Here is a 113,183-nt window from a genome sequence, read left to right as displayed (position 1 = left end):
GGAGGAGGAGTACCGCCCGTTCGCGGGGCGGGAGTTGGGCCAGTGCGTCCATCAAGGTGATGCGGAGGGCGGAGTCGGGGGCGCTGGAGTCAGCGCTGTCGGGGACGGTTCCGGTGGGGCGCTCGGCCGTGCTGCGGCGGCGCCGGAGGCTGAGGAACGTACGGACCAGGACGGTTTGGGCGTACGCCGCCGGGCTGTCCGCGCGGGACACTCGGCCCCAGTGCACGTAGAGCCGGCTGAAGGTCTCCTGGACCAGGTCCTCGGCGAGGTGGGCGTCGCCGGCCGCGAGGGTGTACGCCGAGCGGTAGAGGGCTTTCGACCGCGCGGTCACGAACTCCAGGTACGCGTCCTCCTGTGCTGATTTCACTCGGTTCCCGCCCGTTCGCTTGCGTCGCTTGCCTGGTGATCGCCGTGCATACCCTCTTGACTACGCGGGACGGCCGGATGTCGCGGAGAATTTTTGGGTGGTTGTGGAGCGGGGGGACTCCATACACTCCGCGGATGAGTAGTGATCTTCTTCGGCTGACCGTTCTGGGGTGTGCGACGCCGTATCCGAGCGTGGACAACCCTTGCTCCGGGTATCTGGTGGCCGCCGGTGACACCCGGGTGTGGGTGGATGCGGGGACTGGGACGCTGGCCCAGTTGCAACGGCATGTGCGGCTTGAGGATTTGGATGCGATCTGGATCTCGCATCTGCATGCCGATCACAGTGCTGATCTGCTCACCACTTACTACGCCGCCCTCTTCGCGGACGTGGAGCTCGCCGCCCCGATCCCGCTGTACGGTCCGCCGGGCATTGCCGACCGGCTGGCCCATTTCCTCACCAATACTGCGAGCCGCAGCCCGGTCGAAGCGGCCTTCGACGTGCATGAGTTGTACGACGGGCATCGGGTGCGGGTGGGTGAGTTGATGCTGACGTCCCGTGCGGTGGCGCACGGGATTCCGGCCTTCGGGCTTCGGGTCGAGGGTGGGGGCAGGTCGCTGGTCTACTCCGGGGATACGGCGCCGTGCGCCAACCTCACGCAGCTGGCCGAGCGGTGCGACGTGTTGTTGTGCGAGGCCGAGAGTGCACAGGCGCCGGCCGAGGGGGAGGGTGAGCAGGTGCACCACACGCCTGAGGATGCCGGGGATACGGCGAGTGCTGCGCGTGCGGGGCGGCTGATCGTCACGCACGTCGGGCGTTTCCTGAGTCCGGAGGAGGCCGTGGAGCGTGCCTCCGTTCGGTTTGAGGGTCCCGTTGAGTACGCCGCTCCCGGTGCCACCTTCTCGGTTGGTTAAGTCCGGTCTTCGGTCGGGGTTTTGGTCGGCTCGGTCGTGTCGGGGGTCTGCGGGCGGTCCTCGGTGCCGCCGCCCGTCAGGCAGCCGAGGGCCGCGCACGCGGCCACGGCCGCGGCGGTGACGATGAGGATGCGGTGGTCGACGAGGGGGAGCAGGGCGGCGCCCAGGGCCAGGAAGACGGCGTTCGGGGCGAGGAGGAGGGTGTTGGCGGTGGCCGCCACTCGCCCCAGGAGTTCGCTCGGGGTTTCGCGCTGTACGGCGGTCATGGCGGCGATGAGCGCGCACGGGAGGCCCAGCCCGATCATGGCGCTCGCGACCAGGGCGACCGGCGTGGACGGCACGGCGCGCAGGGCGACACCGAGCGCGAAGAGGAGGACTCCGGCGGCGGTGAAGACGCGTTCGGGCAGGCGGCGCAGCAGGGCGCCGGCGAGCAGGCCGCTCAGGACGGAGCCCACGCCCTGCGCGGCGTAGAGGACGCCGACGAAGGCGGGTGTGCGGTGCAGGCCCGAGTCCACGATGGCGTAGACGGAGGCGCCGTTGACGCCGGCCATGCCCATCGTGACGGCGCCGGTCAGGACCAGGCGCCGGAGGGTGGGGTGCGTGCGCAGGAAGCGGACGCCTTCGGAGACCTGGGCGGTCCAGGGCTGCCGCGCGGTGCGGGCCGGTGGGACTTCGCGGACCCGGATGAGGGTGAAGGCCGCGGCCGCGAGGACGAAGGTGGCCGCGTCCAGGAGCGCGACGCTCGGCCCGCCGAAGCGGAGGTAGAGGCCCGCTCCCAGCAGCGGGGCCAGGAGTTTCATGCCCTCGTTGGCTGTCAGGCGCAGGCCGTTGAAGTCGCCCCGCAGCTCCTCCGGGACGGCCGCGGCGACCAGCGCGGCCTCGGCCGCGTCCATCAGTACCGTGGAGGTGCCGTAGATGATCAGCACCGCGAACAGCAGCCAGATCCGGTCCTCCGAGTCGACGAGGACGAGGCAGGGCAGCAGGGCGGCCATGGCCAGATTGGACCAGATCAGCAGCGGCCGCCTGCGGACCCGGTCGGCGATCGTGCCGATGATCGGCCCGAAGAGCATCGGAGCCCACACACAGAACGTGGTCAGGGCCGCCAGGCTGTCCGATCCGGTGATCGACTTGGCCCACACCCCCGCCGCGAGGGACATCGCCGAGCTGCCGAAGCCCGACACCACCACACCGGTGAGGTAGAACCCCACGTTCCGGTCACGCATGACGCGACCCCCGCCCCAGCCCATGCGAACCCTCCTCGTGCGGATGGAAGCCCCAACTCCCCTTCTGCGAGGTGGGCTTGAGCTTCTGACTCTCTGCGGATTGATGGTACGAGGATCACCGCGCGCGCTGAGTGAGTGGGCGGCCGATCGCCGCGTCGGGGCTTCGTGGGGGATCCGGACATCCTGGGGAGGGTGGGCCGGGGCGGGCCGTCGTACGTCGCCTGATGGGGGTGTCGGGTGGGGGAGCGGAGGGATGGGTTCCGGCCAGTTGGTGGTGTGGTGGGGGTGTTGTCCGTATCACGTCCTTACCGGGGGCCTGGGGGAGTGGTGGCATGTGCATGCTCAAGCCGGATCCGGATTGCGGATCCGGGTTCGTAGCTACCGGACGGAGTACCGGACATGAACCTGCGTAGATGTGGCCTCGGGGCCGCGGCCCTGACCCTGACGGCCGTCGCCGTCCCCACCGCCACCGCCCATGCGGACAGTGCGTACGGCGCGTACGTACCTCCGGGTCGGGTCACCGTGGAGGTGGTCGGGGCCAATGGTTCCGGGTGTCCCGCGGGGACGGCTGATGTCGCCGCGGCCCCCGACAACACCGCCTTCACCGTCACCTACAGCGATTACCTGGCTCAGGCCGGGGCGGGGGCCGGGGGGACGGACTTCCGGAAGAACTGCCAGCTCGCGCTGCGGGTGCACGTGCCGCAGGGGTTCACCTACGCCATCGCGCGCGCCGACTACCGCGGCTTCGCCAGCCTCCAGCGCGGGGCGTACGGGCAGGAGCGCGCCGGCTACTACTTCCAGGGCCAGTCGCAGACCGCCCGCACCACCCACCAGTTCAGCGGCCCGTACGGGGACAACTGGCAGGCCAGCGACCAGACCGGCTACGCGGACCTGGTCTGGGCCGCCTGCGGCGAGGACAAGATCCTCAACGTCAACACCGAACTGCGCGTCTACGCGGGCTCGTCCAGTCCCCAGAGCACGAGCTTCATGAGCATGGACTCGACGGACGGCAGCGTGAACACGGTCTACCACTTCGAGTGGAAGCAGTGTCCGGCCGCCTGACCCCTGCCCCACCCCTCGAACGGTCAGGAGCGACAACGATGTCTCTTCCCCTGTCCCGAACCCTGCTCGCCGTCGGCGCGACCGCCGCCCTCCTCGCCACCGCCGCCCCCGCCCAGGCGGGTCCCATCACCGTCCCGCCGGACAAGATCGTGATCGAGCTCGCCACCGTCAACGGCTCCGGTTGCCGAGAGGGGACGGCGCAGGTCGCCGTCGCGCCCGACAACACGGCCTTCACGGTGACCTACAGCGAGTACCTCGCCCAGGTCGGCCCCGGCGCCCCTCCCACCGCCTTCCGCAAGAACTGTCAGCTCAACCTGCGCGTACACGTCCCGAACGGCTTCACCTACGCCATCGTCCAGGCCGACTACCGCGGCTTCGGCAGCCTCCAGCGCGGGGCCACCGGCCAGGAACGGGCGGGCTACTACTTCCAGGGCATGCCGCAGACGACGCAGCGGACCCATTCGTTCACCGGGCCGCTCGACGACAACTGGCAGACGACGGACAAGACCGAGTACGCCGACCTGGTCTGGGCGCCGTGCGGTGAGCAGCGCAACTTCAACATCAATACGGAGCTGCGCGTGAGCGCCGGTACGTCGGCCCCGGGCACGACCAGCTTCATGGCCATGGACTCGACCGACGCCAGCGTGAACACCCTGTACCACCTGGCCTGGCAGGTCTGTCCGACCCCGAGGAAGTAGCCCGTGCGTGGGCGGTTGCCCCGTTTTCGGTACCGGGGTGCGGTCGGCTCGCTACGCTCGGTCGCCGACCGGAACGTGCGCCGCACGGCGCGTACTTGGGGGTGACCGCCCATGGTCCACATCCGTGACCTCGATCCCAGCGCCTCCCCGCTGGACTACTACGGAGCGGAGTTGCGGAGCCGCCGGGTGACCGCCGGGCTGAAGCAAGCGCAGCTCGGCGACATCATCTACTGCACCGGCTCCTTGATCGGCCAGATCGAGACGGCCCGCAAGGTCCCGACCCGCGACTTCTCGGAGCGCGTGGACGCTGCGCTGGGCACGGACGGCCAGTTCAGCCGCCTGGTGGGTCTGGTGCTACGGAGCCAGTTGCCGCACTGGTTCCAGGCGTACGCCGAGATGGAGGCCCGGGCGGAGTACATCTCCACGTATCAGGCCCAGGTGGTGTACGGCTTGTTGCAGACCGAGGCCTATGCGCGCGCGGTGCTGAGCGCCGACAACCCGAAGAACCTCGATGAACTCGTGGCAGCCCGACTGGATCGCCAGCTCATCCTGGGGCGCGGGTGCCCGCCCGCCGTGTGGGTCGTGCTGGACGAGGCGGCGCTGCTTCGGGAGGTCGGGGGCCGGGAGGTCATGCGGGACCAGCTCCTCCACCTGCTGAGCTTCCGTGAGCGGCAGTGGGTGCAGATCCAGATCCTCCCGTTCTCCGCTGGGCAACACACGGCGACTCGGGGGTCGTTTAACCTCTTGCGCTTCGACGACGACCCAGATCTCTTCTATGCCGAGAGCTACGACATCGGGCACATGACCGCCAACCCGCAAGTGATCAAGGAGCGTTCGTTCGGATACGCTCGCTTGCAGGCCGACGCGCTCTCAGTGGAGGACTCGGCGGCACTCATTGCCCGAGTAGTGGAGGAGCGCTATGGATACCGCCCAGGAACTGAAGGGCGCGCGGTGGCGTAAGGCTTCGTACAGCGGCTCCGGTGGCGGCGACTGCGTCGAGTGCGCTCCCCTCGGCGTCGCCGCTTGGCGTAAGTCCTCCTACAGCGGCAGCAGCGGCGGCGAGTGCGTCGAATGCGCCCCTCTGGGCGCTGCCGTCTGGCGCAAGGCTTCCTACAGCGGAGGCACCGGCGGCGACTGTGTCGAGGTCGCCCCCCAGCCCTGCCAGGTCGCCGTCCGGGATTCCAAGGTCCCCGACGGCCCCGTCTTCACCGTCGGCCGGGTCGCCTTCGCGGCCTTCGTCGGGGCGCTCTAGCCATCCGGAGCCCGCGTTCCCGCTGAGCGGGAACGCGGGCTCCCGCCCCCGCCCGCCCCGCGCCTACCGTCTGCGGCACCACACCACCGCAGCCGGGAGGCACCATGCTCGACGATCGGCTCCGGCGCGAGGCCGCGGGCCTGCTGCGCACGGCGGAGCTGCGGCGGGAGCCCGTACGGCCGCTGAGCGAGACGTACCCGGGGATCGGTACGGGCGACGCGTACGAGATCCAGCTCCACAACATCGGCCTGCGCACCGCGCGCGACGGCGCCCGCGTCACCGGGCACAAGGTCGGGCTCTCGTCCCCCGTCATGCAGGCCATGATGGGCGTCGACGAGCCCGATTACGGGCACCTCCTCGACGTCATGGAGCTGCGCTCCGACGTCCCCGTCCCGCTCGCCGCCTACTGCGCGCCCCGCGTCGAGGTCGAGGTCGGCTTCGTGCTCGGCGCCGACCTGCCGGGGGAGGGCTGCACGGAGGCGGACGTACTGGCCGCCACCGAACGCGTCGTACCGGCCCTGGAGTTGATCGACAGCCGGATCGCGGACTGGCGGATCACCATCGCCGACACGATCGCCGACAACGCCTCCTCCGCCGGGTACGTGATCGGCGAGGGGCGCGATCCGCGCGAGTTGGACATCAGGGCGATCGAGGCCCGGCTGGACGAGGACGGCGACCTGCTCGCCACCGGGCGCGCCGACGCCGTGCTCGGCGATCCCGCCACCGCCGTCGCCTGGTTGGCCCGTACGGTCGCCCGCTTCGGCGTACCGCTGCGCAAGGGGCACCTCGTCCTGCCCGGGTCCTGCACCCGCGCCGTGGACGTGCGCGCCGGGCGGACGTACACCGCCGACTTCACCGGGCTCGGCCCGGTCTCGCTCTCCTTCTGCTGAGGTGATCATGACCAAGAACACGGCTAAGAAGGCCACCGCGGCCATCGTCGGCTCCGGGAACATCGGCACCGACCTGCTCTACAAGCTCCAGGGCTCCCCGCACATCGAGCCCCGCTGGATGGTCGGCGTCGACCCCGACAGCGAGGGCCTCGCGCGGGCCCGCCGGGCCGGGCTCGACGTCTCGCACAGAGGGGTCGACTGGCTGCTGGACCAGGGCGAGCTGCCCGATCTGGTCTTCGAGGCCACCTCCGCCTACGTGCACCGGGCCAACGCCCCGCGCTACGCCGAGTTGGGGATCAAGGCCGTCGACCTGACCCCGGCCGCCGTAGGGCCCGCCGTGGTGCCGCCCGCGAACCTCACGGCCCACCTGGACCGGAACAACGTCAACATGATCACCTGCGGGGGCCAGGCCACCATCCCCATGGTGTACGCCGTGTCGCGGGTCGTTCCGGTGGCCTACGCCGAGATCGTCGCGTCGGTGGCTTCCGTGTCGGCGGGGCCGGGGACCCGGGCCAACATCGACGAGTTCACCCGGACCACCGCCCGTGGCATCGAGGAGATCGGCGGCGCCGTGCGCGGCAAGGCCATCATCATCCTCAACCCGGCGGATCCGCCCGTGATCATGCGCGACACCGTCTTCTGCGCGATCCCCGAAGACGCCGACCGGGACGCGATCACCGCCTCGATCGAGCAGGTCGCGGCGGACGTGGCGACGTACGTGCCCGGCTACCGGCTGCGCGCCGAGCCGCAGTACGACGATCCGTCCCCGCTGAGCGGCGGGACGGCCAGGGTCGCGGTCTTCCTGGAGGTGGAGGGCGCGGGCGACTACCTGCCGCCCTACGCCGGCAACCTCGACATCATGACCGCCGCCGCCACCAAGGTCGGCGAGGAGTTCGCCAAGGAGATGCGCGCGTGACCACCACCTACTCCGACGCCCTCGACATCCGGATCACCGACTCCTCGCTGCGCGACGGTTCGCACGCCAAGCGGCACCAGTTCACGGGCGAGGACGTGCGGTCGATCGTCGCCGCCCTCGACGGCGCGGGCGTCCCCGTCATCGAGGTGACGCACGGGGACGGGCTGGGCGGATCGTCGTTCAACTACGGCTTCTCCCGCACCCCCGAGCAGGACCTCATCAAGATCGCGGCGGAGACGGCGCGGCGCGCGAAGATCGCCTTCCTGATGTTGCCGGGGCTGGGCGTCAAGGACGACATCCGGGCCGCGCACGCCAACGGCGGCTCCGTCTGCCGGATCGCCACCCACTGCACCGAGGCCGACATCGCGGTCCAACACTTCGGGCTGGCGCGCGAGATGGGCCTGGAGACCGTCGGCTTCCTGATGATGGCGCACTCCACCACCCCGGAGGAGCTGGCCCGCCAGGCCCGGATCATGGCGGACGCGGGTTGCCAGTGCGTGTACGTCGTCGACTCGGCCGGTGCCATGGTCATGGACCAGGTCACCGACCGGGTCGCGGCCCTGGTCGCCGAGCTGGGCGGTGACGCGCAGGTCGGCTTCCACGGCCACGAGAACCTCGGTCTGGGCGTGGGCAATTCGGTGGCCGCCGTGCGCGCCGGGGCGCTCCAGATCGACGGTTCGACCCGGCGGCTCGGCGCGGGCGCGGGCAACACCCCGGTCGAGGCCTTCGCCGCGGTCTGCGAGCGGATGGGGATCCGGACCGGGATCGACGTACTGAAGATCATCGACGCGGCCGAGGACGTGGTGCGGCCCGTCATGGACGAGGAGTGCACGCTCGACCGGATGGCGCTGCTCATGGGGCACGCCGGGGTCTACTCCAGCTTCCTCAAGCACGCCTACCGGCAGGCGGAGCGCTACGGCGTCTCCGGCGCCGACATCCTCCTGCGCGCGGGTGCGCGCCGCCTGGTCGGCGGCCAGGAGGACCAGCTCATCGACATCGCCGTCGAACTCGCGGCCGAACGCGTGGCCACCCAGGCCCGGAAGTAAGGAGCACCCCTCATGACGACTGCTGAAGCACCGGACGAGGTCAGGGTCATCGAGGCGGCCGCCGTGCCGACCCGGTTCGCCCGCGGGTGGCACTGCCTGGGGCTGGCCGCGGACTTCAAGGACGGGGCCCCGCACGAGGTGGCCGCCTTCGGCACCAAGCTCGTGGTCTTCCAGGGGGCGGAGGACGGCGAGCTGCACGTCCTGAACGCCCACTGCCCGCACATGGGCGGCAATCTGGCCCACGGCAGCGTGAAGGGCGACACCGTCGCCTGCCCCTTCCACGACTGGCGTTGGAGCGGCGACGGCCGCTGCGCCGCGATCCCCTACGCCCGCCGGGTCCCGCCGCGCGCCCGCACCCGGGCCTGGACCGTGTTGGAGCGCAACGCGCAGCTGTACGTGTGGCACGACCCGGAGGGCGCCGAGCCGCCGGCCGGGATCACGATCCCGGAGATCGAGGGGGTCGGCAGTGCGGAGTGGAGCGCGTGGAGCTGGAACTCGCTGCGCGTGGAGAACGCCAACTGCCGCGAGATCGTGGACAACGTGGTCGACATGGCGCACTTCTACTACGTGCACTACGCCTTCCCGCACTACTTCAAGAACGTCTTCGACGGGCACGTGGCCACCCAGTACATGGAGTCCACCCCGCGCGGCGACGTGGACCTCGGCACCCTCTCCACCGGCGGCGGGCTGCGCTCCGACGCCTCCTACCACGGCCCCTCGTACATGATCGACAAGCTGTGGAGCGATGTGGGCGGGGGCGTCGAGCTGGAGTCGGTGCTGATCAACTGCCACTACCCGGTGGACGAGAACAGCTTCGTGCTCATGTACGGCACCATCGTCAGGAAGCTCCCCGGGATGACCGACGAGCAGGCCGCCGAGGCCGCGCGGCTGACCTCCGAGGGGCTGGCGGTCGGCTTCGAGCAGGACGTGGAGATCTGGCGGAACAAGACCCGCATCGACAACCCGCTGCTGACGGAGGAGGACGGACCGGTCTACCAACTGCGTCGGTGGTACGAGCAGTTCTACGTGGATGCGGCCGAGGTCACGGACGAGATGGTGCGGCGCTTCGAGTTCGAGATCGACACCACGCGCGCCACCGAGGCGTGGCGGGCCGAGGTCGCCGAGAACCTCGCCCGGCGGGCCGGGGCGTGATGGTCACCGGCGCGACGCCCGTGGTGTGCGGGGAGTGCGGGAACCGGGTGCTGTGCGAGAAGTTCAGCCCCGCCCACACCCAGGTGGAGTGGGCGGGGGAGGGCGCCGCGCTCTGCCCGCGGATCGGGGCGCCGGCCGCCGCGGCCGGGGTTCCGGGCGCCCGTACGCACTCCTGCCCGGCGCTGCGCGCGAGCATCGAACGAGCGGTTTCCACAGGCTTGTTGGAGGTGCCGGCCGATGTCCGATGAGCTGTGGCTGCGCGTGGTGGAGCGGGTCCAGGAGACGCCGGACGCGGTGTCGCTGGTCCTGGAGGCGCGGGGGCGCGGGGCCGTGCCGTACCGGCCGGGGCAGTTCCTGACCCTGCGGGTGCCCGGGGGCGGGGCCCGCTGCTATTCGCTGGCCGGGTCCCCGTACACCGGGGAGCCGCTGCGGATCACGGTCAAGAAGGTGCCCGGCGGGCTCGGTTCCGCCTGGGTCTGCGAGCAGCTGGCCCCCGGGGACGAGGTCCGGGCGCTGCCTCCCGCGGGCAGCTTCACCCCGGCCGACCTGGACCGGGAGCTGCTGCTGGTGGCGGGCGGCAGCGGGATCACCCCGCTGCTGTCCATCGCGAAGTCCGCGCTGGCGGTGGGCCGGGAGCGGGTCACCCTGCTCTACGCGAACCGGGACCCGGAGTCGGTGGCGCTCGCCGGTGAGCTGCGCGAGCTGGTGGCCGCGCACCCCGGGCGCCTCGCCGTCGTGCACTGGCTGGAGTGCCTCCAGGGGCTGCCGACCGCGGACCGGCTGGCGCCGCTGGTGGCCCCGTACCCGGCGGCCGAGGCCTACTTGTGCGGGCCCGCGCCGCTGATGGACGCGGCGGAGGCGGCCCTGCGGGCGGGCGGAGACGGCGCCCGCGGCATCCACCGGGAGCGGTACTTCTCCCTCTCCGGGGACGTGTTCGCGGAGCAGCGGCCCCTGCGCGCCGGCTCCGGGCCGGGGGCCATCGCCGAGGTGGACCTCGACGGGGTCACCCACGCCGTGGACTGGGCGCCGGACGCCCCGCTGCTGGACGCGCTGCTCGCGGCGGGCGTGCCGGCGCCGTACTCCTGCCGCGAGGGCGCGTGCAGCGCCTGTTGCTGCCGGGTGGTGGAGGGCGAGGTGAAGATGGTCCGCAACGAGGTCCTGGACGAGGCGGACCTGGCCGAGGGATACGTCCTGGCCTGCCAGGCACTGCCCCTGGGCCCGCCCGGCACCCGCATCCGGATCAGCTACGCGGGCTGACGGCGCGGCGGCCCGAACAGCCCGAGCAGCCCGAATAACGGACCGCAAAACGGACCGGACCCGGCCCCCTGGCGGGGGGTCGGGGCCGGTCCTTCTCGTGCGCTGCGGTATGACTACCCGCTACATCCACTCGCTGAACCGCAGCCAACCCATCATGTTGTCCATCGTTTCTTCCGGGACCCCCGGCCGTTGGTCCGGGGGCGGCGCGGAGCGGCCCGCGCGCCCGGGTCCGTACAGCTCCCGCCACACCGACCGCGCGCAGGCCAGCACCAGCGGACCCAGGCGGGCGTGCTCGCGTTCGCCCTGGTGCGAGTCGGTCGGGGAGGGCGCGGACACCGATATCGCGGCCACCGCACGACCCGCGCCCCGCAGCGGCGCGGCCACGCAGGAGATCCCGCGGAAACTCTCCTCCCGGTCGTGGGCCACTCCGTGCTCCCGGACCGCCGCCAGCTCCGCGCGCAGCGCCGCGGGGCGGGTCAGGGTGTGCGCGGTGCGCGGGCGCAGGCCCTGCGCCAGTACGTGCTCCAGCGCGCCCGGGTCGCCGAAGGCGAGGAGGGCCTTGCCGGAGGCGGTGCAGTGCGCGGGCAGCCGCCCGCCGACCCGCGAGGGCACGCCCGCGGCCTCCGCGCCGCCGATCCGCTCCAGGCACACCACCTCGGCGCCGTCGAGCACCGACAGGTGCACGACCTGCCCGGTCCGTTCGTGCAGCGCGTGCAGCAGCGGCAGGGCGGCCCGGCGCAGCCGGTTGTGGTGCGAGGCGAGCGCGCCCAGCTCCAGCATCCGCATGCCCATCCGGTAGTCCCGACCCTCCCGGTCCAGCCACCGCAGCCCGACCAGCTGGTCGAGGATGCGGTGGGCGGAGGAGCGCGGGATGCCGGAGCGGCGCACCACTTCGGTGAGCGAGAGCCGGGGCTGTGGACCTTCGAAGGCACCCAGCACCCGCGCCGCCTTCTCCAGCAGCGACAGCGGTACCGGGTCCGTCTCCATGACCTGGTCGAGCACGAGGAACCCCCTGCGTGAGGCCTGCCTCAGGCCTGTGTGAGGCGTTGGGGCGACCCTGCCACGGGCCCCCGGACGCGGGGAAGGACCCGGACACAGTTATTTCAATCAGTAATACTTCGGGCAGTCATCTTCGGCCTTCCCGCTCAGTGGGAAGCGCGCGTTCCGTGCCCCGCGGGCCCCGGCGTACGTTCCTCGCCATCCGATCCGGAGCACCAGTGGAATTCCGGAGCACCGGAGAAATCCGGGCACCAGAGAAATGGGGACACCATGAGTGACGAAGAGGTCCTCGCAGCCGTCCGCGACCTCGCCCCCGCCCTGCGCGAGCGCGCCGCCGAGGCCGAGGCCCTGCGGAAGGTCCCCGAAGCGAACGTCAAGGAGCTGGAGGCCACCGGCTTCTTCCGGCTCCTGCAACCCCGCGCCTACGGCGGGTACGCCGCGCGCCCGGGAGTCTTCTACGCCGCTGTCAAGGAGGTGGCCAAGGCCTGCGGGTCCACCGGCTGGGTGTCCTCCGTCGTCGGCGTCCACCCCTGGCACGTCGCGCTGTACGACCCCCGCGCCCAGGAGGAGGTCTGGGGTGCGGACCGGGCCGCCCGGATCTGCTCCTCCTACGCCCCCACCGGCAAGGTCACCCCCGTCGAGGGCGGGTTCACGATCAGCGGCCGCTGGCACTTCTCCTCCGGCTGCGACCACGCCGACTGGGCCCTGCTCGGCGGTCTGGTCACCGACGCCGAGGGCCGGCCCGTGGACATGCGGACCTTCCTGGTGCCGCGCGCCCAGTACCGGATCGACGAGGTCTGGGACACCGTCGGCCTGCGCGGCTCCGGTTCCAACGACATCGTCGTCGAGGACGTCTTCGTCCCCGAGCACCGCGCGCTGAGCTTCGGCCCGGTCACCGCCCTCCAGGTGCCCGGCCACGCCGTCAACCCGGAGCCCGTCTACCGGCTCCCCTACGCCTCCGTCTTCACCACCACCATCTCCGCGCCCATCGTCGGCATCGCCGAAGGGGCCTACGAGGCCCACGTCGCCGCCACCCGTGAACGCTTCCGGATCTCCTACGGCCAGCAGGTCGCCGAGGACCCCTTCGCCCAGGTCCGCATCGCCCGCGCCGCCAGCGACGTAGACGCCTCCTGGCTCCAGCTCCAGCGCAACATCGCCGAGCTGTACGAACTGGCCGAGCGGGGCGCGGAGCTGCCGCTGGCGCTGCGCGCCCGCACCCGGCGCGACCAGGTCCTCGCCACCGAGCGCTGCGTGGCCGCCGTCGACCTCCTGATGGAGAACGCGGGCGGCAGCGCCATGCGCACCGGCCCCGGCGCCGTCCAACGGGCCTGGCGCGACGTCCACACCGGCCGCGGACACGCCGCCAACGACCCCGAGCGGGCCCTCGTCCTCTTCGGGCAGAGCGCCCTCGGCCTCGACATCCAGGACACGATGCTGTGAGTATGACGACGACCCTCACCCACGAGAACACCTCGCGGACGCTCGACGCGGGCGGTCTCACCCTCCACTTCCACGAGGCGGGGCCCGATGCCCGCGAGGCCGCCCACGCTCCCGTCGTGATCATGCTGCACGGCGGCGGTCCCGGCGCTTCGGGCTGGTCCAACTTCGGCCCCAACCTGCCCCACTTCGCCGGCCACTTCCGCACCCTGCTCGTCGACCAGCCCTGCTACGGCCGCTCCGACAAGCGCGCGCCCGAGCGCGACTACTTCACCCACAGCGCGGACGCGGTCGTCGCCCTCATGGACGAACTCGGCATCGCCCGCGCCCACTTCGTCGGCAACTCGCTCGGCGGCGGTACCGCCACCCGGCTCGCCCTCGACCACCCGGACCGGGTGGCCAAGCTGCTCCTGATGGGACCCGGCGGGATCTCCCTCAACCTCTTCTCCGCAGACCCCACCGAAGGCGTCAGGCGGCTCTTCGAGTTCAGCTCCGCGCCCGAGCCGACCCGCGAGCAGATGCGGGCCTTCCTCAGCCGCCTCGTGTACGACCAGGCGCTCGTCACCGACGCGCTCGTCGAGGAGCGCTACGCCCAGGCGATGGAGCCCGAGACCCGGCTCGGCAACGCCCGGATGGGCGCCGCCTTCGCCCGCTGGCCCGAGGCCACCATGCTCTGGCGCGAGGCGCACCGGATCACCGCGCCCGTGCTGCTGACCTGGGGCCGCGAGGACCGGGTCAATCCGGTCGACGGCGCATTCCTGGCCCTGAAGACCATCCCGGACGCCCGCCTGCACGTCTTCCCGCATTGCGGGCACTGGGCACAGACGGAGGCGGCCGACGAGTTCAACCGCCTCGCCACCGACTTCTTCCTCCACTAGGGGCCACGATGGACATCCGCGCACTCGGCTACCTCCGCATCGAGGCCGCCGACCTCGCCGCCTGGCGCACGTACGCCCTCGACGTCCTCGGGATGGCCGAGGCCACCGGGAGTACGGACACCCTCCTCAACGTCCGCATCGACGATCGGACCCATCGCTTCCAAATCGTCGCCGGGGAGACGGACCGGCTGCTCGCGGCGGGCTTCGAGGTCGCGAACGCCCGCGCCCTGGAGGACGCCGCCGCCGAGCTGGAAGCCGCAGGCTTCCCGGTCAAGGAGGGCGACGCGCTCACCCTCGCGGACCGGCGGGTCCAGGGACTGATCCACTGCGAGGACCCCAGCGGCAACCCGCTGGAGATCTACTGGGGGCAGGCGCAGGACCACAGCCCGCTGCCCGCCCGGTACGGCAACCGCTTCGTCACCGCGGGACCGGACGGCGCGGACCTCGGCCTCGGTCACGTGGTGCTGCCCGCCCCCGACACCGAGGCCACCCTCCGCTTCTACGAGGACCTGCTCGGCTTCCAGCTGCGCGACTCGATGCGGCTGCCCCCGGTCGCCGTGCCCACGGGCGCGCCGGGCAAGGACTTCCACTGGATGCACTTCCTCAGCCCCAACCGCCGCCACCACAGCCTCGGCCTCTACCCCGGCGCGCTGCCGCCCGGCATCGTCCACTTCATGGTCGAGCTGGAGACCCTCGACGACGTCGGCTACTGCCTGGACCGGATGAACCGCGCCGGCATACCCATCGCCTCCACCCTCGGCCGGCACTCCAACGACCGCATGGTCTCCTTCTACGCCCAGGCCCCCGGCGGCTTCCAGGTCGAATACGGCTGGGACGGGCTCCTCGTCGACCCCGCCACCTGGACCGCCAAGGAGATCACCTCGGACAGCCTCTGGGGCCACCAGTGGAACGGCTGACCGCTCGCGACGCAGGCCGACACGACGCGATCGACCCCGCCGCCTTCCGCGAGGTGCTCGGGGCCTTCGCCTCCGGCATCACCGTCGTCGCCGCCCTCGACGGCGACGGCCGCCCGGCCGGGCTGGCCTGCCAGTCCTTCGCCTCCCTCTCCCTCGACCCGCCGCTCGTCCTGCTCTGCGTCGGCAAGGGATCCACCAGCTGGCCCGCGGTCCGGGCCGCCGGACGCTTCGGGGTCAGCATCCTCGCCGAGGAACAGCGGCCGGTGTGCGAGGCCCTCGGGCGGCGCGGCGCGCAGAAGTTCGCCGAGGTGGACTGGGAGGTCTCGGCGCACGGCGCGGTCCGCATCGCCGGGGCCCTCGCCACCGCCGACTGCGCCCTGGAGGAGGTCCACGAAGCCGGTGACCACTACCTGGTCACCGCCCGGGTCCTGGAACTGACCGCCCGCGAGGGCGGATCGCCCCTGCTGTACTTCCGCAGCGACTACGCCACCGGAGCCTTCGGATGACCGACACCATCCCTTCCGAACATGCCTACGACGTGGTCGTGGTCGGGTCCGGCGCGGCCGGACTGGCCGCCGCCGTCACCGCCCGGCTGCGCGGCCTGAGCGTCCTCGTCGTGGAGAAGACCGACAAGTACGGCGGCTCCACCGCCCTGTCCGGCGGTGCGATCTGGGTACCCGGGAACCTCCACCTCGACGCGGCGGGCCTCGACGACAGCCGGGAGCGGGCCCGTACCTACCTCGACGCCACCGTCGGCGACCGGGTCCCGGCCGCCCGCAAGGACGCGTACCTGGAGCACGGGCCGCGCATGGTCCGCGAGTTCCACGACCGCACCGCGATCCGCTTCATGTACACCCCCGGCTACCCGGACTACTTCCCCGAGGCGCCGGGCGGGATGCCCCGGGGCCGCTCCGTCGAGCCCCGCATCGTGGACTTCAAGCGGCTGGGGGCGCTGCGCCACGACATGCGGCGCGCGGGCCTGCCGACGTACGGGCTGATCATGACCTCCTACGACTTCCGCTTCCTGAACATGGTCGCCCGCACCTGGGCCGGCCGCCGGGCCTCGCTGCGCGTCGGCGCCCGGGCGGTGGGGGCCCTGGTCGGCGGCCGGAAGCTGCTCTCGCTCGGTGAGGCGCTGATCGCCCGGATGCGGCTGTCGCTGGACCGGCTCGGCGGCGAGCTGTGGCTGTCCGCCCCGCTGACCGGCCTGGTCACCGAGGGCGGCGCGGTGGTCGGGATCCGCTGCGCGCAGGGCGGCCGCGAGGTCACCGTACGGGCGCGCGGCGGGGTGGTGCTGGCCTCCGGAGGCTTCTCGCACGACCAGGGGCTGCGCGCTAAGCACCTGCCCGGACCCACCTCCACCGCCTGGACCCATGCCTCGCCGGGGCAGACCGGGGACGCGCTGCGGCTCGGTGAGGAGTTGGGCGCCGCCACCGACCTGTTGGACAAGGTGTGGGGCGCGCCCTCGCTGTGCCCGCCGGGGGAGCGGCCCTTCTTCCTGGTCGCCGACCGGGGCATCCCCGGCATGGTGATCGTGAACGCGGCGGGGGAGCGGTACGCCAACGAGGCCGCGCCCTACCACTCGTTCGTGGACCGGATGTACGCGGCGGACCGGCCGGACGCGACGACCGTGCCGTCCTGGCTGGTCCTGGACGCCCGCTCCAAGGCGCGCTACCTCTTCGCGGGCCTCTTCCCCGGCCAGCCCTTCCCGAAGCGGTGGCTGGAGAGCGGCTTCGTACGCAAGGCCGCCACGGTCGAGGAGTTGGCCCGGCAGATCTCCGCCCCGGGCCTGCCGGCCGCGATCCGCCGCTTCAACGGCTTCGCGGAAGCCGGCGCGGACGAGGACTTCGGGCGCGGGGAGAGCGCCTACGACCGCTACTACGGCGACCCCACCCTGCCCCACCCCAACCTGGCGCCGATCGACAAGGGCCCCTTCTACGCCGTCCCGGTCCACCCGGGGGACATCGGCACCAAGGGCGGCCTGGTGACGGACGGGGACGGTCGGGTGCTGCGCGAGGACGGCGGGCCCGTGCCCGGGCTCTACGCCTCGGGGAACTGCGCGGCCGCGGTGATGGGGGAGACGTACCCGGGGCCTGGCGCGACCATCGGCCCGGCGATGGCCTTCGGTTGGGCCGCGGTCAACGCCATCGCGGGGGCGCTGGGTCCGGAGTCGGATCCGGAGTCGGAATCGGAGTTGGCCTAGTCCGGCCGGCTGTCGCGGAGCTTGGTGTTCCGGCCGGTGCGGCCGGGCACACCCCGCGCATGAGCACGAACGCCATCATCGTCGGGGGTGTCCTGGCGTCGTTCGTCGCCTTCTTCGTGCTGGGCTGGCTGACGGACCGGGGCCTGGGCAGTCCGCCGCGGCGGGGCCCGGGTGACGAGGACGGGGACGGCTGCGGGGGCGGCGCCGACGGCTGCGGCTGCGGGTGCTCGGACGCGTGAGGCGGCGCCCCCTCCGAAGCGAGGTGGCTCCTGTCCGCCGCGCCGCGGCGGACAGGAACTACGCGGACCGGCCCGCGCGAGCGACTGCCTCGGTCAGCTGAAGACGACCGAGCGGAACCTGGACCGGAAGTCGAGGTGCTGGCCCGGGGGCATCACGAAGTACACGTCGCCCCCGCAGTCTTCGTCGAGGAAGACCGTGGCCGTCGCGTTGGTGTCGTTGTGCGGGGCGTGGGCGGGGAGGACGTTGGCCCCTGGGACGTTGATGCACTCCTCGCTCGGCGGGTCCTGGAGGGTGTGCCTGCCGATGATGAGTTGGCCCCTGTAACTGAAATCGCCAACCGCCGCGAAGGCGGAGTTGGGCATCGACAGGGTGAGCACCAGGGCGCCGGCCGCGGCCACCACCGTGTTACGAAGACGCATCATGATCCCTTTCGCGCAGAGTCACCGGTTCGTCCGGTACGGCAACCCTGCCCGCGCCGTCGCGTCGTCATGAATCGGACGCTCGAACGAACGCGAGATTCACCCGTACGGGCGCATCGATAGCGCGCGGAGCCGGGTGTTCCGGGCCGGGTGGACGGGCACGAACCGGTACATGACTCGCTTCGGGGTGTGGGTGGCGTGTTGCACGGTGCTGTGTCTGGGCACGTGGATCACGCTCGCGGGTATCTGGTACAACCCGGGGATGCAGCACGCCCGGGACTCTCTCGGCGGGGGCGGCAAGATGCTGGCGATCGGCCTCTGCGTCCCCACCGGGATCACGATGTTCTCCGGCTTCCTGATGTTCGCCGGTTCCCCCGGCTGGAGCGGGGGCAGGAGCGGCGGTGGCAGCGACGGCGGGCACGGCCCCGGCGGCTGCGGGGCCGGCTGCGGCGGGGGGTGTGGCGGCTGCGGCGGCGGTCTCTGACGAGGTCGGTGGCCCCCCCCGTTCAGGTGTCGCACTCCAGCACCGCGGCGCACAGCCCGCAGCGCGCCCGCAGTCGCCCCCGCACCGGGACGCGCAGCCGCTGCCGGCAGACCGGGCAGGGGAAGCTGACCCGCTGCCCCGAGGGGCCGGGCTCGAAGCGGTACGCCGCCCCCTGCGCCGGGTCGGCGGTCCCGGCCCGGCGGTCCTTCGCGTAGCGCCGGCGCTCCAGCAGGCCCGCCGCGGCCAGCGGGGCCCGGCGCAGGTCCCGGCGGGCCAGTTCGCGCCCGCGCACGTAGGCCTCGTACGCCTGGGGGCTGGTGAACCAGGTGGAGAGGTCCTCGCCCAGCAGCTGCCCGCGCTTCGCCAGGACGTACCCGAACTCCTCCGGGGTCAGGTAGCCGAGCTTCTGGTGGGTGAGCGCGTCCTCGCGGTAGGCGTCCAGCAGCAGCCAGCCCGCCCCGAGGTAGGCGGCGGCGGTGTCGGTGAGGATCTCGGTCTCGGCGGTGGTGGTGAAGTCGAGGTCCAGCCGGTGCAGCAGGACGTGCGTGACCTCGTGGGCCAGGGCGGCGGCCAGATCGCGCCGGTGCGTGCGGAAGCGGTCGTTGACCTCGATGAAGTATTCGGGTCCGGCGGCGAGCTCGACGGTGGCCGCGTGCTCCATCGCCCGGAAGCTGATGATCATCCGGGCGTCGGGGAGCCGCAGGTGGCGCACCATCGCGGAGGCCACCCGCTGCGCGCCGAGGTGCAGGTCGTCGTCGTCGGGGAAGGCCGCGTCGGCGGGGGCGAAGCCCGTCGCGTAGGAGCGGACGCCGTCGGTCGACAGCCGCCGGTGCAGCGCGGTGAGCGCGGCGCGGACCGTGGCGAGGTGCGGGAATCCGTGCTCGATCGGGCCGCGTCGGCCGCCTTCGTGTGCCATGCGTCCCCCGTGCGTCATCCGTCCCCCTCGTGTCGTACGCCCCACCGATGTCGCACGCCCCCTTCGGGGCGCACGTCCTGAGTGACCTTGGCCGAATCGGCGTCCTTGTGCCCGCGCGGAGCTAGATGTGACATGGACCCGTCACGTCCGCCGTCCCCGCGGCGGCGTGCGCGACGCACCCACGCACCGCCCCACCCCCCACGAAAGGCAGCGTGCCGACTGTGTTGCACCCCAAGAGCGTCACCCGTCGTGCCACCCGCCCGATCCGCAGCGCCCTCGCCGTCGCGGCGGTCGCCCTCGCGGCCGTCAGCCTCCAGCCCGGCTCCGCCAGCGCCGACCCGACCCCCGTGGTCGGCGGCACCCGCGCCGCCCAGGGCGAGTTCCCCTTCATGGTCCGCCTCTCCATGGGCTGCGGCGGCGCCCTCTACAGTCCCCAGATCGTGCTGACCGCCGCCCACTGCGTCAACGGCTCCGGCAACAACACCTCCATCACCGCCACCGCCGGCGTCGTCGACCTCAACAGCTCCAGCGCCGTCAAGGTCAAGTCCACCAAGGTGCTCCAGGCGCCCGGCTACAACGGCCAGGGCAAGGACTGGGCCCTGATCAAGCTGGCCAAGCCGATCAACCTGCCCACGCTCAAGATCGCCGACACCACCACCTACAACAACGGCACCTTCACCGTCGCGGGCTGGGGCGCCGCCCGCGAGGGCGGCGGCCAGCAGCGCTACCTGCTGAAGGCCACCGTCCCCTTCGTGTCGGACGCCGCCTGCAAGGCCGCCTACGGAAGCCAGCTGGTCCCCGGCGACGAGATATGCGCCGGCTTCGACCAGGGCGGCGTCGACACCTGTCAGGGCGACTCCGGCGGCCCGATGTTCCGGCGTGACGACGCCGGAGCCTGGATCCAGGTCGGCATCGTCAGCTGGGGCGAGGGCTGTGCCCGCCCGGGCCTGCCCGGTGTCTACAGCGAGGTGTCCACCTTCGCCAACGCCATCCGGACCGCGGCCGCCGGCCTCTGACCCGCAGCTCTCGTCCTTCCGGCCGTGCGGGATGCGGCCGGAAGGACGAGGCGGTACGCCCCGTACGTACGTAAGGTCGGTGACAGTACCGCGAGGCTGGCACAGCGCCGTCCCTGCGCCGCGGTCCCCTCCCCGCGGTCCGCTGTGCGGTTGCGGTCCGACCCGCGCCCCGGTCCCATGGGAAGGGTCCAACGGCGACGGGCGACAGTGGGGCAGGCAACGCATGGCGATCAGCGTGGTCATTGCGGACGACCAGGAAATGGTCAGAACCGGATTCCGGATGATCCTGGAGAGCCAGCCCGACATCGAGGTGCTCGCCGACGTCGTCGACGGCGAGGCCGCCCTCGTCGCGGTCGAGCAGCACCGGCCCGACGTCCTCCTCCTCGACATCCGCATGCCCCGCCTGGACGGCCTCGAAGTCACCCGGCGCCTCGGCGGACGGGACAAACCGCGCATCGTCATCGTCACCACCTTCGACCTCGACGAGTACGTCCACGCGGCGCTCCAGGGCGGCGCCTCGGGCTTCCTCCTCAAGGACGCGAGTCCGGCCATGCTGGTTGAAGCGGTCCGCGCCGCGGCCGTGGGCGACTCGCTCGTCTCCCCGGCCATCACCGTGCGGCTGCTGCGCGAGATGGCCACCCGCGCCCCCGCGGCCGTGGCCGCCCGGCGCCCCGCCGAACCGCTCACCGAGCGGGAGGTGGACGTCGTACGGTGCCTCGCCCGCGGCATGACCAACGCCGAGATCGCCGCCGAGCTGTACGTGTCCCTCTCCACCGTGAAGACCCACCTGGCGAACGTCCAGGCCAAACTCGACGCCCGCAACCGCGTCGAGATCGCCGCCTGGGCCTGGGAGAGCGGCCTGGCGGCGAGCTCGACGTGACCCCCGCACCACCGGAGCCCGCTACCGCCACGGCCTCGCGCGCAGGCCGCGGGTGAGTCCGCTGGCCAGCTGGTCGCGGCGGCATCCGCACGGCGCCGATCGGATCCGGGTCTCCCTCATCGTGCTGCTCCTCGCCCTCGTCAGCTTCGAGGGGGCCGTGCTGGCCCGGCAGCCCACCGTCCCGCACGCCGTCATCCTGGTCTCCGGCGTCCTGGTCTGCCTCAGCGCCGCGCCCTGGCCGGGCCTCGGGCTGGTCGCCCGCGCCTGGTTCGCCGCCGCCGTCACCTGGTCCGCCACCGCCTTCCTGATCTTCGTCAACCACCCCATCGTGGTCTGGGGCGCGGGGGAGGCCATCGCCCTCCTCGTGCTGCTCAGCGGCGTGCTCCTGCGCACGCCCGCCCGCACCGCGGCCGTCCTCGGCCCGGTCCTGGGCCTGGGCTGCATGGCCGTCCCCGTCCGGGACTCCGACCCCGGGCGCTTCACCCTGCTCTTCTCCGTCCTCACCGTCGTCGTCACCGCCTACTCGCTGCTGCTGCGCCTCCAGGGCGTCCAGCGCCGCCGCGAGGTGCGCGCCGTCCGCACCGCCGAACGCCTCGAACTCGCCCGCGAACTCCACGACCTCGTCGCCCACCACGTCACCGGCATCGTCGTCGAGGCCCGCGCCGCCCGCTTCACGCACGTCTCCGCCGAGCGCGCCAACGAGATCTTCGGCCGCATCGAGACCGCCGGGGGCGAAGCGCTCGGCTCCATGCGCCGCCTGGTCAAGGTCCTGCGCGAGGACGACGCGGGACCCGGCACCTCCCCCATCGCCGGCCTCGACGACATCCGCGAGCTCACCACCCGCTTCTCCGTCACCGGGCCGCCCGTCGTCCTCTACGTCGAACAGGGCCTCGCCGACACCCTCCCCGGCGACGTCGCCGCCGCCGCCCACCGCATCGTCCTGGAAGCCCTGACCAACATCGGCAAGCACGCGGCCACCGCCACCGCCGTCCGCATCGGCCTGCGCACCGTCGGCACCGGCCTCGAAGTCCGCGTCGCCGACGACGGCGGACGCCCCGCCAAGCTCTCCGAACAGGCCCGCGGCGGCGGCTACGGCCTCGCCGGCATGACCGAACGCGCCGAAGCGATGGGCGGCACCCTCAGCGCCGGCCGCGCCCCCGAAGGCGGCTGGATCGTCACCGCGATCCTGCCCTTCGTCAGCCGTCTCACTGGCCGAGCGGCCGAAGACCCCGCCCCACCAGCCCCGTAAGCTCGGGAACCATGACGAACAGCGACATCGACGAGAACGTCCGCGAGGAACTGGCCCGGCTGCGGGACAGCATCGACAACATCGACGCGGCCGTCGTGCACATGCTCGCCGAGCGCTTCAAGTGCACCCAGCAGGTCGGCCACCTCAAGGCCAAGCACCAACTGCCCCCGGCCGACCCGAACCGCGAGGCCAGCCAGATCGCCCGGCTCCGCCAGCTCGCCGAGAACGCCAAGCTCGACCCGGCCTTCGCCGAGAAGCTCCTCAACTTCATCATCGCCGAGGTGATCCGCCACCACGAGACGATCGCCGCGGCCGAAGACCCCGACGCGTAGGCGCGCCAAGACCCCGACGCCCAGGCACGCCAAGACCCCGACGTCTAAGCACGCCAAGACCCCGACGCGTGGGCGCCGAAGCGTTCTCCCCGCGGGCCCGGGCCGCCGGCCCTTCGGTTCGCGCCACCCCTTTGGCAGCATGGGGGCATGTCCGCACTGACGCGCAACGAAGCGCAGACCCGAGCCGCCCTCCTCGACGTGCACCACTACGCCGTCGCCCTCGACCTCACCCGGGGCGAGGACACCTTCGACTCCACCACCGTCATCCGGTTCAGCGCCAAAGCCGCCGGTGACACCTTCGTGGAGCTGAAGCCGGAGGAACTGCGCTCCGCCGTGCTCGACGGCACCCCGCTCGACCCCGCCGCACTGACCGGCGACCGGCTCCCGCTCACCGGGCTCGCCGAGGGCCCGCACGAGCTGCGCGTCGAGGCGTCGATGCGGTACTCCCGCACCGGCGAAGGACTCCACCGCTTCACCGACCCCGCGGACGGGGAGACGTACGTCTACAGCCAGATGTTCCTGGACGACGTGCAGCGCGTGCTGCCCGCCTTCGACCAGCCCGACCTCAAGGCCGTCTTCGAATTCACCGTCACCGCACCCGCCCACTGGAGCGTCATCGCCAACGGGATCACCGAGCGCACCGGTCAGCGCGAGGCGGACGGCGCCGGGATCTGGCGGTCCGCGCCCACCCCCCTCATCTCCACCTACCTCGCGGCGGTCGCCGCCGGCCCCTGGCACACGATCCGCACCGAGCACGCCGGGCTGCCCTTCGCCGTGCACTGCCGCCGCTCCCTCGCCCCGTACCTGGACGCCGACGCCGAGGAGATCCTCGGCATCACCAAGGACTGCTACGACCGCTACCACGAGAAGTTCACCGAGCCCTACCCCTTCGACTCCTACGACCAGGCGTTCGTCCCCGAGTTCAACGCGGGCGCCATGGAGAACCCGGGCCTGGTCACCTTCCGTGACGAGTACATCTACCGCTCCGCCGTCACCGACACCGAACGCCAGTGGCGCGCCGTGGTCATCGCCCACGAGATGGCCCACATGTGGTTCGGTGACCTCGTCACCCTGCGCTGGTGGGACGACATCTGGCTGAACGAGTCCTTCGCCGAGTACATGGGCTACCAGATCCTCACCGAGGCCACCCGCTTCACCGGCGCCTGGACCGACTTCGGCCTCGCCCGCAAGGCCTGGGGCTACGACGCCGACCAGTGGCCCTCCACCCACCCCGTCGCCCCCGACCCCGAGGCCGTCCCCGACACCGCCTCCGCGCTGCTCAACTTCGACGGGATCTCCTACGCCAAGGGCGCCTCCGCGCTGCGCCAACTCGTCGCCTGGCTCGGCGAGAAGGACTTCCTCGCCGGCATCAACACCCACTTCCAGCGGCACAGGTTCGCCAACGCCTCCCTCGCCGACTTCGTGGACTCCCTCGCCGCCCACACCGAGCGCGACGTCCACGCCTGGGCCGAGACCTGGCTGCGCACCACCGGCATCGACACCCTCACCCCGCACATCGAGGACGACGCCGACGGGTGGACCCTCACCGTCGAGCGCCGCGGCAGCCGCCCCCACCACATCGCCGTCGGCGCCTACGACGACGTGCCCGGCGAGGACGGCCGCCTCGAACAGCGCCTCCTGCTCGACCTCGACCTGCCCACCAGCGAGGTCATCTCCGGCGTCGGCCCCCGCCCCGCGCTCCTCCTCCTCAACGACGGCGACCTCAGCTACGCCAAGGTCCGCCTCGACCCCGGCTCCTGGGACACCGCGCTGCGCGCCCTCTCCGGCATCCCCGACGCCCTCACCCGCAGCATCATCTGGAACGCCGCCCGCGACATGGTCCGCGACGGCGAACTCCCGCCCGCCGCCTACCTCGGAGCGGCCGCCGCCCACCTGCCGCACGAGGGCGACCTCGCCATCGTCCAGAGCGTCCTCGGCTTCGCCCGCGGCCAGGTCGCCGACCGCTACCTCCCCGCCGAGGACCGCGCCGGGGCGCTGGCCACCCTCACCTCCCTCACCCGCGCCCTCATCCGGCGCACCGAGGACGCCGCGGAACCGGGACTGCGCCTCGCCGCCGTCCGCACCTTCATCGACAGCGCCACCCAGCCCGACACCCTCGCCGCCTGGCTCGCCGACGGCACCGTCCCCGGCGGTCCCGAGCTCGACCCCGAACTGCGCTGGCGGATCCTCGCCCGGCTCGCCGCGCTCGGCGCCGTCGACGAGCGGGCCATCGACGCCGCCCTCGCCGCCGACCCCAGCGCCACCGGCGAGGAGGGCGCCGCCCGCTGCCGGGCCGCCCTCCCCGACGCGGACACCAAGGAAGCCGCCTGGGTGCGGATGTTCCACGACGACACGCTGTCCAACTACCTGTTCTCCGCCACCGCCCAGGGCTTCTGGCAGCCCGAACAGGCCGAACTCCTGCGCGCCTACGTGCCGCGGTTCTACCCCGATGCCCTCGACCTCACCGCCCGCCGGGGCCCCGCCATCGCCGCTGCCGTCGGCCGCTACGCCTTCCCCGTCCACGCCATCGACCAGGACAACCTCGACGCAGGCCAGGAGTGCCTGGAGCGGGGCGAGCCCATCCCGCTGCTCCGGCGCAAGCTCATCGACCAGCTCGACGACATCGCGCGCGCCCTGCGGGTGCGCAACGGCTGAAAATCAACCACGGGACAAACCCCGGCGGTTACCCCATTAGGGTCGGATCGTTGTGCTGGGCGGGGGGCCGGCGGGGCCGCGCCCCGCGCCCCGCCCAGCTCCCGTGAGGACCCGCGTGACGATCCGCACGACTCCACCGCACGGCACCCCGCCCCCGCTGCCCCCGCTCGCGGGCGGCAGCGGGGCCGCCGAGGCGCTGCGGCCCCTCCTCGACACCGTCCTCGGCGCCCTCGCCACCGGCGCCGCCGCCCGCGGCGGCCCCCTCCCCGCCGGCGGCCCCGACGCCGTCACCGCACGGGTCCGCGCCGCACTGGGCGACGTACTGCCCGCGCACGGGCACGGGGACCACGAAGCGCTGCGCACCCTCGTCCACGTCCTCGCGGCGGGCGCCGCCGACCCGGCCGACCCGCTGTGCGCGGCCCACCTGCACGGGCCGCCGCTCGCCGTCGCCGTCGCGGCCGACCTCGCCGCCAGCGCGCTGAACCCCTCGCTGGACTCCTGGGACCAGGCCCCCGCCGCCTCCGCGATCGAAGCGCTCGTCACCCGCGCCCTCGCCGCCGAGCTGTACGGCACCCCGCACCCGGGCGCCCCGCACCCCGACGCCCTCGTCACCACCGGCGGCACCGAGGCCAACCAGCTCGCCCTGCTGCTGGCCCGCGAACGCCACCGCGCCGCCGGCCCCCTGACGGTCCTGCACGGCGCCAACGCCCACCACTCCGTCCCGCGCGCCGCCTGGCTCCTCGGCCTCCCCGCGGCCATCGAGATCCCCACCCCCACCGGCACCCTGCACCCCGCCGACCTCGACGCCGCCCTCACCCTGGCCCGGCGCGGCGGCCACGGCCCCGGCCCCGGCCCCCTCCTGGTCACCGCCACCGCGGGCACCACCGACGCCGGGCTCATCGACCCCCTCGACGCCCTCGCCGACCTCTGCGCACGGCACGGCGCCGACCTCCACGTCGACGCCGCCTACGGCGGCACCCTCGCCCTCAGCCCCCGTCACCGGCACCTCCTGAGCGGTCTCGACCGGGCCCGGTCCATCACCCTCGACCTGCACAAACTCGGCTGGCAGCCGGTCGCCGCCGGGCTCCTCGCCGTCCCCGACAGCGCCCTGCTCGCCCCCCTCGCCCACCAGGCCGACTACCTCAACGCCACCGACGACACCGAGGCCGGCCTGCCCGACCTGCTCGGCCGCTCCCTGCGCACCACCCGCCGCCCCGACGTCCTCAAGATCGCCGTCACCCTCCGCGCGCTCGGCCGCGACGGCCTCGCCCGGCTGATCGACGGGACCTGCGCCGCCGCACAGCAGCTCGCCCGCCTCATCGACGCCCACCCCGGCTTCGAGCTCCACGCACCCCCCACCATCAGCACCGTCCTGTTCCGCCCCGTCCCCACCGACGACGCCGCCCTCGCCGCCACCCGCCGCACCCTGCTCCAGGGCGGCCGCGCCGTCCTCGGCCGGGCCACCGCCGACGGCCGCCTCTGGCTCAAGGCCACCCTGCTCAACCCCCACACCACCACAGGGGACCTCGCCACCCTCCTGACCCTCCTGGAAGGCAGCACCCACCGATGACCGCGCCACTCGAAGCACCCCATGACCTCGTCGGAATCGGCATCGGCCCCTTCAACCTCTCCCTCGCCGCGCTCGCCCACGGCCTCCAACAACACGAGTTCGCCGGCGGCCTCGCCACCGCCTTCTACGACCAGCGCAGCGACTTCAGCTGGCACCCCGGCCTCCTCATCGACGGCGCGACCCTCCAGGTCCCCTTCCTCGCGGACCTCGTCACCCTCGCCGACCCCGCCAGCCCCTGGACGTTCCTGAACTACCTCAAGCACAAGGAACGCCTCTTCCCCTTCTACTTCGCCGAGCGCTTCCACATCCAGCGCTCCGAGTACGACGCCTACTGCCGCTGGGTCGCCGGCCAGCTCCCCGGCCTGCACTTCGGCCACCAGGTCGACGCCGTCCGCTGGAACCCCGAACGCGCCCTCTTCGAGGTCGACTTCACCCAGCTCGACGCCGACGGCGAAGCCGAGGCCCTCGGCCGCACCTACACCCGCAACCTCGCCCTCGGCATCGGCAGCGCCCCCTACGTGCCCGACCCGCTGCGCCCGCTCGCCGAAGCGCCGACCGTCCCCGTCGTGCACTCCTCCGAGTACCTCGACAACCGGCAGCGGATCCTCGGCGCCGAACACGTCACCGTCATCGGCTCCGGCCAGTCCGGCGCCGAGGTCTTCCTCGACCTGCTGCGCGCCCGCCCCGCCGGCCGCGAACGCCTCACCTGGCTCGCCCGCACCCCGTCCTTCGCGCCCATGGAGTACTCCAAGCTGGGCCTGGAACACTTCACCCCCGACTACACCCGCTACTTCCACGACCTGCCCGAGCCCGTCCGCGACAAGCTGCTGCCCGCGCAGTGGCAGCTCCACAAGGGCATCGACGCCGACACCATCGCCGCCATCCACGACGAGCTCTACCGGCGCACCCTGGACGGCGGCTGGCCCGACGTCGTCCTCACCCCCGGCGTCAGCGTCCGCACCGCGGGCCGGGTCGCGACCACCAAGGTCGAGCTCCACCTCGAACACGCCCAGCAGGGCACCCGCTCCCGGCTCACCACCGACGCCGTCGTCCTCGCCACCGGCTACCGCGAACGTCCGATCGGCAGGATCCTGGCCGGCCTCGACCCGTACATGCGCAAGGACTCCTCCGGCCGCCCGCGCATCGACGACCGCTTCCGGATGAAGCTCGACCCCACCGTCACCGGGACCGTCTTCGTGCAGAACGGCGAACGGCACACCCACGGCGTCGGCGCCCCCGACCTCGGGCTCGCCGCGTGGCGCAGCGCCACCATCCTCAACACCCTCACCGGCAAGGACCCCTATCCCCAGCCGGCCCGCACCGCCTTCACCTCCTTCGGCCTCGAACGGCGCGAGGCCGCCCGGCCGCAGGTCCCCGGCGAACTGCTGCCGCTCGTCGAGCACCCCTGAGCGGGGGCGGGGGCGGGGGTGGCACTGGGCACCCACTGCGCACCACCACCCCCGCCGCCCGCCCGGGCGCCCGTTCTCCGGTCGGCTAGAAGACCGGCACGCCGGCCCGCGTCAGGCGCCAGTCCACCTTCGCGAACTGCGCGGGGTCGACGGTGCCCTTGGCCTTCACCCACTGGATGATGGTGTTGCGGATCTCCTCCGAGTTGGCCCACAGCTGCTTGGACTTCGGCACGTGCGGGAAGTTGCCGCCGCCCGAGGCCCGGTAGTTGTTGACCGCCAGCACGAACTGCGCCGCCGGATCGACGGGCTTGCCCTGGAAGGACAGTCCGGTGATCCGGGACCCGGCGGGCTGCGCGATGTCGATGTCGTACGTCACGCCGTACACCGCGTCGTAGTTGTAGTCCGGGATGCTCTCCGCGTTGGTCAGCTTCGTGAGGTCCACCGGGTCGCCCGGCGCCGTCCGCGCGTAGTACCTCGCCGAGAACTCCAGGTAGTCCTTCAGCTGCGCGCCGGTCAGCAGCCGTGCCTCCAGCGTGTTCTCGAAGGGGTACAGGCCGGCCGCGTCCTTGATCGTCACCTGGCCGGCCGGGATCGCCGCCGTCCGCGAGAAGCACGAGGCCTGCGAGAGGATCGGCAGCGCCGCCCACTCCGTGCCCGTCAGCGCCGTCTTCACCGTTTCCGCCTGCACGTGGCTGATCAGGTCGATGATCGCCACGTCCTTGAACGGACCCTCCGCCGAGGACATCGCCTGGAGCGAGGTGCCGATGACCTGGTTGACGTACGAGACCACCTTGCGGTGCTCGTCCGACAGCAGGCGGACGATTTTCGGGTCCTCCACCGCGGTGTTGGAGTTCAGCACCCGCGCCGCGACCTTCGCCACCGACCAGCGGCCCTTCGCCCAGGTCAGCTCGAAGTCGAACAGGGTCAGGCGCTGGCCCCACTTGAGCGGCTCGGACAGCACCACGTCCTTGCCGGTCGCCTTGTTCTTCACCCGGTACTCCGGGATCTCCGTGTGCGCGTGGCCCACCAGGATCGCGTCGATCCCCGGCACCTGCTCGGCCACCAGGCCGGCCGCGTTCTCGATGTGGGGCAGCTGGTCGCCGTAGCTCGACGTACCGCTCGAACCCGAGTGCGCCGAGACGATCACGACGTCGGCGCCCAGCGAACGCAGCCGCGGCACGTACTTCGCCGCCTGCTCCTCCAGACCCGGGAAGGTCATCTTCCCCTGCACGTTCGCCTTGTCCCAGATGGCTATCCCCGGGTTGGTCAGACCCAGCACCGCCACCTTCACGTCCGGACCGTGCGGCGTACAGATGCGGTGCATGCTGTACGGCGGGAACGCCGGGCGCAGCGTCTTCGCGTCCAGCGCGTTCGCCCCGAGCAGCGGGAAGTCGCACTGCTCCTCGAACTTGCGCAGCACCGGAATCCCGTAATTGAACTCGTGGTTGCCCAGCGCCGCCGCGTCGTAGCCGATCGCGTTCATCGCCTGTGCCATCGGGTGCACCGGACCGCGGCGCGCGGTGATCGGGTCCACCTTGGCGTAGTAATAGGACAGCTGGGTGCCCTGGATCGTGTCACCGGCATCGATCAACAGGGTGTTCTGCCGGCCCTTCTCCTTGCGGATCTGGTTCACCAGGGTGGAGATCTTCGCCAGACCGACGTCGTTGTGCGCCTTGTCGTCGAACTCCTTGTCCGTGAAGTAGTCCCAGTTGAAGACGTTGCCGTGCAGGTCGGTCGTCCCCATCACGGTGAACGCGTAGGTGCGCGGCGGCCGGGGCTGCTGCGCGGCGGCCGCCGGGGTGACCGCGGTCCCCGTCAACGCCACCGCGGCTCCCGTCGCGGCCGTGGTCCCCAGGAACGTCCTTCGGTCGAACGCCATGCCATCTCCCCTTGTGAGGCGTGCCTTGTAAGGCGTGAACAACGCGCGTAGATAACGCGCGTAGATTCTGACCCGTCGACGTCGTCGGCAACACCCCTGCCAGGTTTCGATCCGATGACCAGCCCCGAACGGGCGACAGTGCGAGAGTGAAACCATGAGCGACGACGACGCAACGCCCCAGTCCTACGGAAGCCCGCCGGCGCAGGGAACCCCGCTGCCGTACGGAACCCCCGACGTCCCGCGGGTCGCCGTCCGCGGCGAGGCCCGCATCGAGGTGGACCCCGAGATCGCCCGCATCGGCATCACGGTCAGCGCGCGCGGCGTGGACCGCCGGGGCGCCCTCGAAGACCTCACCCGGCGCAACAACGCGGTCCTCGACCTGGTCAAGAGCTACGGCGACGAAGTGGAGAAGCTCGAAACCGGCGCCTTCTCGATCACTCCCGAACTCACCCGCCAGGGCCGCGGCGAACGCGTCCGCGCCTACCACGGCCGGGTCCTGATCACCGCCGAACTCTCCGACTTCACCGCATTGGGCGAACTCACCACCCGCCTCGCCGACCTCGACCTCACCCGTGTGGACGGACCCTGGTGGGCCCTGCGGCCCGACTCGCCCGCCCACGGCCGGGCGCGGCGCCAGGCCGTGCTCGAAGCGGTCAAGCGCGCCCGCGAATACGCCGAGGCCCTCGGTGCGGGCCTCGCCGCCCTCGTCGAACTCGCGGACCTCGGCGCCGAGGACGCCGGGCCGCGGCTGATGGCGGCGCCCGGCGGCGCCATGCGCTCCATGGCCTACGGCGGGGCCCCCGAGGAGCACGCGCCGGCCCTCGATCTCGAACCCCAGCGGCAGACCGTCTACGCCCAGGTGAACGCCCGCTTCACGATGACCGCGCCGCGGCTCTGAGAACCGTGCGCCCGCGGTTGCGCGGGTGATGCGCGGGTGGTGCGGGGGTTGTCGCGGGGGTGCTCATCAGAGCACCCCCGTGCACATTCAATAATTGTCAACAAGCTTTTGCCCACTGGTTGTTGAGTGGACACCCGGAACCAATTCTCTACTCCCCGGTAGGGGCATACGCTCAGCCCATGCGCCGAGCGAAAATCGTATGTACCCTGGGCCCCGCCACCGACTCATACGACCAGATCAAAGCCCTGGTCGAAGCCGGAATGGACATCGCCCGCTTCAACCTCAGCCACGGCACCTACGCCGAGCACGAGGAGCGTTACCACCGGGTGCGCAAGGCTTCCGACGAAACCGGCCGCAGCGTCGGAATCCTCGCCGACCTTCAAGGTCCGAAGATTCGCCTCGGCCGCTTCCGTGAAGGACCCGTACTCCTTGAACGCGGCGACGAGTTCACGATCACCGTCGAGGACCACGAGGGCGACCGCCACACCTGCGGCACCACGTACAAGGGCCTCTCCCACGACGTCACCACCGGCGAGCGCATCCTCGTCGACGACGGCCGCGTCACCCTCGAAGTCACCGGGGTCGACGGCCCGCGCGTGCGCACCCTCGTCGTCGAGGGCGGAATGGTCTCCGATCACAAGGGGCTGAACCTCCCCGGCGTCGCGGTGTCCGTCCCGGCCCTGTCCGAGAAGGACATCGAAGACCTCCGCTGGGCCCTGCGCATCGGCGCCGACGTCATCGCGCTCTCGTTCGTCCGCAGCGGCCGCGACATCGAGGACGTCCACCGCATCATGGACGAGGAGGGACGACGCCTCCCCGTCATCGCCAAGATCGAGAAGCCGCAGGCCGTCGAGAACATCGACGACATCGTCGCCGCCTTCGACGGCATCATGGTCGCCCGCGGCGACCTCGGCGTCGAAATGCCGCTGGAACAGGTCCCGATCGTCCAGAAGCGCGCGGTGAAGCTCGCCAAGCGCAACGCCAAGCCGGTCATCGTCGCGACCCAGATGCTCGACTCGATGATCGACAACTCCCGGCCCACGCGCGCGGAGGCCTCCGACGTCGCCAACGCCGTCATCGACGGCACCGACGCCGTCATGCTCTCGGGCGAGACCAGCGTCGGGAAGTACCCCATCGAGACGGTCCGCACCATGGCCCGCATCGTCGAGGCCGCCGAGGAGGACATCCTCGCCAAGGGCCTGCCCCCGCTCACCGACCGGAACAAGCCCCGCACCCAGGGCGGGGCCGTCGCCCGGGCCGCCGCGGAGATGGGCGACTTCCTCGGGGCGAAGTACCTCGTCGCCTTCACCCAGAGCGGCGACACCGTGCGCCGGCTCTCCCGCTACCGCTCGCCCATCCCGCTGCTGGCCTTCACCCCGGACCAGGCGACCCGCTCCCAGCTCAACCTCACCTGGGGCGTGGAGACCTTCCTCGGGCCGCACGTCGACTCCACGGACGCGATGGTCGCCCAGGTCGACGAGGAGCTGCTGCGGATCGGCCGCTGCGTGCCCGGCGACGTGGTCGTGATCACCGCCGGCTCGCCCCCGGGCGTCGCCGGCTCGACCAACCTCGTCCGCATCCACCACATCGGCGACGCCGTCCGCTGACACCCCGCTCGGCCCCGCTCGTACCTCCGGGCGGGGCGGTCGGCCGTTCGGGGGCGGCGGGCCGTCGGGTCAGCTGTAGTCGGCGGTGCTCCGCACCTCGCCGAAGCGCGGGAAGGTCCGCCGCACGGCGAACTCGTGCTCGTCCGCCGCCAGTCCGGACATCGCGTCGGCCACGAACTCCAGCTCGTAGCCGTGGTCGGAGGCGGCCCGGGCGGTGGATTCGACCCCCATCGTCGTGACGAGCCCGGCCATCACCAGGGTGTCCACGCCGAGCCCACGCAGCCGCTCGTCCAGCGCGGTTCCGTAGAACGCGCCGACGGTGCGCTTGACCACCACGACGTCCCCCTCCTGCACGAGGGCGTCGGCGAATCCGCTGCCCGGCGGCTGCTCGGTCACGCCGGGGCGGTCGACCCGCACCAGCACCACGGGCCGTCCGGCCGCCCGGAACCCCTCGGCCAAGGCGCGACAGCGCGCGAGCACGTCCTCGCCGGAGTGCGGCGCGAGGGGGAGGGCGATGATGCGGGGCATCAGGTCGATGAGGATCAGTGCACTGGCCATGGCGCGATCGTAGAACGCCCGGGGCCGGGGGCAGGAGCTCTCGCGGCGGGGTATCGGCAGCGGGCAATCGGCTGACGCACCTTGTCCCGTTGGAGAGTTGGACTATCTTTCTTCCCGTGGACCAGCTGATCGCCGAAGACCCGACCCGCATAGGGCCCTACCGACTGATCGCCCGGCTGGGCGCGGGCGGCATGGGCCTGGTCTATCTGGGCCGCTCCGAGGGCGGACGCACCGTGGCCGTGAAGGTGGTGCAGGCCGAGTTCGCCGGGCACCCCGAATTCCGCAGGCGCTTCGCGCGCGAGGTCGCCGCCGCGCGCCGGGTGGGCGGCAGTTGGACCGCGGACGTACTCGACGCCGACCCCGAGGCCGCGATCCCCTGGGTGGCCACCCAGTACATCCCGGGCCCCGATCTGCAGACCGTGGTCGCCAAGGACTACGGCCCGCTGCCGGAGCGCTCGGTCCACACCCTCGCCAACCGCCTCGCGCTCGCCCTGCGCGCCGTGCACGAGGTCGGGCTGATCCACCGGGACCTCAAGCCCTCCAACGTCCTCGTCACCGTCGACGCCCCGCGCGTCATCGACTTCGGCATCGCGCGGGCCATGGACAGCCTGGCCGGGGACAGCCTGCACACGCACACCGGCATGCTGATCGGATCGCCCGGCTTCATGTCGCCGGAGCAGGTCCGCGGACTCGAACTCACCCCCGCCAGCGACGTCTTCTGCCTGGGCGCCGTCCTCGTCTACGCGGCCACCGGTCGGCTGCTCTTCGGCGCGACCGACACCGGGCTGAACGCCCACCTCTTCCGGATCGCGGAGGAGGAGGCGGACCTGACCGGTGTACCGGACTCGCTCGTCGAGCTGGTCCGCGCATGCCTGCACAAGGACCCGACCCAGCGGCCCACCCCCGAGGAGGTGGCCGAGCGCACGGCCGCCGAGCAGGAGGGGGAGTGGCTGCCCGGCGCGGTCCTGGCCCAACTGGGCCGGCACGCCGCCGAACTCCTGGACTTCGCCCCCGCGGGAGCCCCCGCCGGCGCCCCCGCAGGAGCCCGTGCCGAAGACCCCGCCGAGTCGGTCGCCGCGCGGCCGGACCCCCGCGTCCCGTCCGTGGGCACACCGGAGCAGGCCCGTCAGCTGCCCCCGCCGCCCGCGTACGCCCCGACGCCCCCTTCGCCGCTGATCCCCGGGCAGGGCTTCGGCCCGCCGCCCGGCCCGTTCCCCGGCGCCTGGTCCGCGACCCCCCAGGACTCCCCCCGGACCTCCGAGCCCCCGCACCCGCGGCGGTGGTGGGGCCTGGCCGTCGTCGCCCTGGCCCAGCTGATGGTGCTGATCCAGGTCGCGGGCTTCGGATTCCTGCTCCCGGCCATCCAGGTCGACCTGCACCTGGCCGCCAGGGAGATGAACGGCCTGGGCAACGCCTACGCCCTGGCCTTCGGTGGCCTGTTGCTGATCGGCGGACACCTCGCGGACCTCTTGGGTCGCAAACGGACCCTGGTCGTCGGGGTGGTCGGCTTCGCGGTGGCCTGCGCACTCGGCGGCGCGGCCGGCGACGTCGACGCGCTGGTCTGGGCCCGCGCCCTCCAGGGCGTCTTCGGTGCGCTGTTGACGGCTTCCGCGCTGGCCTTGGTCACCAACGGCTTCACCGACCCGAAGGAGCGCGGCAGGGCCCTCGGCGTGTACGGCTCGATCGTCGGCAGCGGTTCGGTACTCGGGCTGTGCGTGAACGGCTGGCTCGTCGAAAGCCTCACCTGGCGCTGGTGCTTCTTCTCCGGCGTCCTCCTCTCCGTGATCGTCCTGATCGGTGTCCTCTCCCTGGTGCACGACCGCCGGGGGAGCACCGCAGCGCGTCCGGACCCGCTCGGCATCATCCTGGGCTCGGCCGCCTTCGCCGCGCTGTCCTACGGTCTGCTGGGCAACCAGCCCAGCGGATGGACCCTCACTCCCCTCGTCCTGATCCTGCTCGTCGGGGGCGTCCTCCTGCTCGTGGCCTTCATGTGGTGGCAGAGCAGGGCGGCGAACCCGCTCTTCCCCGCGGACCGCAACCGCATCGGCGCCTTCCTCGCCATGGCCCTGGCCGGCATCGGCCTCTTCACCCTCTTCGTGGCCCTGACCTTCTACCTGCAAGCCGTACAGGGCTCCGCCCCGCTCGCAGCCGGGCTGGACCTGCTGCCCCTGGTCGGCGCGAACGTCATCGCCGCCACCCTGATCGCCCCCCGGCTGCTACGGCGCGCGCCAGCGCGCGTCGTGACCGTCGCGGGCCTGGTCGTCACGGCCGCGGGGCTGGCGCTGCTGGCCACTCTCGCGTACGACAGCACCTACGTGTCGACGGTCCTGCCCGGCATCCTGCTCGTGGGCCTCGGCTCCGGCCTGTTCGTCACGGCGGTCTTCGCCGTGGCGACCGAGGCCGCCGAGCAGCACTCCGGCGGGGCCTCGGCGGTCATCAGCGCGGCCCAGCAAGTGGGACTGGCGATCGGCGCCGCCATGCTCAGCGCCCTGATCACGAGCCGGATCCAAGGGGCGCGCGCCAGCGTGTCGATGGCGCCCCCGAGCATCCGTGACGAGCTGCTGCGCGGCTACACGACCGGCCTGTGGTGGGCCTGCGGTGCCACCCTGCTCGCGGCCCTGCTCGCCGCCGTACTGATCACGGCCCGGCCGGCCCGGCTCGACGCCTCCTCCGGCTCCGCCACGCGCCCGCGCTGACCTCAGCCCGCCCCGCCACCAGTCAGCGCTGACGTCAGCCGGCGCTGACGTCAGTCCCGTATGCGGGGGAGGGCCCCGGCCGCGGCTCTCAGGCTCCGGTCCTCCCGCCGCCCCGCCGAGAAGAACGGCGCGGGCGTCACGCGCCCCGGCCCGCCCCCAGCGGCCCCCGGCGCCATCCCCGCGCACGCCCTCTCGGCCACCGTGGCCCGCTCAGGGCACCCCCGCAGGTCCCGCAGGTCCCGCAGGTCCCGCCGCCCCCGCGGCTGCGCCGCCGCCTCCGCGCTCCCCAGCCACGCATCGGCCGCCGGGAAGTTGGGGATGCGCATCTCCCGGCCGGCCACGGCGAATTCCTCGCCCGTGGCCTCGTACCAATGCTCCTGAGCGATCACGCCTGTGTTCATGACTCCGCCCCCGTCTGGATCCTGTCCGAATCGCTGCTCTCGACCCCTATCGAAACGCTACGCAGCGTTTCGATAAACGGTAGCGGCTATCGTGAAGCCGTGTCAACCAACTCCACCCCCCGCACCGGTGGCCGCCTCCGCAACGAGGAAGCCCACCGATCCGTCCTAGAGGCCACCGCCGCCCTCCTCGTCGAGAACGGCTACGGAGCCCTCACCATCGAGGGCGTCGCCAAGCGGGCCAACGTCGCCAAGAGCACGGTCTACCGCTGGTGGAAGACCAAGCCGGAACTCGTCATGGACGCCTCGTTCCACGCCCCCGCCCCTGACCCCGCCCCTGACCCCGGCTCAGCCCCAGCCCAGGCCCCCGCCCCCGCTCCGGAGCCCGACACGGGTTCCCTCGCGGGTGACCTCACCGCGTTCCTCGCCGCCCTCTACGAAGCGGCGGCCGACCCCGTCCGCGCCCGCGCGCTCACCGGCCTCGCGGCCGAGGCCCAGCTCGACCCCGGCTCCGCCGCCCCCTTCCGGGCCTGGGCCCGGGATCGGCGCGAGGTGGTCCTGGCCCTCCTCGCCCGCGCCATCGCGCGCGAGGAGGTCCCCGCGGCGACCGATGGCGAGCGCGCCGCCGACCTCGTCCTCGGCCCCTTCTGGTACCGACTCCTCGTCATGGGCGCCCCGCCGGCCCGCGCCGAAGGCGCTCCCCACGCGGCCGCGGTCCTCCACGGACTCGTGGGGAGCAAGAGGAGGGAGACGAGCGAGGGTGGCAAGTGAAGCGCGGGGGGCGCGGAAGGGAAATGATGCGCACGAGGCTGCCGTGCACCGGGAGGCGGGCGGGTGGACAGCCCAGAGTGACCGACAGTGCGGCCGAATTCGCTCGTGTGAGCTAATGGCCGCGAAGTCGCGCGACCATGGAATGTAAGGAAAGTGCCCCAGGTGGGATTCGAACCCACACTGTCCGCTGTTTGAGAGCGGCCTCTCTGACCAGTTGGAGTACTGGGGCCTACGAAACGAAGGACTCAACGAACCCTGCGCGAGACCACCTTACAGGAGCTAGGTAGGCTCAGGGGAGCTGTTATGCCCCGCAACGAGGAGCCCTCCGTGACCGCCGAGCACGAGTCGTCGCCCACACCCGTCGACGCCGACCAGTCGCATGTCCCGCCGCTGACGACCCGCGTCGTCATCGCCGAGGACGAGGCGCTCATCCGGCTCGACCTGAAAGAGATGCTGGAGGAGGAGGGCTACGCCGTCGTCGGCGAGGCCGGGGACGGTCAGCGCGCCGTGGAACTGGCCCGCGAGCACCGGCCCGACCTCGTCATCCTGGACGTGAAGATGCCCGTCCTGGACGGGATCTCCGCCGCGGAGATGATCGCCGAGGAGTCGATCGCCCCGGTCCTGATGCTGACCGCCTTCTCGCAGCGCGACCTCGTCGAGCGGGCCCGGGACGCGGGGGCCATGGCGTACCTGGTCAAGCCGTTCTCCAAGAGCGACGTGGTCCCCGCCATCGAGATGGCCGTGTCCCGCTTCGCCGAGCTGCGCGCCCTGGAGAAGGAGGTCGCCGACCTCTCGCTCCGGCTGGAGACCCGCAAGCTCGTGGACCGGGCCAAGAGCATCCTGCAGACGCAGTACGGCCTGAGCGAGCCCGCCGCCTTCCGCTGGATCCAGAAGACCTCCATGGACCGCCGCATGTCGATGCAGCAGGTCGCCGAGGCGGTCATCGAGGACGCCGAGGAGAAGAAGAACGCCGCGGCGGCGGCCAAGGACTGAGCGGTCGAGGAAGAGACGGCGGGCCGGCCACGGGTCGGCCCCGCACCCCCTCCACACAGCCGGCCCGCCCCGAAGATTCGGGGCGGGCCGGCTGCGTTGTATGTCAGGTCGGTCGGATCAGTCCTCGCCGAGGTACGCCTTGCGGACGTCCTCGTTGACGAGCAGCTCGCGGCCCGGACCCGACAGGACGATCTTGCCGATCTCCATGACGTGGCCCTGGTCGGCGAGCGAGAGCGCGGCCTGCGCGTTCTGCTCGACCAGCAGGATCGTGGTGCCCGCCGCCTTGAGCTCGGCGATGGTCGCCATGATCTTCTGCATCATGATCGGCGAGAGGCCCATGGACGGCTCGTCCAGCATCAGCAGCTTCGGCCGGCACATGAGCGCGCGACCCATCGCCAGCATCTGCTGCTCGCCGCCCGAGAGGGTGCCCGCGGCCTGCTTGCGCCGCTCGCCCAGGATGGGGAACAGCTCGTAGGCGCGCTGGACGTCCTTCTGGATGCCTTCCTTGTCCTTGCTCAGGAAGGCGCCGAGGAGGAGGTTGTCCTCGATCGTCATGCGCGGGAAGATGTGCCGCCCCTCGGGGGAGTGGGCGAGCCCGAGCGCGACGATGTCGTGCGCGGGGGTCTTCTTCAGCGACTTGCCGTTGAAGCGGATCTGGCCGCCGCGCGGCTTGATCAGGCCCGACAAGGTCCGCAGGGTGGTCGTCTTGCCCGCACCGTTGGTGCCGATGAGGGTGACGATCTGGCCGGCCTCGACGCTGAACGAGATGCCCTTGACGGCTTCGATCTTGCCGTAGGCGACCCGGAGGTCCTCGACCTCGAGGAGTGCGGTCACTTGGCTTCTCCGTCCGTGCTGGTGGTGCTGTGCGCCTCGGCGGCCTCGACCTCGGCGACTTCCTCGGCGCCGGGGGCGCCTTCGAAGGGCTCGCCCAGGTAGGCGGCGACGACGCGCTCGTCGCCCTGGACCTCGGCCGCGGTGCCCTCGATGAGCTTCTCGCCCTGCACGAGGCAGGCGACGCGGTCGCAGAGGTTGAAGATGAAGCGCATGTCGTGCTCGATGACGAGAACGGCGATGCCCTGGTCCCGGATGGCGAAGATCAGCTCTTCGGTCGCCCGGGTCTCCTGCGGGTTCATGCCCGCGGTGGGCTCGTCGAGCAGGATCAGCCCGGGGTCGCTCGCGAGGGCGCGGGCGATCTCCAGCTTGCGCTGCTCGCCGTAGGGCAGGTTGCGCGCGAGGTGCTCGGCCTTGTGGGCCAGACCGATGAACTCCAGGAGTTCGAGGGCCTTCTCGCGGCTGGCGGCCTCCTCGCGGTGGAAGCCGGGCAGTCGCAGCAGCGAGGACCACAGTCCCTGCTTGGTCCGGGTGTGCCGGCCGACCAGTACGTTCTCCAACACCGTCATGTTGTTGAAGAGACGGATGTTCTGGAAGGTACGGGCGATACCGGCCGCGGTGACCTTGTACGACTTGGGCGGCAGGACCGTGCCCTTGTACCGGACCTCACCCTCGGTGGGGATGTAGAGGCCGGTGAGGCAGTTGAAGAAGGTGGTCTTGCCGGCGCCGTTGGGGCCGATGAGGCCGACGATCTCGCCGCTCTTGACGGTGAGGTCGACGTTCCGGACGGCCGTGAGGCCGCCGAAGCGCATCGTGACGCCGCGCGCGTCCAGGACGGTCTCCGCCGTGCTGGCGGCGGGGGCGTCGGTGGTGGTGGTCGTCATGGGTTCAGACCCCTGCCTTGCCGAGGACCGTGGGCGCTTCCATGTCCTCGTGGAGTTCGAGCTGGTTGCGCCGGTTGGGGATGATGCCTTCGGGGCGCAGGCGCATCAGGACGATGAGCGCGAGCCCGAAGATGAGCAGCTGCTTGTCGCCCATGAACTGGAGCTTGTTGGGCAGCAGGAAGAGCAGCGAGCCACCGATGAGGGGACCGGCGATCGTTCCCATGCCGCCCAGGACCACGGCGGCGAGCAGGAACGCGGAGTTCGGCGGGACCGTGTTGGCGAAGACGTACTGCTCGGGCGTCACGGTGTACTGGACGTGGGCCTGAACGGCACCGGCCAGACCGGCCAGGGTGGCGCCGAGGGCGAAGGCGATGAGCTTGACGCGGAAGCCGTTGATGCCCATGGCCTCGGCGGCGGTCTCGTCCTCGCGGATGGCGACCCAGGCGCGACCGATGCGGGACTCCGAGCTGCGGCGGAAGACCATCACCACGACGAGGGTGATGACCAGCATCAGCAGGAAGTAGTTCGCGAAGCGGCCGATGGTGAATCCGGCGATGGTGTGTTCGGCGCCGAAGTCGAAGCCGAAGAGGTCCACGTTCGGGATCGAGGAGATGCCGTTGGGACCGTTGGTGACGTCCGGGCCGGAGATGCCGTCGAGGTTGTTCATCGAGATCCGGAAGATCTCACCGAAGCCGAGCGTCACGATGGCGAGGTAGTCGCCGCGCAGCCGCAGGGTCGGGGCGCCGATCAGCACGCCGAAGACCATCGAGGCGGCGGCGCCGATGAGGAGCGCGGCCCAGAAGGGCAGGTGCACGCCGAAGGGCGAGTTGGGCGAACCGGAGACCAGGGCCGCGGTGTAGGCGCCGACACCGAGGAAGGCGACGTAACCGAGGTCGAGGAGGCCGGTGAGGCCGACGACGATGTTCAGGCCCAGGGCGACGGTGGCGAAGATGAGGATGTTGACGCCGAGGGTCGCGTACTGGTCGTCGGTCTGCGTGAAGGGGAAGGCCGCGGCGGCGACGAACGCCCCGATGAGGGCGACGTTGCGGTGCCGACCGGTGATCGCCGAGAAGCGGGCGATGAGGCCGGCCTTGTTGAGCGCGCCGAAACCGAAGCTCGCGGTGATCAGGAAGCCGATGAAGAGTTCCTGGTACGGGGTGCCGATGCCGAAGGTGAAGACGCCGAGGGCGACGCCCAGGAGCCCCGCGATGAGCAGGATCTCCAGGTAGGCGGGCAGCACCTTGGCCGGACGGACCGGCCCGTTGGCGAAGGCGGCCTTGACGTTGGCCCACTGGTTGCGGCTGTCCAGCTTGAAGTTGTCCCAGCCGCTGTCCTCGGGGTCGGGGGTCTCGGGGACCGCCCGCTCGAAGGGCAGCGCCAGGGCGCCCACCAGGGCGAGCAGGCTGACGACCGCGAGGAAGAAGCCGCCGGGCTCCAGGTCCACGAGGTGGCCGAGCTTGCTGATGATCGCGATGACCGTGTACCAGGCGGTGGCGAAGGCGGCGAGGGCGGAGAGCTTGATCGCCGCGTCGGCACCGGCCGGGGCGAGCCAGCCCAGGCCCTTGACCCCGTACGACGCGAGGCCGAAGAGGGCGGTCATCAGGCCGCCGACGAGGACCAGCCACTGCAGGCCCGCGGGGGAGCCGTAGAAGGTGAGGTCCCCGGGGAACGCGGCGGTCCAGGTCCAGGAGAGGAAGGCGGAGAGGGCGGTGAGCGCGCCGCCGACGGTGGCGAGGGCGCGGCCGGTCTTCTCGGGGAGGGGAACGAAGCCCCGGGCAGCGGCGGTCTGCGGGATGTCCGCGGTGTTGGTCGTCATGGTTGTCACGCCCTGTCCGCCACGCGCTGCCCCAGCAGGCCCTGGGGCCGGAAGAGCAGCACGAGGATGAGGAGTACGAACGCCCAGGTGTTGCCCCAGGTCTGACCGCCCAGCTGGTGGAAGCCGGGGATGTCGGCGATGTAGGCCGTGGCCATGGTCTCGGCGAGGCCGAGGACGAGGCCGCCGATCATCGCGCCGTAGATGTTGCCGATGCCACCGAGGACGGCCGCGGTGAAGGCCTTGAGGCCGAGCAGGAAGCCCATCTTGTAGTTGATCTCGCCGTACTTGAGGCCGTACGCGACGGCTCCGACGGCGGCGAACACGGCGCCGAGGGCGAACGCGACCGTGATGATGCGGTCGGTGTTGATGCCCATGAGCTTGGCGGTGTCCGGGTCCTGCGCGGTGGCCTGCATACCGCGTCCGGTGCGGGTCTTGAGGACGAAGTAGCCGAGGAAGGCCATCGAGATCGGAGCGGCGATCAGCAGGAACACGTCACCGGTCTGGATGGTGACGTTGCCGATGTTGAAGGGTCCGCCGGAGATCTCGGGGAAGACGATGGAGGACTTCGCGTCCGGGTACCAGGCCCAGACCGCCTGCTGGAGGGCGAGCGAGAGGCCGATGGCGGTGATGAGCGGGGCCAGGCGGGGAGCGTTCCGCAGGGGGCGGTAGGCGAAGCGTTCGGCTCCGACGGCGAAGAGGGTCGCCACGATGACAGCGCCTATGAGCATGAGGGGCAGCGCGATCCACATGGTGGTGCCCGAGGGGAGGATCGACCAGACCGTGAAGGCGCCGAAGCCTCCGGTCATGAAGATCTCGCCGTGCGCGAAGTTGATGAGCTGGACAATGCCATAAACCATCGTGTAGCCGATGGCGACGAGCCCGTACATGGATCCCAGTAGCAGGCCGTTGACCAGCTGTTGCGGCAGTTCGTGCACCGCAGGTCCTCCGAGTCTTTCGACGGATGTGACACCGCGCGGGGCGCTTGGTGCGCGCCCCGCGCGGCAGGAGTGAGGTGGTACGGGCCGAATTACTTGGCGGGGTAGGTGCCCGACTCGACGGCCTTGAAGTCCGGTCCGTCGACCTTGTAGACGGTCAGCTGCTTGTTGGTGGCGTCACCGAACTCGTCGAAGGAGACCTTGCCGGTCACACCGTCGAAGGAGACGCCCTGAACGGCTTCGAGCACCTTGGCGCGGGCACCCTCGGGGAGCTTGCCGTTGTTGGCGTCGACCGTCTTCTTGACGGCCTCGATGATCGCCCAGGCGGAGTCGTACGAGTAGCCGCCGTAGGCCGCGTACGGGTCCTTGAAGCCGGCCTTCTTGTAGTTCGCGATGAACTCCGTGGCGGACGGCAGGGTCTCGACGGGCGCACCGACCGAGGTGGCCATGTCACCCGCGGCGGCGGGGCCGGCCAGGTCGACGAACTTCTTGTCGAAGATGCCGTCGCCACCGATGAGCGGGATGTTGGCGCCCGCGGCCTTGATCTGCTTGCTGAGCGGGCCGGCGGCCGGGTACTCGCCACCGTAGTAGACGACGTCGGCGCCGGAGTTCTTGACCTGCGTCACGATCGCCGAGAAGTCCTTGGACTCCGGGTCGATGTGGCCCTCGCCGGCGACGGCGCCGCCGAGCTTGGTGAACTCGCCCTTGAAGGTGGCGGCCAGACCGGCGCCGTAGGTCTTCTTGTCGTCGATCAGGAAGACCTTCTTCTTGCCCCCCTTGTTGAAGAGGTACTGCGCCGCGAACGGGCCCTGGATGGCGTCCGTGGTGGCGGTGCGGAAGTAGCTCTTGTAGGTGCGGACCTTCTGGCCGGTGGCCCAGTTCGGACCCTGCGTGAGGGACGGGCTGGTGTTGGCCGGGGAGATCTGGGCGAGCTTGGCGTCGTCGAAGACCTTCTGCATCGACTCGGACACCGAGGAGTTCAGCGGGCCGACGACGCCGAGGACGTCCTTGTCGGCGACGAGCTTGGTGGCGTTCTGCTGTCCGGAGGACGGCTGGGCCTGGTCGTCGAGCGCCTGGATCTTGAAGGTGACGCCCTTGACGTACTTCTTCTCGTTGGCGGTCTTGACCGCGAGGTCGACCGAGTTCTTGATGCCGAGACCCAGGGCGGACAGGTCACCGGTCAGCGGCGCGTCCACGCCGATGGTGACCGTGACGTCGCCGCCGCCGGAGGTGTCCGACTTGTTGTCGCGGGAGCCACAGGCGGTGAGAGTGAGAGCGCCCGCGGCGAGGGCGGCCGTCACGGCGATGAGCGAACGATGACGCACGATCAGTCCTTTCCTGGCGCCGCGTCCCCCCTGGGACGCGCCGAGTCGAACGCGGGGAACCGAACTGAATGGCATCCGGCGGTCGCGGTAACTGGCCGTGACTCTAAGCCGCCCACCGGACGATATGGAGGGCTCAGGCCAATGATGTGACTCTCTTGTTATGCCACGGCGTAATACATAGCGGATCTCTGGGGGTGGAACGGGGGAATTCCGGCCGGTTCGTCTTGTCCGCATGGTGAGATACGGCAGGACTGTCGGGTGGTTTAAGTCCTTACAGGCCAGGCTGCTCAAGGGTTTTGGTCATGACGCGGGCGTGGGGTCCACATCTCGGCCTACGGGACAGGCCCTGGTCAGAGCGGTGGAAAGATCCCTGGCATATCGGTCACCGAGGATGTAACTGTGATCCTCTTTCTGGAATCCATTACTCAGGGTTACTTCCAGAAATGGGAGCCCCGCATTCCGTGCAACATGCACACAGTCCGCCACGTGAATCTCCACAACAACCTCACGGACTTCTCCGGCAGCCACGATGACGGGTGAGGGTGGTCGCACGGTCACCGTCAGTGCCCGCGACGGCTGGCCGATCCGCTCGATCGTCACCGCCGGTCCGGCGGAGGTTCGTGCACGCACAGTGAACCTGAGGGCAGTGCCCGCCGGGGTCGTTTCCAGCGGTTCCGGCTCCCCGTAGGTCAGCGCCAGGGTCTGCGAGGGTGCGGCCGGCGGCGGAGCCGGTACGGGCGCGGGCGGCCGGGGTCGCACGGCGTAGAGGTAGCCCCCGCCGAGGCCGAGGGCGACCAGCAGGGCCAGCGCCGCCACCGCGGGGCGGTGTCGGGCGTAGCGGTCGCGGGCGCGGCCCAGGAGGGCGCGGGGGGCGCCGGCGGGTCCGTCGGCGGCTCCGGTGGCGGCTCCAGCGGCGGGGAGGCCCCCGTCGGGCCCGTCCGTGAGGTCGTCGGGCTCCCGGCCCGCGGTGCCCTCGCCCGGTTCGACCGGGCCGATGCCGCTCATCCCCAGGGACCGCCGGTCGCCGTCGCGGTCGCCGCGGAGCGGTGGTGCGCGGCGCAGCGCTCGCGGGCCCCGCGGGCGGCGAGCCGCCGGGCGGCCGCGTCGGCGGCGGCGGTGCCTTCGGGGGCCTCGGCCCGGCGTTCGGCGCGGGCGTCGGCGAGCACGGCCCGCAGGATCTCGTACTGGTCGCCGGACAGGCCCATGGACTGGTAGTCGAGGCCGACGGGGTCGCCCCCCGCGCCGTCCCCGTCGAGGGCGACGCCGGCCCAGTGCGTGATCAGCGCGGTGCAGAGGTCCTCGGGCGGGGTGGGCCGCGGTGCGGGGGCGGCGCCGGTCGCGGGTGGCGGCGTACCGGCGGCGGGTCCTGAGGCGCGTTCCGGGGCGGTGTCGTGGCCCGCGTCCCGGTCGGGCCCGGAGCAGCCCGTGAGCGCGGCGGCGAGGAGCGTCGCGGCGCAGGCTGCCAAGGCGCCGCGCGGCGCCGGTCCGGATCCCATGCGGGAACGCTAGACCGGCGCCGCGGTGAGGGCAACTGGTCAGTCGTTACGGGGGTGTTGCGCCTCGACGTCGCGCAGCAGGCAGGTGAGGCGGGCCGTGCAGATCCGGCGGTCCTGGTCGTCGGTGATGACGATCTCGAAGGTGGTGGTGGAACGCCCCTTGTGCACCGGGGTCGCGGTGCCGGTGACCAGGCCGGACCGGGCGCCGCGGTGGTGGGTGCAGTTGAGGTCCACGCCGACCGCGACCTTGTTGATGCCGCCGTGCATCATCGCGCCGACGGACCCGAGGGTCTCGGCGAGCACCGCGGAGGCGCCGCCGTGCAGCAGCCCGTACGGCTGGGTGTTGCCCTCGACGGGCATGGTGCCCACGACCCTGTCGGCCGAGGCCTCCAGGACGCGGATGTCCATGCGCTCGCCGAGGTGCCCGGCGGAGAACAGCGAGGGCAGGTCGATGCCCAGCGCCGTGTACTCGTCCAGGACCTCCTGCGGGAACTTCACGGCGTGCTGCTCGCCCATGGGCCTGCTCCGTTCGTCAACGTTCGTTAACCGTCTTGTCCGAAGGGCCGTTCTATCAGGTCCCCCGAGCGCCCTCCGGGCCGGTTCACCCGACCCGTCCGCCGGACCCGTCCGCCGGACCGCTCACCGCGCCGGTTCGAAGCGCACGACGACGGACTTGCTGGCCGGGGTGTTGCTGGTGTCCGCGGTCGAATCGAGGGGGACCAGCACGTTGGTCTCCGGGTAGTACGCGGCGGCGCAGCCGCGCGCCGTCGGGTAGTGCACCACGCGGAAGCCGGGCGCGCGCCGCTCCACCCCGTCGCGCCACTCGCTCACGATGTCGGTGTAGGCGCCGTCGGCGAGCCCGAGTTCGGCGGCGTCCTCGGGGTTGACCATGACCACGCGACGGCCGCCGGTGATGCCGCGGTAGCGGTCGTCGAGGCCGTAGATCGTGGTGTTGTACTGGTCGTGGCTGCGCAGGGTCTGGAGCAGCAGCCGGCCCGCGGGGACCCGGGGGTACTCCACCGGGGCCGCGGTGAAGTTCGCCTTGCCCGTCTTCGTGGGGAAGCGCCGCTCGTCGCGGGGGGCGTGCGGCAGCTGGAAGCCGCCGGGGGCCGCGACGCGGGCGTTGAAGTCCGCGAAGCCGGGGACCACGCGCGCGATGCGGTCGCGGATGGTGGCGTAGTCCTTCTCGAACTCCTCCCACGGGGTGCGGGAGGCGGCGCCGAGGACCGCGCGGGCGAGCCGGGCGACGATGGCGGGCTCGGAGAGCAGCTGGGGGCCGGCCGGGGCGAGGTTGCCGCGCGAGGAGTGGACCATGCCCATCGAGTCCTCGACGGTCACGAACTGCTTGCCGCCCGCCTGGACGTCCTTGTCCGTACGTCCCAGGGTGGGCAGGATCAGGGCCCGCCGCCCGGTGACCGCGTGCGAGCGGTTGAGCTTCGTCGACACGTGGACGGTGAGGGCGGCGCGGCGGATCGCGGCCTCGGTGACCTCGGTGTCGGGTGTGGCACCGACGAAGTTCCCGCCCATGGCGAAGAGGACCTTGGCCTTGCCGTCGCGCAGCGCCTGGATGGAGCGGACCACGTCGTAGCCGTGCGAGCGCGGCGAGGTGATGCCGAATTCCGCGTCGAGGGCGTCGAGGAAGGCGGGCGCGGGGCGCTCGAAGATCCCCATGGTGCGGTCGCCCTGCACGTTCGAGTGGCCGCGCACGGGGCAGACCCCGGCGCCGGGGCGGCCGATGTTGCCGCGCAGCAGGAGGAGGTTGACGACCTCGCGGATGGTGGCGACGGAGTGCTTGTGCTGGGTGAGGCCCATGGCCCAGCAGACGATGGTCCGCTCCGAGGCCAGGATCATGGCCAGGGCGCGCTCTATCTCGGGGCGGGCGAGGCCGGTCGCGGTGAGGGTGTCCGCCCAGTCGGTGTCCTTGGCGGCCGCGGCGAAGTCCTCGTAGCCGTGGGTGTGCTCCCGGATGAAGGCCTCGTCGGTCGCGCCCCGCGTCTCCAGGACCAGCTTGTTGAGCAGCCGGAAGAGGGCCTGGTCGCCGCCGATGCGGATCTGCAGGAAGAGGTCGTTGAGGGCGGTGCCCTTGAGCATGCCGACCGGGGTCTGCGGGTTCTTGAACCGCTCCATCCCGGCCTCGGGCAGCGGGTTCACCGAGATGATCTTCGCCCCGGCGGACTTGGCCTTCTCCAGCGCGGACAGCATGCGCGGGTGGTTCGTGCCCGGGTTCTGTCCGGCGACGATGATCAGGTCGGCCCGGTGCAGGTCTTCGAGCGAGACGCTGCCCTTGCCGATGCCGATCGTCTCCGTCAACGCGGAGCCCGAGGACTCGTGGCACATGTTGGAACAGTCCGGCAGGTTGTTCGTGCCGAACTCGCGCGCGAAGAGCTGGAAGAGGAACGCCGCCTCGTTGCTGGTGCGGCCCGAGGTGTAGAAGAGCGCCTCGTCGGGGGAGTCGAGCGCGGTCAGCTCCTGCGCGATGATCTCGAAGGCCCGCTCCCAGCTGACCGGCTCGTACCGGTCGCCGCCCTCGGGGAGCAGCATCGGCTGCGTGATCCGCCCCTGCTGGCCGAGCCAGTAGCCGCTGCGCTGCGCCAGGTCGGCCAGCGGGTGGGCGGCGAAGAACTCCGGGGTGACCCGGCGCAGGGTGGCCTCCTCGGCCACGGCCTTGGCGCCGTTCTCGCAGAACTCGGCGGTGTGCCGCTTGTCGCCCTCGGGCCAGGCGCAGCCGGGGCAGTCGAAGCCGCCCTTCTGGTTGACCTTGAGCAGGGTCCGCGCGGTCCGCGCGACGCCCATCTGCTGCTGGGCCATCCGCAGGGTGTGCCCGATGGCGGGCAGGCCCGCCGCGGCGTGCTTCGGGGGCGCGACCTGCGGCGCGTCCTGGACGGGGTCACCTGAGGGCGGCTTGGTCGCCATGGTCGGCTCCACTTCGAGCGCGTGTACGAGTGCAGCACGTGTTGCCGCACATACGATCCTTTCACGGTCCCCGGGACACCGGGAGGGCGGTCCGGGGTGCGCGAAGCCGGGCACGGGTGCGTCGGGGGCGGCCGGGCACGGTTGCGATGGGGGCGGCCGGGGGCGGCCGGGGGGACGCGTGCGCCGCGTGAGGCGGCGGGTGCGCCCCGTACCGGGGTCGCGCCCGGCCGCGGGTCCGCTGCCCGGGTGACGGGCGGCGCCGGAATTGTCAGCGGAGCCGCCTAGGATCGGGGCGTGGCAGATTCAGCAGCGAAGAAGACCGACCAGCCGCCCGCAGCGGACCGCCCCCGCCTGATGCTCATGGACGGGCACTCCCTGGCCTACCGGGCGTTCTTCGCGCTGCCCGCGGAGAACTTCACGACCGCCGGCGGCCAGCCGACGAACGCCGTCTACGGCTTCGCGTCGATGCTGGCGAACACGCTGCGCGACGAGGCGCCCACGCACTTCGCCGTGGCCTTCGACGTCTCGCGCAAGACCTGGCGCTCGACGGAGTTCCCCGAGTACAAGGCGAACCGCTCCAAGACCCCCGACGAGTTCAAGGGGCAGGTCGAGCTGATCGGCGAGCTGCTCGACACGATGAGCGTGCCGCGCTTCGCGGTCGACGGCTTCGAGGCCGACGACGTGATCGCCACCCTCGCGACCCAGGCCGAGGCCCTCGGCTTCGACGTGCTGATCGTCACCGGCGACCGGGACTCCTTCCAGCTGGTCTCCGAGCGCACCACCGTCCTCTACCCCACCAAGGGCGTCTCGGAGCTGACCCGCTTCACGCCCGAGAAGGTGGAGGAGAAGTACGGCCTCACCCCGCAGCAGTACCCCGACTTCGCGGCGCTGCGCGGCGACCCGTCCGACAACCTGCCCGGCATCCCGGGCGTCGGCGAGAAGACCGCCGCCAAGTGGATCAACCAGTTCGGTTCCTTCGCCGAGCTGGTCGAGCGCGCCGACGAGGTCAAGGGCAAGGCCGGGCAGAACTTCCGCGACCACCTGGACGCGGTCAAGCTGAACCGGGTCCTCACCGAGATGGTGCGCGACGTCGAGCTCCCCAAGACCCCCGCCGACCTGGCGCGCGCGCCGTACGACCGCACCGCCATGACCGGCGTGCTGGACGTGCTGGAGATCCGCAACGCCTCGCTGCGCGAGCGGCTGCTCGCGGTCGACCCGGGCGCGGCCGAGGAAGAGGCCCCCGCCCCGGCGGCCGGTGTCGAGCTCGACGCCTCGGTGCTGGGCGCGGGCGAGCTGGCCCCCTGGCTGGAGGGCCGCGCGGGAGCCGCGCTGGGCCTCGCGACCGTCGACAGCTGGACGCTGGGCGCGGGCCGGATCACCGAGGTGGCGCTGGCCGCCGCCGACGGCCCCGCGGCCTGGTTCGAGCCGTCCGCGCTGGACGAGGCCGACGAGCGCGCCTTCGTCGCCTGGGCCGCGGACGCGGCCCGCCCCAAGGTGGTGCACAACGCCAAGGCCCTCATGCGGGTCTTCCCCGAGCACGGCTGGAGCCTGGCGGGCGTCACCATGGACACCGCGCTCGCCGCCTACCTGGTCAAGCCGGGCCGCCGGTCCTTCGACCTGGACGTGCTGTCCCAGGAGTACCTGCACCGGGAGCTGGCCCCCGCCGCGGCCGACGGCCAGCTCGCCTTCGGCGCCGACGACACCGCCGAGGCCGAAGCCCTGATGGCACAGGCCCGCGCGGTCCTCGACCTGGGCGGGGCCTTCACGGGCCGACTCGCCGAGGTCGGCGCCACCGAGCTGCTCCACGACATGGAGCTGCCCACCTCCGAGCTGCTCGCCCGGATGGAGCGGTACGGCATCGCCGCCGACCGCGAGCACCTCGAAGCGATGGAGCAGCAGTTCGCCGGCGCGGTGCAGCAGGCCGTCAAGGAAGCGCACGCCGCGGTGGGCCACGAGTTCAACCTCGGCTCGCCCAAGCAGCTCCAGGAAGTGTTCTTCGGCGAGCTGGACCTGCCCAAGACGAAGAAGACCAAGACCGGCTACACCACCGACGCGGACGCGCTGGCCTGGCTGGCCACCCAGACCGAGCACGAACTGCCCGTGATCATGCTGCGCCACCGCGAGCAGGCCAAGCTGCGGGTCACCGTCGAGGGCCTGGTCAAGTGCATCGCCGCCGACGGCCGGGTGCACACCAGCTTCAGCCAGACCGTCGCGGCGACCGGTCGCCTGTCCTCCACCGACCCGAACCTGCAGAACGTGCCGGTGCGCACCGACGAGGGCCGGGCCATCCGGCGCGGCTTCGTCGTCGGCGAGGGCTTCGAATCGCTGATGACGGCCGACTACAGCCAGATCGAGCTGCGCGTCATGGCGCACCTCTCCGAGGACGAGGGCCTGATCGAGGCCTTCGCGACCGGCGAGGACCTGCACACCACCGTGGCCTCCCAGGTCTTCGGCGTGGAGCGGTCCGCCGTCGACGCCGAGATGCGCCGCAAGATCAAGGCGATGTCCTACGGCCTGGCCTACGGGCTCTCCGCCTTCGGCCTCGCCCAGCAGCTGAACATCGAGCCCGCCGAGGCGCGCGGCCTGATGGATACCTTCTTCGAGAGGTTCGGCGGGGTGCGGGACTACCTCCAGCGCGTGGTCGAGGAGGCCCGTGCCACCGGGTACACGGAGACGGTCCTGGGCCGCCGCCGCTACCTCCCCGACCTCAACAGCGACAACCGCCAGCGCCGCGAGGCCGCCGAGCGGATGGCACTGAACGCCCCCATCCAGGGCACCGCCGCCGACATCGTCAAGGTCGCGATGCTGCGCGTGGACCGGGCGCTCACCGAGGCCGGCCTCACCTCGCGGATGCTGCTCCAGGTGCACGACGAAATCGTGCTGGAGATCGCCCCCGGCGAGCGCGCGGCCGTCGAGGAGCTGGTGCGCCGCGAGATGGCCGCCGCCGTCGACCTGCGGGCCCCGCTGGACGTGTCCGTGGGCGTGGGCGGGGACTGGGAGTCCGCCGCGCACTGACGCCGGCTGACGCCGAGGCCCCGTACGTACGCCCGTCCCCGCTACCGGCTGGGGGTGGGCGTACGCGTTTCCCCGGCGTCCCGGGCCCGCCGGTCATCGCGGTCCGGACCGTCGCGGTCCGGACCGTCGAGGTCCGGGTCGCCGTCGCGGTTCCGGTCGTCCTCGCGGTGCCGGCCGCCGCGGTGGCGCAGGCGCACCAGGACCCCGTACAGCAGGAGCGCCACGGCGAGCCCGCCGCCGGCGCCGAAGCAGACGGTCGGGACGATGTCGAGCGGGCTGCGGATCCGGTCGAAGTACGTGAAGAAGCGCGCGACCCGCAGCCACACCACGACGCCCACGCAGACCACGGCCAGCGCGACGGCCGCCCAGCGGTCCGCCCGCCCCAGGACCGGTACGCACTCGGGCGCGGCGGACCGCGGCAGCCGGCGCAGCGCGCTCACCACGAACCAGCTGAGCGCGACGGCGGCCAGTGCCGAACTGCCGTACTGCAGCCAGGTGTAGAGGGGCAGCCCGAAGGCGAGCGGGCGACCGAGGTCGGGCAGCATCCGCATGCCCCAGCGGTCCATGTGCGTGAAGCTGTCCCACACGACGTGCGTGAGCGAGCCGAGCACCGCGGAGAGGTAGAACCGCAGGGCCAGCACCGGCAGTCGGCCCCCGCGCCAGTCCTCACCGCGGACCAGCGCGTGCACCCGGCCGCGGGTCCGCCGGGGGAGCAGCGCGACCAGGGGCTCGCGCAGCAGCAGCCAGCAGCCGACGAGGGCCGCGGTCAGGGCGGCGTCGAGGGTGAGCACGCCCGCCGCCGAATGCGCGAAGTCGCCGTGGACCATCACCCCTTGGACGACGGCGTCCGCGAAGTAGAAGGTGTCGGGCGCGAACGAGCCCAGTACCAGGGCGGAGGCGACCAGTGGCCCCCGCGCGCGGCCGGTCCGGCGGATCGCCGGAAGGACGGCGGCCGCGTGGCTGAGTGTGAACGGCATGACGCCTCTCGTTGGTCCTCGTCGGTCTTTATTTACTTCGGTCCAATGCACCCCGAACGGTCGGGACAGTATGCGTGACCTGCGCAAGACGTGCGGAAGTGGTGAATTCCGTAGCCAGGTTGATGCAGTGTGAAGCGAGTTGACGTACCGTCTCGCGGACGTCGAGGGGGAGGGGTCGGCCCATGCCGGTTCGGTCGAAGGTGCGTTCAGCCCGGTCCACGGTTCGTTTCGGCCACGGGTGGCTCAGGGGCGGTCTGGCGGTCGTGGTGTCGGCCCTGGTGGCGGGGGCCGTGACTGGTTCGCAGGCGCCGGGCGCGCTCGTGCTCGCCGACGCCGGGGGCGGCGCGCGCGCCGAACGGCCCGCCGCCGCCCCGGCTCCGGGCAACGAGGCCGGCGGCGACTCCGCCTACTTCACCGAACTCCCGCCCCTGGCCAGCCCCGAGCCGCCCGCCGTGGTGCCGGCGGCGGACACTCCCGGACCCGCCCCCACCCCGGCGGCCCCGGCCGCGGGGGAAGCGGTGGCCACGGGCCCGGCGGAGGGCGCGCAGGGGATACCGGCGAGCGTGCTGGCGGCGTACCGGGGCGCGGAGCAGAAGATCGCGGCGAGCGATCCGGGGTGCGGGCTGCGGTGGCAACTGCTCGCGGCGATAGGCAAGGTCGAGTCCGGGCAGGCGCGCGGCGGGCAGGTGGACTCCGCGGGCACGACGCTGCGGCCCATCCTGGGGCCCGTGCTCGACGGCAACGGCTTCGCGAACATCCCGGACACGGACGGCGGGGCGTACGACGGCGACGCGGCCCACGACCGCGCCGTGGGGCCGATGCAGTTCATCCCCTCCACCTGGGCGTCCTGGGGCCAGGACGCGAACGGCGACGGACGGCGGGACCCGAACAACGTGCACGACGCGGCCCTCGCGGCCGGCCGCTACCTGTGCGCCGGCACGCGGGACCTGCGGGTGGGCGCGGACCTGGACCGGGCGGTCCTCTCCTACAACTACTCGACGGAGTACCTGACGACGGTGCGGTCCTGGTACGCGTACTACCTGAAGGGCGCGCACGAGGTGCCGGACGGGACCGGGGGCGCCGGCACGGGTACGGGTCCTGGTACGGGCCCGGGCCCGGGCCCGGGCCCTGTGACACAGCCGTCCACGAAGCCGACGCCGACCCCGACCCCGACTCCGAAGCCCAGCCCGACTCCTACTCCTACTCCTACTCCTACGCCGACCCCGACGCCGAGCCCGAAGCCGACCCCCACGCCCACGCCCACGCCGACCCCGACCCCCACGCCGAGTCCCACGCCGACGACCCCGACGCCGTCGCCCAGCACCTCCGCCGGCCCGAAGCCGAGCCCGAGCGCCAGCCCGATCGCGTCCGCGACGCCCTCCGCGCCCGCCGCGAGCCCGTCGCCCACGACCTCGGCCAAGGCGTCGCCCAAGGCCTCCCCGAGCGGGCCGGCGGCGGGCACGGAAAGCCCGTAGACCTGACGGTTCTCATCTCGCCCGCGCGTTGCTACGGTGCGCCAGACCTGACGGCACATCAGATCTCGGAGGCCCCGGCATGCGCGCACTCGTCGCCGCCGCCATCGGGCTGGCCGCCGCGCTGGCCCTCGTCCTCACCATCACGGCGATCGGGGTCCCGGACGGCACGACCTCGCCCAAGCCCCTGCTCACCACGATCCCCTCCGCCCCCGGAAAGTAAGAGGAGGCCCGGCCATGCGACGCAGAGCGAGCCTCGTCCTGCTTGCCCTAGCCGTGTTCTGCACCGCCCTCGCACCCCTGCTGCGCTGGTACGCGTACCCCCGCCTCGCCAAGATCCCGCCGAGCCAGTACCAGGAGATGGTCCTGGAGGCGAAGAACGCGACGCTGCTCGACTACAACAACGGCATGGAGCCCAAGAAGGTCGACAAGGTCACGATCATCCAGACCCTCAAGGGCAACGTCGAGGCGTCCAAGGAGATCGAGGCGAGCGCGGGCAAGGACGTCGTCGTCTGGGACACCCTGACCTACATCGCGGGGCCCGACGGCAAGATGGTCTCCCAGATCCCCGAGCGCTACATCTTCGACGCGCACACCCAGGACCCGGTGCACGCCACCGGCGAGATGGTCGACGGGGACCCGGTCAAGCGCGAGGGCATCGAGTTCAAGTGGCCGTTCTTCACCGAGCCGCGCGACTACCTGTACTTCGACGCCCAGACGCGCACCTCCTCGCCGATCCACTACGTCGGCCCGCGCAGCTTCCGCGGCCTGGACGTCTACTACTTCGAGATGACGGTCCCCTGGACCAAGGTCCCCATGCCGAAGAAGATGCCGATCCCCGGCATCGACCCGACGAAGATCGAGGAGCAGACCGGGACGTCGCTCTGGTACTCGGCCACCATGAAGTTCTGGGTCGACCCGGTGACCGGGGCGCCCGTCAACGCCGAGCAGAGCATCCAGCAGGAGATGCGCGGCGGGATCGCGGCCGCGCGGCCCGACGGCAAGCTCACCGCCTTCGCCGGCGACGTGAAGATCCGGCCCGACTACCTCGACTACACCGTCGACCTGGTCAAGTCGAACCGCACCAAGGTCCTCGCGCTGCACACCTACGGGCCGGCGGGGCTGCTGATCGTGGGCCTCGGCCTGTGCGGGCTCGCGCTGTGGCTGGAGGCGCGCGGGCGCCGTCGGCGCGGGACGGGCGACGACCCCGAGCCGACGGCGGCCCCGGTGCCGGCGGCGGTTTAGGAGCGCCGTAGCCGGTTGTTCGTGTGGCGGGTGGGTTCGGCGGACGCCGGGTCCTCGGGCCAGGGGTGGCGCGGGTAGCGGCCGCGCAGCTCGGCGCGCACGGCGCGGTAGCCGTCCTGCCAGAAGGACGCCAGGTCGGCCGTGACCGCCGCCGGGCGTCCGGCGGGCGACAGCAGGTGGACGAGTACGGGGACCCCCGCGACCAGCGGCGTGCGCGCCAGCCCGAACAGTTCCTGGAGCTTGACCGCCAGGACGGGCTGGCCGTCGCCGTCGCCGTAGTCCACCCGGATCCGGGAACCGCTGGGGACCTCGATCCGCTCCGGGGCCAGCTCGTCCAGGCGGGAGGCCTGTCCGGTGGCCCAGGGCAGCAGCCGGTTCAGCGCCTGGCCCGCCTCGATCCGACCGAGGTCGCTGCGGCGCCGGGCGCGCGAGAGCTCGGGCTCCAGCCAGTCGTCCGCCCGCGCCAGGAGCACGTCGTCGCGCGCGACGTCCGGCCAGGGGGCGCCGAGGGTGCGGTGCAGGAACGCGAGACGGGCCCGCAGGGTCCGCGCGTCGGCGGACCAGCGCAGCAGGCCGAGGCCGTCGGTGCGGAGCCCGTCCAGCAGGGCGGCCCGGACCCGGTCCGGGGCGGGGTCGCGCAGCGGGCGCACGGTCAGCTCGATCGCGCCGAGGCGGTGCACGCGGCGGGCGCTGACGTCGCCGTTCTCCCAGCCGACCTCCTCGGCGTCGGCGGACAGCAGATGGGCCGCGGCCGCCCGGGCGGTGTCCTCGTCCAGGAGGGCGGCGAGGCGGATCCTGGCGGAGGGGGAGTGGGGCGTGCGGTCGGCGACGGCCACGGCCAGCCAGGGGGCGTTGCGCAGCGGGGAGCCCTCGTTCAGGTCGGCGCCGGTGCCGTTGGCCATGAGGTAGGCCCCCTCGGCCTTGCGCTGGGCGACGCGCTCCGGGAAGGCGAGCGCGACGATCAGCCCGGCGACGACATCGTCCCCGCCGGCCCCCGGCGGAGCCTGCTCCGGCCGCGCCTCAATCGCCGGCGGGGCTTGATGTGGTGGCGCCTGTGCCGTCGCGGCCAGCTCGTGCCCGGTCGAATTCAGGGCTCGGGTCAGGCGCTGGGATTCGGTGCGCCAGCGGGGGGCGTAGCCGTCGCCGCCCCGGCGGGCCCGGCGCCACGCGGCGGCCAGGTCGTCGCCGTACTCCCGCGGCGGTTCCTCGCTCAGCAGGGCCACCACCTCCGCGGCCCGCCGCACGCCGACGTCGGCCGCGCCGTCCAGCAGGGCGCGGGCGAGGCGCGGGTGCAGGCCGAGGCGGGCCATCGCGTGGCCCCGCGGACCCACCCGCCCGGCCCGGTCCACCGCGTCCACGGCCGCCAGTACCTCCCGGGCCGCCGCCATCGCACCGGCCGGCGGCGGGTCCAGCAGCGCCAGCCCGGACGCGTCCGGGTCGCCCCAGCAGGCGACCTGGAGCGCGAACTGGGCCAGATCGGCGATCCGGATCTCGGGGGAGGGGAAGGCGGGGAGCCGCCCGTCCTCCGCCTCGGCCCAGCAGCGGTACACCGCCCCCGGCGCCTCGCGCCCGGCCCGCCCCGCCCGCTGGCGCGCCGAGGCGCGGGACGCCCGTACGGTCGCCAGCGTGCCCAGGCCCCGCGCGTGGTCCACCCGCGGCTCACGGGCGAGCCCCGCGTCCACCACGATCCGCACCCCCGGCACGGTCAGGCTGGACTCCGCCACCGCGGTCGCCAGGATCACCCGGCGCCGCCCGTCACCGCCCGCGAGCACGGCGTCCTGGACCGCGGCCGGAGCCCGTCCGTGCACCTGGAGCACCTCGGCGTCCACCGCGCCCAGCTGCCCCGCGACCCGGGAGATCTCGCCGACCCCGGGCAGGAAGCACAGCACGTCCCCCGCCCGCTCGGCCAGCGCCCGCCGCACCACCGCCGCGACGTGGGTCAGCAGGGCGGGGTCGACGCGCATGCCGTGCGGCGGGCGCACCGGACGTACCGGCGGGACCCACACCACATCGACCGGGTGCGCGACCCCGGCGGCCTCCACCACCGGCGCGTCCCCCAGCAGCCGGGCCCACCCGGCCGCGTCGGTGGTCGCGGAGGCCGCGAGCAGCCGCAGCTCCGGGCGCAGGGTCGCCCGTACGTCGAGGAGGAAGGCCGCGACGGTATCGGCGTCCAGGTGCCGCTCGTGGCACTCGTCCAGGACCACCACGTCCGTCCCGGCCAGCTCCTGGTCCCGCTGGAGGCGCTGGAGCAGGACCCCGGTGGTCACCACCTCGACCCGGGTGCCCGGGCCCACGACCCGCTCGCCGCGCACCGTGAAGCCGACCGAGTCCCCGACCCGCTCGCCCAGCAGCCAGGCCATCCGGCGCGCCGCCGCCCGGGCCGCGATCCGCCGGGGCTCGGCGACGATCACCTTGCGCGCGGGGCCGGCGCCCACCAGGCCGGCCAGGACCAGCGGGACCAGCGTGGTCTTGCCGGTCCCGGGCGGCGCGCACAGCACCGCCGTGCCGTGCGCGTCGAGCGCCGCGACCAGCGCGGGCACGGCCGCGCCGACCGGGAGGGATTCCAGGGCGGAGGTACGGGGGACGGACGCCATGGGTCAGCCGCGCTCGCAGACGAAGATCGCGGTGCCCGGGATCAGGTTCCCGCGCAGCGGGGACCAGCCGCCCCACTCCTGGCCGTTCCAGGCGGGCCACTCGGGCTCGACGAGGTCGACGAGGCGGAAACCGCCCGCGACCACGTCCCGGACCCGGTCGCCGAGGGTGCGGTGGTGCTCCACGTATACGGCGTTGCCCTGCTCGTCCTGCTCGACGTACGGGGTCCGGTCGAAGTAGGAGGCGGCGACGGAGAGTCCCTCGGGCCCGGGCTCGTCGGGGAAGGCCCACCGGATGGGGTGGGTGACGGAGAAGACCCACCGGCCGCCGGGGCGCAGCACGCGGTGCACCTCGCGCATCACGTTCACCGGGTCGGCCACGAAGGGGACCGCGCCGTAGGCGGAGCAGGCGAGGTCGAAGGAGCCGTCGCGGAAGGGCAGCCTCCCGGCGTCGGCCTCGACCAGCGGGACGTCATCGCCGATCCGCAGGGCGTGCTGGAGCTGGCGGTGGGAGAGGTCGAGGGCCACCGGACGGGCGCCCTGGGCGGCCAGCCAGCGCGAGCACTGGGCGGCGCCCGCGCCGATCTCCAGGACATCGAGCCCCTTCAGGGACGAGGCGGGGCCGAGCAGGCCGGCCTCGGCCTCGTCCAGGCCCTCGGGACCCCAGACGAAGCGGTCGTCCCCGAGGAAGGCGCCGTGGTCGCTCTGGTACTCGTCGGCGTTGCGGTCCCACCAGCCGCGGCTGGCCCGGCTGCTCTCCGCCTCCCCGGCGGTACGGCGCGTGGCCTCGGCGTCGTCGTCCCCGGCGGACGTTCCCGCTTCGTACGCTTCTTCGGTGTCGTAGTCCTCTTGGTTCATGGGGCCCGTCGTCGTAGTCTTCGAAAAAGAGGTAGGGAGCCGGTCATCACGGGCTCCCCGCCTACGAATTGTGCCGGTCATGTGGCGTTCTGCCCCGGGTGTCCGCCTTCGCGCATTGACCCTGTCCGGCTGCCCCCGTATGCTACAAGTTGCGCTGCGAGCCTGCGCTCCTCAGACCTAGCAGGCTGCGCTCGCTTCTGTTGTAGTCCCCTCGGTTTTCGAGGCTCCTCTTCGCTCCTCGGAGCGTTCCGGAGACCTCCTTGGCTGTCCGGTCATAGGCAGATGGCGATAAGGGCTCCCGGCGTAGCAGTACCTACGACTTTCTGTCCGTAACCGGAGCCCTTTCCCACATGACGAGCAGCACCGAGACCACCGCCACCACTCCTCCGCAGGTAGCGGTCAACGACATCGGCGACGCGGAAGCGTTCCTCGCGGCGATCGACGAGACGATCAAGTACTTCAACGACGGCGACATTGTCGACGGCGTCATCGTCAAGGTGGACCGGGACGAGGTTCTCCTCGACATCGGTTACAAGACGGAAGGCGTGATCCCCAGCCGCGAGCTCTCGATCAAGCACGACGTCGACCCGAACGACGTCGTCAAGGTCGGCGACGAGATCGAGGCCCTGGTTCTCCAGAAGGAGGACAAGGAAGGCCGTCTGATCCTGTCCAAGAAGCGCGCTCAGTACGAGCGCGCCTGGGGCACGATCGAGAAGATCAAGGAAGAAGACGGCATCGTCACCGGTACCGTCATCGAGGTCGTCAAGGGTGGTCTCATCCTCGACATCGGCCTCCGTGGCTTCCTGCCGGCCTCTCTCGTCGAGATGCGTCGCGTCCGCGACCTCCAGCCCTACGTGGGCAAGGAGCTCGAGGCGAAGATCATCGAGCTGGACAAGAACCGCAACAACGTGGTCCTGTCCCGCCGCGCGTGGCTCGAGCAGACCCAGTCCGAGGTTCGCCAGACGTTCCTCACCACCCTGCAGAAGGGTCAGGTCCGCTCCGGCGTCGTGTCCTCGATCGTCAACTTCGGTGCCTTCGTGGACCTGGGTGGCGTCGACGGTCTCGTCCACGTCTCCGAGCTGTCCTGGAAGCACATCGACCACCCGTCCGAGGTTGTCGAGGTCGGCCAGGAAGTCACCGTCGAGGTCCTCGACGTCGACATGGACCGCGAGCGCGTCTCCCTGTCGCTCAAGGCGACGCAGGAAGACCCGTGGCAGCAGTTCGCCCGGACGCACCAGATCGGCCAGGTCGTCCCGGGTAAGGTCACCAAGCTGGTTCCGTTCGGTGCGTTCGTCCGCGTGGACGAGGGCATCGAGGGTCTGGTCCACATCTCCGAGCTGGCCGAGCGCCACGTGGAGATCCCGGAGCAGGTCGTCCAGGTCAACGACGAGATCTTCGTCAAGGTCATCGACATCGACCTTGAGCGTCGCCGGATCTCGCTGTCGCTGAAGCAGGCCAACGAGTCCTTCGGTGCCGACCCGGCCTCGGTCGAGTTCGACCCGACGCTGTACGGCATGGCTGCCTCGTACGACGACCAGGGCAACTACATCTACCCCGAGGGCTTCGACCCCGAGACCAACGACTGGCTCGAGGGCTTCGACTCCCAGCGCGAGACGTGGGAGCGCCAGTACGCCGAGGCGCAGGTTCGCTTCGAGCAGCACCAGGCGCAGGTCATCAAGAGCCGCGAGGCCGACGAGGCCGCTGCTGCCGAGGGCGCTGCCGCTCCGGCCGCCGGTGGCAACACCGGTGGCGGCGCGAGCCTCTCCGGTGGCGGTTCGTACTCCTCCGAGGGTGCGGACGAGACCTCCGGCGCCCTGGCGTCGGACGAGGCCCTGGCCGCGCTGCGCGAGAAGCTGGCCGGCGGCCAGAGCTGATCGCAGCGCACGGCGGCGCGCTCCGGCGCGCGGCTGAGCTGAGCTGAGAACGACGAGGCCCGTCCCCTTCGGGGGGCGGGCCTCTTCGCGTGTGCGGGTCCCGTCGTGTGCCCCTCGACGGTCCCGTCGTGCGCCCTTCGACGGTTCCGTTGTGCCTCCCTCGACGGTTCCGTTGTGTGTCCCCCCGGTGAACGGTGGCGGTTTCTCCCCGATGGGCCGCCAACTGGGGAATGGCAGCGCCTCCTTGAACGTTCTTGGCAGAGAACGAGACGAAGGGGAGTGGTGACGGTGCTTGATCCGCAAGGCCTGTACGAGTGGGATGCGAAGGGTCTGGCCGTGGTGGACCTGGCGCTCGCCCAGGAGTCCGCCGGGCTGGTCATGCTCTACCACTTCGAGGGGTACATCGACGCGGGTGAGACCGGCGAGCAGATCGTCGAGCGGCTGCTCGACGCCCTGCCCCACCAGGTGGTGGCCCGCTTCGACGCGGACCGGCTCGTGGACTACCGGGCCCGGCGCCCGCTCCTGACCTTCCAACGGGACCACTGGAGCGACTTCGACGCCCCCGCCCTGGAGGTCCGACTGGTCCAGGACGCCACCGGCGCGCCGTTCCTGCTGCTGTCCGGCCCCGAGCCGGACGTGGAGTGGGAGCGCTTCGCCGCGGCCGTCGAGCAGATCGTGGAGCGCCTCGGCGTCCGCCTCTCGGTGAACTTCCACGGCATCCCGATGGGCGTCCCGCACACCCGCCCCGTCGGCATCACCCCGCACGGCAACCGCACGGACCTGATGCCCGGACACCGCAGCCCCTTCGACGAGGCGCAGGTGCCCGGCAGCGCCGAGTCCCTGGTGGAGTTCCGGCTCGCACAAGCCGGCCATGACGTCCTGGGCGTCGCCGCGCACGTACCGCACTACGTCGCCCGCTCCTCGTACCCGGACGCCGCGCTGACCGCCCTGGAGGCGATCACGGGCGCGACCGGCCTGGTGCTGCCGAGCGTGGCGCACGCGCTGCGCACCGAGGCGCACCGCACCCAGACGGAGATCGACCGGCAGATCCGGGAGGGCGACGAGGAGCTGGTCGCCCTCGTGCAGGGCCTTGAGCACCAGTTCGACGCGGCGGCCGGAGCGGAGACGCGGGGCAACATGATCGCGGAGCCCGCCGAGATCCCCTCGGCGGACGAGATCGGCCGCGAGTTCGAGCGCTTCCTCGCGGAGCGCGAGGGCGAGGGCTGAGAGCGCGCGGGGGCCGAGGGGGAGGGCCCGTTCGGGGCTCAAGGCCGCCGCAGTAGGCTGCGGGCCATGCTGAAGGTGGGCCTGACGGGCGGAATCGGTGCCGGCAAGAGCGCGGTCTCACGACTGCTGGCGGGGTACGGGGCGGTGATCGTGGATGCCGACCGGATCGCGCGAGAGGTCGTGGAACCGGGTTCGCCCGGGCTCGCGGCGGTGGTGGCGGCCTTCGGGGAGTCCGTACTGGCTCCCGACGGCAGCCTCGACCGGCCGAAGCTCGGCTCGATCGTCTTCGCCGACCGGGAACTCCTGGGCACCCTGAACGCGATCGTGCACCCGTTGGTGGGCGCGCGCTCGGCCGAGTTGGAAGCGGCCGCGGGCCCCGACGCGATCGTCGTGCACGACGTACCGCTCCTCACCGAGAACGGCCTGGCCCCGCTGTACGACCTGGTCGTCGTCGTGGACGCGGCGCCGGAGACCCAGCTGGCCCGGCTGACCGCACTGCGCGGCATGGACGAGGGCGAGGCGCGGGCCCGGATGGCGGCGCAGGCGACCCGGGAGCAGCGGTTGGCCGTGGCGACGCTGGTCATCGACAACGACGGGGCGCTGGCGGCGCTGGAGCCGCAGGTGCGCAAGGTGTGGGAGGAACTCACCGCGCGCGCGGCCGCCCCCCGGGACTGAACGGCGGCGCGCGGGACGGTCCCGGGCGGCGCCGGCGAACGCTCTCGGATCCGTGGCGCGACGCCTTCGGGCCCGCGGTGCAGCTTCCTTGGGCCCGTGACGCAAACGGTCCTGGACCCGTGACGCGACCGGCCTCGGGTCCGTGGCGCAACGACCTTGGGTCCGTGGCGCGTTGAAGGCCTCCGGAGAGGGAAGGAATCCCATCGTGTCCGACACCACGCCACCGTCCGCGTCCGCGTCCGAACCGGAGCCCGGGTCCGAGCCCGAGTCCGGGCGGGAGTCGGTGGCCGGTGCGGGTTCCGGCAGCCCGGAGACCCACGTCATCGACTTCCGGGCGGCCGAGCAGCTGCTCGCGGCCCGGGACCCGAGGGGCGCGGTGAAACTGCTGGACTCGGTGATAGCCGCCCATCCGGAGAACACCGCCGCCCGGCTGCTGCGCGCCCGAGCCTTCTTCGCCGCCGCCCAACTGAGACCGGCGGCCCTGGAGTTCGAGCTGGTCCTGGAGCGGGAACCGGACAACGCCTTCGCCCACTTCGCACTGGCCCGCACGCACCAGCGGGCCGGCCAGCCGGAGCGCGCCCGCAGGCACTTCCGACTCGCCGCGGCCCTGGACCCCCAGCCGGAGTACCTCCGCGCCGCGGCCTTCGAGGACACCCCCTAGTGCTGTGACCGGAAAGGTTCACCGTGTCGCGGCGCCCGGCACGGCACCTCTCCCCCAGCTACCGCTGGGAGGTGCCCCCTGCGTTGTCGGACCACGACGGTACGTCCAGTACGAGCCGTGGCCCTCCGCCTTGCGATGCACCGCACCGGACACCGCGACCCGGCAAACCTTTCCGGTCACAGCACTAGGCGGCCCGGCCGCCCCGGGAAGCCCGTGGTTCAGCGGTGTGGGGGCTCGTACGGGGGGACGTCGCGTCCCGGCTGGTAGTGGGGGCCCTGGTGGATGTGGCGCACGATCATCGCCATGTCCACGCTCACGAGGAGCAGGAACGCGCCGCATGCCGCGGCCCAGGCCGGCTGCCCGGCGGCGGCGAAGGCGGCCGTGCCCGCGGCGGCCCAGAGCAGGCCCCACACGCTGAGCCAGAACCGCAGTCGCAGCGGGCTGCGCGCGGTCACCGGTTCGTTCCCGGTACGCATGGCCATCGCCTCGGATCCGTCGCCCGACCGGCCGTCGTCCCCCGTCCGTCCATGGTCCCACGCGCGGTGCGTCAGGGGTTGAGCTTGTGCACGGCGGTGGTGGTCGTCTTCTTGAAGGCGGTCACGGGAGCGTCTGCCAGCACCCCCATCTGGCCCCATTTCACGACGGTCACCGTGGATCCGTCGCGCCCGATGCCGTAGAGGTGGACGCCGGGTTCGGAATCGGGGATCGAGGTGTGCACGCCGTAGACGTGCGCCCCCTCCTCGACCCGGATCGGGCCGTAGTCCTGCCAGGAGGCCGTTCCGCCCGGGGTCGCGCGCAGCCAGTCGGCCGCGCAGGCGGCCACCTTCCGCTCCAGGGCGGTCGCCAGCTTCTTGGCCGCCGCGTCGGAGGCCGTGCGCACGGAGACCTGGACCGCGCTGGTGTCGAGGTCCGTGCCGAAGGCGCGGTGCCAGCTGCCCGCGGCGGGCAGCGCGCCGTCCAGGCAGAACGGCGCGGACTCCGGGAGTCCCTTGGTGACCTTGCCCTGGGTCCAGGGGGAGCTGGGGTGCGGGGGCAGATCGGTACCGGCGAGGAAGCCGGGTGCGGTGGCGGCCGGGGCGGCGACGGCCGGGGCGGACGCGGTGAGCGCGAGCGCGGCCGCGGCTGCGGCGGCGAGGACGGTGGCCGAGGCGGTGGCGGTGGCGCGTCGGAACATGGGCGGACTCCCCGAGGTCGGTGGGTCGGTGGGTCGGTAGGGCGGTGGGTCGGTAGCGCGGTGGAACGGGACGGTCTTGGTCGCCGGGCCCGTGCGCAGCGGGCTGTCGGGACAGCCATACCCCGCTCGGGCCGGGGTAATGCGAAGGTCAACACCCCAGGTCAGCGGCATTGTCAGTGGCCGCACCTAGACTCGTTGACAGTGATATGTGTGGTGACATCCGTGGTGACGAGTCCGGGAGGGGGAAGGTGATGGCGCAGGCGCAGGCGCAGGCGCAATCGGAGCCGCGGCTCCGGCCGGCGGACGGGACCGTGCCCGGCCCGCCCGCCGCCCTGTTGCGCCATGCCGCCCTGTTCCTGCCGGACGCCGTTCCGCGTCGGAGCCGGATCGCCTTCTGGTCGCCGGCCGGCGAGGAGCTGCCCGACCCCGCGGACCTTCCCGGCCTGCCCGACCTGGTCCGCGAAGCGCTGGGCACGGTGCATCCCGCGGGCAACTCCCTGCGGACCCGGACCGTACCCTCGCTCGTTCTGCCGCTCGCCGCCGCGCTCCCGTTGCTCGTCGCCGCCCCGCACCGCCCCGCCGCCCACCCGGCCACCCGGGCCTGGGGCACCGCCGCCCGCCAGGCCCTCGCGCTCGTCGCCCGGGGCCGGCTGCTCCCCGGCCTGACCCCGGAGGGCGTCGACGCCTGGCGCGTCGGCCCCTTGGACGGCGAGGACATCGCCTACCTCCGCGCGGTCGCGGCCGCCCTGCCGTACGAGGGGCACGCCGCGCCGCTGCCCGGGCGCCGCCCGCTGCTCCTGCCCGAACCGGAGGCCCTGGTCCGCGCCTTCCTCGACGCCGTCGCCGACACCCTGCCGCGCACACCGGCCGCGCCGGTCGCCGCCGGGCGCCCCTTCGCCTCGGTCGAGCCGCAACAGGTGCCGGGCCTGCGGGAGTGGGCGGCGCAGGTCGCCGCCGGGGCGGACGCGGGGGTGGGGATCTCGCTGCGCCTCGACCTGTCCTCGTACCGGCTCTTCGACACCGAGGAGGACACCGCGCGGGACACCCGGCAGGGCGCCGGGCGGGACGCCCGGCAGGACGCCGCCGAGGTGCGCCGGGCGGGTGCGGCCGTGGTCCAGGTGCACAGCCTCGCCGATCCGACGCTGGTCGCCGACGCGGGCGCGCTGTGGGCGGGTACGGCCACCGACCGGTTCGGCCCGCGGGCCCGGGTCGACGCGGTGCTCGCGCTGCGCCGGGCAGGCCGGGTGTGGCCGCCGCTGTTGCGGCTGCTGGACCAGCCCGTGCCCGAGGCGCTGGCCCTGTCGGACCCCGAGCTGGAGGACCTCCTGGGCGTCGCCGCGACCCGGCTCGCCGCGGCCGGGGTCGGCGTCCACTGGCCGCGGGACCTGGCCCGGACGCTGAGCGCGAGTGCCGTCGTACGGTCGACCGCGCCCGGCTCGGCCACCGACGGGACCGCCTTCTTCGACGCGGCCGGGCTCTTCGCCTTCTCCTGGGAGCTCGCGCTGGGTGGGGACCGGCTGACCCCCGGCGAGATGGACGCCCTCGCGCAGGCCCACCGTCCGGTGGTGCGGCTGCGCGACCAGTGGGTGCGGGTCGATCCGGACCTGGTCCGCAAGGCCCGCAAGCGGGAGCTGGGGCTGCTGGATCCGGTGGACGCGCTGGCGGCCGTACTGACCGGCGAGGCCGAGGTCGAGGGGGAGCCGGTGCCGGCGGTGGCGGTGGGTGCGCTGGCCGCCCTGCGCGACCGGCTGACCGGGGAGCTGGCGCCGCTGCCGCAGCCGCCCGGGCTGCGGGCCACCCTGCGCGACTACCAGGCGCGCGGCCTGGCCTGGCTCGACCTGATGACCTCCCTCGGCCTCGGCGGCTGCCTCGCCGACGACATGGGGCTCGGCAAGACCGTCACGCTGATCGCCCTCCACCTGCACCGGGCCCGCCCCGAGCCGACCCTCGTGATCTGCCCCGCGTCCCTGCTCGGCAACTGGCAGCGCGAGATCGAGCGGTTCGCCCCCGGGGTGGCGGTGCGCCGCTTCCACGGGGCGGGGCGCAGCCTGGAGGGCCTGTCCGGCGGCTTCGTCCTCACCACCTACGGGACGATGCGGGCGAGCGCCTCCCGGCTGGCCGGTCAGGAGTGGGGGATGGTCGTCGCCGACGAGGCGCAGCACATCAAGAACCCGCATTCGGCGACCGCGCGGGCGCTGCGCACCATCGGCGCACCGGCCCGGGTGGCGCTGACGGGCACCCCCGTCGAGAACAACCTCTCCGAGCTGTGGGCCCTCCTCGACTGGACCACCCCCGGTCTGCTCGGCCCGTTGACCGCCTTCCGGGCCCGCCACGCCCGGCCCGTGGAGCACCAGCAGGAGGAGGACGGCGGCAATGAGGCCGCGGTGGCCCGACTGGCCGCGCTGGTGCGGCCGTTCCTGCTGCGCCGCAAGAAGTCCGACCCGGGGATCGCGCCCGAGCTGCCGCCCAAGACGGAGACCGACCACCCCGTCTCGCTGACCCGGGAGCAGGCCTCCCTCTACCAGGCCGCGGTGGACGAGGCGATGGCCGTGATCGAGGCGAGCGAAGGCATCGAACGCCGCGGCATGATCATGAAACTGCTGGCCTCGCTCAAGCAGATCTGCAACCACCCGGCGCAGTACCTCAAGGAGGAGCGGCCCCGGATCGCGCACCGCTCCGGCAAACTCGCCCTCTTGGACGAGCTGTTGGACACGATCGTGTCCGAGGGCGGTTCGGTGCTGGTCTTCACCCAGTACGTGACGATGGCCCGGATCCTGGAGCGGCACCTGGCGGCCCGCGGGATCCCGGCCCAACTGCTGCACGGCGGGACCCCGGTGGCCCGCCGCGAGGAGCTCGTGGACCGCTTCCAGGACGGTGAGGTCCCGGTGTTCCTGCTGTCGCTCAAGGCCGCGGGCACCGGCCTCAACCTGACCCGCGCCGGACACGTGATCCACTACGACCGCTGGTGGAACCCCGCCGTCGAGGAACAGGCCACCGACCGCGCCTACCGCATCGGCCAGACCCAGCCCGTCCAGGTCCACCGGATCATCGCCGAGGGCACCGTCGAGGACCGCATCGCCGAGATGCTGGAGGCCAAGCGGGCCCTGGCCGAGGCGGTCCTCGGGTCGGGCGAGACCGCGCTGACCGAGCTCACCGACCGCGAGCTCGCCGACCTCGTCTCCCTGCGCAGGCGCTCGTGATCACCGCGCGCGACGATCTGCGCCGCACCTTCGAATCGCTGCCCGCGGGGGCCGGGGCCGCCAGCTGGTGGGGGCGGGCCTGGGTGGCCGCCCTGGAGGGGCGCTCCGGTGACGCGGCGCGCCTGGGGCGCGGGCGGACGTACGCCGAGGACGGGCACGTCGACGCGGTGACGGTCACCCCCGGGCGGATCGTGGCGTACGTGCGGGGCAGCCGGGCCCGGCCGTACCGCACCGAGCTGGCCCTGACCGTCTTCACCGAGGAGGAGTGGGACGAGCTGCTGGAGGACACGGCCGCCCAGCCGGCGGCCCTGGCCGCGCTGTTGGAGCGCGAGGTTCCGCAGGCTCTGGCCGACCGGTTGTTGCCGGGGGCGGGGGACCTCGTGCCGCAGTGCTCCTGCCCGGACGTCGGGCGTCCGCCGTGCAAGCACGCCGCCGCGCTCTGCTACCGAGCGGCCCGGCTGCTCGACGAGGACCCGTTCGTCCTGATGCTGCTGCGCGGCCGGGGCGAGCGGCACCTCCTCGACGAGCTGGCCCGCCGCAATGCCGCGCACGCCGCCCGTGAACGGCCCGCGGCCGAAGTCGACTTCCCCGGCGTCCCGGCGCGCACGGCCGTGCACCACACCACCCGGGCGCCGCTGCCCGCTCCGCTCGACGCACCGACCGTCGGCGCAGCCCCCGCCTACCCGGACGAGCGGGGCGCTCCGGATCCGCTGGCCCTGGACCAGCTCGCCTCCGATGCGGCGGCGCGCGCCCACGCCCTCCTCGCCACCGGCGAGGACCCGATCGCCGGCCTCACGCTCTGGCAGGACGCGGTCCGCCTCGCCACCGCGCAGCCGCCGACCTCGGGCCTGACCGCCTCCACCCGCGCCCTGTACCGCGATCTGGCCGCCGCCACCGGGCGCTCCCCGGGCGAGCTGGCCCGCGCGGTGTCGGCCTGGCGCCAGGGCGGTTCGGCGGGGCTGTTGGTGCTGGAGGAGGAGTGGGACCCGCCCGCGGGCCCCTTCGACCGGGCCCGCCCCGCGTTGTTGGCCGCGGGGCGGGGTCCCTTCCGGCCCCGCCGCAACCGCCTGAGCGGGCGCACCTCCCAGCTCCGGCTCGGTCGCGACGGCCTCTGGTACGCCTACGAGTCCGAACCGGACGAGGAGGACTGGTGGCCCTGCGGGCCGCCGTCCCCCGACCCGCTCACGGCGCTCGCCACCCACCGCTGAGCCCACCGCTGAGCCCACTGCTGAACAGGGCTCAGGTCCCCGGCAGGGAGGCCGCCCAGCGGGTGAGGGTGGTGAAGTCGCGTGCGCGCAGGCCGTGACGGGGGCGGATGCGCAGCAGGAGGGACGGCGCCGGGTAGTGCGCGCGGGCCCAGGCACGGTCCTTGGCCGTGATCATGTCGTCGACCCAGGCGAAAGGGCGTCCGGCGGCCCACTCCAGGAGCGGCCGGGTCTTCCAGTAGAGGCCGTCGGGGTCGTGGGCGAAGAGTTCCGGCCACTCGATGACGGGAAGGTCGCCGGGCAGCCCGATGTGCGGGGAGATCATCGTGTTGGCCTGGTGCATCCAGGTGGTGGCCCAGGCCAGTTCGAAGGGCAGGGCCTGCAGGCGCGGGCCGTGCGTGGGATGCAGGCGGACCCGCAGTCCCCGGCGCGCGCTCGGCGAATCCGGGGCGCGGCGGGCCATCCAGAGGGCCGGGTGCATCCGGTGCGTGGTGTATCCGTGCAGCCCCGCGAGGCGCGACCGGAACGGGTTGAGCGGGCCGTCCACATCGAGGAGCAGCAGTGGTCTGTCCATCATGAAGTACGCACTACCCAGTACACGATGGAGTGAAATGCCTACCGGCGCTATAACCCGAACGGGTTCAGGGCGTTGTTCCGGATGCGGGTGCACACCCGCGAACTCCTCCGGAAGGTAGGGACACTGATGCGAAGCAGTCGTCGAAATGGCTTGATCGCGGCGGTGGTTGCGGGAGGTGGCCTGGCCGCCGCGAGCGTGGGAGGCCTCGCCCACGCCGATGCGGGCGCGGGCGGTTCGGCGCAGCGCTCACCGGGGCTGCTCTCGGGGAACGTGGTGCAGCTGCCGGTGCACGCGCCGGTGAACGTGTGCGGCAACACCGTGAGCGTGGTGGGCCTGCTCAACTCCGCCGCGGGGAACCGCTGTGCCAACGCGGGTCCCGGCGAGCATCCGGATCCGCGCCCCTCGCATCCGTCGGGCCCGTCGTCCGCGACGGGCCCCTCCCGGCAGGGTGCCGGGCACGGCGGGGGAGCGGCCGGTGGCGGGGGAGCGCTCGCGGAAGGGCGCGGAAAGGATTCGCCTGGCCTGCTGTCCGGCAACGGGATCCAGCTGCCGATCGATCTCCCGGTGAACATCAGCGGCAATGCGGTGAGCGTCGTCGGCGTCGGCAACTCCGCCACGGGCAACACCTCGGTCAACACGGGCCCGCCCAGCGGGAGCAAGCCCGCCCAGCCGCCCGTGGCGGTGCGCCCGGTCACCCCGCCCGCGCCGCCCCGGGAGACGGGTCCCGCGCTGGCCCACACCGGCGCCGACGGGCTCGGCTACCTGATCCCGGGCAGCGCCGCACTGCTCCTCGGCGGGGCCCTGCTCTACCGCCGCTCCCGCTCCCGCACCAGCTGAGCGGCCTGCGCCGGGCCGGGGCGCCAGGAGGCGAGGACCGCCTCGATCCGCGGGGCGAGCCGGGCGCGGGCCTCGAACCGCGGGACGCCCGCCATCAGCAGGGCGTCGTACTCCGTGTCCTCGTGCCGGACCGCCGCGCGGACCGCCACCGAGACGGCCTGCTCGGACAGGGCCCGGCCGGCCGCGCTGCGGCCCACCCGCCCGCTGCCCCGTACCGAGGCGTGCGCCGCGATCGCCAGGGCGCGCTCCGGCGGGCACCCGGGGAACAGCCGCGCTATCTCGGCGGCGAAGAGCGCGGTGAACCGGGTGTCCTCGGCGGCCCGGCGCAGCCGGTCGCGGGCCCGGCGCCGGGCCCGCGCCTCGGCGTCCGCGAGGCAGGCGGCCTCGGCCCGGGCGAGCGCCGGCTCCTCGACCAACAGGCCCTGGCGCTCGTGGCGGCGATGGCGCTTGTTGAAGCGGACCACCACCGCGCACAGCGAACTGCCCGTCCGCGCGCGGCGGGTGAGGGCGGCGTCCCCGCGCGGCAGGTAGACGAGGTGCCCGAGGTCGGCGCAGTCCAGGCAGCGGGGAACACCGGACGCGCGGACGAGGTGCGGGAGCGGCCCGTGCCCGCACTCCGCGCAGCTGATCCGCTTGAGCGACTCGAAGACGACGAGGTCCATACAGGTGTGATACCGCCGCGGCGCCCCCCTATCACCCGGGAGCGCCCGGCAGTTGTCCCCCTGGACTTCCCTCCCGAGCTCCCCCGGCGCGGTCCGAGGCCCCCACCCCGGACCGCGCCGCGCGCCCGCGCTCACACCAGGCGGCGGATCTCCCCGCGCACGCGGTAGAAACCGCCCGGGGCCGGGTGCAGTCCGTCCACCACGTACCGGGCCCCCGCCTCCCGGATGCCCCGCGGGAACTGCACGTTCCACGAGGTCTCGAAGCCGCCCGAGACCACCTGCACCCGCGTCCGACCGCCCTGCTGGACGCACTCGACCACCACGCCGCCCGCGGGCGCGACCGTCACCGTCGCCACCGCGGCGGCCGAGGCCGCCGGGGTGAACACGGGCAGCGCCGCGGCCGACTTCACGTCCATCGCGGTCGGCACCGAACCCTGCTGGGCCGCCGCGATGGCCGCCTCGCTCGCGTCCACGCAGACCAGCGAGCCGTCGGTGGTCACCAGGTACAGCCGCTCGTCCAGGTACTGCATCGACAGCGCGGATCCGCTGCCCGTGCCCAGCTTCCACAGCCGCTGCCCGTCGGCGTCGAAGCAGTACACCGACGAGGAGGAGTCACCCGCGAAGACGTGCCGGCCGTCGGGGGAGGTCGCGCACGAGTACACCGAACCGTCGCACCGGTAGGTGGCCTCGACGGCCCCGGTCGCCTTCGCGATCCGCTCCACGGTGTAGCGGGAGGTCCCCGCGTACACCGCGTGGTCCTCCTGCCAGCCGAAGAGCACCTGGCCCTTGGTCGGGGCGTGCCACAACTCCCCGGAACCGTCCTGCGCGTACGCCGTCACGCCCGAGGAGTGGCCGTGGTACACCGCGTCCCCGTCCGCCCGGACCATCCACCCGTTGGAGCCGGCGGACTTGCGCGACCACTGGAACTCGTCCTCGTGGTCGATGACCGTCAGACCGCCGTTGCGGTCGGAGACGGTGAGCACGCCCTCGCGGATGTCCAGCCAGAAGATGTCCACGTCCGCCGCGATGTCGTAGGCCCCGAAGGGGACCTTCGACGACAGGTCGTAGACCGTGCCGTCGTCGCAGCCCGCATAGATCCAGAACTCGTCCGCCACCAGGCACTTGACCCCGTCCGGCAGCGAATAGCGGGCCAGCACCTCGCCGCCGTGGCTCAGCGTGTAGACGTCGCCCGCCTGGTTGCCGACCCAGCACCGGTCCTCGTCCACGTGGATCCCGAAGGCCGAGGCCCCGGTGCGGAACCGCCACAGCACCGGCGCCACCGCCCGCGCGGTCGACGGTGCCGAGGTCACCTCGCGGCGGGAGACCGCGCGCGCCGTCCGCTGCCCCGGTACGGCCGGGGCGTACCCCTTGCGGACCTTCTCCCCGACCTTCTTCGCGGCGGCCGCCCGCGCCTTCTCGATGGTCGGGAAGGAGGAGTTCTGCAGCTGCCCGTCGGCTCCGATCCGGCCGTAACGCACCGAGACGTCCGTGCCGTCCACGGTCACCTCATAGAACTTGTGGGCGCCGCCACCCTCTTGCGACAGCTCCAGGTACGTCGTCTCGCGAGCCATGACAGCCCCTCCCCAAGGTCGGGCCGACGGCTCTTTCGCGTCGGTGATCCCTTGATGAGGAACGCTACGGGTGAGGACTGACAATGGGACCGTGCAGCTGGAAGCGATCACATGGGAGGGGATGGCCGAGCGGCTCGCGGGCCATCTCGACGGCGCCGCGCAGGACCCGGGCGGCGGTGCGCCCTGGCTACGGGTGGCCGTGGACGGTGCGCCCGCCGCCGGTACGGAGGTGCTCGCCGACCGGCTCGCGGACGCGCTGCGCCGGCGCGGCCGTTCGGTCCTCGTCGTGCCCACGGGGGGCTTCCTGCGGCCGGCCTCGTTGCGCTTCGAGTACGGCCGGCGGGACGTCGACGCGTACCTCGGCGGCTGGTACGACACGGCCGCCCTCTGGCGCGAGGTCATCGGGCCGTTGGATCCCGGGGGGAGCGGCCGGGTGCTCCCGGACCTGTGGGATCCGGTCACGGACCGGGCGACCCGGAGCCCGTACGTGGCGCTGCCGGTGGGTGGGGTGGTGATCCTGCACGGACCCTTCCTGATGGGGCATTGGTTCCCGTTCGACCTCAGCGTCCATGTCCGGCTCTCCGCCGGGGCCCTGGTCCGGCGTACGCCCGAGGGTGAACGCTGGACCGTGCCGGCCTTCGCGCGCTACGAGGCCGAGACGGATCCCGGGTCGGCGGCCGACGTCCTGGTCCGTGCCGATGACCCCAGGCACCCGGCCTGGACCGGCGTCCCGGACTGACCCTGGGGGGCCTCCGGATCCCGCCGGTCCCTGGCGTGCCCTCCGGGGGCGCCTCAAACGCCGGCGGGGCTGGATTGGTTCGGCTGGTTCCTGGTGTTGCCCTCCGGGGGCGCCTCAATCGCCGGCGGGGCTGGATGGGGCGGTGGGAGGTGGATGGGGCGGGCTAGGGTCTTCCGCCCAGGCGGGTCACCGCGACCGCGCCCGCGCGGCAGCCGGCGCGGGCCGCTTCGACCGGGTCCGCGCCCGCCAGTCGGGCCGCCAGGAAGCCGCCGGTGAAGGCGTCGCCCGCGCCCGTGGAATCCACCGCCAGGGCGGGCTCCGCGGTGACCTCCGCGGTCACCCGGCCGCCCTCGGCGACCAGCGCCCCGGCCGCCCCCCGGGTCACCACGACCAGCGGCACCCGCAGGCTCAACTCCGCCGCCGCCCGGGCCGAAGGGGCCGGCCCGGGCAGCCCGGCCAGCAGCCGCGCCTCGTCCTCGTTGGGCAGCAGTGCGCCGGCCCCCGCGACGGCGTCGAGGAAACGGTCCACCCCCAGCGCGGCCAGGAACCCGGCCGAGGCGGGGTCCACGCTCACCGCGATCCCGCGCTCCCGCGCCGAGCTGAGTGCCAGGCGGGCCAGCTCGCGGCTGGTGTCCCCGAAGAACAGGTAGCCGGACAGGTGCAGATGGGCCACCCCGTCCAGCAGCTGCGGGGTCCAGTCGGCCCGGGAGAGGCGGAGCACGGCCCCGCTGTCGGTCAGGAAGGTCCGTTCCGCGTCCTTGCCGACCAGCGCCACCACCGTGCCGGTGGGCTCCACGGGGTCGACCACCAGCAGCGGCCGCACCCCGGCGGCCAGCAGGGCGCGTTCGTGCCACTGCGCCGACTCCGCGCCCACCCGCGCGAGCAGCGCGACGTCGGCGGCTCCCTGGTGGGCCGCCCAGCAGGCCGCGTTGGCCCCGGCGCCGCCGGGCATCGTACGGATCCGGGCCGGCGTGTCGGTGGCCGGAGCGAGCGGCTCCAGGTGCACGGCCACCACGTCCGTGACCACGTCCCCGACGACCAGCAGACCGCCGGCGAACTCCGCGGCCGGCCCGCCCTCCGGCCCGGTCACCAGGCCGCCCACGCCGCCGCGATCCGCGCACCCAGGCGCACGTTGCCGCGCACCGCCGCCAGGTTCGCCTCCAGCGAGGCCCCGCCGGTCGCGCGGACCAGGAAGTCGAGGAGGAAGGGGGTCACCGCCTGCCCCGTGACGCCGCGTTCCCGGCACTCCGCGAGGGCCCGGGCCAGTACCCGGTCGTGCAGGTCCGGATCGAGCTGGTCGGCCTCGGGGACCGGGTTGGCGACCAGCAGCGCGGACCCGGGCCCGCCCAGGGCGTCCTGAGCGGCCATCACCCCGGCCACCTCCTCCGGCCGGTCCACCGTCCAGTCGACGGGCTCGCCGGAACTGCTCAGGTAGAAGCCGGGGAACCGCTGCGTCCCGAAGCCCAGCACCCCCACCCCGAGCGTCTCCAGCCGTTGGAGCGTGGCCGGCACGTCCAGGATCGACTTCACCCCCGCGCAGACCACCGTGATCCGGGTCCGGGCGAGCAGCGACAGGTCGGCCGACTCGTCCTGCGCCCGCGCCCAGTCGCGGTGTACGCCGCCCAGCCCGCCGGTGGCGAAGACGCGCAGCCCGGCCCGCGCGGCCAGGAACGCCGTCGCCGACACCGTGGTGGCCCCGGTGGCCCCGGCCGCCATGGCCGGGGCCAGGTCCCGGTGCCCCAGCTTGCGCACGCCGTCACCGTTGGCGATCCGTTCCAGCTGTGCCTTGTCGAGCCCGGCGTACGGCACCCCGTCGAGCACCGCGACGGTCGCCGGAACCGCTCCCTCCGAGCGGACGATCGCCTCCAGCTCCAGGCCCACCTGGAGATTGCGGGGCCGGGGCAGGCCGTGCGCGAGGATCGTCGATTCGAGGGCGACGACCGGTCGCTGCTCCGCCAGCGCGTCGCGCACCTCTTCCGACAGGACGGGAACCGCTGTGTGCTGTGACATGTCCCCATCCATGGCACGGGATCCACGCCCCCAAACGCGCCCCCGGCCCAACTGTCCGAGATGCGCGGGGTGCGTCGGCCCGTGATCCGGGCCCGCGCCCTGGACAGGGTGACTCGTGCGCCCCGCCGATCCTGGACGACCTGGCCACCGCGCGCGGCCGTCCCGCCGGGCTAGGGTTTCGCGCCATGAGCACCGAAGACACCGCCGCCCCGTCCGCCCCCGCAGCCCCCGATGCCGGTCCCGCGTCCTTCGCCGTGTCCGTACCCGACGTACCGGACGCCGAGTTGGAGACCGAGGAGCTCGACCCGGCACAGATCGTCTCCGGCGACCCCGTGGTGACGGGCAAGGTGCTGTGGGAGTCCGCCGACGGCAAGCAGCTGCGCGGGATCTGGCAGATCACCCCCGGAGTGGTCACCGACACCGAGGCGAACGAGCTGTTCGTCGTCGTCAGCGGCCGGGCCACCATCGAGATCGAGGGCGGCGGGCGACTGGAGGTCGGCCCCGGCACCGCCTGCGTGCTCCGGGAGGGCGACAAGACCACCTGGACCGTGCACGAGACGCTGCGCAAGGCCTACCACATCAGCCTCTGACGAGCCGCTGGAGAGCCCCCGCGCCCGTCAGTCCTTGACGGTCCCCTCGACGGGCGCGGGGTGGCGGCGCGCCGTGAAGAGCGCGAGCCCGGCCATCGGCAGCAGCAGCGCCGCCCCGACGGCGTTGAGCCAGCCGTAGCCCGCCTGGGAGACGATCAGCCCGGACACGGCGCCGCCGACGCCCGCGCAGGTGTTCATGGTCAGGTCGGACAGGCCCTGTACCGCGGCCCGCGCGGCCTGCGGCACCGAGTCCGTCAGCAGCGCGGAACCGGAGACCAGCCCGGCCGACCACCCCAGCCCCAGCAGGAACAGGCCCGCCGCGGTCTGTGCGTGGTTCGCCCCGGCGGTGCCCGCGAGCAGGGCGGCGATCGACAGCAGCCCGGCCGCCAGGCCGATCACCGACAGCCTGCCGAGCCGGTCCGCCAGCCAGCCCATCACCGGCGAGAAGGCGAACATTCCGGCGATGTGGCCGCTGATCACCAGCCCGATCAGTTGGAGGTCGGCGCCGTGGTGCCCGAGGTCGACCGGGGTCATCACCATGATCGAGACCATGGCGGTGTGGGTCACGGCGACCGTCACCAGGGCCAATCGGGCCCGGGGGGAGGCCCGTACGGCGGCGAAGGCGGCCCGCAGCGAGCGGCCCGCGGCCGTCTGCTCGGCCGGGCCGGCCAGTGCGCGCGCGGCCAGCAGCGGATCGGGCCGCAGGAGCACGCCGATCAGCAGCGCGGTGAGCAGGAAGATCCCGGCGGCCCACAGGAACGGGCCCGCCTTGTCGGGTATGGACGTCCCCGCGAAGCTCCGGCTGGCCGGGGCCGAGAGGTTGGGTCCCAGCACCGCGCCGATGGTCGTGGCCCACACGACGGTCGAGATCGCCCGGGCCCGCCGGTCGGGGGCCGCGAGGTCGGCGGCGGCGAACCGGCACTGGAGGTTGGCGGAGGAGGCGGCGCCGAAGGCGGCCATGCCGAGCAGCAGCAGCGGGAAGTTCTTCAGCACGGCGGCCAGCACCACGAGCCCGCCGCCGACCGCGCCGATCACATAGGCCAGGACCAGCCCCGCCCGTCGCCCGCGCGCGGTCATCAGGGCCGCGAGCGGCAGCGAGACCAGGGCGGTGCCGACGACGGAGGCCGTCGAGGCCAGTCCGGACACGGCCTCGGTGCCGCTGACCTCGGTGGCCAGTACGGGGGCCAGCGCGATGCTGATCGGTATGCCGAGCCCGCCCAGGACCTGCGCGGCTATGAGCACGCCGGAGGTGCGCCGGCGCAGCCGGGGCAGGTCGGCGTCGGTCAGCCCCCGGACCTCGCGCTCCGCCCGCTCCGCACGGGTCGAGCGGGCCGCGGGGGCCGTGCGGGCCGTATGGTCCGGTCCGGCGGATCCGGGCGAGCGGTCCGTACCGTGCGGGGCGCTCACGACGTGCACCTCCGGTCCTTCGGACAGGAGCGGACGGGCGGTGCGGGGCGGGGGACGGCGGGCTGGGCCGCGGCAGCAGTCACCGGCGCAGTGTCGCACCGCCCGCCCCGCGGGGGAACCGGTGGCGGCTCCGCGGGCGGACCGGATCGTCGCTGGTCAGCACCTGATCGACACCGGGTCGGCAGCCGGCCGGTACCGCCCTCAGAAGAGCGGCTCCGGCAGGACGCCCTCCAGCGCCAGCAAGATCCGCTTGGTCTCCACCCCGCCGCCGAAGCCGCCGATCCCGCCGCCGTTCTCCACGACCCGGTGGCAGGCCACCACCAGCGGCAAGGGGTTGGAGCCCATTGCCGCGCCCACGGCCTGGGCCGCGCCGGGCTGGCCGACCCGGGCGGCCAGCTCGCCGTACCCGACGACCGCCCCGTAGGGAACGGAGCGGTCCAGCTCCTGGAGGACCTGGCGGTGGAAGCCGGAGCTGAGCCGCCAGTCCAGCGGGAGCCGGAAACGCCGCAGGTCACCGGCGAAATAGGCGGTGAGCTGACGTATGGGCTCGGCCAGCAGCACCTCTTCGCCCGGCGCCGGACGGAAGGCCGCCGCGCCGAGCCGGTCGATCAGCGGCCCGGCCGTCTCGGGCGAGGCATGGAAGGAGACCTTGACCAGACCCTCGGGGGTCGCGGCGAGGAGGAGCGGACCGATGGCGCTCGCGACCACGGTCCATTCGAGGTGCGGCCCCCGGGGCCGCTCGGTGCTGTCGACGCTGTCCATGGGGCCACCGTACGACGCCCCACCGACAACGCTCCGGGGCCGCGGGTCGCGGGGCGTCGTCGGCCGGGTCGGCCCCGGAGCGCGGGGGCCGTCAGTAGCCGTACACCGTCCGCCGCACCAGGTCGGGCCGGTTGCTGATGATGCCGTCCACGCCCATCTCCACGACCCGCTGGGTCGTGTCCGGGTCGTCCACGATCCAGGTGTCGACCTCCATGGCCTTGCCGTGCGGCCCCTGGAGGGCGTGCACCCGCGCCACCCACTCGGCGTTGATCTCCCGGAACCAGGGGTTGATCCGGTCGGAGAAGGCGGCGTACCGCTCCAGGTCCTCCTCCGGCGGCGCGCCGAGGAAGGCCGTCACCAGGTCCGGCCGCATCCGGTGCACCAGGGCCACGGAGTCGGCGCTGAAGCTCTGCACGACCAGGCGGGACGCGACGTGCCGTGCGTCGAGCCAGCCCGTGCTGCCGAGCAGGTCGAGGATCTCGCGCTCGATCCCCGGGTACAGCTCCGGCTTCTTGACCTCCAGCAGCAGCCGGCCCTGATTGAGCTGGACCCGGTCGAGGTACTCGCGCAGCGTCGGGATCCGGGCGCCGGCGAACTCGGGGCGGAACCAGCTGCCCGCGTCGAGCCGGGCGATCTCCGCCGCCGTGAAGTCCTTCACCCGCCAGGGGCTGCGCTTCGGGAACACCTTCTGGACGTCGGTGGTCCGCTTGAGGGTGTCGTCGTGGATCACGACGAGCACGCCGTCCTTGGTGCGCTGGACGTCGTTCTCCACCCAGTCCATGCCGAGGCGCGCGGCGAGGTCGATGGAGGCCAGCGTGTTCTCCGGGGCGTAGGCCGACGCCCCCCGGTGCGCGTACACCACGGGGAGCCCGAGCAGCCCGGCCAGCGGCGGTGCCTTCGGCCCGGCGTGGGGAGCCGCGGCCGGTCCGGCCTTCGGGCCGCCCGTCCGCAGCGGCGGCGGCGTGGCGGAGGCCGGCCCGGCCAGTGCGGAGAGGGTGATGCCGAGCACGGCGGCAGCCGCGGCAACGGTTCGGACGTACATGTGCGGTCTCCTCGGGTCACGGGTCATGAAGGGGGCGACCGGCGGCCCGGCCGGACGCGCGGACGGGCGGGGGACGTCGGACGGGCGGGGGACGTCGGGCGGTGATGGCCGTATCCCGCCCCTCTCGGCGTATCTGACGGTCTGTCGTGAAATGTGACTCATCGCGATGATGCCGTTCACGATCGAGCCGTCGCCACCGAACTACGACAAACGGACCAGGGTCACCCTGCGTGCCGAGGCGTCACCGACGCGTGTCGTGCGCTGGTCGGACGGGGGTCGGGCGCCGGGCGCGGGGCCCGCGGAGCGCGCGGACGCGTGAGTGTCAGTGGGGGGCCGTACGGTTGACCCATGCGGCCCGTATCGAAGATCGAACGCACGGTGGCGCCTTTCGAGGTCGTCAGTTCCTACCAGCCCAGCGGTGACCAGCCGGCGGCCATCGCCGAGCTGGAGCAGCGCATCCGCGCGGGTGAGAAGGACGTGGTCCTGCTCGGTGCGACCGGCACCGGAAAGTCGGCCACCACGGCCTGGATGATCGAGAAGCTCCAGCGTCCGACGCTGGTCATGGCACCGAACAAGACGCTGGCCGCCCAGCTGGCGAACGAGTTCCGCGAGCTGCTGCCGAACAACGCCGTCGAATACTTCGTCTCGTACTACGACTACTACCAGCCCGAGGCGTACGTCCCCCAGTCGGACACCTACATCGAGAAGGACTCCTCCATCAACGAGGAGGTGGAGCGGCTGCGCCACTCCGCGACCAACTCGCTGCTGACCCGCCGCGACGTCATCGTGGTCGCGTCCGTCTCCTGCATCTACGGCCTCGGCACCCCGCAGGAGTACGTCGACCGGATGGTCCCCCTCAAGGTCGGCGAGGAGTTCGACCGCGACCAGCTGCTGCGCCGCTTCGTCGACATCCAGTACACCCGCAACGACGTCGCCTTCACCCGCGGCACCTTCCGGGTGCGCGGCGACACCATCGAGATCTTCCCCGTGTACGAGGAACTCGCGGTCCGCATCGAGATGTTCGGCGACGAGATCGAGGCGCTCTCCACCCTGCACCCGCTGACCGGCGAGGTCATCAGCGAGGACCGCGAGCTGTACATCTTCCCCGCGAGCCACTACGTCGCCGGGCCCGAGCGCATGGAGAAGGCGGTCGCGGGCATCGAGGTGGAGCTGGCCGACCGCCTCGCGGAGCTGGAGAAGCAGGGCAAGATGCTGGAGGCCCAGCGGCTGCGGATGCGCACCACCTACGACCTCGAAATGATGCGCCAGATCGGTTCCTGCTCCGGCATCGAGAACTACTCGCTGCACATGGACGACCGCGAGCGCGGCAGCGCGCCCAACACCCTCATCGACTACTTCCCCGAGGACTTCCTCCTCGTCATCGACGAGTCGCACGTCACCGTGCCCCAGATCGGCGCGATGTACGAGGGCGACGCCTCGCGCAAGAGGACCCTGGTCGACCACGGCTTCCGGCTGCCCTCCGCGCTGGACAACCGCCCGCTGAAGTGGGAGGAGTTCCAGGAGCGGATCGGTCAGACGGTCTACCTGTCGGCCACCCCCGGCAAGTACGAGCTCTCCCGCGGCGACGGGTTCGTCGAGCAGATCATCCGACCCACCGGCCTGATCGACCCCGAGGTCGTCGTCAAGCCGACCGAGGGCCAGATCGACGACCTGGTGCACGAGATCCGCCAGCGCGTCGAGAAGGACGAGCGGGTCCTGGTCACCACCCTGACCAAGAAGATGGCCGAGGACCTCACGGACTACTTCCTGGAGCTGGGCATCGCCGTCCGCTACCTGCACAGCGACGTGGACACGCTGCGCCGGATCGAGCTGCTGCGCGAGCTGCGGGCCGGTGAGTACGACGTCCTGGTCGGCATCAACCTGCTGCGCGAGGGCCTCGACCTGCCCGAGGTGTCCCTGGTGGCGATCCTCGACGCCGACAAGGAGGGGTTCCTTCGCTCGGGGACTTCGCTGATCCAGACCATCGGCCGCGCCGCGCGCAACGTCTCCGGCCAGGTCCACATGTACGCGGACAAGATGACGCCGGCGATGGAGAAGGCCATCGAGGAGACCAACCGGCGGCGGGAGAAGCAGGTCGCCTACAACACCGAGCACGGCATCGACCCGCAGCCGCTGCGCAAGAAGATCAACGACATCGTCGCCACCATCGCCCGCGAGGAGGTCGACACCGAGGAACTGCTCGGCAGCGGCTACCGCCAGCAGAAGGCCGGCAAGGACGCGAAGGCCCCCGTACCCGCGCTGGGCGGCCGTGCGGCCAAGGGCGGCAAGGGCGCGAAGGGCGGCAAGGGCGAGGTGCTGACCGACCGCCCCGCGGCCGAACTGGCCTCGCTGATCGAGCAGATGACCGAGCGGATGCGGGCGGCCGCGGCCGAGCTGCAGTTCGAGGTCGCGGCCCGGATCCGCGACGAGGTGGGCGAGCTGAAGAAGGAGCTGCGGCAGATGAAGGAAGCGGGCCTCGCCTGAGCCGTGGCCGGTCAGTAGTGTTCGGGCGTGGAACAGCCACAGGCACGCGCTGCCTGGGGGTGGCTATGGAGAGGGGACAGCACGTGACGGTCAACATGACCAAGGGTCAGGCCATCAGTCTGGAGAAGAAGGACGGCGGGACGCTGACCGCGGTCCGGATGGGCCTCGGCTGGCAGGCGGCCAAGCGCCGCGGCCTGTTCGGCAGCCGTACCCGGGAGATCGACCTGGACGCCTCGGCCGTGCTGTTCGCCGGCAAGGAGCCCATGGACGTGGTGTTCTTCCGGCAGCTGCAGAGCAAGGACGGCTCGGTCCGGCACACCGGTGACAACCTGGTCGGCGGCGCCGGTCAGGGCGGCGACGACGAGTCGATCCTCGTCGACCTGGCGCGCGTGCCGGTGCACATCGACCAGATCATCTTCACGGTGAACTCGTTCACCGGGCAGACGTTCCAGGAGGTGCAGAACGCCTTCTGCCGCATCGTCGACGAGACCAACGGCCAGGAACTGGCCCGCTACACGCTCGACGGCGGCGGTCAGTACACCGCGCAGATCATGGCGAAGGTGCACCGCGCGGGCACCGGCTGGAAGATGACGGCCCTGGGCAACCCGGCGAACGGCCGGACCTTCCAGGACCTGCTGCCGGCGATCCTGCCGCACCTGTAAGCCGGCGCGCCGCGGCAGGCGCACGGGAGAACGCGTACGACGGGGGAGGGGCTGCACGATGACGGCCGAACTGGTCCGGGGGCAGAACCACCCCTTGTCCCGGCACCGGGTGGAGATCAGGGTCTCGGCGGGCACACCCGTGCTCGCCGGGGCCGCGCTGGGCGACGACGGGGGCCGCTTGGCCGACCCCGGGTCGCTGGCCCACCCGGGGGAGCCGCGGGTGCCCGGTCTGGAAGTGCCCGTGGCCGCCGCCGCGCGGCACGCCTTCGAGGTCGACCTGGACGCGGTGCCCGCCGTCGTCCACAGGATCGGGATCGTGCTGGCCCTGCCGCAGGGCGGCCCGACCCGGTTCGGCGCGGTCGCCGCACCGTACGTGGCCGTGGCCGCCCCCGACGGCGCCGAGCTGGCCGGTTACACCCTGACCGGACTGGACGCGGAGACCGCCGTCATAGCGGTCGAGCTGTACCGCCGCCAGGGCGCCTGGAAGGTGCGCGCCGTCGGCCAGGGGTACGCCGACGGGCTCCCGGCCCTCCTCGCGGACCACGGCCTGAGCGTCCGGGACGCCGCGGACCTGGCCGCCCGCGCCCACGCGGCCGGCAGCGCCGTGCCGGGCACCGCCCCCGCCACCGCGGTGCCCACGGGCGCGGTGCCCGGCGCAGCGCCGCCGGCCGCGGGATCGCCGTACTCCACCCCCTCGGCAGCCCCGGCCGGCGCGCCCGCGCCGGCCTCCTCGGACACCCCGACGCCGCTGGCGACCCCGGTGGTGCCCCAGACCCCGGTCCCCGGGCCGGTGCCCCCGCCGCCGCCCGCGGACCCCGCGCCCGGCCCCGGCCCGGAGGGCCCGCCCACGATCAGCTACGCCCACCCGCGTCGCGACCGCACCGCGGAGCCCCCGCCGCCCGCCCCGCAGGCGCCGCCGGCGCAGCCCGGGGAAGCGCACCGCCCGGTCGCCGGTGACGCCACCGGCTGGTCCATGGACGAGCGGCTGTACAACCAGGTCTGGGGCATGTTCGAGGACCTGGCCCGCTCGGTCTCCGCCTACCGCAGCGCCGCCGACTTCGCCGAGTCCCGGCTGGAGCGCGAGCTGGACGCGGCCCTCGCCGACCCGCGCAACCGCCTCGGCGGATCCGGGGACGGGGCCCGCGAGAGCGCCAGGGCCCGCCGCGACGAGCTCGTTGCCCAGGCCCGGGCCGTCCTCGACCGCGACCTCGCCCAGCTCAAGGCGGAGGTGGAGGTGGTCGAGCCCGCGCTCCCCGCCGCCTTCGCCAGCTGGGCCAACCCGGTCTGGCACGCCCACCGGATCCCCGCCGAGGCCCCGCTCGCCCTGCGGCTGGGCGAGCTGCACCTGCCCGAGTGCCCGGAGCTGCGCATCCCGATGCTGGTCCGGTTCCCGATGGAGCGCGGCCTGTGGATCGACAACGGCCGCACCGGCTCCGAGGCGGCGATGATGGCGGACACCGCCCCGCTGCGCCGGGCCGCGATGGACATGGCCGTCGCGCACGCCGTGCGCCTGCTCGCCGTGCACCCCGCGGGCCGCTTCTCGGTGCACGTCATCGACGCCGCCGGAGCCGGGGCGTCCTCGCTGGCCCCGCTCGTGCGGGCCGGCGTACTGGCGGCGCCGCCCGCCGCCGGCTCCGCCGGAGTCACCGAGACCCTCGCGCGGCTCACCCGCCGGGTGGACCTCGTACAGATGGCGGTACGGGCGGGAGCGCCCGAGGACCTGCCGCCGGACCTGGACACCGCCGAGCAGCTGCTCGTCGTCCACGACTTCCCGCACGGCTTCGACGACCGTGCCGTCACCCAATTGCGCTACCTGGCCGACGAAGGTCCCGCGGTCGGCGTCCACCTCCTGATGGTGGCGGACCGTGACGAGGCGTCGGCCTACGGGCCGCTGCTGGACCCCCTGTGGCGCTCGCTGATGCGGCTCTCCCCGGTGCCGGACGACCACCTCGCCGATCCGTGGGTCGGCCACGCCTGGACCTTCGAGGCGTCCGTCCCGCCGCCCGCCAGTCGGGTCCTGGACCAGGCGCTGGAACGGATCGCGGAGGCGCGTGGGGGGCGCGGCGCCTGATCGGTGCGGCCCCGCGGACCGCACCGGCTGACCATCCCCTGACCTTTTCTTGGCTATCCCTTTACCTTATGCCGCCGAGACGGGTACGCTGGTGTCTGCGGAGGGGAGTATTCCTGCTTTCCTGCTACGACGTGCCCGTCAATACGGACCGTAACCGGTCCCGGGGCGTCGGCCCACGGCCTCCAGGCCGCCCGGGTGGAAGAGACCTCCGGCAGCGATGACGCTGACGAAGTGCTGAGCCATCCGCCGGAGGCGTGTTCAACGTGGACGTTTCGTGGACCCTTTGGGTGCTGACCATTCTCGGTCTGGGCATCCTCATCGGAGCCGATTTCTTCATCGGCCGTAAACCGCACGACGTATCGATCAAGGAAGCGGGCATCTGGACGGTCGTCTGGATCGCCCTCGCCGCGCTCTTCGGCCTCGGCCTGCTGTTCTTCGGCAACGGCCAGGCCTCCCAGGAGTTCTTCGCCGGCTTCATCACCGAGAAGTCGCTGAGCGTCGACAACCTCTTCGTCTTCGTCCTGATCATGGCGAAGTTCGCGGTGCCGTCCCACCTCCAGCAGCGGGTGCTGCTCGTGGGCGTGCTGATCGCCCTGGTGCTGCGCGCGATCTTCATCGCGGCCGGCGCGGCGATCATCGCCAGCTTCTCCTGGGTCTTCTACATCTTCGGCGCGTTCCTGATCTACACCGCGTGGAAGCTCATCCAGGAGGCCCGCAAGGACGAGGAGGATGAGGAGTTCGAGGAGAGTCGCCTGCTCAAGACCGTGGAGAAGAAGTTCGGCGTCGCCGACAGCTACCACGGCACCAAGCTCTTCATCCAGAAGAACGGCAAGCGCGTCCTGACGCCGCTCATGGTCGTCATGCTCGCCATCGGCACGACCGACATCCTCTTCGCCCTGGACTCCATCCCCGCGATCTTCGGCCTGACCCAGGACCCGTACATCGTCTTCACGGCCAACGCCTTCGCCCTGATGGGCCTGCGCCAGCTGTACTTCCTCATCGGCGGCCTGCTCAAGAAGCTGGTCCACCTCAGCTACGGCCTGTCGATCATCCTCGGCTTCATCGGCGTCAAGCTCGTGCTGCACGCCCTGCACGAGTCCGGGGTGCACGTCCCGCTGATCTCCATCCCGGTCTCGCTCGGCGTCATCTGCGGCGTCCTGGTGATCACCACGATCACCAGCCTGATCGCCTCGAAGAAGCAGGCGGCGGCCGAGGCCGCCGCCCAGGGAGCCGAGCACCAGGACAGCGTCGGCAGCTGACCCGGAGTCGCGCTCAGGCGGGGGCGGCCACTTCGGCCGCCCCCGCCTTCGCGCGCACCACCGCCGGATTCGTCTCCGGCAGCAGGGCGAAACAGGCCAGGCTGACCAGGGAGATCCCGGTCAGGTACGCGCCCACGCCCCACGCCGGCCCCGCACCGTCGGCCAGCGCCGTGGCCACGACCGGCGTCAGCGCCCCGCCGAGCACCCCGCCCAGGTTGTAGCCGACGGCCGCCCCCGTGCACCGCACCCGCGGCGGGTACAGCTCCGGCAGGTACGCGCCCACCACCGCGAACATCGTCACCATGCCCAGCAGCGCGCCGAGGCAGCCCAGGGTCATCAGCAGCGGATCGGCCGTCGCGAGCAGGGCCACCAGCGGGAACATCCACAGCGCGCAGGCCGTGCTCCCGGCCAGGCAGAGCGGGCGTCGCCCGTACCGGTCGCCCAGCACCGCCACCAGCGGGGTGAGCGCGCCCTTGAGGGCGACGGCGACCATGATGCAGGCGAGCATCACGCTGCGGCCGACCCCCAGGTGCTCGGTCGCGTAGGACAGGGACCAGGTGGTCACGGCGTAGAAGACGGCGTAGCCGACGGCGAGCGCGCCGCCGGTGAGCAGGATGAGGCGCCAGTGGCCGCGGAAGACCTCGGCTACCGGCGCGTTCGCCCGGCGGCCGTCGGCGGCCAGGGCGCGGAACTCCGGGGTCTCCTCCACCGATCGACGCAGCCACAGGCCCGACAGGGCGAGCAGCCCGGCCGCCCAGAAGGGCACCCGCCAGCCCCAGGAGGTGAACTGGCCGTCGGTGAGCGTCGTGGACAGCCCCAGCATCAGCCCGTTCGCCAGCAGGAACCCGACGGCCGGGCCCATCTGCGGGAAGCTCGACCACAGCCCGCGCCGGCCCTCCGGGGCGTGTTCGGCGGTCAGCAGCACCGCCCCGCCCCACTCGCCGCCGAGGCCGAGGCCCTGGAGGAAGCGCAGCAGGAGCAGGAGCAGCGGGGCGCCGACGCCGATCGAGGAGTACGTCGGCACGCAGCCCACCGCCACCGTGGCGAGGCCGGTCAGCAGCAGGGACGCCAGCAGCACGGGCCGCCTGCCGTACCGGTCGCCGACGTGCCCGAAGAGCACGGAGCCCAGCGGGCGGGCGAGGAAGCCGATGCCGAAGGTGCCGAAGGCCGCGAGGGTGCCGGCCAGGTGCGAGAAGGTGGGGAAGAACAGGGGGCCGAGGACCAGGGCCGCGGCGGTTCCGTAGACGAAGAAGTCGTAGAACTCGATGGCGGTCCCGATGAGGGAGGCCGAGGCCAGGCGCAGCATCGAGGGCGGCCGGCCGGGGTGCGGGGAGCGATCTTGGTGCATGGTGCAGCAGATACCCCGGTCCGCGGGGCCGGGGGAGCGGAAAGCGGATCCTTCGCCGGAAGGAGTGCCGCACCGCGTCGGTGTTGACGCGGGCCGCCCCTCCCGTCGGGGAGGGGCGGCCCGGCCGTCCGTGTGCGGGTCGAGCTACCAGCCGCGCTCGCGCCACTCGGCGACGTGCGGGCGCTCGGCGCCGATCGTGGTGTCGTTGCCGTGGCCCGGGTAGACCCAGGTCTCGTCGGGGAGCTGCCCGAAGAGCTTCTCCTCGACGTCGTCGATCAGCCGGGCGAAGGCCTTCGGGTCGCCCCAGGTGTTGCCGACGCCGCCCGGGAAGAGGCAGTCGCCGGTGAACACGTGCGGGTGGCCGTGCGGGTCGTCGTAGACCAGGGAGATCGAGCCCGGGGTGTGTCCGACCAGGTGGCGGGCGGTCAGGGCGATCCGACCGAAGGTGATCGTGTCCCCGTCCTCCACGGCGACGTCGGTGGGCACCGGGATGCCCTCGGCGTCGTAGCGCCCGGCGTAGGTCCGGGCCCCGGTCGTGTCGACCACCTCCCGCAGCGCGCCCCAGTGGTCGCCGTGCTGGTGGGTGGTGACGACCGAGGCGATGCCGTCGTCACCGATCAGGGAGAGCAGGGTGGGGGCCTCGGCGGCCGCGTCGATCAGCAGCTGCTCGCCGGTCGCCCGGCACCGCAGCAGGTAGGCGTTGTTGTTCATGTCGCCGACGGCGACCTTGGAAATCATCAGGTCCGCGAGTTCATGCACGTCGGCCGGACCGCCGACCTTCACCGCTCCGCTGTAGGTCATGTCCTGAATCCTAGAGCGGGGGGAGCAGGGGCAGGGGGCCGCCCGCCGTGCTCAGGGCGTCGCCCTTGTCGCCGCGGCCCGCCAGCCAGGCCAGGAGCTGGGCCGGGGTGCCGGACAGGGTGACGGGGGCGCCCTCGGTGCCGCCGGTGCGCCAGGTGCGGCCGTCGCCGGGGGAGAGCGTCACGGGCGGTACCTCCGGGTGTCCGGACCAGCGGTCGGCCAGGAACTCGATCTCCCGGGCGGTGAACTCGTCCGGGAGGTCCGTCAGCTCGTAGCCGATGCCGAGGTCCACGTGGTGCAGCTCGATCTCGACGAGGCGGCGGAAGGGGATCCGGGAGGCGCTGTCGGTGACCCCGTTGCGCAGCTCGACCGTGCGGGACCAGTCCTGGGGCGCGTCGGCCACGGCCTGGAACGCGGCGGCGGAATTCCGGACGTCCTCCAGCTGTTCCACCAGGGGCCGACCGGCATCGCGCTGGATGTCGGCGTCGCGCGCGGTGGCGCTCTCGTACATGGGGCGCCCTTCGAACACGTTCACGAGGGCGTCCGCGTTGCGGGCGAGGTGGGCGAGTACGTGGCCCCGGGACCAACCGGGCAGGCGTGACGCCTCGGCCACGGCCGCGTTGTCCAGTTTCGTGGCCGCGGTCAGCAGCCGGTCCGTGGCTTCGCGCAGGGATCGCAGGTCGTGCGCATGATCAATCATGAGCCGACCCTAGCGCCGCCACACGATCGGGTGAAGCACTCTTCGGAGTGCCGGAAATCGAATGCACGTGCTATACGCTCGGAGGAGCACACCAGACCACCCAGCGGCGCCTCCCGACCCCCATACTCTGGACGGCCGGGGCCCGTCCCCCGCTCTCTCAAGAAAGGTGCGGACCGGCGTGACCGACCGTCTCATCGTTCGTGGCGCTCGCGAGCACAACCTCAAGAACGTCTCGCTCGACCTGCCCCGCGACTCACTCATCGTCTTCACCGGACTCTCCGGGTCGGGCAAGTCCTCCCTGGCCTTCGACACGATCTTCGCCGAGGGCCAGCGCCGCTACGTCGAGTCGCTGTCGTCCTACGCCCGCCAGTTCCTGGGGCAGATGGACAAGCCCGACGTCGACTTCATCGAGGGCCTCTCCCCGGCCGTCTCCATCGACCAGAAGTCGACCTCCCGCAACCCGCGCTCCACCGTCGGCACCATCACCGAGGTCTACGACTACCTCCGCCTCCTCTTCGCCCGCATCGGCAAGCCGCACTGCCCCCAGTGCAGCCGTCCGATCGCGCGGCAGTCGCCGCAGGCGATCGTCGACCGGGTGCTCGCGCTGCCCGAGGGCAGCCGCTTCCAGGTGCTCTCGCCGCTCGTGCGCGAGCGCAAGGGCGAGTTCGTCGACCTCTTCGCCGACCTCCAGACCAAGGGCTACAGCCGGGCCCGGGTGGACGGGGAGACGATCCAGCTCTCCGAGCCGCCCACGCTGAAGAAGCAGGAGAAGCACACGATCGAGGTGGTCGTCGACCGCCTCACCGTCAAGGACGGCGCCAAGCGGCGGCTCACCGACTCGGTGGAGACCGCCCTGGGCCTCTCCGGCGGCATGGTGATCCTGGACTTCGTCGACCTCGCCGAGGACGACCCCGAGCGTGAGCGGATGTTCTCCGAGCACCTCTACTGCCCGTACGACGACCTGTCCTTCGAGGAGTTGGAGCCGCGCTCCTTCTCCTTCAACTCGCCCTTCGGCGCCTGCCCCGAGTGCACCGGCATCGGTACGCGCATGGAGGTGGACCCCGAGCTGATCATCCCCGACGAGGACAAGTCCCTCGACGAGGGTGCGATCTCCCCGTGGTCGCTGGGTCACACCAAGGACTACTTCCAGCGGCTGATCGGCGCGCTCGCGGGCGAGCTGGGCTTCCGCACGGACATCCCCTGGGCCGGGCTGCCGCAGCGGGCCAAGAAGGCCCTGCTGCACGGCCACAAGACGCAGATCGAGGTCCGCTACCGCAACCGCTACGGGCGGGAGCGGGCGTACACCACGGCCTTCGAGGGCGCCGTGCCCTTCGTCAAGCGGCGGCACTCGGAGGCGGAGAGCGACACGAGTCGCGAGCGCTTCGAGGGCTACATGCGCGAGGTGCCGTGCCCGACCTGTGAGGGCACCCGGCTCAAGCCGATCGTGCTCGCGGTGACCGTGATGGAGAAGTCCATCGCCGCGGTGTCCGCGATGTCGATCAGCGAGTGCGCCGAGTTCCTGGGCGAGCTCCGCCTCGACGCGCGCGACAAGAAGATCGCCGAGCGGGTGCTCAAGGAGGTCAACGAGCGGCTCCGCTTCCTCGTGGACGTCGGTCTGGACTACCTCTCGCTCAACCGCGCGGCCGGCACCCTGTCCGGCGGCGAGGCCCAGCGCATCCGACTGGCCACGCAGATCGGCTCCGGTCTGGTCGGCGTGCTGTACGTGCTGGACGAGCCGTCGATCGGCCTGCACCAGCGCGACAACCACCGGCTGATCGAAACGCTGGTGCGGCTGCGGGACATGGGCAACACGCTGATCGTCGTCGAGCACGACGAGGACACCATCAAGGTGGCCGACTGGGTCGTGGACATCGGCCCCGGCGCCGGTGAGCACGGCGGCAAGGTCGTGCACAGCGGTTCGCTCAAGGACCTGCTCAAGAACGCCGAGTCGATGACCGGGCAGTACCTGTCCGGAAAGAAGTCCATCGCACTGCCCGACGTGCGCCGGCCGGTGGACGAGAGCCGCAAGCTCACCGTCCACGGCGCGCGGGAGAACAACCTGCGCGACATCGACGTGTCGTTCCCGCTGGGCGTGCTGACCGCCGTCACCGGCGTGTCCGGTTCCGGCAAGTCCACGCTGGTCAACGACATCCTGTACACGCACCTGGCGCGCGAGCTGAACGGCGCCCGGACGGTGCCCGGGCGGCACACCCGGGTGGACGGCGACGACCTCGTCGACAAGGTCGTCCACGTCGACCAGTCGCCGATCGGCCGCACCCCGCGGTCCAACCCGGCGACGTACACCGGTGTCTTCGACCACGTGCGCAAGCTGTTCGCGGAGACCATGGAGGCGAAGGTGCGCGGCTACCTGCCGGGCCGCTTCTCCTTCAACGTCAAGGGCGGCCGGTGCGAGAACTGCTCCGGTGACGGCACGATCAAGATCGAGATGAACTTCCTGCCGGACGTCTACGTTCCGTGCGAGGTCTGCCACGGGGACCGGTACAACCGGGAGACGCTGGAGGTCCACTACAAGGGCAAGTCCATCGCCGAGGTGCTGAACATGCCGATCGAGGAGGCCCTCGGCTTCTTCGAGGCGGTTCCGACGATCGCCCGGCACCTGCGCACGCTGAACGAGGTCGGGCTCGGCTACGTCCGCCTCGGCCAGTCCGCGCCGACCCTTTCCGGCGGTGAGGCGCAGCGCGTGAAGCTGGCGTCGGAGCTGCAGAAGCGGTCGACCGGCCGGACGGTGTACGTGCTCGACGAGCCGACGACGGGTCTGCACTTCGAGGACATCTCGAAGCTGATCAAGGTGTTGTCGGGGCTGGTCGACAAGGGGAACTCGGTGATCGTCATCGAGCACAACCTCGACGTCGTCAAGACCGCGGACTGGGTCATCGACATGGGCCCCGAGGGCGGCTACGGCGGCGGCCTGGTGGTCGCCGAGGGCACGCCGGAGCAGGTGGCCTCGGTCGGGGCCAGCCACACCGGCAAGTTCCTGCGGGACATCCTCGGTGCGGAGCGGGTCTCCGATGCCGCGGTGGCGGTGGCGCTGCCCGCGGCGAAGAAGCGGGCTCCGGCGAAGAAGACCGCGGCCGCGGCGAAGAAGGTGGCCGCGACCAAGGCCACCGCGAAGAAGGCGGCGGCTCCGGCCCCGGCCAAGAAGGCGACCCGGGCCCGCAAGGCCTAGGGGTGTCGTCCCGGCCCTGGACCCGGTCGCCTGCGCGGCCGGGTCCAGGGCCGGAGCTGTGCCTGCGGCGCCCCGGGGCTCCGCCCCGGACCCCGCGCCTCAATCGCCGGCGGGGCTGGGTTTGCCTTCGGTGACTGCCGGCCGCGCTGGGTTGGGCCCCGGCGGGATCAGATCGCTACGCCCAGGGTGTGGCCGGTGGTGGTGGGGTCCGTCAGGGCGGACAGGAGGGCGTCCGCGACGTCGGCTCGGCCGATGGAGCGGCCGCGCAGACCACCACGTCCTGCCCGTGCAGCACCGGGCCCAGCGCGTCGGTGACGTCGGCCACCGTCGCCACCCGGAGCCGCTCGTGCCCCGCCACGGGCAGCCGCGCTTCTCCGGGCCGGCGACGGTCCGGCCGGTGGCGGAGTTCGCCCCGGACGTGGCCGCCGCGGTCTGGGCCGCTATCCGCTGAGCTCGGCGGCGTACGGCGGCTCCGCGCCCGGCCGGGTGCAGGTCAGGGCGGCCGCGTGGGCGGCGTACGCCAGCACACCGGGCCAGTCCACCGCCGCGTCGATCTCCGTCGGGGAGCCGGCTAGGCGGTGCAGGAGCGCCGCGTTCACGGTGTCGCCCGCGCCGATCGTGTCCACCACGGAGACCCGGCGCGCGTCCGCCGCGAACCGCTCGCCCCGCCGGGTCCACACCGCGAGCCCCGCCGCGCCCCGGGTCAGCACCACCGCCGACGGTCCCGCCGCCAGCCACTCCTCGGGGCGCCCGCCCAGCCAGGCCGCGTCCTCCTCGGAGAGCTTGAGGACGCCGACGTACGGCAGCCAGGACAGGAAACGGGCCCGGTAGGCGGCCGGGTCCGCGATCAGCGCCGGGCGGATGTTGGGGTCGAGCAGGGTCAGCAGCCCGCGCGCCGACTCCCGGCGCAGCAGCGCCTCGTAGGCGCTCGCCCCCGGTTCCAGAACGAGCGAGCAGGTGCCCAGGGCCAGCGCCCGCGTCCCCGGCGGGAGCGCGCCCGGCAGGGCGAACAGCCGGTCGGCGGTCCCCTCGACGTAGAACCCGTAGGCGGCGGATCCGTCCGGGGCCAGCGAGGGCACGGCCAGCGTGGTCGGCTCCGGGCCGCGCTGGACCAGGGACAGGTCCACCCCGGCCGCCCGCAGCCCGGCGAGCAGCGTCCCGCCGAAGCCGTCCGTCGACACCCGGGAGCAGAAGGCCACTCGGGCGCCGAGCCGACCCAGCGCCAGCGCCGTGTTGTACGGGCCCCCGCCCGCCCGGGGCACCAGCGCGCCCGGCGGCCCGGCCACGGGCACCAGGTCGATCAGGGCTTCTCCAGCGACGACGATCACGCGGGGGAAGCTACCCCATCGGGGGGCGGTATCGGGCGGCGGTATCGTCGGGTGGGCCGCCGGGAGCGCCCCGTCCGTCCCGGCCGCACCACCGGTGTCCGTTGTCCGGGTGTCCGTTGCCCGTTGTCCGTCCGTACCGTCGTACCGCCAGGAGAGCCTCATGTCCGCGCCGCAGTCAGCCGCCGCCCGCCGCACCGTGCTCAAGGGCGCCGCCGCCCTCGCCGGGTCCGCCGGGGCCGTCGTCGCGCTCGGCGCCTGCTCGCCGGGGAGCAACAGCGGCGGCGACACCCCCGCGACCCCCACCGCGCCGGTGGACCTGGGCGCCGCGGCCGACGTGCCGGTGGGCGGGTCCAAGCTCTACCGCAAGGAGAAGCTCCTCGTGCACTGCCCGGCCCAGGGCCAGTACACGGCGTTCAGTGCCCAGTGCACCCACGCGGGCTGCGTCCTGGACAAGATCGTGGAGGGGCACGGCAACTGCCCCTGCCACGGCAGCCGGTTCGACGTGGCCACCGGCAAGGTCGTGCAGGGCCCGGCGACCGACCCGCTGCCGGCCGTGCCCGTCCGCGCCGAGGGCGGCAAGCTCATCGCGGGCTGACCGCCCGCGCCGGGCCCGCGGCCGGGCGGGCGCCGTTTTCAGTCCCACTCCCAGCCGATCCCCAGGATGCCGCGCCGGACCCCCTGTTCCACCAGGTGGACGGCGCGGTGGCCGCCGCTCGGGGTCAGTTGCGACAGCTCGCTGCGCGGGGCGGTCGGGCCCGACTGGCGAAAGCGCCGGCAGCTCACGGGCAGGGCGGCGGCGTCGAAGCGGACCTGGAGCACGTACTGCCCGCCCGCGTAGGTGAACCCCCGGACGTACTCGCTGCTACGGCTGCCGGTGCCGTCCTCGAAGCCGTAGCCGAAGACGTAGGTGTCCCCGCCGCGCAGCCGGGCGTCGAAGAGCAGCTCGGCCACCACCAGCCCCGCCTCCGGGTCCCGGCGGATCCGCCCGGTCCGGCAGTTCTCGTGGGCCAGCACCCGCACGGCGGCCGGATCGCAGCCGGGGTCGCCGTGGTGGATGGCGAGGTAGCGGTCGACGCCGTCGCGGTGGGCCCGTACGACCTGCTGCGAATCCCGGCCGATCAGCTCGCGGCGGGCGCCGATGCGGACCCGTTCGTGATGGCCGAGGGTGTGCAGCCCGCCGTCCGTCGGGAGGTCCATGCCCGCCAGTAACTCCTCGACGGCCGTGCCCGCGCTGGCCAGCGTCCGGTACGGCCGCGAAGGCGGCCGGGCGGCGTCGGCGCCCGCGCCCTCGGGCCCGTTCAGGAGCCGCAGGAGGGTGCCCGCCGGCAGCTCCAGGATCTGCTCCAGGGCCCGCACCGCGCGCAGCGACTCGGCGCGCCGGGGCCGCCGGGCGCCCTGCTGCCAGTAACTGAGGCTGGTGACCCCCACCTTGATGCCGCGGGCGGCCAGCCGGTGCTGGACCCGGTGCAGGGGCAGGCCGCGGGCGGCGAGCGCGGCGCGCAGCGCGAGGTGGAAGGGGCCGGCGCGCAACAGCAGCGCGAACTCCTCCGGGTCGCGGCCGTCGGGGGTGGCGCGCGAGGTGCCCGGAGGGTCGCCCAGGGCGCCGTACCCGCTGCTCCGCACGGTCGGCAACATGGCGACTCCTTTGTGAACGTTCACGCTCGATGGGGCGGGAGACCGCCCCGGTGGCGTCCGGGGTCCAGGTGACGGGGCGGCAGCCGTTCACACCCTGGTCTCCTCATTCACATTGCAATGTCACCGCGTATTGAAGCGTGTTGACCTGATCGCGACAACAGCCCGATGCTCCTCCACAGCGTCCGGACGCGCTCCTCCACCCCCACTCTCCCCACTTCGGGAGGAACGCGATGCGCAACAGAAACAGGCGGCTTTCCCTGGCCGCCTTCCTCACCGCCCTCCTGTTCGCGCTGCCCACCGGCACGGCAACCGCCGCCGACGCCGGAGCGGGCAGCGCGACGCTCGCCACCAAGCGCTTGAACATCACCATGCAGGCACAGCAGAAGACCAACTGGTGCTGGGCCGCCAGCGGCAACACCATCGCCACCTGGTTCGGCCGCACCTACAGCCAGAACCAGTTCTGCAACGCGGCCTTCAACCGTCAGCAGGGCTACGACTGCCCCAACAACCAGGCCAACCTCGCGAACGTGCAGACCGCCCTGCGCTGGGCCGGGATCAACTCCGGCTCGTACGTGACCGGCTGGCTCCAGTACTCCACCGTCCAGAGCGAGATCAACGCCAACCGTCCCGTCGAGACCCGCATCCAGTGGGCCAACGGCGGCGGCCACATGCACGTCATCTACGGCTACGACACGGCCAGCAGCTGGGTCTACTGGGGCGACCCCTGGCCCTCCAGCGACCGCTACAACTGGGCCTCCCACGCCTGGTACGTCGACAACAGCACCTTCTCCTGGACCCACTCGCTCTACCGGATAGGGGCGTGAGCGCCATGAACCGACGCGCCTGCGCCCTGATCACCGGCGCCCTCGCCGCCACCGTGCTGAGCCTGGCCCCGCAGGCCTCGGCCACCCCCGTCCCGCAACCCCAGTCCGCCACCGCCGAGACCAGGGCGGCCGCCCACCAGGCCGCCGCCGCACCCGACACCCTGGCCACCCTCTCCCGGTTCTTCTCCCGGGAGGGCAAGGTCTCGCTGACCGCGGCCCGACCGCGCATCGAGGGCGATGCGATCCCCGTCAGCTACCTCTCCCCGGACTTCGTGGCGGGCAAGGCGGGCGCCCCCGTCGCCCGGCTGGAGTTCCTCGCCAGCAAGGCGGTGGCCTCCGACGGCCAGCAGGCCGCCCTGTGGACAGCCAAGACCGACACGGGCTGGCAGGTGGTGAACATCGCCACCGGCGACGACGAGTTCCGCTACGCACAACTGGGAGCCGCCAAACTCCCGGGCGGGACCGTCTTCCGCGAACCGCAGATCGACGCCTGGTACGTCGCCGGGGGCAGCGAGGTCCTGCCGCTGGACGAGGACGCCATCCGGGCCGTCGGCGCGCGGGGCACCACCCTCGCCGCCTACCGCGAGCGCGTCACCACGGCGTACGGGGACAAACTCCCCGGCTCCGCCTACGCCAAGGGCGGCAAGGCGGGCGGCTTCGCCCCCACGGAAGCCGACGCCGCGCGCACCGACGCCGCCCGCACCGACACCGTGCGGGCCGCGGCGGCCACCGCGCCCGACGTCCTGCCCCTGGTGGGCGGCGCCGCGGCGGGCGTGCTCGTCCTCGCCACCGCCGGCGCACTGACCGTGCGCCGCTCCCGCCGCCGGGCGGTGCGGGTGTAGCCGCCCGGAGGGGGCCCGGCCGTCAGCCAGACGGTCGGGCCCCGCGGCGCGCCCGGTTGTCACACCCCGCAAGTAGGCTGATGCCATGGCCGACCCTTCCAGCTACCGCCCCAGACCGGGACAGATCCCCGACTCCCCGGGGGTCTACAAATTCCGCGACGAGCACCACCGGGTGATCTACGTCGGGAAGGCCAAGAGCCTGCGCCAGCGCCTGGCCAGCTACTTCCAGGACGTGGCGGGCCTGCACCCGCGGACCGCCACCATGGTGACCACGGCCGCCTCCGTCGAGTGGACGGTGGTCTCCACCGAGGTCGAGGCGCTCCAGCTGGAGTACTCCTGGATCAAGGAGTTCGACCCCCGGTTCAACGTCAAGTACCGGGACGACAAGAGCTACCCCTCGCTCGCCGTCACCCTGAACGAGCAGTACCCCCGGGTCCAGGTCATGCGCGGCCCGAAGAAGAAGGGCGTGCGCTACTTCGGTCCGTACGGACACGCCTGGGCCATCCGCGAGACCGTCGACCTGATGCTGCGGGTCTTCCCCGTACGCACCTGCTCCGCCGGGGTGTTCAAGCGCTCCGCCCAGATCGGCCGCCCCTGCCTGCTCGGCTACATCGGCAAGTGCTCCGCGCCCTGCGTCGGCCGGGTCACCCCCGAGGAGCACCGGGAACTGGCCGAGGACTTCTGCGACTTCATGGCCGGGCGCACCGGCACCTACCTCACCCGCCTCGAAGCCGAGATGCACGAGGCCGCCGAGGACATGGAGTACGAGAAGGCCGCCCGGCTCCGCGACGACATCGGGGCGCTGCGCCGCGCCATGGAGAAGAACGCGGTGGTCCTCGCCGACGCCACCGACGCGGACCTGATCGCGGTCGCCGAGGACGAGCTGGAGGCCGCCGTCCAGATCTTCCACGTCCGCGGCGGGCGGGTGCGCGGCCAGCGCGGCTGGATCACCGACAAGGTCGAGGCCGTCGACACGGCCGGCCTGGTCGAGCACGCCCTCCAGCAGCTGTACGGGGAGGAGCGGGGCGAGGCCGTGCCCAAGGAGGTGCTGGTCCCGGCCCTGCCCGAGGACGCGCCCGCCGTGGCCGAGTGGCTCGGCGGCCGCCGCGGGTCCCAGGTCAGCCTGCGCATCCCGCAGCGGGGCGACAAGAAGTCCCTCATGGAGACCGTCCACCGCAACGCCCAGCAGTCCCTGGCCCTGCACAAGACCAAGCGCGCCGGCGACCTGACCACCCGCTCCCGGGCCCTGGAGGAGATCGCCGAGGCGCTGGAGCTGGACACCGCGCCGCTGCGCATCGAGTGCTTCGACATCTCGCACCTCCAGGGCGACGACGTGGTGGCGTCCATGGTGGTCTTCGAGGACGGCCTGCCCCGCAAGAGCGAGTACCGCCGCTTCGAGATCAAGGGCTTCGAGGGGCAGGACGACGTCCGCTCCATGCACGAGGTGGTCTCCCGCCGCTTCCGCCGCTACCTGCGCGAGAAGCTCAGGACGGGGGAGTGGTCACCCACCGACGGTGACGGCGAGGGCGAGGTCCCGGCCGTCGTCGAGGACGACGGCCGCCCCAGGCGTTTCGCCTACCCGCCCCAGCTCGTTGTGGTGGACGGCGGCCAACCGCAGGTCGCCGCCGCCCAGCGGGCCCTGGCCGAGCTGGGCATCGACGACGTGGCCGTGTGCGGACTCGCCAAGCGACTGGAGGAGGTCTGGCTGCCCGGCGAGAGCGACCCGGTGGTGCTGCCCCGCACCAGCGAGGGTCTCTACCTGCTCCAGCGCGTCCGTGACGAAGCCCACCGCTTCGCCATCCAGTACCAGCGCGGCAAGCGGGCCAAGCGGCTGAAATCCGGACCGCTGGACGACGTGCCCGGCCTGGGCGAGAGCCGCAGGCTGGCGCTGATCAAGCACTTCGGTTCGGTGAAAAAGCTGAGACAGGCGACAATCGACCAGATCTGCGAGGTCCCGGGCATAGGCCGCAAGACGGCCGAGACCGTGGCCGTGGCCCTCGCCCAGGCGGCTCCCGCCGCTCCGGCCGTCAACACGGCCACAGGAGAGATCATTGAGGACGAGGCCCCCGCGCCCGCGGGAGCATCGCCCGAACGGGGGAGCGAGCAATGACCGAGCACGAATCAGAGCGCGACCGAGACGGAGCACAGGTGAGTACGGGCACGACAGTGGAGCCCGGAGATACCGCCGAGGCGGCCATCCCCGAGCTGGTGATCATCTCCGGCATGTCCGGAGCCGGCCGCAGTACGGCGGCCAAGTGCCTGGAGGACCTGGGCTGGTTCGTCGTCGACAACCTGCCCCCGGCGCTGATCCCCACCATGGTGGAGCTGGGCGCCCGCTCCCAGGGCAACGTGGCGCGCATCGCCGTCGTCGTCGACGTCCGCGGCCGACAGTTCTTCGACGCGCTGCGCGAATCGCTCTCCGACCTCGAAGCCCGCGGGGTGACCCGGCGCATCGTGTTCCTGGAGTCCTCCGACGACGCGCTGGTGCGCCGCTTCGAGTCGGTCCGCCGCCCGCACCCGCTCCAGGGCGACGGCCGGATCGTCGACGGCATCGCCGCCGAGCGCGACCTGCTGCGCGAGCTGCGCGGTGACGCCGACCTCGTCATCGACACCTCCAGCCTGAACGTGCACGAGCTGCGCGCCAAGATGGACGCCCAGTTCGCGGGCGACGAGGAGCCCGAGCTGCGGGCCACCGTCATGTCCTTCGGCTACAAGTACGGCCTGCCCGTCGACGCCGACCTCGTCGTGGACTGCCGCTTCATCCCGAACCCGCACTGGGTCCCGGAGCTGCGCCCCTTCACCGGGCTCAACGAGGAGGTCTCGGGCTACGTCTTCAGCCAGCCCGGCGCCAAGGAGTTCCTCGACCGCTACACCGAGCTGCTCCAGCTCATCGCCACCGGCTACCGCCGCGAGGGCAAGCGGTACGTGACCATCGCGGTCGGCTGTACGGGCGGCAAGCACCGCAGCGTGGCGATGTCCGAGAAGCTCGCCGCCCGCCTCGCCTCCGAGGGAGTCGAGACCGTCGTCGTACACAGGGACATGGGGCGCGAGTGACCGGACGGAGCCTGCGGCTGCGCCGCCTGCGGCGGCTGACGGCGGGCCGGGGCGCTGACGGCGCCCCGGCCGCCGAGCTGCGTCGCGGCGTCGCGCCCGAGGCGGTGGCGCCCAAGGTCGTCGCCCTCGGCGGCGGCATGGGCCTGTCGGCCTCGCTGGCCGCGCTGCGCCGGATCACCGGCGACCTCACGGCCGTGGTCACCGTCGCCGACGACGGGGGCTCCAGCGGTCGGCTGCGCGAGGAGCTGGGCGTCCTGCCCCCCGGCGACCTGCGCAAGGCGCTGGCCGCGCTGTGCGGTGACGACGACTGGGGCCAGACCTGGGCCCGGGTCATCCAGCACCGCTTCGAGTCCCGGGGCGACCTGCACGGGCACGCCGTCGGCAATCTGCTGATCGTCGCCCTGTGGGAGAAGCTCGGCGACCCGGTGCAGGCCCTGGACCTGGTCGGCAAGCTGCTCGGCGCGCACGGCCGGGTGCTGCCGATGTCCGCGGTGCCGCTGGAGCTGCAGGCGCTGGTGCGCGGCCACGACCCGGCCCGGCCGGAGGACGTGGACACCGTCCGCGGGCAGGCCACGGTGGCGCTGACGCCGGGCGAGGTGCAGTCCGTACAGCTGGTGCCGAACGACCCGCCGGCCGTGCCGGAGGCCGTCGCCGCGGTGCTGGACGCGGACTGGGTGGTGCTCGGTCCGGGCTCCTGGTTCTCCTCGGTGATTCCGCACCTGTTGGTGCCGGAACTGCTCGACGCGCTGGTCGAGACGAAGGCCCGGCGGGTGCTCTCGCTGAACCTCGCGCCGCAACCCGGCGAAACAGAGGGCTTCTCTCCGCAGCGTCATTTGGAGGTTTTGGCCCGACACGCCCCTAAACTCGCCCTGGACGTGGTGCTGGCCGACGAGGCCGCCGTGCCCGACCGCGAGTCCCTCGCCGATGCCGCAAAACGCTTCGGTGCCGCGGTCGAGCTGGCGCCGGTGGCCAGGCCCGACGGGGCTCCGAAGCACGATCCGGAGCTGTTGGCCGCCGCGTACGACCGTATTTTTCGGATGCATGGAAGGATCGGCCCATGGCGATGACGCCCGCGGTGAAGGATGAGATCGCCCGGCTGCCCGTCACCCGAACCTGCTGCCGGAAGGCGGAGGTCTCGGCCATTCTGCGGTTCGCGGGCGGGTTGCACCTGGTGAGCGGCCGCATCGTCATCGAGGCGGAGCTGGACGCGGGGATCGCGGCCCGGCGGCTGCGCAAGGACATCCTGGAGATCTTCGGCCACTCCTCGGACCTGGTGATCATGGCCCCCGGCGGACTGCGCCGCGGCAACCGGTACGTCGTGCGGGTCGTCGCCGGCGGTGACCAGCTCGCGCGCCAGACGGGCCTCGTGGACGGCCGCGGCCGTCCGATCCGGGGTCTGCCGCCGCAGGTGGTCTCCGGGGCGACCTGTGACGCGGAGGCGGCCTGGCGCGGTGCCTTCCTGGCCCACGGCTCGCTCACCGAACCGGGCAGGTCCTCCTCCCTGGAGGTCACCTGCCCCGGTCCGGAGGCCGCCCTGGCCCTGGTGGGCGCCGCCCGCAGACTCTCCATCGCGGCCAAGGCGCGCGAGGTGCGCGGGGTGGACCGGGTCGTGGTCCGCGACGGCGACGCGATCGGCGCCCTGCTGACCCGGCTCGGCGCCCACGATTCGGTGCTGGCCTGGGAGGAGCGCCGGATGCGGCGCGAGGTCCGCGCCACCGCCAACCGGCTCGCCAACTTCGACGACGCCAACCTGCGCCGCTCGGCCCGGGCCGCGGTGGCCGCGGGGGCCCGCGTCCAGCGCGCCCTGGAGATCCTCGCCGACGAGGTGCCCGAGCACCTGGCGGCGGCCGGTCGGCTGCGCATGGAGCACAAGCAGGCCTCCCTGGAGGAGCTGGGCGCGCTCGCCGACCCGCCGCTGACCAAGGACGCGGTCGCGGGCCGGATCCGGCGCCTGCTGGCCATGGCCGACAAGCGGGCCCAGGACCTGGGCATCCCGGGCACGGAGTCGAGCATCACCGAGGCGGAGGAGATGGCGGACAACCTGGTCGGCTGACCGGTCCGTCCGCTCTCGTCCGAAAGGGGCCCGTACACATCGTGTACGGGCCCCTTTCGGCATTTCCCATTGACATGGGCATGGGGGGTCGTGAGCCTGTCGTGCGAACGCTTTCGTGGCAGACGACGCCCAGGGGGGCACATGAGGCACCGCGCGAGATCGATCCTCGCCGCTAGCGCACTCGTCTTCGGTTCACTCGCCGCCTTACCGGTGACCGCACAGGCCCAGAACGGACCGGCCGCGGGACCCGCCGCCGACGAGGTCAGGGTCTACGACGCCGACATCACCAAGGAACAGGTCCCGCTCGTCCTCGCCGCCGGCCAGGACGCCCACGAGCTGACCGAACAGGCGCCGGAGCACGGCACCGCCAAGGTCGAGCTGTTCCTCACCACCGCGCAGGCCAAGAAGCTCGGCACCCAGGGCGTCAAGCTCGCCGAGCGCAAGGTCCCGGCCCAGGCCGCCGCGCGCGCCAAGGCGGCGGGCGACGGGGTCTTCCGCCCCTACAGCGGCAAGGGCGGCCTCCAGGAGGAGATCGTCAAGACCGGCCAGAGCAATCCCGGCCTCGCCAAAGTCGTCTCCATCGGCAAGACCGTCCAGGGCAAGGACATCCTCGCCCTCAAGGTCAGCAAGAACGCCCGGCAGGCCAAGGACGGTTCCAAGCCCTCGGTCCTGTACATGTCCAACCAGCACGCGCGCGAGTGGATCACCCCCGAGATGACCCGGCGGCTGATGCACTACTACCTGGACAACTACGGCAAGGACCAGCGCGTCACACAGCTGGTCGACTCCACCGAGATGTGGTTCGTCCTCTCCGCCAACCCGGACGGCTACGACTACACCCACACCCCCGACGGCGACCGGCTGTGGCGCAAGAACATGCGCGACAACAACGGCGACGGCAAGACCACCGCCCTCGACGGCGTCGACCTCAACCGCAACTTCGCCTACAAGTGGGGCTACGACAACGAGGGTTCCTCGGACGACCCCTCGAACCAGACCTACCGCGGCCCCAAGGCGGCGTCCGAGCCGGAGACCAGGGCCCTGGACTCCTTCGAGAAGCGGCTCGGCTTCAAGTACGCCGTCAACTACCACTCCGCCGCCGAGCTGCTGCTCTACGGCGTGGGCTGGCAGGTCGCCACCCCGACCCCCGACGACGTGGCGTACAAGGCGCTCGCGGGCACCCCGGAGCACTCCGCGATCCCCGGCTACTACCCGCAGGTCTCCTCGGAGCTGTACACGACCAACGGCGAGGCGGACGGCCACGCCGCCAACGTCAACGGCGTCATGATGTTCACGCCGGAGATGACCACCTGCCAGACCGCCTCCGACAGCGACCCGAACGACCAGTGGAAGTCCGAGGACTGCGCCTCCGGATTCAACTTCCCGGACGACGAGAAGCTCATCCAGACGGAGTTCCTGAAGAACGTCCCCTTCGCGCTCTCGGTCGCCCAGTCCGCCGCGCACCCGGACAAGCCGGTCTCCTCGGTGGGCCTGAGCGCCGCCGACTTCACGACCGACCCCTTCACCACCTCCTACGCGGCCCGCGGTGAGGACCAGAAGGTCTCCGTGACGGCCCGCAAGGCGCTGAAGGACAAGGAGCTCAACTACCGGATCAACAGCGGCCGCGTCCACGACGAGGACCTCAAGGCCTGGAAGGGCGGCGAGAGCTACGGCGGCGAAGACAACAACTGGTTCGACGAGTACCGGGCCTCCGTGGAGGGCGCCAAGCCCGGTGACAAGGTCGAGGTCTGGTTCACCGGCCGCGACGGCGCCAAGCAGGTCTCCAGCGAGCACTTCAGCTACGCCGTGGCCGATCGGCCGCGCGCGGACGTCCTGGTGATCGCGGAGGAGGGGGCCAAGGCCCAGCAGGCACAGAAGTACGTCGACGCGCTGCGCGCCAACGGGCGCTCGGCGGCCGTCTGGGACGTCGCCACCCAGGGCGCCCCGCACCACCTCGGGGTGCTCTCGCACTTCGGCACGGCCGTTCACTACACGGGCGCCCAGGCCCCCGGCGGGCCGACGCAGCTGGCGGTCCGCGACTTCCTCAACGAGGGCGGCAAGCTGATCGAGGCCGGCGAGCTGGCGGGCGGCAACGCCAAGGTCGGCCGCGCCGTCACCGACGACTTCAGCCAGTACTACCTCGGCGCCTACGACCGCAGCAGCGGCAGCGGCGCCACCGGCTTCGCCGGCGCGGGCGCGCTCGGCGGGGTCAAGGGAGCGCTCGGCGACGCGCCGGGCACCCCCGGCAACCCGCTCGACAAGCCCGGCGCCTACAGCGTCACCTCCGACGCGCTGCCCGCCGCGAAGTACCCGCAGTTCAAGAGCGCCCAGGCGGGCCAGTACGACGGCATCGTCAACCCGTACGCCCCGTACGCCGGGTCCTGGATGGCCTCGGCGATCCACAACGACAACGACTGGAAGCGACTGGTCCGCACGATCGACCTGACCGGGGTCACCGCGGCGGACAAGCCCCAGCTCAAGATGGCCCTGAACTGGGACACCGAGCCGGGCTACGACCACGCCGCCCTGGAGGCCCACACCACGGGCGCCGAGGACTGGACCACCCTGCCCGAGGCGAACGGCCAGACCAGCGCCACGGTCCCGGCGGAGTGCGGGGGCGGCTTCTTCATCAACGAGCACCCCTTCCTGCGCCGCTACCTCACCCTCGGTGCGGGCGGCTGCACCGCGCAGGGCAGCAGCGGCGCCTGGAACAGCTTCACCGGGTCCTCCGGCGGCTGGAAGCAGGTCTCCTTCGACCTGAGCGCCTACGCGGGCAGGACCGTCGAGGTCTCGCTCTCCTCCATCACCGACCCGGGCTCCGGCGGCCGCGGGGTCTTCGCGGACGAGGCGCGCCTGTCGGTGGGCGGCGCCGACCAGGCGGCCGAGGGCTTCGAGACCTCCCTCGGGGTCTGGACCGCCCAGGGCGCACCTGCCGGAAGTCCCGAAGTTCCGGGAGATTGGTCCCGCTCGGGCGAGCTGTTCAAGTCCTACGCCGCGGTCACTACGCGTGACACCGTGCTCCTCGGCTTCGGCCTGGAGCACCTGCCGGCCGCGAAGGACCGAGCGGTACTCGTCGGTAAGGCCCTCCGCTCGCTGAACCACTGACCTGCGACCCCTCCCGCGCTCACGCAGCGTGAGGGGGGCGAAAGTCCCCGTCGACCCGTACCGGAGCGCGTGGTACGGGTCGCCGGGGCGTGTCAGGCCCCTGTCGATGTCACCCCGAAGCTCACGGAGAGGTAGGGTCATAAGCGGTCGGGGACATCCCATACAGCTCGCCGGCGGACAGGCCGGCGCACCAACGAGGAGATCGGTTCGTGACGATCCGCGTAGGCATCAATGGTTTTGGCCGAATTGGCCGTAACTACTTCCGGGCGCTCCTGGAGCAGGGAGCGGACATCGAGATCGTCGGTGTCAACGACCTGACTGACAACGCGACCCTGGTGCACCTGCTCAAGTACGACACCATCCTGGGCCGCCTCAAGCACGAGGTCTCCCACACGGCCGACACCATCACGGTCGGCGGCAACACCTTCAAGACCTTCGCCGAGCGCGACCCCGCGAACCTCCCCTGGGGCGAGCTGGGCGCCGACATCGTCATCGAGTCGACCGGCATCTTCACGAAGAAGGCCGACGCCGCCAAGCACATCGCGGCCGGCGCGAAGAAGGTCCTCATCTCGGCTCCGGCCAAGGACGAGGACATCACGATCGTGATGGGCGTCAACCAGGAGAAGTACGACGCGGCCAACCACCACGTCATCTCCAACGCCTCCTGCACCACCAACTGCGTGGCGCCGATGGCCAAGGTCCTCCTGGAGAACTTCGGCATCGTCAAGGGCATGATGACGACGGTCCACGCGTACACGAACGACCAGCGCATCCTGGACTTCCCGCACTCGGACCTGCGCCGCGCCCGCGCCGCCGCCGAGAACATCATCCCGACCACCACCGGTGCCGCCAAGGCCACCGCGCTGGTGATCCCGGAGCTGGCGGGCAAGCTCGACGGCATCGCGATGCGCGTCCCGGTTCCCACCGGTTCCGTGACCGACCTCGTCATCGAGCTGGAGCGCGAGACCACGAAGGAAGAGGTCAACGCCGCCTTCCTGAAGGCCTCCCAGGGCCAGCTGAAGGGCATCCTCGACTACACCGAGGACGCGATCGTCTCCTCCGACATCGTGAACTGGCCGTTCTCCTGCACCTTCGACTCTTCCCTGACCATGGTCCAGGGCAAGAGCGTCAAGGTCATCGGCTGGTACGACAACGAGTGGGGTTACTCCAACCGTCTCGTCGACCTCACCGTCTTCGTCGGCGGCCAGCTCTAATCTTCAGGGCAGGCACCGCGATGTGAAGCATCAGGGCTCGGGCAGCGCGATGAAGCGCTGTGCGGGCCCTGTTGTTTGCCTCGTACCTCTCGCTCCGCACAGGCGAATGCCATGTATGGGGATAAGGAGTAGAAATACACATGAAGACGATCGACGAACTTCTCGCCGAGGGCGTCTCCGGCAAGCGGGTCTTCGTCCGCGCCGACCTGAACGTGCCGCTCGCCGGCACGACCATCACGGACGACGGCCGCATCCGCGCCGTCCAGCCGACGATCGCGAAGCTCGCCGCCGCCGGTGCCCGCGTCATCGTCGCGTCCCACCTGGGCCGCCCCAAGGGCGCCCCGGACCCCGCCTTCTCGCTGGCTCCCGCCGCCGCCCGGCTCGGTGAGCTGCTCGGCCAGGACGTCGCCTTCGCCACCGACACCGTCGGTGCCTCCGCCAAGGAGACGGTCGCCGCCCTCACCGACGGCCAGGTCGCCGTCATCGAGAACCTGCGCTTCAACGCCGGTGAGACCGCCAAGGACGACGCCGAGCGCGGCGCCTTCGCGGACCAGCTCGCCGAGCTCGCCGACGTCTACGTCGGCGACGGCTTCGGCGCCGTCCACCGCAAGCACGCCTCGGTCTTCGACCTGCCCGCGCGCCTCCCGCACGCGGCCGGTTACCTGATCGCCACCGAGGTCGGCGTCCTGAAGAAGCTGACCTCGGACGTCAAGCGTCCGTACACGGTCATCCTCGGCGGCGCCAAGGTCTCCGACAAGCTCGCCGTCATCGACGAGCTGCTCGGCAAGGCCGACCGCCTGCTGATCGGCGGCGGCATGGCCTACACCTTCCTCAAGGCGCAGGGCCACGAGGTCGGCATCTCCCTCCTCCAGGAGGACCAGGTCCCGGTCGTGCTCGAATACATGGAGCGCGCGAAGAAGAACGGCGTCGAGCTGGTCCTGCCCGTGGACGTGCTCGTCTCCAAGGACTTCCCCGACCTCAAGACCAAGGCCCCGGCCGACTTCGAGGTCGTCGACGCGGACAAGATCCCCGCGGACAAGGAGGGCCTGGACATCGGCCCCAGGAGCCGCGAGCTGTTCGCCTCGAAGATCGTCGATGCCGAGACCGTCTTCTGGAACGGTCCGGTCGGCGTCGCCGAGCACCCCGACTACGCGGGCGGCACCACCGCCGTCGCGCAGGCGCTGCTCGACAGCAAGGGCTTCACCGTGGTCGGCGGTGGCGACTCCGCCGCCGCCGTCCGCAACCTGGGCTTCGACGAGACGAAGTTCGGCCACATCTCGACCGGTGGCGGCGCGTCCCTCGAATACCTCGAGGGCAAGACGCTCCCCGGCATCGCCGCTCTGGAGGTCTGACCCCGCATGACCACGCGCACCCCTCTCATGGCCGGCAACTGGAAGATGAACCTCAACCACCTTGAGGCCATCGCGCACACCCAGAAGCTCGCCTTCGCGCTCGCCGACAAGGACTACGACGCGGTCGAGGTGGCGGTCCTGCCGCCCTTCGTCGACCTGCGTTCGGTCCAGACCCTGGTCGACGGCGACAAGCTGAAGATCAAGTACGGCGCCCAGGACATCTCGGCGCACGAGTCCGGCGCGTACACCGGTGAGATCTCCGGCGCGATGCTGTCGAAGCTGAAGTGCACCTTCGTGGCCGTCGGCCACAGCGAGCGCCGCCAGTACCACGGCGAGAGCGACGAGCTCTGCAACGCCAAGGTCAAGGCCGCCTACGCGAACGGGATCACCCCGATCCTGTGCGTCGGCGAGGGCCTGGACGTCCGCAAGGCCGGCGACCAGGTCGCCCACACGCTGGCGCAGCTCGACGGCGGCCTCAAGGACCTGCCGGCCGAGCAGGCCGAGTCCATCGTGATCGCCTACGAGCCGGTCTGGGCCATCGGCACCGGCGAGGTCGCCACCCCGGACGACGCGCAGGAGGTCTGCGGGGCGATCCGCACCCGCCTCGCGGAGCTGTACTCGCAGGAGCTGGCCGACAAGGTCCGCATCCAGTACGGCGGCTCGGTCAAGTCCGGCAACATCGCCGCGATCATGGCGCAGCCCGACGTCGACGGCGCCCTGATCGGCGGCGCCGCGCTGGACGCCGACGAGTTCGTCAAGATCGTCCGCTTCCGCGACCAGTGAGTATGCGGTAGGACGGATCCGTCGTACCCTTGCGGGGGCCAGCAGGCTGCATCGACAGCCGCTGGCCCCCGTCGGGGTTCCACCGCACGCCAGGGAAAGCCAGAAAGTAGGAATCAGCCGTGATTATGGGGTTCTCGATCGCCCTGGTCGTCTTCAGCCTGATGCTGATGATGCTGGTGCTGATGCACAAGGGTAAGGGCGGCGGCCTCTCCGACATGTTCGGAGGCGGTATGCAGTCGTCCGTCGGCGGTTCCTCGGTCGCCGAGCGCAACCTCGACCGCATCACCATGGTGATCGGCCTGCTCTGGTTCGCGAGCATCATCGCGCTCGGCCTGTTGATGAAGTCGAGCGGTAACTGAGCGATCCGGCCATTTCGGCGGTCCGGCAGGCCCCGCCCGATCTATCATGAGGTCCGCGTCAGTGGTCCGGAAGTAGTAACTCCGGTCACTGGACGCGCGTTGGGCCTTACGTAGACTGGGGCGCCCGCAGCGGAATTCCATTTCACGCTTCGCGGCACCATCACGCAGGGAGTTACGACCGTGGCAAGTGGCAACGCGATCCGTGGAAGTCGGGTCGGAGCGGGGCCGATGGGCGAGGCCGAGCGCGGCGAGTCCGCGCCCCGCCTGCGCATCTCCTTCTGGTGCTCGAACGGGCACGAGACACAGCCCAGCTTCGCCAGCGACGCACAGGTGCCGGACACCTGGGACTGCCCGCGCTGCGGGTTCCCGGCGGGCCAGGACCGGGACAGCCCTCCGGCGCCCCCGCGCACCGAGCCGTACAAGACGCACCTGGCGTACGTACGGGAGCGGCGCACGGACGCGGACGGCGAGGCGATCCTCGCCGAAGCCCTCGCCAAGCTCCGCGGCGAGATCTGAGCGGCACGACCCACGACGGTGACGCGCGACCGGTGACACGCAACCCGTGACACGCAACCCGTGACACCTGACCGGTCACACATGACTTCGGGCCCGGCCCGCGGAAGAGCTTCTTCCGCGGGCCGGGTCTCTTTGTGTGCGTTGTCCGGCTTCTGATCCCTTAGGTTGGAGTACGGCGGGGCACAACAGGACGGAAGAAGTGGGTTGATGTCCGAGATGAACGCAGACGGACGTACGAGGCTCAACCGGACGCCGGAGTGGCTCGCACTCGGCAAGCACCGGGAAGAGCTGGGGCAGACGCATCTGCGGGAGCTGTTCGAAGCCGACCCGGGCCGGGGCACCGGGTACACCTTGCGGGCCGGCGACCTGCACATCGACTACTCGAAGCACCTCGTCACCGACGAGACCCTCGGGCTGCTGCGCGAGCTGGCGGCCGCGACCGGCGTCGAGGAGCTGCGCGAGCGGATGTTCCGCGGCGAGAAGATCAACACGACCGAGGACCGCGCGGTCCTGCACACCGCGCTGCGCGCCGCGCCGGACGACGTCGTCGAGGTCGACGGGGAGAACGTCGTGCCCGCCGTCCACGCCGTGCTGGCGAAGATGGGCGGCTTCGCCGACCGGGTCCGGTCGGGGGAGTGGCGCGGCTTCACCGGCGAGCGGATCAAGAACGTCGTCAACATCGGCATCGGCGGCTCGGACCTCGGACCGGCGATGGCCTACGAGGCGCTGCGCGCCTTCACCGACCGCCGGCTGAACCTGCGCTTCGTCTCCAACGTGGACGGCGCCGACCTGCACGAGGCGGTCCTGGGCCTGGACCCGGCCGAGACCCTCTTCATCATCGCTTCGAAGACCTTCACCACCATCGAGACGATCACGAACGCCACGTCGGCGCGGGAATGGCTGCTCGCGGGCCTCGGTGGCGACAGGGCGGCCGTGGCACGGCACTTCGTCGCCCTGTCGACCAACGCCGAGAAGGTCACCGACTTCGGCATCGACCCGGACAACATGTTCGAGTTCTGGGACTGGGTCGGCGGCCGCTACTCCTTCGACTCGGCCATCGGGCTCTCCCTGATGATCGCGATCGGCCCCGGCGCCTTCGGTGAGATGCTCGAAGGCTTCCGCACCATGGACCGGCACTTCCGCACCGCCCCGCCGGAGCGGAACGCCCCCTTCCTGATGGGCCTCTTGGGGATCTGGTACGGCGGCTTCCATGACGCGCAGGCGCACGCGGTGCTGCCCTACAGCCACTACCTGTCCCGGTTCACGGCCTACTTGCAGCAGCTGGACATGGAGTCCAACGGCAAGTCCGTGGACCGCGCGGGCGATCCGGTGGACTGGCAGACCGGCCCCGTCGTGTGGGGCACGCCCGGCACCAACGGGCAGCACGCCTACTACCAGTTGCTCCACCAGGGCACGAAGGTGATCCCGGCGGACTTCATCGGCTTCGCCCGCCCGGTCGCCGAGCTCTCCCCGGCCCTCGCGGCCCAGCACGACCTGCTGATGGCGAACTTCTTCGCGCAGACGCAGGCGCTGGCCTTCGGCAAGACCCCGGACGAGGTCCGCGCGGAGGGCGTCGCCGAGGAACTGGTCCCGCACAAGACCTTCCTGGGCAACCACCCGACGACCACCATCCTGGCGCGGGACCTGACCCCGTCGGTGCTCGGCCAGCTGATCGCGCTCTACGAGCACAAGGTCTTCGTCCAGGGCGCCGTGTGGAACATCGACTCCTTCGACCAGTGGGGCGTGGAGCTGGGCAAGGTCCTGGCCAGGCGGATCGAGCCCGCGCTCACCGAGGGCACCGAGGTGCCCGGCCTGGACGCCTCCACCCGGGCCCTGGTGGCCACGTACCGCGAGCTGCGCGGCCGCTGAGCCGACCCCAGGTTCGAGAGGGGCCCGCACGGGCCGTACGGACGCGGGAGCGCCCCGCACCTTCGAAGGTGCGGGGCGCTCCTGTGCGTGCGGTGCGGCTCAGGCGGAGGCCGGGGGGTAGAGCGCCGGCGGCAGCTTCGCGGCGGCCGCGCGGTCCAGCAGCCACAGGGTGCGCGAGCGACCGTAGGCGGCGGCGGCCGGGGCCTGGACCTCGCCCGCCCCGCCGAGCGCCACGGCCACCGCGCCGGCCTTGTCCTCGCCGGCGGCGAGCAGCCACACCTCGCGGGCGGCCCGGATGGCCGGGAGGGTCAGGGAGATCCGGGTGGGCGGCGGCTTGGGCGCGCCGTGCACGCCGACCACCGTGCGCTCGGTCTCCCGGGCGGCGGGGTGCTCGGGGAACAGGGACGCCACGTGGGTGTCCGGGCCCACGCCCAGCATCAGCACGTCGAACCGGGGCACGGGGCCGTGGTCCTCCGGCGCGGAGGCCTTGCGCAGCTCCTCGGCGTAGGCCGCGGCGGCCGCGTCCACGTCCGAGCCGTACGGACCGTCGGAGGCGGGCATGACGTGCACGCGCGCCGGGTCGACGGGGACGGCGTCCAGCAGGGCCGCGCGGGCCTGGGTGTGGTTGCGCTCGGGGTCGTCGCCGGGGATGTAGCGCTCGTCGCCCCACCACAGGTCGAGGCGGGCCCAGTCGATCGCGTCCCGGGCGGGGGCGGCGGCGAGGGCGGCCAGCAGGCCGTTGCCGTTGCGGCCGCCGGTGAGGACGATCGAGGCGCTGCCGCGGGCGGCCTGGGCGTCGACGACCTTCGTGATCAGCCGGGCCGCGGCGGCCTGCGCCATCAGTTCCTTGTCCCGGTGGACGACGACCTGAGGAGTCGTCATGCCCATGATGGTGCCGCCTTCTTGGTCGGTGTCGGGGTGCGTTCGGGGTGCGGGAGAACGGGCGCGGCGCCGTACGCGCCCCCTCGACGGGGGTGCGTACGGCGCCGCGCCGTGCTCACTTGGCTGTGGCCTTCTTCGCCGCAGCCGTCTTGGCCGGCTTGGCCGCGGCGGGCTTCGCCGCCGGGGCCTTCGCCGGGGCTTCGGCCGCGGGCGCGGCGGGCGCTGCCGGAGCGTCCACCGTCCCGGAGGCCAGCCCGGCCACGCCGAACTTCAGCGAGGCCTCGTAGGTGTTGTCCGGGTCCAGCCGGCGGAGCTCCTCCGCCAGCAGCTCGGCCGTGTCGCGGCGCTTGAGCGCCACCGCGCGGTCGGGCTGCCCCGGCATGCACAGGGTGGCCAGCGCCCCGTCCGCCCGGTCCAGGACGATCGCGCCGTCCTTGGTCTCCAGCCGAACGGCCGTCAGCCCGGGACCGTCGGAGAGGGTGCGGGTGACGGGGACCCCCAGGCGGTCCGCCAGCCACATGGCCAGCAGCTCGCAGCTCGGGTTCTCGTCCTCGCCCTCGACCGTGGCCGACACGATCCGCAGCGTCTGCTGCTGATCGAGCGCGGCCGCGAGCATCGAGCGCCACGGGGTGATCCGGGTCCAGGACAGGTCCGTGTCGCCGGGCGCGTAGGCGGCCGCCCGGGTGGCGAGGGCCCCGATGGGCTCCTCGGACGCGAAGGTGTCCGTGATCCGGCGCTGGCCCAGGGCTCCCAGCGGGTCGCCCGCCAGGTCGGACGGCGCGCCCTGCGGCCACCACACGACCACCGGGGCGTCCGGCAGCAGCAGCGGGAGGACCACCGACTGCGCGTGGTCCACCAGTTCGCCGTGCAGCCGCAGCACAACCGTTTCGCCCGTGCCGGAGTCCGCCCCGACGCGGACTTCCGCGTCGAGCCGGGCGTCGCGGCGGCTACGGGCCGATCGGCTGACGCGCTTGATCACGACGACGATCCGCGAGGGGTGCTCGTGGGCCGCGTCGGTGGCCGACTTGAGCGCGTCGTACGCGTTCTCTTCGTCGGTCACGATCACCAGCGTCAACACCATGCCGATGGCCGGCGTGCCGATGTCCCGGCGCGCCTGCACCAACGCGGAGTTGATCTTGCTGGAGGTGGTCTCCGTGAGGTCGATCTTCATGGCCGGCGCCAGCTCCGTCCGTCTCGTGCGAGCATCTCGTCCGCTTCGACCGGTCCCCAGGTGCCCGCGGGGTACTGGGCGGGCTTGCCGTGCTTGTCCCAGTACTCCTCGATCGGGTCGAGGATGTTCCAGGACAGCTCGACCTCCTGGTGGCGCGGGAAGAGGTTCGCGTCGCCGAGGAGGACGTCCAGGATCAGTCGCTCGTACGCCTCCGGGCTCGACTCCGTGAAGGACTCGCCGTAGGCGAAGTCCATCGTGACGTCCCGGACCTCCATGGAGGTGCCCGGAACCTTGGAGCCGAAGCGGACGGTGACGCCCTCGTCCGGCTGGACCCGGATGACCAGGGCGTTCTGCCCCAGCTCCTCGGTCGCGCCCGACTCGAAGGGCAGGTACGGGGCCCGCTTGAAGACCACCGCGATCTCCGTCACCCGGCGGCCCAGGCGCTTGCCCGTCCGCAGGTAGAAGGGCACGCCCGCCCAGCGGCGGTTGTTGATCTCCAGGCGGATCGCGGCGTAGGTGTCGGTCTTCGACTTGGGGTCGATGCCGTCCTCTTCGAGGTACCCGACGACCTTCTCGCCACCCTGCCACGCGGCCGAGTACTGCCCGCGCACGGTGTGCTTGCCCAGGTCCTCGGGCAGCTCGACGGCGGTCAGCACCTTGAGCTTCTCCGCCACCAGCGCCTTGGGGTGGAAGGAGCCGGGCTCCTCCATCGCGGTGAGCGCGAGCAGCTGGAGCAGGTGGTTCTGGATGACGTCACGGGCCGCGCCGATGCCGTCGTAGTACCCGGCCCGGCCGCCGATCCCGATGTCCTCGGCCATGGTGATCTGCACGTGGTCGACGTACGACCGGTTCCAGATCGGCTCGAACATCGTGTTCGCGAAGCGGAGCGCCAGGATGTTCTGGACGGTCTCCTTGCCGAGGTAGTGGTCGATCCG

The 113,183-nt window shown here is 72.3% G+C and carries 100 protein-coding genes and 1 tRNA gene (2 of these 101 only partly in view); 62 read left to right on the top strand and 39 right to left on the bottom strand.

From position 1 onward, the window contains the following. Positions 1-367: the 5' portion of a SigE family RNA polymerase sigma factor gene (locus tag ACIQWR_RS28130; protein WP_404014984.1), read on the bottom strand. Its footprint begins 143 nt before the window's first position; 367 of the gene's 510 nt are visible here — the first part of the coding sequence; its start codon is at positions 365-367; the stop codon falls past the left edge of the window. A 134-nt stretch (positions 368-501) separates the two neighbouring features. Between ACIQWR_RS28130 and ACIQWR_RS28125 the strand changes: the two genes are divergently transcribed. After that, the gene (locus ACIQWR_RS28125) at positions 502-1,278 is read left to right on the top strand and encodes an MBL fold metallo-hydrolase (protein ID WP_404014982.1); all 777 of its coding nucleotides are present in this window, start codon (positions 502-504) and stop codon (positions 1,276-1,278) included. Here ACIQWR_RS28125 and ACIQWR_RS28120 read toward each other — a convergent pair. Continuing rightward, positions 1,275-2,501, bottom strand: coding sequence for an MFS transporter (locus ACIQWR_RS28120; RefSeq protein WP_404014979.1), 1,227 nt, complete (start codon positions 2,499-2,501; stop codon positions 1,275-1,277). The genes ACIQWR_RS28125 and ACIQWR_RS28120 overlap by 4 nt on opposite strands. Before the next feature lie 399 nt (positions 2,502-2,900). Here ACIQWR_RS28120 and ACIQWR_RS28115 point away from each other — a divergent pair, with 399 nt between their 5' ends. From ACIQWR_RS28115 to ACIQWR_RS28070, 10 genes are all read left to right on the top strand, one after another. After that, on the top strand, positions 2,901-3,563 hold the full coding sequence (locus ACIQWR_RS28115; protein WP_404014976.1) for a DUF4360 domain-containing protein: 663 nt from the start codon (positions 2,901-2,903) through the stop codon (positions 3,561-3,563). Positions 3,564-3,601: 38 nt separating this feature from the next. Next, positions 3,602-4,261 carry a DUF4360 domain-containing protein gene (locus ACIQWR_RS28110; RefSeq protein WP_404014973.1) on the top strand — a complete coding sequence of 220 codons (660 nt, stop codon included), beginning with the start codon at positions 3,602-3,604 and terminating at the stop codon, positions 4,259-4,261. Positions 4,262-4,372: 111 nt separating this feature from the next. After that, positions 4,373-5,221 carry a helix-turn-helix domain-containing protein gene (locus tag ACIQWR_RS28105; RefSeq protein WP_404014970.1) on the top strand — a complete coding sequence of 283 codons (849 nt, stop codon included), beginning with the start codon at positions 4,373-4,375 and terminating at the stop codon, positions 5,219-5,221. Next, positions 5,181-5,513, top strand: a complete 333-nt coding sequence (locus tag ACIQWR_RS28100) for a DUF397 domain-containing protein (RefSeq protein WP_404014967.1) — start codon at positions 5,181-5,183, stop codon at positions 5,511-5,513. Before ACIQWR_RS28105 ends, ACIQWR_RS28100 begins: the two co-directional genes overlap by 41 nt. A 104-nt stretch (positions 5,514-5,617) precedes the next feature. Beyond that, positions 5,618-6,403, top strand: coding sequence for a 2-keto-4-pentenoate hydratase (locus ACIQWR_RS28095; RefSeq protein ID WP_404014964.1), 786 nt, complete (start codon positions 5,618-5,620; stop codon positions 6,401-6,403). Positions 6,404-6,410: 7 nt separating this feature from the next. Further along, entirely contained in the window at positions 6,411-7,319 is a 909-nt protein-coding gene (locus ACIQWR_RS28090) for an acetaldehyde dehydrogenase (acetylating) (protein ID WP_404014962.1), read from the top strand. Beyond that, on the top strand, positions 7,316-8,365 hold the full coding sequence (dmpG, locus tag ACIQWR_RS28085; protein ID WP_404014959.1) for a 4-hydroxy-2-oxovalerate aldolase: 1,050 nt from the start codon (positions 7,316-7,318) through the stop codon (positions 8,363-8,365). The genes ACIQWR_RS28090 and dmpG overlap by 4 nt, the downstream gene beginning before the upstream one ends. Before the next feature lie 12 nt (positions 8,366-8,377). Then, a complete protein-coding gene (locus ACIQWR_RS28080) occupies positions 8,378-9,517 on the top strand; it encodes a Rieske 2Fe-2S domain-containing protein (RefSeq protein ID WP_404014956.1) in 1,140 nt (379 codons plus the stop codon). After that, positions 9,514-9,765 (top strand): hypothetical protein, encoded by a 252-nt coding sequence (locus tag ACIQWR_RS28075; protein ID WP_404014954.1) that lies wholly within the window; start codon positions 9,514-9,516, stop codon positions 9,763-9,765. The genes ACIQWR_RS28080 and ACIQWR_RS28075 overlap by 4 nt, the downstream gene beginning before the upstream one ends. Beyond that, on the top strand, positions 9,755-10,774 hold the full coding sequence (locus ACIQWR_RS28070; RefSeq protein WP_404014951.1) for a 2Fe-2S iron-sulfur cluster-binding protein: 1,020 nt from the start codon (positions 9,755-9,757) through the stop codon (positions 10,772-10,774). The genes ACIQWR_RS28075 and ACIQWR_RS28070 overlap by 11 nt, the downstream gene beginning before the upstream one ends. 120 nt (positions 10,775-10,894) lie before the next feature. On the opposite strand, the gene ACIQWR_RS28065 is transcribed toward ACIQWR_RS28070, so the two are convergent. Continuing rightward, positions 10,895-11,776 carry an IclR family transcriptional regulator gene (locus ACIQWR_RS28065; RefSeq protein WP_404014948.1) on the bottom strand — a complete coding sequence of 294 codons (882 nt, stop codon included), beginning with the start codon at positions 11,774-11,776 and terminating at the stop codon, positions 10,895-10,897. 267 nt (positions 11,777-12,043) lie between these two features. On the opposite strand from ACIQWR_RS28065, the gene hsaA reads away from it, so the two are divergent. Genes hsaA through ACIQWR_RS28035 form a run of 6 tightly spaced genes read left to right on the top strand, consistent with a single transcriptional unit; the run spans position 12,044 to position 17,447 of the window. Next, positions 12,044-13,213, top strand: a complete 1,170-nt coding sequence (hsaA, locus tag ACIQWR_RS28060; protein ID WP_404014945.1) for a 3-hydroxy-9,10-secoandrosta-1,3,5(10)-triene-9,17-dione monooxygenase oxygenase subunit — start codon at positions 12,044-12,046, stop codon at positions 13,211-13,213. Positions 13,214-13,215: 2 nt separating this feature from the next. Next, positions 13,216-14,088 (top strand): 4,5:9,10-diseco-3-hydroxy-5,9,17-trioxoandrosta-1(10),2-diene-4-oate hydrolase, encoded by an 873-nt coding sequence (hsaD, locus tag ACIQWR_RS28055; protein ID WP_404014942.1) that lies wholly within the window; start codon positions 13,216-13,218, stop codon positions 14,086-14,088. A gap of 8 nt (positions 14,089-14,096) precedes the next feature. Continuing rightward, positions 14,097-15,005, top strand: coding sequence for a VOC family protein (locus ACIQWR_RS28050; protein ID WP_404014940.1), 909 nt, complete (start codon positions 14,097-14,099; stop codon positions 15,003-15,005). Further along, complete coding sequence (locus ACIQWR_RS28045) at positions 14,993-15,511, top strand: flavin reductase family protein (RefSeq protein ID WP_404014937.1); 519 nt, start codon at positions 14,993-14,995, stop codon at positions 15,509-15,511. The genes ACIQWR_RS28050 and ACIQWR_RS28045 overlap by 13 nt, the downstream gene beginning before the upstream one ends. Beyond that, positions 15,508-17,208: an FAD-dependent oxidoreductase gene (locus tag ACIQWR_RS28040; RefSeq protein WP_404014934.1), complete on the top strand. Its 1,701-nt coding sequence runs from the start codon at positions 15,508-15,510 to the stop codon at positions 17,206-17,208. Before ACIQWR_RS28045 ends, ACIQWR_RS28040 begins: the two co-directional genes overlap by 4 nt. 59 nt (positions 17,209-17,267) lie before the next feature. Beyond that, complete coding sequence (locus ACIQWR_RS28035) at positions 17,268-17,447, top strand: hypothetical protein (protein WP_404014931.1); 180 nt, start codon at positions 17,268-17,270, stop codon at positions 17,445-17,447. A gap of 93 nt (positions 17,448-17,540) precedes the next feature. On the opposite strand, the gene ACIQWR_RS28030 is transcribed toward ACIQWR_RS28035, so the two are convergent. Then, positions 17,541-17,870 (bottom strand): hypothetical protein, encoded by a 330-nt coding sequence (locus ACIQWR_RS28030; RefSeq protein ID WP_404014929.1) that lies wholly within the window; start codon positions 17,868-17,870, stop codon positions 17,541-17,543. A 169-nt stretch (positions 17,871-18,039) separates the two neighbouring features. Here ACIQWR_RS28030 and ACIQWR_RS28025 point away from each other — a divergent pair, with 169 nt between their 5' ends. After that, positions 18,040-18,351, top strand: coding sequence for a hypothetical protein (locus ACIQWR_RS28025; protein WP_404014926.1), 312 nt, complete (start codon positions 18,040-18,042; stop codon positions 18,349-18,351). A 22-nt stretch (positions 18,352-18,373) separates the two neighbouring features. Here the strand turns inward: ACIQWR_RS28025 and ACIQWR_RS28020 are convergent, their stop codons facing one another. Beyond that, positions 18,374-19,267 carry a hypothetical protein gene (locus ACIQWR_RS28020; RefSeq protein ID WP_404014924.1) on the bottom strand — a complete coding sequence of 298 codons (894 nt, stop codon included), beginning with the start codon at positions 19,265-19,267 and terminating at the stop codon, positions 18,374-18,376. 221 nt (positions 19,268-19,488) lie between these two features. Here ACIQWR_RS28020 and ACIQWR_RS28015 point away from each other — a divergent pair, with 221 nt between their 5' ends. The 7 genes from ACIQWR_RS28015 to ACIQWR_RS27985 all read left to right on the top strand — a co-directional run bounded on the left by ACIQWR_RS28015 (position 19,489) and on the right by ACIQWR_RS27985 (position 28,378). Then, positions 19,489-20,283, top strand: coding sequence for a S1 family peptidase (locus ACIQWR_RS28015; RefSeq protein WP_404015066.1), 795 nt, complete (start codon positions 19,489-19,491; stop codon positions 20,281-20,283). A 223-nt stretch (positions 20,284-20,506) separates the two neighbouring features. Further along, a complete protein-coding gene (locus tag ACIQWR_RS28010) occupies positions 20,507-21,163 on the top strand; it encodes a response regulator (protein ID WP_404014921.1) in 657 nt (218 codons plus the stop codon). Positions 21,164-21,215: 52 nt separating this feature from the next. Next, positions 21,216-22,412, top strand: coding sequence for a sensor histidine kinase (locus tag ACIQWR_RS28005; protein ID WP_404014918.1), 1,197 nt, complete (start codon positions 21,216-21,218; stop codon positions 22,410-22,412). An 11-nt stretch (positions 22,413-22,423) separates the two neighbouring features. After that, positions 22,424-22,744 (top strand): chorismate mutase, encoded by a 321-nt coding sequence (locus ACIQWR_RS28000; RefSeq protein WP_399259242.1) that lies wholly within the window; start codon positions 22,424-22,426, stop codon positions 22,742-22,744. Between the two features lie 147 nt (positions 22,745-22,891). After that, positions 22,892-25,399, top strand: coding sequence for an aminopeptidase N (pepN, locus tag ACIQWR_RS27995; RefSeq protein WP_404014915.1), 2,508 nt, complete (start codon positions 22,892-22,894; stop codon positions 25,397-25,399). A gap of 115 nt (positions 25,400-25,514) precedes the next feature. Then, a complete protein-coding gene (locus tag ACIQWR_RS27990; RefSeq protein ID WP_404014912.1) occupies positions 25,515-26,969 on the top strand; it encodes a pyridoxal phosphate-dependent decarboxylase family protein in 1,455 nt (484 codons plus the stop codon). Next, the gene (locus ACIQWR_RS27985; RefSeq protein ID WP_404014910.1) at positions 26,966-28,378 is read left to right on the top strand and encodes a lysine N(6)-hydroxylase/L-ornithine N(5)-oxygenase family protein; all 1,413 of its coding nucleotides are present in this window, start codon (positions 26,966-26,968) and stop codon (positions 28,376-28,378) included. The genes ACIQWR_RS27990 and ACIQWR_RS27985 overlap by 4 nt, the downstream gene beginning before the upstream one ends. Positions 28,379-28,463: 85 nt before the next feature. Here the strand turns inward: ACIQWR_RS27985 and ACIQWR_RS27980 are convergent, their stop codons facing one another. Further along, entirely contained in the window at positions 28,464-30,257 is a 1,794-nt protein-coding gene (locus tag ACIQWR_RS27980) for a bifunctional metallophosphatase/5'-nucleotidase (RefSeq protein WP_404014907.1), read from the bottom strand. A gap of 154 nt (positions 30,258-30,411) precedes the next feature. Here ACIQWR_RS27980 and ACIQWR_RS27975 point away from each other — a divergent pair, with 154 nt between their 5' ends. Next, complete coding sequence (locus tag ACIQWR_RS27975; RefSeq protein WP_399259237.1) at positions 30,412-31,155, top strand: SIMPL domain-containing protein; 744 nt, start codon at positions 30,412-30,414, stop codon at positions 31,153-31,155. A 179-nt stretch (positions 31,156-31,334) separates the two neighbouring features. Further along, complete coding sequence (pyk, locus tag ACIQWR_RS27970) at positions 31,335-32,762, top strand: pyruvate kinase (RefSeq protein ID WP_404014904.1); 1,428 nt, start codon at positions 31,335-31,337, stop codon at positions 32,760-32,762. 69 nt (positions 32,763-32,831) lie between these two features. Here the strand turns inward: pyk and ACIQWR_RS27965 are convergent, their stop codons facing one another. After that, complete coding sequence (locus ACIQWR_RS27965) at positions 32,832-33,320, bottom strand: isochorismatase family protein (protein WP_399259235.1); 489 nt, start codon at positions 33,318-33,320, stop codon at positions 32,832-32,834. Positions 33,321-33,436: 116 nt separating this feature from the next. Here ACIQWR_RS27965 and ACIQWR_RS27960 point away from each other — a divergent pair, with 116 nt between their 5' ends. Continuing rightward, the gene (locus tag ACIQWR_RS27960) at positions 33,437-36,016 is read left to right on the top strand and encodes an MDR family MFS transporter (RefSeq protein WP_404014902.1); all 2,580 of its coding nucleotides are present in this window, start codon (positions 33,437-33,439) and stop codon (positions 36,014-36,016) included. A 50-nt stretch (positions 36,017-36,066) separates the two neighbouring features. Here ACIQWR_RS27960 and ACIQWR_RS27955 read toward each other — a convergent pair whose 3' ends face one another. Then, on the bottom strand, positions 36,067-36,417 hold the full coding sequence (locus ACIQWR_RS27955) for a hypothetical protein (RefSeq protein ID WP_404014899.1): 351 nt from the start codon (positions 36,415-36,417) through the stop codon (positions 36,067-36,069). A 99-nt stretch (positions 36,418-36,516) separates the two neighbouring features. Between ACIQWR_RS27955 and ACIQWR_RS27950 the strand changes: the two genes are divergently transcribed. Next, positions 36,517-37,185, top strand: a complete 669-nt coding sequence (locus ACIQWR_RS27950; protein WP_404014897.1) for a TetR/AcrR family transcriptional regulator — start codon at positions 36,517-36,519, stop codon at positions 37,183-37,185. Between the two features lie 154 nt (positions 37,186-37,339). On the opposite strand, the gene ACIQWR_RS27945 is transcribed toward ACIQWR_RS27950, so the two are convergent. Continuing rightward, positions 37,340-37,414: transfer RNA gene (locus tag ACIQWR_RS27945), tRNA-Leu, on the bottom strand. Between the two features lie 74 nt (positions 37,415-37,488). Between ACIQWR_RS27945 and ACIQWR_RS27940 the strand changes: the two genes are divergently transcribed. Continuing rightward, a complete protein-coding gene (locus ACIQWR_RS27940; protein WP_404014895.1) occupies positions 37,489-38,178 on the top strand; it encodes an ANTAR domain-containing response regulator in 690 nt (229 codons plus the stop codon). Positions 38,179-38,295: 117 nt separating this feature from the next. On the opposite strand, the gene ACIQWR_RS27935 is transcribed toward ACIQWR_RS27940, so the two are convergent. The 8 genes from ACIQWR_RS27935 to ACIQWR_RS27900 form a co-directional block, all read right to left on the bottom strand. Then, positions 38,296-39,012 carry an ABC transporter ATP-binding protein gene (locus ACIQWR_RS27935; RefSeq protein ID WP_354383322.1) on the bottom strand — a complete coding sequence of 239 codons (717 nt, stop codon included), beginning with the start codon at positions 39,010-39,012 and terminating at the stop codon, positions 38,296-38,298. After that, a complete protein-coding gene (locus ACIQWR_RS27930; protein WP_354383323.1) occupies positions 39,009-39,893 on the bottom strand; it encodes an ABC transporter ATP-binding protein in 885 nt (294 codons plus the stop codon). Before ACIQWR_RS27930 ends, ACIQWR_RS27935 begins: the two co-directional genes overlap by 4 nt. 4 nt (positions 39,894-39,897) lie before the next feature. Then, positions 39,898-41,718: a branched-chain amino acid ABC transporter permease gene (locus tag ACIQWR_RS27925; protein ID WP_404014891.1), complete on the bottom strand. Its 1,821-nt coding sequence runs from the start codon at positions 41,716-41,718 to the stop codon at positions 39,898-39,900. Beyond that, complete coding sequence (locus tag ACIQWR_RS27920) at positions 41,715-42,644, bottom strand: branched-chain amino acid ABC transporter permease (protein ID WP_354383325.1); 930 nt, start codon at positions 42,642-42,644, stop codon at positions 41,715-41,717. Before ACIQWR_RS27920 ends, ACIQWR_RS27925 begins: the two co-directional genes overlap by 4 nt. A 92-nt stretch (positions 42,645-42,736) precedes the next feature. After that, positions 42,737-43,969, bottom strand: a complete 1,233-nt coding sequence (locus ACIQWR_RS27915) for a branched-chain amino acid ABC transporter substrate-binding protein (RefSeq protein WP_385777971.1) — start codon at positions 43,967-43,969, stop codon at positions 42,737-42,739. 1,001 nt (positions 43,970-44,970) lie between these two features. Further along, complete coding sequence (locus ACIQWR_RS27910) at positions 44,971-45,465, bottom strand: hypothetical protein (protein ID WP_404014886.1); 495 nt, start codon at positions 45,463-45,465, stop codon at positions 44,971-44,973. 39 nt (positions 45,466-45,504) lie between these two features. Then, positions 45,505-45,981: a PaaI family thioesterase gene (locus ACIQWR_RS27905; RefSeq protein ID WP_404014883.1), complete on the bottom strand. Its 477-nt coding sequence runs from the start codon at positions 45,979-45,981 to the stop codon at positions 45,505-45,507. A 123-nt stretch (positions 45,982-46,104) separates the two neighbouring features. Next, on the bottom strand, positions 46,105-48,378 hold the full coding sequence (locus ACIQWR_RS27900) for an FdhF/YdeP family oxidoreductase (RefSeq protein ID WP_404014880.1): 2,274 nt from the start codon (positions 48,376-48,378) through the stop codon (positions 46,105-46,107). A gap of 294 nt (positions 48,379-48,672) precedes the next feature. On the opposite strand from ACIQWR_RS27900, the gene polA reads away from it, so the two are divergent. After that, positions 48,673-51,393, top strand: coding sequence for a DNA polymerase I (gene polA, locus ACIQWR_RS27895; protein ID WP_404014877.1), 2,721 nt, complete (start codon positions 48,673-48,675; stop codon positions 51,391-51,393). Between the two features lie 41 nt (positions 51,394-51,434). Here the strand turns inward: polA and ACIQWR_RS27890 are convergent, their stop codons facing one another. Continuing rightward, positions 51,435-52,370, bottom strand: coding sequence for a DUF4184 family protein (locus tag ACIQWR_RS27890; protein ID WP_404014874.1), 936 nt, complete (start codon positions 52,368-52,370; stop codon positions 51,435-51,437). A gap of 182 nt (positions 52,371-52,552) precedes the next feature. Between ACIQWR_RS27890 and ACIQWR_RS27885 the strand changes: the two genes are divergently transcribed. The 3 genes from ACIQWR_RS27885 (at position 52,553) to ACIQWR_RS27875 (ending at position 55,087) form a co-directional block, all read left to right on the top strand. Continuing rightward, positions 52,553-53,845 carry a lytic transglycosylase domain-containing protein gene (locus tag ACIQWR_RS27885; RefSeq protein WP_404014871.1) on the top strand — a complete coding sequence of 431 codons (1,293 nt, stop codon included), beginning with the start codon at positions 52,553-52,555 and terminating at the stop codon, positions 53,843-53,845. A gap of 79 nt (positions 53,846-53,924) precedes the next feature. Then, positions 53,925-54,065, top strand: a complete 141-nt coding sequence (locus ACIQWR_RS27880) for an SPW_0924 family protein (RefSeq protein WP_385777984.1) — start codon at positions 53,925-53,927, stop codon at positions 54,063-54,065. A 14-nt stretch (positions 54,066-54,079) separates the two neighbouring features. Next, positions 54,080-55,087: a DUF3068 domain-containing protein gene (locus ACIQWR_RS27875; protein ID WP_404014869.1), complete on the top strand. Its 1,008-nt coding sequence runs from the start codon at positions 54,080-54,082 to the stop codon at positions 55,085-55,087. On the opposite strand, the gene hrpB is transcribed toward ACIQWR_RS27875, so the two are convergent. Next, positions 55,084-57,681, bottom strand: a complete 2,598-nt coding sequence (gene hrpB, locus ACIQWR_RS27870; protein ID WP_404014866.1) for an ATP-dependent helicase HrpB — start codon at positions 57,679-57,681, stop codon at positions 55,084-55,086. The two genes, ACIQWR_RS27875 and hrpB, sit on opposite strands and share 4 nt — an antisense overlap. 3 nt (positions 57,682-57,684) lie before the next feature. Further along, complete coding sequence (locus tag ACIQWR_RS27865) at positions 57,685-58,536, bottom strand: class I SAM-dependent methyltransferase (RefSeq protein ID WP_404014863.1); 852 nt, start codon at positions 58,534-58,536, stop codon at positions 57,685-57,687. A 350-nt stretch (positions 58,537-58,886) separates the two neighbouring features. Between ACIQWR_RS27865 and rpsA the strand changes: the two genes are divergently transcribed. The 4 genes from rpsA to ACIQWR_RS27845 all read left to right on the top strand — a co-directional run bounded on the left by rpsA (position 58,887) and on the right by ACIQWR_RS27845 (position 62,973). After that, positions 58,887-60,410 (top strand): 30S ribosomal protein S1, encoded by a 1,524-nt coding sequence (rpsA, locus tag ACIQWR_RS27860; RefSeq protein WP_404014861.1) that lies wholly within the window; start codon positions 58,887-58,889, stop codon positions 60,408-60,410. A gap of 288 nt (positions 60,411-60,698) precedes the next feature. Further along, positions 60,699-61,637, top strand: a complete 939-nt coding sequence (locus ACIQWR_RS27855; RefSeq protein WP_399259219.1) for a PAC2 family protein — start codon at positions 60,699-60,701, stop codon at positions 61,635-61,637. 66 nt (positions 61,638-61,703) lie between these two features. Continuing rightward, the gene (coaE, locus tag ACIQWR_RS27850; RefSeq protein ID WP_404014858.1) at positions 61,704-62,312 is read left to right on the top strand and encodes a dephospho-CoA kinase; all 609 of its coding nucleotides are present in this window, start codon (positions 61,704-61,706) and stop codon (positions 62,310-62,312) included. 283 nt (positions 62,313-62,595) lie between these two features. Beyond that, the gene (locus ACIQWR_RS27845; RefSeq protein ID WP_404015063.1) at positions 62,596-62,973 is read left to right on the top strand and encodes a tetratricopeptide repeat protein; all 378 of its coding nucleotides are present in this window, start codon (positions 62,596-62,598) and stop codon (positions 62,971-62,973) included. A gap of 218 nt (positions 62,974-63,191) precedes the next feature. On the opposite strand, the gene ACIQWR_RS27840 is transcribed toward ACIQWR_RS27845, so the two are convergent. Both ACIQWR_RS27840 and ACIQWR_RS27835 read right to left on the bottom strand, forming a co-directional pair. After that, the gene (locus ACIQWR_RS27840; RefSeq protein ID WP_404015060.1) at positions 63,192-63,449 is read right to left on the bottom strand and encodes a DUF6343 family protein; all 258 of its coding nucleotides are present in this window, start codon (positions 63,447-63,449) and stop codon (positions 63,192-63,194) included. A gap of 71 nt (positions 63,450-63,520) precedes the next feature. Continuing rightward, entirely contained in the window at positions 63,521-64,147 is a 627-nt protein-coding gene (locus ACIQWR_RS27835; protein WP_399259217.1) for a hypothetical protein, read from the bottom strand. Positions 64,148-64,398: 251 nt separating this feature from the next. Between ACIQWR_RS27835 and ACIQWR_RS27830 the strand changes: the two genes are divergently transcribed. Together ACIQWR_RS27830 and ACIQWR_RS27825 are read left to right on the top strand one after the other, a co-directional pair. Next, positions 64,399-67,347 carry a DEAD/DEAH box helicase gene (locus ACIQWR_RS27830; RefSeq protein ID WP_404014856.1) on the top strand — a complete coding sequence of 983 codons (2,949 nt, stop codon included), beginning with the start codon at positions 64,399-64,401 and terminating at the stop codon, positions 67,345-67,347. Continuing rightward, entirely contained in the window at positions 67,344-68,555 is a 1,212-nt protein-coding gene (locus ACIQWR_RS27825) for an SWIM zinc finger family protein (protein WP_404014853.1), read from the top strand. The genes ACIQWR_RS27830 and ACIQWR_RS27825 overlap by 4 nt, the downstream gene beginning before the upstream one ends. 31 nt (positions 68,556-68,586) lie before the next feature. Here the strand turns inward: ACIQWR_RS27825 and ACIQWR_RS27820 are convergent, their stop codons facing one another. Then, positions 68,587-69,129, bottom strand: coding sequence for a hypothetical protein (locus ACIQWR_RS27820; protein WP_404014850.1), 543 nt, complete (start codon positions 69,127-69,129; stop codon positions 68,587-68,589). A 162-nt stretch (positions 69,130-69,291) separates the two neighbouring features. On the opposite strand from ACIQWR_RS27820, the gene ACIQWR_RS27815 reads away from it, so the two are divergent. Next, positions 69,292-69,966: a chaplin gene (locus tag ACIQWR_RS27815; RefSeq protein WP_404014848.1), complete on the top strand. Its 675-nt coding sequence runs from the start codon at positions 69,292-69,294 to the stop codon at positions 69,964-69,966. Here ACIQWR_RS27815 and ACIQWR_RS27810 read toward each other — a convergent pair. Then, complete coding sequence (locus ACIQWR_RS27810) at positions 69,936-70,628, bottom strand: DUF2293 domain-containing protein (protein WP_404014845.1); 693 nt, start codon at positions 70,626-70,628, stop codon at positions 69,936-69,938. The two genes, ACIQWR_RS27815 and ACIQWR_RS27810, sit on opposite strands and share 31 nt — an antisense overlap. Positions 70,629-70,759: 131 nt before the next feature. After that, entirely contained in the window at positions 70,760-72,199 is a 1,440-nt protein-coding gene (locus ACIQWR_RS27805; protein WP_404014842.1) for a WGR domain-containing protein, read from the bottom strand. A gap of 91 nt (positions 72,200-72,290) precedes the next feature. On the opposite strand from ACIQWR_RS27805, the gene ACIQWR_RS27800 reads away from it, so the two are divergent. Beyond that, positions 72,291-72,938 (top strand): uridine kinase, encoded by a 648-nt coding sequence (locus tag ACIQWR_RS27800; RefSeq protein ID WP_404014839.1) that lies wholly within the window; start codon positions 72,291-72,293, stop codon positions 72,936-72,938. Between the two features lie 163 nt (positions 72,939-73,101). Here ACIQWR_RS27800 and ACIQWR_RS27795 read toward each other — a convergent pair whose 3' ends face one another. After that, positions 73,102-74,031, bottom strand: coding sequence for a carbohydrate kinase family protein (locus ACIQWR_RS27795; RefSeq protein ID WP_404015058.1), 930 nt, complete (start codon positions 74,029-74,031; stop codon positions 73,102-73,104). Beyond that, a complete protein-coding gene (locus tag ACIQWR_RS27790) occupies positions 74,025-74,948 on the bottom strand; it encodes a pseudouridine-5'-phosphate glycosidase (RefSeq protein ID WP_404014836.1) in 924 nt (307 codons plus the stop codon). Before ACIQWR_RS27790 ends, ACIQWR_RS27795 begins: the two co-directional genes overlap by 7 nt. Before the next feature lie 185 nt (positions 74,949-75,133). Here ACIQWR_RS27790 and ACIQWR_RS27785 point away from each other — a divergent pair, with 185 nt between their 5' ends. Next, the gene (locus tag ACIQWR_RS27785; RefSeq protein ID WP_404014833.1) at positions 75,134-75,538 is read left to right on the top strand and encodes a cupin domain-containing protein; all 405 of its coding nucleotides are present in this window, start codon (positions 75,134-75,136) and stop codon (positions 75,536-75,538) included. A gap of 27 nt (positions 75,539-75,565) precedes the next feature. Here ACIQWR_RS27785 and ACIQWR_RS27780 read toward each other — a convergent pair whose 3' ends face one another. From ACIQWR_RS27780 to ACIQWR_RS27770, 3 genes are all read right to left on the bottom strand, one after another. Further along, entirely contained in the window at positions 75,566-76,825 is a 1,260-nt protein-coding gene (locus tag ACIQWR_RS27780; RefSeq protein WP_404015055.1) for an MFS transporter, read from the bottom strand. Positions 76,826-77,146: 321 nt separating this feature from the next. Next, positions 77,147-77,707, bottom strand: a complete 561-nt coding sequence (locus ACIQWR_RS27775) for a methylated-DNA--[protein]-cysteine S-methyltransferase (protein WP_404014830.1) — start codon at positions 77,705-77,707, stop codon at positions 77,147-77,149. A gap of 91 nt (positions 77,708-77,798) precedes the next feature. Further along, complete coding sequence (locus ACIQWR_RS27770) at positions 77,799-78,749, bottom strand: glycerophosphodiester phosphodiesterase (protein ID WP_404014827.1); 951 nt, start codon at positions 78,747-78,749, stop codon at positions 77,799-77,801. A 348-nt stretch (positions 78,750-79,097) separates the two neighbouring features. On the opposite strand from ACIQWR_RS27770, the gene uvrB reads away from it, so the two are divergent. The 4 genes from uvrB (at position 79,098) to ACIQWR_RS27750 (ending at position 85,225) form a co-directional block, all read left to right on the top strand. Beyond that, positions 79,098-81,233, top strand: coding sequence for an excinuclease ABC subunit UvrB (gene uvrB, locus ACIQWR_RS27765; protein WP_404014824.1), 2,136 nt, complete (start codon positions 79,098-79,100; stop codon positions 81,231-81,233). Between the two features lie 83 nt (positions 81,234-81,316). Then, positions 81,317-81,895 (top strand): TerD family protein, encoded by a 579-nt coding sequence (locus ACIQWR_RS27760; protein ID WP_404014821.1) that lies wholly within the window; start codon positions 81,317-81,319, stop codon positions 81,893-81,895. Between the two features lie 58 nt (positions 81,896-81,953). Next, positions 81,954-83,966: a TerD family protein gene (locus ACIQWR_RS27755; protein WP_404014818.1), complete on the top strand. Its 2,013-nt coding sequence runs from the start codon at positions 81,954-81,956 to the stop codon at positions 83,964-83,966. Positions 83,967-84,229: 263 nt separating this feature from the next. Then, complete coding sequence (locus ACIQWR_RS27750; protein WP_404014816.1) at positions 84,230-85,225, top strand: TerC/Alx family metal homeostasis membrane protein; 996 nt, start codon at positions 84,230-84,232, stop codon at positions 85,223-85,225. Between the two features lie 13 nt (positions 85,226-85,238). On the opposite strand, the gene ACIQWR_RS27745 is transcribed toward ACIQWR_RS27750, so the two are convergent. The 3 genes from ACIQWR_RS27745 to ACIQWR_RS27735 form a co-directional block, all read right to left on the bottom strand. After that, entirely contained in the window at positions 85,239-86,573 is a 1,335-nt protein-coding gene (locus tag ACIQWR_RS27745) for an MFS transporter (protein WP_404014813.1), read from the bottom strand. 144 nt (positions 86,574-86,717) lie between these two features. Continuing rightward, the gene (locus ACIQWR_RS27740; protein ID WP_404014811.1) at positions 86,718-87,374 is read right to left on the bottom strand and encodes an MBL fold metallo-hydrolase; all 657 of its coding nucleotides are present in this window, start codon (positions 87,372-87,374) and stop codon (positions 86,718-86,720) included. A gap of 10 nt (positions 87,375-87,384) precedes the next feature. Then, entirely contained in the window at positions 87,385-88,074 is a 690-nt protein-coding gene (locus ACIQWR_RS27735) for a maleylpyruvate isomerase family mycothiol-dependent enzyme (RefSeq protein ID WP_404014809.1), read from the bottom strand. Between the two features lie 178 nt (positions 88,075-88,252). On the opposite strand from ACIQWR_RS27735, the gene uvrA reads away from it, so the two are divergent. Further along, positions 88,253-91,261, top strand: coding sequence for an excinuclease ABC subunit UvrA (uvrA, locus tag ACIQWR_RS27730; RefSeq protein ID WP_404014806.1), 3,009 nt, complete (start codon positions 88,253-88,255; stop codon positions 91,259-91,261). 211 nt (positions 91,262-91,472) lie between these two features. On the opposite strand, the gene ACIQWR_RS27725 is transcribed toward uvrA, so the two are convergent. Next, positions 91,473-91,619, bottom strand: a complete 147-nt coding sequence (locus ACIQWR_RS27725) for a hypothetical protein (RefSeq protein WP_404014803.1) — start codon at positions 91,617-91,619, stop codon at positions 91,473-91,475. Between the two features lie 82 nt (positions 91,620-91,701). Continuing rightward, positions 91,702-92,589, bottom strand: coding sequence for a carbohydrate kinase (locus tag ACIQWR_RS27720; RefSeq protein ID WP_404014801.1), 888 nt, complete (start codon positions 92,587-92,589; stop codon positions 91,702-91,704). Between the two features lie 160 nt (positions 92,590-92,749). Between ACIQWR_RS27720 and ACIQWR_RS27715 the strand changes: the two genes are divergently transcribed. After that, positions 92,750-93,184, top strand: coding sequence for a Rieske (2Fe-2S) protein (locus ACIQWR_RS27715; RefSeq protein ID WP_404014799.1), 435 nt, complete (start codon positions 92,750-92,752; stop codon positions 93,182-93,184). 38 nt (positions 93,185-93,222) lie between these two features. On the opposite strand, the gene ACIQWR_RS27710 is transcribed toward ACIQWR_RS27715, so the two are convergent. Beyond that, on the bottom strand, positions 93,223-94,224 hold the full coding sequence (locus tag ACIQWR_RS27710) for a hypothetical protein (protein ID WP_404014797.1): 1,002 nt from the start codon (positions 94,222-94,224) through the stop codon (positions 93,223-93,225). A 230-nt stretch (positions 94,225-94,454) separates the two neighbouring features. On the opposite strand from ACIQWR_RS27710, the gene ACIQWR_RS27705 reads away from it, so the two are divergent. The 13 genes from ACIQWR_RS27705 to pgi all read left to right on the top strand — a co-directional run bounded on the left by ACIQWR_RS27705 (position 94,455) and on the right by pgi (position 110,195). Beyond that, positions 94,455-95,048 (top strand): papain-like cysteine protease family protein, encoded by a 594-nt coding sequence (locus tag ACIQWR_RS27705; RefSeq protein ID WP_404014794.1) that lies wholly within the window; start codon positions 94,455-94,457, stop codon positions 95,046-95,048. Continuing rightward, entirely contained in the window at positions 95,045-95,890 is an 846-nt protein-coding gene (locus ACIQWR_RS27700) for a hypothetical protein (protein ID WP_404014792.1), read from the top strand. The genes ACIQWR_RS27705 and ACIQWR_RS27700 overlap by 4 nt, the downstream gene beginning before the upstream one ends. A gap of 85 nt (positions 95,891-95,975) precedes the next feature. Then, on the top strand, positions 95,976-98,000 hold the full coding sequence (uvrC, locus tag ACIQWR_RS27695; RefSeq protein ID WP_404014789.1) for an excinuclease ABC subunit UvrC: 2,025 nt from the start codon (positions 95,976-95,978) through the stop codon (positions 97,998-98,000). Then, a complete protein-coding gene (gene rapZ / locus ACIQWR_RS27690) occupies positions 97,997-98,944 on the top strand; it encodes an RNase adapter RapZ (RefSeq protein WP_330329809.1) in 948 nt (315 codons plus the stop codon). Before uvrC ends, rapZ begins: the two co-directional genes overlap by 4 nt. Further along, positions 98,941-100,011: a uridine diphosphate-N-acetylglucosamine-binding protein YvcK gene (gene yvcK, locus ACIQWR_RS27685; RefSeq protein ID WP_404014787.1), complete on the top strand. Its 1,071-nt coding sequence runs from the start codon at positions 98,941-98,943 to the stop codon at positions 100,009-100,011. The genes rapZ and yvcK overlap by 4 nt, the downstream gene beginning before the upstream one ends. Next, complete coding sequence (gene whiA / locus ACIQWR_RS27680; protein ID WP_399259185.1) at positions 100,002-100,997, top strand: DNA-binding protein WhiA; 996 nt, start codon at positions 100,002-100,004, stop codon at positions 100,995-100,997. Before yvcK ends, whiA begins: the two co-directional genes overlap by 10 nt. Positions 100,998-101,138: 141 nt before the next feature. Beyond that, the gene (locus ACIQWR_RS27675) at positions 101,139-104,102 is read left to right on the top strand and encodes a M14 family zinc carboxypeptidase (protein ID WP_404014786.1); all 2,964 of its coding nucleotides are present in this window, start codon (positions 101,139-101,141) and stop codon (positions 104,100-104,102) included. A gap of 209 nt (positions 104,103-104,311) precedes the next feature. Then, the gene (gene gap / locus ACIQWR_RS27670; RefSeq protein WP_385776675.1) at positions 104,312-105,316 is read left to right on the top strand and encodes a type I glyceraldehyde-3-phosphate dehydrogenase; all 1,005 of its coding nucleotides are present in this window, start codon (positions 104,312-104,314) and stop codon (positions 105,314-105,316) included. A gap of 140 nt (positions 105,317-105,456) precedes the next feature. Then, positions 105,457-106,668 (top strand): phosphoglycerate kinase, encoded by a 1,212-nt coding sequence (locus tag ACIQWR_RS27665; RefSeq protein WP_404014784.1) that lies wholly within the window; start codon positions 105,457-105,459, stop codon positions 106,666-106,668. Positions 106,669-106,674: 6 nt separating this feature from the next. After that, the gene (tpiA, locus tag ACIQWR_RS27660; RefSeq protein ID WP_404014782.1) at positions 106,675-107,451 is read left to right on the top strand and encodes a triose-phosphate isomerase; all 777 of its coding nucleotides are present in this window, start codon (positions 106,675-106,677) and stop codon (positions 107,449-107,451) included. Between the two features lie 119 nt (positions 107,452-107,570). Then, positions 107,571-107,810 (top strand): preprotein translocase subunit SecG, encoded by a 240-nt coding sequence (secG, locus tag ACIQWR_RS27655; protein WP_399259181.1) that lies wholly within the window; start codon positions 107,571-107,573, stop codon positions 107,808-107,810. 180 nt (positions 107,811-107,990) lie between these two features. Next, positions 107,991-108,326, top strand: a complete 336-nt coding sequence (locus tag ACIQWR_RS27650) for an RNA polymerase-binding protein RbpA (protein WP_008741068.1) — start codon at positions 107,991-107,993, stop codon at positions 108,324-108,326. 216 nt (positions 108,327-108,542) lie between these two features. Further along, positions 108,543-110,195 (top strand): glucose-6-phosphate isomerase, encoded by a 1,653-nt coding sequence (pgi, locus tag ACIQWR_RS27645; protein ID WP_404015053.1) that lies wholly within the window; start codon positions 108,543-108,545, stop codon positions 110,193-110,195. A 99-nt stretch (positions 110,196-110,294) separates the two neighbouring features. Here pgi and pgl read toward each other — a convergent pair whose 3' ends face one another. The 3 genes from pgl to zwf form a co-directional block, all read right to left on the bottom strand. Further along, entirely contained in the window at positions 110,295-111,077 is a 783-nt protein-coding gene (pgl, locus tag ACIQWR_RS27640; RefSeq protein ID WP_404014779.1) for a 6-phosphogluconolactonase, read from the bottom strand. A 115-nt stretch (positions 111,078-111,192) separates the two neighbouring features. After that, positions 111,193-112,248, bottom strand: a complete 1,056-nt coding sequence (gene opcA / locus ACIQWR_RS27635; RefSeq protein ID WP_404014778.1) for a glucose-6-phosphate dehydrogenase assembly protein OpcA — start codon at positions 112,246-112,248, stop codon at positions 111,193-111,195. After that, positions 112,245-113,183 carry the 3' portion of a glucose-6-phosphate dehydrogenase gene (gene zwf, locus ACIQWR_RS27630; RefSeq protein ID WP_354382306.1) on the bottom strand. The gene runs 594 nt beyond the window's last position, so 939 of the gene's 1,533 nt are visible here — the last part of the coding sequence; the start codon falls outside the window, past its right edge; its stop codon occupies positions 112,245-112,247. Before zwf ends, opcA begins: the two co-directional genes overlap by 4 nt.

Source organism: Streptomyces sp. NPDC098789, from assembly GCF_044759975.1.
Taxonomy (GTDB): domain Bacteria; phylum Actinomycetota; class Actinomycetes; order Streptomycetales; family Streptomycetaceae; genus Streptomyces.
Note: the sequence above shows the minus strand (reverse complement) of the source record. Positions and strands in the feature narration are given on the sequence as shown.

What these genes read in the sequence shown, in the direction of transcription:
- ACIQWR_RS28125 (WP_404014982.1), top strand. Translation starts at nt 502, where the DNA reads ATGAGTAGTGATCTTCTTCGGCTGACCGTTCTGGGGTGTGCGACGCCG.
- ACIQWR_RS28120 (WP_404014979.1), bottom strand. Translation starts at nt 2,501, where the DNA reads ATGCGTGACCGGAACGTGGGGTTCTACCTCACCGGTGTGGTGGTGTCG.
- ACIQWR_RS28115 (WP_404014976.1), top strand. Translation starts at nt 2,901, where the DNA reads ATGAACCTGCGTAGATGTGGCCTCGGGGCCGCGGCCCTGACCCTGACG.
- ACIQWR_RS28110 (WP_404014973.1), top strand. Translation starts at nt 3,602, where the DNA reads ATGTCTCTTCCCCTGTCCCGAACCCTGCTCGCCGTCGGCGCGACCGCC.
- ACIQWR_RS28105 (WP_404014970.1), top strand. Translation starts at nt 4,373, where the DNA reads ATGGTCCACATCCGTGACCTCGATCCCAGCGCCTCCCCGCTGGACTAC.
- ACIQWR_RS28100 (WP_404014967.1), top strand. Translation starts at nt 5,181, where the DNA reads ATGGATACCGCCCAGGAACTGAAGGGCGCGCGGTGGCGTAAGGCTTCG.
- ACIQWR_RS28095 (WP_404014964.1), top strand. Translation starts at nt 5,618, where the DNA reads ATGCTCGACGATCGGCTCCGGCGCGAGGCCGCGGGCCTGCTGCGCACG.
- ACIQWR_RS28090 (WP_404014962.1), top strand. Translation starts at nt 6,411, where the DNA reads ATGACCAAGAACACGGCTAAGAAGGCCACCGCGGCCATCGTCGGCTCC.
- ACIQWR_RS28080 (WP_404014956.1), top strand. Translation starts at nt 8,378, where the DNA reads ATGACGACTGCTGAAGCACCGGACGAGGTCAGGGTCATCGAGGCGGCC.
- ACIQWR_RS28070 (WP_404014951.1), top strand. Translation starts at nt 9,755, where the DNA reads ATGTCCGATGAGCTGTGGCTGCGCGTGGTGGAGCGGGTCCAGGAGACG.
- hsaA (WP_404014945.1), top strand. Translation starts at nt 12,044, where the DNA reads ATGAGTGACGAAGAGGTCCTCGCAGCCGTCCGCGACCTCGCCCCCGCC.
- hsaD (WP_404014942.1), top strand. Translation starts at nt 13,216, where the DNA reads ATGACGACGACCCTCACCCACGAGAACACCTCGCGGACGCTCGACGCG.
- ACIQWR_RS28050 (WP_404014940.1), top strand. Translation starts at nt 14,097, where the DNA reads ATGGACATCCGCGCACTCGGCTACCTCCGCATCGAGGCCGCCGACCTC.
- ACIQWR_RS28040 (WP_404014934.1), top strand. Translation starts at nt 15,508, where the DNA reads ATGACCGACACCATCCCTTCCGAACATGCCTACGACGTGGTCGTGGTC.
- ACIQWR_RS28035 (WP_404014931.1), top strand. Translation starts at nt 17,268, where the DNA reads ATGAGCACGAACGCCATCATCGTCGGGGGTGTCCTGGCGTCGTTCGTC.
- ACIQWR_RS28030 (WP_404014929.1), bottom strand. Translation starts at nt 17,870, where the DNA reads ATGATGCGTCTTCGTAACACGGTGGTGGCCGCGGCCGGCGCCCTGGTG.
- ACIQWR_RS28025 (WP_404014926.1), top strand. Translation starts at nt 18,040, where the DNA reads ATGACTCGCTTCGGGGTGTGGGTGGCGTGTTGCACGGTGCTGTGTCTG.
- ACIQWR_RS28020 (WP_404014924.1), bottom strand. Translation starts at nt 19,267, where the DNA reads ATGGCACACGAAGGCGGCCGACGCGGCCCGATCGAGCACGGATTCCCG.
- ACIQWR_RS28010 (WP_404014921.1), top strand. Translation starts at nt 20,507, where the DNA reads ATGGCGATCAGCGTGGTCATTGCGGACGACCAGGAAATGGTCAGAACC.
- ACIQWR_RS28000 (WP_399259242.1), top strand. Translation starts at nt 22,424, where the DNA reads ATGACGAACAGCGACATCGACGAGAACGTCCGCGAGGAACTGGCCCGG.
- pepN (WP_404014915.1), top strand. Translation starts at nt 22,892, where the DNA reads ATGTCCGCACTGACGCGCAACGAAGCGCAGACCCGAGCCGCCCTCCTC.
- ACIQWR_RS27985 (WP_404014910.1), top strand. Translation starts at nt 26,966, where the DNA reads ATGACCGCGCCACTCGAAGCACCCCATGACCTCGTCGGAATCGGCATC.
- ACIQWR_RS27980 (WP_404014907.1), bottom strand. Translation starts at nt 30,257, where the DNA reads ATGGCGTTCGACCGAAGGACGTTCCTGGGGACCACGGCCGCGACGGGA.
- ACIQWR_RS27975 (WP_399259237.1), top strand. Translation starts at nt 30,412, where the DNA reads ATGAGCGACGACGACGCAACGCCCCAGTCCTACGGAAGCCCGCCGGCG.
- pyk (WP_404014904.1), top strand. Translation starts at nt 31,335, where the DNA reads ATGCGCCGAGCGAAAATCGTATGTACCCTGGGCCCCGCCACCGACTCA.
- ACIQWR_RS27965 (WP_399259235.1), bottom strand. Translation starts at nt 33,320, where the DNA reads ATGGCCAGTGCACTGATCCTCATCGACCTGATGCCCCGCATCATCGCC.
- ACIQWR_RS27955 (WP_404014899.1), bottom strand. Translation starts at nt 36,417, where the DNA reads ATGAACACAGGCGTGATCGCTCAGGAGCATTGGTACGAGGCCACGGGC.
- ACIQWR_RS27940 (WP_404014895.1), top strand. Translation starts at nt 37,489, where the DNA reads ATGCCCCGCAACGAGGAGCCCTCCGTGACCGCCGAGCACGAGTCGTCG.
- ACIQWR_RS27930 (WP_354383323.1), bottom strand. Translation starts at nt 39,893, where the DNA reads ATGACGACCACCACCACCGACGCCCCCGCCGCCAGCACGGCGGAGACC.
- ACIQWR_RS27910 (WP_404014886.1), bottom strand. Translation starts at nt 45,465, where the DNA reads ATGGGATCCGGACCGGCGCCGCGCGGCGCCTTGGCAGCCTGCGCCGCG.
- ACIQWR_RS27905 (WP_404014883.1), bottom strand. Translation starts at nt 45,981, where the DNA reads ATGGGCGAGCAGCACGCCGTGAAGTTCCCGCAGGAGGTCCTGGACGAG.
- ACIQWR_RS27900 (WP_404014880.1), bottom strand. Translation starts at nt 48,378, where the DNA reads ATGGCGACCAAGCCGCCCTCAGGTGACCCCGTCCAGGACGCGCCGCAG.
- ACIQWR_RS27890 (WP_404014874.1), bottom strand. Translation starts at nt 52,370, where the DNA reads ATGCCGTTCACACTCAGCCACGCGGCCGCCGTCCTTCCGGCGATCCGC.
- ACIQWR_RS27885 (WP_404014871.1), top strand. Translation starts at nt 52,553, where the DNA reads ATGCCGGTTCGGTCGAAGGTGCGTTCAGCCCGGTCCACGGTTCGTTTC.
- ACIQWR_RS27880 (WP_385777984.1), top strand. Translation starts at nt 53,925, where the DNA reads ATGCGCGCACTCGTCGCCGCCGCCATCGGGCTGGCCGCCGCGCTGGCC.
- ACIQWR_RS27875 (WP_404014869.1), top strand. Translation starts at nt 54,080, where the DNA reads ATGCGACGCAGAGCGAGCCTCGTCCTGCTTGCCCTAGCCGTGTTCTGC.
- hrpB (WP_404014866.1), bottom strand. Translation starts at nt 57,681, where the DNA reads ATGGCGTCCGTCCCCCGTACCTCCGCCCTGGAATCCCTCCCGGTCGGC.
- ACIQWR_RS27865 (WP_404014863.1), bottom strand. Translation starts at nt 58,536, where the DNA reads ATGAACCAAGAGGACTACGACACCGAAGAAGCGTACGAAGCGGGAACG.
- rpsA (WP_404014861.1), top strand. Translation starts at nt 58,887, where the DNA reads ATGACGAGCAGCACCGAGACCACCGCCACCACTCCTCCGCAGGTAGCG.
- coaE (WP_404014858.1), top strand. Translation starts at nt 61,704, where the DNA reads ATGCTGAAGGTGGGCCTGACGGGCGGAATCGGTGCCGGCAAGAGCGCG.
- ACIQWR_RS27840 (WP_404015060.1), bottom strand. Translation starts at nt 63,449, where the DNA reads ATGCGTACCGGGAACGAACCGGTGACCGCGCGCAGCCCGCTGCGACTG.
- ACIQWR_RS27835 (WP_399259217.1), bottom strand. Translation starts at nt 64,147, where the DNA reads ATGTTCCGACGCGCCACCGCCACCGCCTCGGCCACCGTCCTCGCCGCC.
- ACIQWR_RS27830 (WP_404014856.1), top strand. Translation starts at nt 64,399, where the DNA reads ATGGCGCAGGCGCAGGCGCAGGCGCAATCGGAGCCGCGGCTCCGGCCG.
- ACIQWR_RS27820 (WP_404014850.1), bottom strand. Translation starts at nt 69,129, where the DNA reads ATGATGGACAGACCACTGCTGCTCCTCGATGTGGACGGCCCGCTCAAC.
- ACIQWR_RS27810 (WP_404014845.1), bottom strand. Translation starts at nt 70,628, where the DNA reads ATGGACCTCGTCGTCTTCGAGTCGCTCAAGCGGATCAGCTGCGCGGAG.
- ACIQWR_RS27805 (WP_404014842.1), bottom strand. Translation starts at nt 72,199, where the DNA reads ATGGCTCGCGAGACGACGTACCTGGAGCTGTCGCAAGAGGGTGGCGGC.
- ACIQWR_RS27790 (WP_404014836.1), bottom strand. Translation starts at nt 74,948, where the DNA reads ATGTCACAGCACACAGCGGTTCCCGTCCTGTCGGAAGAGGTGCGCGAC.
- ACIQWR_RS27785 (WP_404014833.1), top strand. Translation starts at nt 75,134, where the DNA reads ATGAGCACCGAAGACACCGCCGCCCCGTCCGCCCCCGCAGCCCCCGAT.
- ACIQWR_RS27775 (WP_404014830.1), bottom strand. Translation starts at nt 77,707, where the DNA reads ATGGACAGCGTCGACAGCACCGAGCGGCCCCGGGGGCCGCACCTCGAA.
- ACIQWR_RS27770 (WP_404014827.1), bottom strand. Translation starts at nt 78,749, where the DNA reads ATGTACGTCCGAACCGTTGCCGCGGCTGCCGCCGTGCTCGGCATCACC.
- uvrB (WP_404014824.1), top strand. Translation starts at nt 79,098, where the DNA reads ATGCGGCCCGTATCGAAGATCGAACGCACGGTGGCGCCTTTCGAGGTC.
- ACIQWR_RS27755 (WP_404014818.1), top strand. Translation starts at nt 81,954, where the DNA reads ATGACGGCCGAACTGGTCCGGGGGCAGAACCACCCCTTGTCCCGGCAC.
- ACIQWR_RS27745 (WP_404014813.1), bottom strand. Translation starts at nt 86,573, where the DNA reads ATGCACCAAGATCGCTCCCCGCACCCCGGCCGGCCGCCCTCGATGCTG.
- ACIQWR_RS27740 (WP_404014811.1), bottom strand. Translation starts at nt 87,374, where the DNA reads ATGACCTACAGCGGAGCGGTGAAGGTCGGCGGTCCGGCCGACGTGCAT.
- ACIQWR_RS27735 (WP_404014809.1), bottom strand. Translation starts at nt 88,074, where the DNA reads ATGATTGATCATGCGCACGACCTGCGATCCCTGCGCGAAGCCACGGAC.
- ACIQWR_RS27715 (WP_404014799.1), top strand. Translation starts at nt 92,750, where the DNA reads ATGTCCGCGCCGCAGTCAGCCGCCGCCCGCCGCACCGTGCTCAAGGGC.
- ACIQWR_RS27710 (WP_404014797.1), bottom strand. Translation starts at nt 94,224, where the DNA reads ATGTTGCCGACCGTGCGGAGCAGCGGGTACGGCGCCCTGGGCGACCCT.
- ACIQWR_RS27705 (WP_404014794.1), top strand. Translation starts at nt 94,455, where the DNA reads ATGCGCAACAGAAACAGGCGGCTTTCCCTGGCCGCCTTCCTCACCGCC.
- uvrC (WP_404014789.1), top strand. Translation starts at nt 95,976, where the DNA reads ATGGCCGACCCTTCCAGCTACCGCCCCAGACCGGGACAGATCCCCGAC.
- rapZ (WP_330329809.1), top strand. Translation starts at nt 97,997, where the DNA reads ATGACCGAGCACGAATCAGAGCGCGACCGAGACGGAGCACAGGTGAGT.
- whiA (WP_399259185.1), top strand. Translation starts at nt 100,002, where the DNA reads ATGGCGATGACGCCCGCGGTGAAGGATGAGATCGCCCGGCTGCCCGTC.
- ACIQWR_RS27675 (WP_404014786.1), top strand. Translation starts at nt 101,139, where the DNA reads ATGAGGCACCGCGCGAGATCGATCCTCGCCGCTAGCGCACTCGTCTTC.
- ACIQWR_RS27665 (WP_404014784.1), top strand. Translation starts at nt 105,457, where the DNA reads ATGAAGACGATCGACGAACTTCTCGCCGAGGGCGTCTCCGGCAAGCGG.
- tpiA (WP_404014782.1), top strand. Translation starts at nt 106,675, where the DNA reads ATGACCACGCGCACCCCTCTCATGGCCGGCAACTGGAAGATGAACCTC.
- pgi (WP_404015053.1), top strand. Translation starts at nt 108,543, where the DNA reads ATGAACGCAGACGGACGTACGAGGCTCAACCGGACGCCGGAGTGGCTC.
- pgl (WP_404014779.1), bottom strand. Translation starts at nt 111,077, where the DNA reads ATGACGACTCCTCAGGTCGTCGTCCACCGGGACAAGGAACTGATGGCG.
- opcA (WP_404014778.1), bottom strand. Translation starts at nt 112,248, where the DNA reads ATGAAGATCGACCTCACGGAGACCACCTCCAGCAAGATCAACTCCGCG.